Origin of the sequence: Mitsuaria sp. PDC51 (assembly GCF_900113225.1) — a bacterium.
Classification (GTDB): domain Bacteria; phylum Pseudomonadota; class Gammaproteobacteria; order Burkholderiales; family Burkholderiaceae_C; genus Roseateles.
On the sequence record NZ_FOZE01000002.1, the window covers coordinates 449,063 to 560,870 of the forward strand.

103 protein-coding genes (2 of these 103 cut by a window edge) are annotated in these 111,808 nt (G+C 69.6%); 35 read left to right on the forward strand and 68 right to left on the reverse strand.

The annotated features are described in order from the left end of the window. Positions 1 to 82, reverse strand: partial view of a DUF177 domain-containing protein gene (locus BM393_RS13400; protein WP_091726673.1) — the beginning only. 479 nt of this gene lie to the left of the window's left edge; only the first 82 of its 561 coding nucleotides appear in the window; it begins with the start codon at positions 80 to 82; its stop codon lies off the left edge, out of view. A gap of 50 nt (positions 83 to 132) precedes the next feature. Here BM393_RS13400 and BM393_RS13405 point away from each other — a divergent pair, with 50 nt between their 5' ends. Continuing rightward, positions 133 to 735, forward strand: a complete 603-nt coding sequence (locus BM393_RS13405; protein ID WP_091726676.1) for a Maf family nucleotide pyrophosphatase — start codon at positions 133 to 135, stop codon at positions 733 to 735. Between the two features lie 37 nt (positions 736 to 772). Further along, complete coding sequence (locus BM393_RS13410; protein WP_091726679.1) at positions 773 to 1,564, forward strand: SAM-dependent methyltransferase; 792 nt, start codon at positions 773 to 775, stop codon at positions 1,562 to 1,564. A 138-nt stretch (positions 1,565 to 1,702) separates the two neighbouring features. Here the strand turns inward: BM393_RS13410 and BM393_RS13415 are convergent, their stop codons facing one another. Both BM393_RS13415 and BM393_RS13420 read right to left on the reverse strand, forming a co-directional pair. Beyond that, entirely contained in the window at positions 1,703 to 3,241 is a 1,539-nt protein-coding gene (locus BM393_RS13415; protein ID WP_091726684.1) for a DEAD/DEAH box helicase, read from the reverse strand. 107 nt (positions 3,242 to 3,348) lie between these two features. Beyond that, entirely contained in the window at positions 3,349 to 4,473 is a 1,125-nt protein-coding gene (locus BM393_RS13420) for a glycosyltransferase (RefSeq protein ID WP_091731467.1), read from the reverse strand. A gap of 184 nt (positions 4,474 to 4,657) precedes the next feature. Between BM393_RS13420 and BM393_RS13425 the strand changes: the two genes are divergently transcribed. From BM393_RS13425 to BM393_RS13495, 15 genes are all read left to right on the forward strand, one after another. Continuing rightward, a complete protein-coding gene (locus BM393_RS13425; RefSeq protein ID WP_175538335.1) occupies positions 4,658 to 6,655 on the forward strand; it encodes an SLBB domain-containing protein in 1,998 nt (665 codons plus the stop codon). 24 nt (positions 6,656 to 6,679) lie between these two features. Beyond that, positions 6,680 to 7,801, forward strand: a complete 1,122-nt coding sequence (locus BM393_RS13430; protein WP_091726693.1) for a Wzz/FepE/Etk N-terminal domain-containing protein — start codon at positions 6,680 to 6,682, stop codon at positions 7,799 to 7,801. 131 nt (positions 7,802 to 7,932) lie between these two features. Then, positions 7,933 to 8,859, forward strand: coding sequence for a GDP-L-fucose synthase (locus BM393_RS13435; RefSeq protein WP_091726697.1), 927 nt, complete (start codon positions 7,933 to 7,935; stop codon positions 8,857 to 8,859). Between the two features lie 24 nt (positions 8,860 to 8,883). After that, complete coding sequence (gene gmd, locus BM393_RS13440) at positions 8,884 to 10,008, forward strand: GDP-mannose 4,6-dehydratase (protein WP_091726700.1); 1,125 nt, start codon at positions 8,884 to 8,886, stop codon at positions 10,006 to 10,008. 63 nt (positions 10,009 to 10,071) lie between these two features. Then, entirely contained in the window at positions 10,072 to 10,845 is a 774-nt protein-coding gene (gene rfbF, locus BM393_RS13445; RefSeq protein ID WP_091726703.1) for a glucose-1-phosphate cytidylyltransferase, read from the forward strand. Beyond that, positions 10,842 to 11,915 carry a CDP-glucose 4,6-dehydratase gene (gene rfbG / locus BM393_RS13450; RefSeq protein WP_091726706.1) on the forward strand — a complete coding sequence of 358 codons (1,074 nt, stop codon included), beginning with the start codon at positions 10,842 to 10,844 and terminating at the stop codon, positions 11,913 to 11,915. The genes rfbF and rfbG overlap by 4 nt, the downstream gene beginning before the upstream one ends. Before the next feature lie 19 nt (positions 11,916 to 11,934). After that, entirely contained in the window at positions 11,935 to 12,843 is a 909-nt protein-coding gene (locus BM393_RS13455; RefSeq protein WP_091726710.1) for an NAD(P)-dependent oxidoreductase, read from the forward strand. Beyond that, positions 12,833 to 13,240 (forward strand): hypothetical protein, encoded by a 408-nt coding sequence (locus tag BM393_RS13460; RefSeq protein WP_091726715.1) that lies wholly within the window; start codon positions 12,833 to 12,835, stop codon positions 13,238 to 13,240. Before BM393_RS13455 ends, BM393_RS13460 begins: the two co-directional genes overlap by 11 nt. Before the next feature lie 61 nt (positions 13,241 to 13,301). Beyond that, positions 13,302 to 14,612 carry a flippase gene (locus tag BM393_RS13465; RefSeq protein ID WP_175538336.1) on the forward strand — a complete coding sequence of 437 codons (1,311 nt, stop codon included), beginning with the start codon at positions 13,302 to 13,304 and terminating at the stop codon, positions 14,610 to 14,612. Continuing rightward, positions 14,609 to 15,616, forward strand: a complete 1,008-nt coding sequence (locus BM393_RS13470) for a glycosyltransferase (protein WP_091726722.1) — start codon at positions 14,609 to 14,611, stop codon at positions 15,614 to 15,616. Before BM393_RS13465 ends, BM393_RS13470 begins: the two co-directional genes overlap by 4 nt. Continuing rightward, positions 15,613 to 16,860 carry a glycosyltransferase gene (locus tag BM393_RS13475; RefSeq protein ID WP_091726725.1) on the forward strand — a complete coding sequence of 416 codons (1,248 nt, stop codon included), beginning with the start codon at positions 15,613 to 15,615 and terminating at the stop codon, positions 16,858 to 16,860. Before BM393_RS13470 ends, BM393_RS13475 begins: the two co-directional genes overlap by 4 nt. A 26-nt stretch (positions 16,861 to 16,886) precedes the next feature. Beyond that, on the forward strand, positions 16,887 to 17,672 hold the full coding sequence (locus BM393_RS13480; protein WP_091726729.1) for a glycosyltransferase family 2 protein: 786 nt from the start codon (positions 16,887 to 16,889) through the stop codon (positions 17,670 to 17,672). After that, on the forward strand, positions 17,669 to 18,967 hold the full coding sequence (locus BM393_RS13485; protein WP_091726734.1) for a hypothetical protein: 1,299 nt from the start codon (positions 17,669 to 17,671) through the stop codon (positions 18,965 to 18,967). The genes BM393_RS13480 and BM393_RS13485 overlap by 4 nt, the downstream gene beginning before the upstream one ends. Continuing rightward, the gene (locus tag BM393_RS13490) at positions 18,954 to 19,883 is read left to right on the forward strand and encodes a glycosyltransferase family 2 protein (RefSeq protein WP_091726738.1); all 930 of its coding nucleotides are present in this window, start codon (positions 18,954 to 18,956) and stop codon (positions 19,881 to 19,883) included. Before BM393_RS13485 ends, BM393_RS13490 begins: the two co-directional genes overlap by 14 nt. A 7-nt stretch (positions 19,884 to 19,890) precedes the next feature. Beyond that, complete coding sequence (locus tag BM393_RS13495; RefSeq protein ID WP_091726742.1) at positions 19,891 to 20,700, forward strand: glycosyltransferase; 810 nt, start codon at positions 19,891 to 19,893, stop codon at positions 20,698 to 20,700. Positions 20,701 to 20,731: 31 nt separating this feature from the next. On the opposite strand, the gene BM393_RS13500 is transcribed toward BM393_RS13495, so the two are convergent. From BM393_RS13500 to BM393_RS13565, 14 genes are all read right to left on the reverse strand, one after another. Then, on the reverse strand, positions 20,732 to 22,126 hold the full coding sequence (locus BM393_RS13500) for a hypothetical protein (protein WP_091726745.1): 1,395 nt from the start codon (positions 22,124 to 22,126) through the stop codon (positions 20,732 to 20,734). 19 nt (positions 22,127 to 22,145) lie between these two features. Further along, positions 22,146 to 23,450: a class I SAM-dependent methyltransferase gene (locus BM393_RS13505; RefSeq protein ID WP_183482341.1), complete on the reverse strand. Its 1,305-nt coding sequence runs from the start codon at positions 23,448 to 23,450 to the stop codon at positions 22,146 to 22,148. Positions 23,451 to 23,757: 307 nt separating this feature from the next. Beyond that, positions 23,758 to 25,638 carry a nucleoside-diphosphate sugar epimerase/dehydratase gene (locus BM393_RS13510; RefSeq protein WP_091726754.1) on the reverse strand — a complete coding sequence of 627 codons (1,881 nt, stop codon included), beginning with the start codon at positions 25,636 to 25,638 and terminating at the stop codon, positions 23,758 to 23,760. 34 nt (positions 25,639 to 25,672) lie between these two features. Continuing rightward, a complete protein-coding gene (locus tag BM393_RS13515; protein ID WP_091726760.1) occupies positions 25,673 to 26,266 on the reverse strand; it encodes a sugar transferase in 594 nt (197 codons plus the stop codon). A 34-nt stretch (positions 26,267 to 26,300) separates the two neighbouring features. Next, a complete protein-coding gene (locus BM393_RS13520) occupies positions 26,301 to 27,479 on the reverse strand; it encodes a DegT/DnrJ/EryC1/StrS aminotransferase family protein (protein ID WP_091726763.1) in 1,179 nt (392 codons plus the stop codon). Then, entirely contained in the window at positions 27,476 to 28,201 is a 726-nt protein-coding gene (locus tag BM393_RS13525; protein WP_091726767.1) for a class I SAM-dependent methyltransferase, read from the reverse strand. Before BM393_RS13525 ends, BM393_RS13520 begins: the two co-directional genes overlap by 4 nt. Before the next feature lie 21 nt (positions 28,202 to 28,222). Continuing rightward, on the reverse strand, positions 28,223 to 29,455 hold the full coding sequence (locus BM393_RS13530; RefSeq protein WP_091726770.1) for a glycosyltransferase family 4 protein: 1,233 nt from the start codon (positions 29,453 to 29,455) through the stop codon (positions 28,223 to 28,225). Between the two features lie 37 nt (positions 29,456 to 29,492). Next, positions 29,493 to 30,629, reverse strand: coding sequence for a glycosyltransferase (locus BM393_RS13535; protein WP_091726773.1), 1,137 nt, complete (start codon positions 30,627 to 30,629; stop codon positions 29,493 to 29,495). Then, a complete protein-coding gene (locus BM393_RS13540) occupies positions 30,626 to 31,930 on the reverse strand; it encodes a lipopolysaccharide biosynthesis protein (RefSeq protein WP_091726776.1) in 1,305 nt (434 codons plus the stop codon). The genes BM393_RS13535 and BM393_RS13540 overlap by 4 nt, the downstream gene beginning before the upstream one ends. After that, entirely contained in the window at positions 31,927 to 33,180 is a 1,254-nt protein-coding gene (locus BM393_RS13545; protein ID WP_091726780.1) for a DegT/DnrJ/EryC1/StrS aminotransferase family protein, read from the reverse strand. The genes BM393_RS13540 and BM393_RS13545 overlap by 4 nt, the downstream gene beginning before the upstream one ends. Then, positions 33,177 to 33,737, reverse strand: a complete 561-nt coding sequence (locus BM393_RS25955; protein WP_091726783.1) for a DapH/DapD/GlmU-related protein — start codon at positions 33,735 to 33,737, stop codon at positions 33,177 to 33,179. Before BM393_RS25955 ends, BM393_RS13545 begins: the two co-directional genes overlap by 4 nt. A gap of 71 nt (positions 33,738 to 33,808) precedes the next feature. Then, positions 33,809 to 34,912 (reverse strand): DegT/DnrJ/EryC1/StrS aminotransferase family protein, encoded by a 1,104-nt coding sequence (locus BM393_RS13555; protein ID WP_091726788.1) that lies wholly within the window; start codon positions 34,910 to 34,912, stop codon positions 33,809 to 33,811. After that, positions 34,909 to 35,505: an acyltransferase gene (locus BM393_RS13560; RefSeq protein ID WP_091726793.1), complete on the reverse strand. Its 597-nt coding sequence runs from the start codon at positions 35,503 to 35,505 to the stop codon at positions 34,909 to 34,911. Before BM393_RS13560 ends, BM393_RS13555 begins: the two co-directional genes overlap by 4 nt. Position 35,506: 1 nt before the next feature. Beyond that, a complete protein-coding gene (locus tag BM393_RS13565) occupies positions 35,507 to 36,571 on the reverse strand; it encodes a Gfo/Idh/MocA family protein (protein WP_091726797.1) in 1,065 nt (354 codons plus the stop codon). 52 nt (positions 36,572 to 36,623) lie between these two features. On the opposite strand from BM393_RS13565, the gene lysS reads away from it, so the two are divergent. Then, positions 36,624 to 38,165: a lysine--tRNA ligase gene (lysS, locus tag BM393_RS13570; protein WP_091726800.1), complete on the forward strand. Its 1,542-nt coding sequence runs from the start codon at positions 36,624 to 36,626 to the stop codon at positions 38,163 to 38,165. A gap of 172 nt (positions 38,166 to 38,337) precedes the next feature. On the opposite strand, the gene BM393_RS13575 is transcribed toward lysS, so the two are convergent. From BM393_RS13575 to BM393_RS13605, 7 genes are all read right to left on the reverse strand, one after another. Next, the gene (locus BM393_RS13575) at positions 38,338 to 38,622 is read right to left on the reverse strand and encodes a DUF4148 domain-containing protein (protein ID WP_175538337.1); all 285 of its coding nucleotides are present in this window, start codon (positions 38,620 to 38,622) and stop codon (positions 38,338 to 38,340) included. A gap of 312 nt (positions 38,623 to 38,934) precedes the next feature. Next, positions 38,935 to 39,744 (reverse strand): enoyl-CoA hydratase, encoded by an 810-nt coding sequence (locus tag BM393_RS13580; protein WP_091726808.1) that lies wholly within the window; start codon positions 39,742 to 39,744, stop codon positions 38,935 to 38,937. Positions 39,745 to 39,804: 60 nt separating this feature from the next. Continuing rightward, positions 39,805 to 40,962 (reverse strand): DUF3108 domain-containing protein, encoded by a 1,158-nt coding sequence (locus BM393_RS13585; protein ID WP_091726810.1) that lies wholly within the window; start codon positions 40,960 to 40,962, stop codon positions 39,805 to 39,807. Next, positions 40,947 to 42,713, reverse strand: a complete 1,767-nt coding sequence (locus BM393_RS13590) for a M61 family metallopeptidase (protein WP_091726813.1) — start codon at positions 42,711 to 42,713, stop codon at positions 40,947 to 40,949. The genes BM393_RS13585 and BM393_RS13590 overlap by 16 nt, the downstream gene beginning before the upstream one ends. Before the next feature lie 75 nt (positions 42,714 to 42,788). Continuing rightward, on the reverse strand, positions 42,789 to 43,256 hold the full coding sequence (locus BM393_RS13595) for a DUF3429 domain-containing protein (protein ID WP_091726817.1): 468 nt from the start codon (positions 43,254 to 43,256) through the stop codon (positions 42,789 to 42,791). 4 nt (positions 43,257 to 43,260) lie between these two features. After that, positions 43,261 to 44,040 carry a DsbC family protein gene (locus BM393_RS13600; RefSeq protein ID WP_091726820.1) on the reverse strand — a complete coding sequence of 260 codons (780 nt, stop codon included), beginning with the start codon at positions 44,038 to 44,040 and terminating at the stop codon, positions 43,261 to 43,263. Between the two features lie 41 nt (positions 44,041 to 44,081). Beyond that, entirely contained in the window at positions 44,082 to 45,191 is a 1,110-nt protein-coding gene (locus BM393_RS13605) for an FAD-dependent monooxygenase (protein WP_091726824.1), read from the reverse strand. A 147-nt stretch (positions 45,192 to 45,338) separates the two neighbouring features. On the opposite strand from BM393_RS13605, the gene ychF reads away from it, so the two are divergent. From ychF to rpoH, 3 genes are all read left to right on the forward strand, one after another. Beyond that, positions 45,339 to 46,433 (forward strand): redox-regulated ATPase YchF, encoded by a 1,095-nt coding sequence (gene ychF / locus BM393_RS13610; RefSeq protein ID WP_091726829.1) that lies wholly within the window; start codon positions 45,339 to 45,341, stop codon positions 46,431 to 46,433. A gap of 113 nt (positions 46,434 to 46,546) precedes the next feature. After that, positions 46,547 to 49,312 (forward strand): CHASE domain-containing protein, encoded by a 2,766-nt coding sequence (locus BM393_RS13615; RefSeq protein WP_091726832.1) that lies wholly within the window; start codon positions 46,547 to 46,549, stop codon positions 49,310 to 49,312. 158 nt (positions 49,313 to 49,470) lie between these two features. Beyond that, on the forward strand, positions 49,471 to 50,385 hold the full coding sequence (rpoH, locus tag BM393_RS13620; RefSeq protein WP_091726835.1) for an RNA polymerase sigma factor RpoH: 915 nt from the start codon (positions 49,471 to 49,473) through the stop codon (positions 50,383 to 50,385). A 99-nt stretch (positions 50,386 to 50,484) separates the two neighbouring features. On the opposite strand, the gene BM393_RS13625 is transcribed toward rpoH, so the two are convergent. From BM393_RS13625 to BM393_RS13645, 5 genes are read right to left on the reverse strand one after another with little or no spacing between them, the layout of a single operon-like run. Beyond that, positions 50,485 to 51,102 carry an SCO family protein gene (locus BM393_RS13625; protein ID WP_091731470.1) on the reverse strand — a complete coding sequence of 206 codons (618 nt, stop codon included), beginning with the start codon at positions 51,100 to 51,102 and terminating at the stop codon, positions 50,485 to 50,487. A gap of 47 nt (positions 51,103 to 51,149) precedes the next feature. Beyond that, positions 51,150 to 52,058 (reverse strand): heme o synthase, encoded by a 909-nt coding sequence (gene cyoE, locus BM393_RS13630; RefSeq protein WP_091726838.1) that lies wholly within the window; start codon positions 52,056 to 52,058, stop codon positions 51,150 to 51,152. Further along, the gene (locus BM393_RS13635; protein WP_091726842.1) at positions 52,055 to 53,263 is read right to left on the reverse strand and encodes a heme A synthase; all 1,209 of its coding nucleotides are present in this window, start codon (positions 53,261 to 53,263) and stop codon (positions 52,055 to 52,057) included. Before BM393_RS13635 ends, cyoE begins: the two co-directional genes overlap by 4 nt. A gap of 27 nt (positions 53,264 to 53,290) precedes the next feature. Beyond that, complete coding sequence (locus tag BM393_RS13640; RefSeq protein WP_254783441.1) at positions 53,291 to 54,049, reverse strand: hypothetical protein; 759 nt, start codon at positions 54,047 to 54,049, stop codon at positions 53,291 to 53,293. After that, positions 54,030 to 54,923, reverse strand: coding sequence for an SURF1 family protein (locus tag BM393_RS13645; RefSeq protein ID WP_254783442.1), 894 nt, complete (start codon positions 54,921 to 54,923; stop codon positions 54,030 to 54,032). Before BM393_RS13645 ends, BM393_RS13640 begins: the two co-directional genes overlap by 20 nt. Here BM393_RS13645 and BM393_RS13650 point away from each other — a divergent pair. Then, positions 54,889 to 55,098, forward strand: coding sequence for a DUF2909 domain-containing protein (locus BM393_RS13650; protein ID WP_091726850.1), 210 nt, complete (start codon positions 54,889 to 54,891; stop codon positions 55,096 to 55,098). The two genes, BM393_RS13645 and BM393_RS13650, sit on opposite strands and share 35 nt — an antisense overlap. 95 nt (positions 55,099 to 55,193) lie before the next feature. On the opposite strand, the gene BM393_RS13655 is transcribed toward BM393_RS13650, so the two are convergent. From BM393_RS13655 to BM393_RS13680, 7 genes are all read right to left on the reverse strand, one after another. Then, positions 55,194 to 56,078, reverse strand: a complete 885-nt coding sequence (locus BM393_RS13655) for a cytochrome c oxidase subunit 3 (RefSeq protein ID WP_091726853.1) — start codon at positions 56,076 to 56,078, stop codon at positions 55,194 to 55,196. Positions 56,079 to 56,103: 25 nt separating this feature from the next. Then, positions 56,104 to 56,355, reverse strand: coding sequence for a DUF2970 domain-containing protein (locus BM393_RS13660; protein WP_091726857.1), 252 nt, complete (start codon positions 56,353 to 56,355; stop codon positions 56,104 to 56,106). A gap of 30 nt (positions 56,356 to 56,385) precedes the next feature. Further along, positions 56,386 to 57,006: a cytochrome c oxidase assembly protein gene (locus tag BM393_RS13665; RefSeq protein WP_091726861.1), complete on the reverse strand. Its 621-nt coding sequence runs from the start codon at positions 57,004 to 57,006 to the stop codon at positions 56,386 to 56,388. Between the two features lie 31 nt (positions 57,007 to 57,037). Then, positions 57,038 to 57,157, reverse strand: a complete 120-nt coding sequence (locus tag BM393_RS25960) for a cytochrome oxidase small assembly protein (protein ID WP_217648442.1) — start codon at positions 57,155 to 57,157, stop codon at positions 57,038 to 57,040. 25 nt (positions 57,158 to 57,182) lie between these two features. After that, positions 57,183 to 58,814 carry a cytochrome c oxidase subunit I gene (gene ctaD / locus BM393_RS13670; protein WP_091726864.1) on the reverse strand — a complete coding sequence of 544 codons (1,632 nt, stop codon included), beginning with the start codon at positions 58,812 to 58,814 and terminating at the stop codon, positions 57,183 to 57,185. Between the two features lie 85 nt (positions 58,815 to 58,899). Further along, positions 58,900 to 60,084, reverse strand: a complete 1,185-nt coding sequence (gene coxB / locus BM393_RS13675) for a cytochrome c oxidase subunit II (protein ID WP_091726867.1) — start codon at positions 60,082 to 60,084, stop codon at positions 58,900 to 58,902. Positions 60,085 to 60,374: 290 nt separating this feature from the next. Then, the gene (locus BM393_RS13680; RefSeq protein ID WP_254783443.1) at positions 60,375 to 61,292 is read right to left on the reverse strand and encodes a biotin synthase; all 918 of its coding nucleotides are present in this window, start codon (positions 61,290 to 61,292) and stop codon (positions 60,375 to 60,377) included. A 123-nt stretch (positions 61,293 to 61,415) separates the two neighbouring features. Between BM393_RS13680 and BM393_RS13685 the strand changes: the two genes are divergently transcribed. After that, on the forward strand, positions 61,416 to 62,216 hold the full coding sequence (locus BM393_RS13685; RefSeq protein ID WP_091731483.1) for a ComF family protein: 801 nt from the start codon (positions 61,416 to 61,418) through the stop codon (positions 62,214 to 62,216). A 32-nt stretch (positions 62,217 to 62,248) separates the two neighbouring features. Then, on the forward strand, positions 62,249 to 62,719 hold the full coding sequence (locus BM393_RS13690) for a tRNA (cytidine(34)-2'-O)-methyltransferase (RefSeq protein WP_091726872.1): 471 nt from the start codon (positions 62,249 to 62,251) through the stop codon (positions 62,717 to 62,719). Positions 62,720 to 62,728: 9 nt separating this feature from the next. On the opposite strand, the gene BM393_RS13695 is transcribed toward BM393_RS13690, so the two are convergent. The 8 genes from BM393_RS13695 to BM393_RS13730 form a co-directional block, all read right to left on the reverse strand. After that, a complete protein-coding gene (locus BM393_RS13695) occupies positions 62,729 to 63,673 on the reverse strand; it encodes a Bug family tripartite tricarboxylate transporter substrate binding protein (protein ID WP_404932663.1) in 945 nt (314 codons plus the stop codon). A gap of 130 nt (positions 63,674 to 63,803) precedes the next feature. Further along, on the reverse strand, positions 63,804 to 64,814 hold the full coding sequence (locus tag BM393_RS13700; protein WP_091726879.1) for an NAD(P)H-dependent glycerol-3-phosphate dehydrogenase: 1,011 nt from the start codon (positions 64,812 to 64,814) through the stop codon (positions 63,804 to 63,806). Between the two features lie 110 nt (positions 64,815 to 64,924). Further along, entirely contained in the window at positions 64,925 to 65,395 is a 471-nt protein-coding gene (gene secB, locus BM393_RS13705) for a protein-export chaperone SecB (protein ID WP_091726883.1), read from the reverse strand. A gap of 121 nt (positions 65,396 to 65,516) precedes the next feature. Beyond that, positions 65,517 to 65,774, reverse strand: coding sequence for a glutaredoxin 3 (gene grxC / locus BM393_RS13710; RefSeq protein ID WP_091726888.1), 258 nt, complete (start codon positions 65,772 to 65,774; stop codon positions 65,517 to 65,519). A 72-nt stretch (positions 65,775 to 65,846) separates the two neighbouring features. Beyond that, positions 65,847 to 66,266, reverse strand: a complete 420-nt coding sequence (locus BM393_RS13715; protein WP_091726892.1) for a rhodanese-like domain-containing protein — start codon at positions 66,264 to 66,266, stop codon at positions 65,847 to 65,849. Between the two features lie 72 nt (positions 66,267 to 66,338). Continuing rightward, the gene (locus BM393_RS26375; RefSeq protein ID WP_091726896.1) at positions 66,339 to 67,853 is read right to left on the reverse strand and encodes a methyl-accepting chemotaxis protein; all 1,515 of its coding nucleotides are present in this window, start codon (positions 67,851 to 67,853) and stop codon (positions 66,339 to 66,341) included. 109 nt (positions 67,854 to 67,962) lie between these two features. Then, positions 67,963 to 68,379 carry a hypothetical protein gene (locus BM393_RS13725; protein WP_091731487.1) on the reverse strand — a complete coding sequence of 139 codons (417 nt, stop codon included), beginning with the start codon at positions 68,377 to 68,379 and terminating at the stop codon, positions 67,963 to 67,965. 29 nt (positions 68,380 to 68,408) lie between these two features. Next, positions 68,409 to 69,617, reverse strand: coding sequence for a porin (locus BM393_RS13730; RefSeq protein WP_091726901.1), 1,209 nt, complete (start codon positions 69,615 to 69,617; stop codon positions 68,409 to 68,411). Positions 69,618 to 69,823: 206 nt separating this feature from the next. Between BM393_RS13730 and gpmA the strand changes: the two genes are divergently transcribed. After that, positions 69,824 to 70,567 (forward strand): 2,3-diphosphoglycerate-dependent phosphoglycerate mutase, encoded by a 744-nt coding sequence (gene gpmA / locus BM393_RS13735; RefSeq protein ID WP_091726904.1) that lies wholly within the window; start codon positions 69,824 to 69,826, stop codon positions 70,565 to 70,567. A gap of 51 nt (positions 70,568 to 70,618) precedes the next feature. On the opposite strand, the gene BM393_RS13740 is transcribed toward gpmA, so the two are convergent. The 7 genes from BM393_RS13740 to BM393_RS13770 all read right to left on the reverse strand — a co-directional run bounded on the left by BM393_RS13740 (position 70,619) and on the right by BM393_RS13770 (position 76,259). Next, complete coding sequence (locus BM393_RS13740; protein ID WP_091726908.1) at positions 70,619 to 71,491, reverse strand: ribose-phosphate diphosphokinase; 873 nt, start codon at positions 71,489 to 71,491, stop codon at positions 70,619 to 70,621. 232 nt (positions 71,492 to 71,723) lie between these two features. Then, positions 71,724 to 72,461: a 1-acyl-sn-glycerol-3-phosphate acyltransferase gene (locus tag BM393_RS13745; RefSeq protein ID WP_091726911.1), complete on the reverse strand. Its 738-nt coding sequence runs from the start codon at positions 72,459 to 72,461 to the stop codon at positions 71,724 to 71,726. Next, a complete protein-coding gene (locus BM393_RS13750) occupies positions 72,461 to 73,789 on the reverse strand; it encodes a dihydroorotase (RefSeq protein WP_091726916.1) in 1,329 nt (442 codons plus the stop codon). Before BM393_RS13750 ends, BM393_RS13745 begins: the two co-directional genes overlap by 1 nt. After that, entirely contained in the window at positions 73,786 to 74,748 is a 963-nt protein-coding gene (locus BM393_RS13755; protein ID WP_091726920.1) for an aspartate carbamoyltransferase catalytic subunit, read from the reverse strand. Before BM393_RS13755 ends, BM393_RS13750 begins: the two co-directional genes overlap by 4 nt. Before the next feature lie 4 nt (positions 74,749 to 74,752). Then, the gene (pyrR, locus tag BM393_RS13760) at positions 74,753 to 75,265 is read right to left on the reverse strand and encodes a bifunctional pyr operon transcriptional regulator/uracil phosphoribosyltransferase PyrR (protein WP_091726925.1); all 513 of its coding nucleotides are present in this window, start codon (positions 75,263 to 75,265) and stop codon (positions 74,753 to 74,755) included. Then, the gene (gene ruvX / locus BM393_RS13765; RefSeq protein ID WP_091726928.1) at positions 75,262 to 75,666 is read right to left on the reverse strand and encodes a Holliday junction resolvase RuvX; all 405 of its coding nucleotides are present in this window, start codon (positions 75,664 to 75,666) and stop codon (positions 75,262 to 75,264) included. Before ruvX ends, pyrR begins: the two co-directional genes overlap by 4 nt. A gap of 14 nt (positions 75,667 to 75,680) precedes the next feature. Next, entirely contained in the window at positions 75,681 to 76,259 is a 579-nt protein-coding gene (locus BM393_RS13770; protein ID WP_091726932.1) for a YqgE/AlgH family protein, read from the reverse strand. A 35-nt stretch (positions 76,260 to 76,294) separates the two neighbouring features. On the opposite strand from BM393_RS13770, the gene BM393_RS13775 reads away from it, so the two are divergent. Continuing rightward, positions 76,295 to 77,821, forward strand: coding sequence for a deoxyribodipyrimidine photo-lyase (locus tag BM393_RS13775; protein WP_091726937.1), 1,527 nt, complete (start codon positions 76,295 to 76,297; stop codon positions 77,819 to 77,821). Between the two features lie 18 nt (positions 77,822 to 77,839). Here the strand turns inward: BM393_RS13775 and BM393_RS13780 are convergent, their stop codons facing one another. From BM393_RS13780 to BM393_RS13830, 11 genes are all read right to left on the reverse strand, one after another. Further along, a complete protein-coding gene (locus tag BM393_RS13780) occupies positions 77,840 to 78,724 on the reverse strand; it encodes a response regulator (protein ID WP_175538339.1) in 885 nt (294 codons plus the stop codon). 155 nt (positions 78,725 to 78,879) lie between these two features. Then, entirely contained in the window at positions 78,880 to 79,518 is a 639-nt protein-coding gene (locus BM393_RS13785) for a response regulator transcription factor (protein ID WP_091726945.1), read from the reverse strand. Further along, on the reverse strand, positions 79,499 to 80,923 hold the full coding sequence (locus tag BM393_RS13790) for a CHASE3 domain-containing protein (protein WP_091726949.1): 1,425 nt from the start codon (positions 80,921 to 80,923) through the stop codon (positions 79,499 to 79,501). The genes BM393_RS13785 and BM393_RS13790 overlap by 20 nt, the downstream gene beginning before the upstream one ends. Before the next feature lie 418 nt (positions 80,924 to 81,341). Beyond that, the gene (locus BM393_RS13795) at positions 81,342 to 82,400 is read right to left on the reverse strand and encodes a hypothetical protein (RefSeq protein WP_217648443.1); all 1,059 of its coding nucleotides are present in this window, start codon (positions 82,398 to 82,400) and stop codon (positions 81,342 to 81,344) included. 4 nt (positions 82,401 to 82,404) lie between these two features. After that, positions 82,405 to 83,463 (reverse strand): GGDEF domain-containing protein, encoded by a 1,059-nt coding sequence (locus BM393_RS13800; RefSeq protein ID WP_091726952.1) that lies wholly within the window; start codon positions 83,461 to 83,463, stop codon positions 82,405 to 82,407. 65 nt (positions 83,464 to 83,528) lie between these two features. Then, on the reverse strand, positions 83,529 to 90,386 hold the full coding sequence (locus BM393_RS13805; protein WP_091726956.1) for an Hpt domain-containing protein: 6,858 nt from the start codon (positions 90,384 to 90,386) through the stop codon (positions 83,529 to 83,531). Positions 90,387 to 90,470: 84 nt separating this feature from the next. After that, complete coding sequence (locus BM393_RS13810) at positions 90,471 to 92,735, reverse strand: methyl-accepting chemotaxis protein (protein ID WP_091726960.1); 2,265 nt, start codon at positions 92,733 to 92,735, stop codon at positions 90,471 to 90,473. Positions 92,736 to 92,796: 61 nt separating this feature from the next. Beyond that, a complete protein-coding gene (locus BM393_RS13815; protein WP_091726964.1) occupies positions 92,797 to 93,315 on the reverse strand; it encodes a chemotaxis protein CheW in 519 nt (172 codons plus the stop codon). A 4-nt stretch (positions 93,316 to 93,319) separates the two neighbouring features. After that, entirely contained in the window at positions 93,320 to 93,685 is a 366-nt protein-coding gene (locus BM393_RS13820; RefSeq protein WP_088406380.1) for a response regulator transcription factor, read from the reverse strand. A gap of 122 nt (positions 93,686 to 93,807) precedes the next feature. After that, a complete protein-coding gene (locus tag BM393_RS13825; protein WP_091726969.1) occupies positions 93,808 to 94,203 on the reverse strand; it encodes a PleD family two-component system response regulator in 396 nt (131 codons plus the stop codon). 95 nt (positions 94,204 to 94,298) lie between these two features. After that, positions 94,299 to 94,451, reverse strand: a complete 153-nt coding sequence (locus tag BM393_RS13830; protein ID WP_067065645.1) for a rubredoxin — start codon at positions 94,449 to 94,451, stop codon at positions 94,299 to 94,301. Between the two features lie 172 nt (positions 94,452 to 94,623). On the opposite strand from BM393_RS13830, the gene BM393_RS13835 reads away from it, so the two are divergent. The 6 genes from BM393_RS13835 to BM393_RS13860 all read left to right on the forward strand — a co-directional run bounded on the left by BM393_RS13835 (position 94,624) and on the right by BM393_RS13860 (position 101,061). Next, positions 94,624 to 95,583, forward strand: coding sequence for a hydroxymethylpyrimidine/phosphomethylpyrimidine kinase (locus BM393_RS13835; RefSeq protein ID WP_404932646.1), 960 nt, complete (start codon positions 94,624 to 94,626; stop codon positions 95,581 to 95,583). Positions 95,584 to 95,659: 76 nt separating this feature from the next. Then, positions 95,660 to 96,946, forward strand: a complete 1,287-nt coding sequence (gene hemL, locus BM393_RS13840; RefSeq protein ID WP_091726976.1) for a glutamate-1-semialdehyde 2,1-aminomutase — start codon at positions 95,660 to 95,662, stop codon at positions 96,944 to 96,946. Positions 96,947 to 97,068: 122 nt separating this feature from the next. Further along, complete coding sequence (gene mpl, locus BM393_RS13845; RefSeq protein WP_091726979.1) at positions 97,069 to 98,433, forward strand: UDP-N-acetylmuramate:L-alanyl-gamma-D-glutamyl-meso-diaminopimelate ligase; 1,365 nt, start codon at positions 97,069 to 97,071, stop codon at positions 98,431 to 98,433. 148 nt (positions 98,434 to 98,581) lie between these two features. Next, the gene (locus BM393_RS13850; protein WP_091726983.1) at positions 98,582 to 99,658 is read left to right on the forward strand and encodes an AI-2E family transporter; all 1,077 of its coding nucleotides are present in this window, start codon (positions 98,582 to 98,584) and stop codon (positions 99,656 to 99,658) included. A gap of 103 nt (positions 99,659 to 99,761) precedes the next feature. Beyond that, entirely contained in the window at positions 99,762 to 100,544 is a 783-nt protein-coding gene (locus BM393_RS13855) for a hypothetical protein (RefSeq protein ID WP_217648444.1), read from the forward strand. Further along, positions 100,534 to 101,061 carry a hypothetical protein gene (locus tag BM393_RS13860; RefSeq protein WP_091726990.1) on the forward strand — a complete coding sequence of 176 codons (528 nt, stop codon included), beginning with the start codon at positions 100,534 to 100,536 and terminating at the stop codon, positions 101,059 to 101,061. The genes BM393_RS13855 and BM393_RS13860 overlap by 11 nt, the downstream gene beginning before the upstream one ends. A 75-nt stretch (positions 101,062 to 101,136) precedes the next feature. Here BM393_RS13860 and BM393_RS13865 read toward each other — a convergent pair whose 3' ends face one another. After that, positions 101,137 to 103,893, reverse strand: coding sequence for a zinc-dependent metalloprotease (locus BM393_RS13865; RefSeq protein WP_091726995.1), 2,757 nt, complete (start codon positions 103,891 to 103,893; stop codon positions 101,137 to 101,139). Between the two features lie 258 nt (positions 103,894 to 104,151). Between BM393_RS13865 and BM393_RS13870 the strand changes: the two genes are divergently transcribed. Next, positions 104,152 to 104,772, forward strand: coding sequence for a YqiA/YcfP family alpha/beta fold hydrolase (locus BM393_RS13870; RefSeq protein ID WP_091726999.1), 621 nt, complete (start codon positions 104,152 to 104,154; stop codon positions 104,770 to 104,772). A gap of 42 nt (positions 104,773 to 104,814) precedes the next feature. On the opposite strand, the gene BM393_RS13875 is transcribed toward BM393_RS13870, so the two are convergent. Both BM393_RS13875 and asd read right to left on the reverse strand, forming a co-directional pair. After that, on the reverse strand, positions 104,815 to 105,849 hold the full coding sequence (locus BM393_RS13875; protein ID WP_254783444.1) for a transporter: 1,035 nt from the start codon (positions 105,847 to 105,849) through the stop codon (positions 104,815 to 104,817). Further along, on the reverse strand, positions 105,842 to 106,735 hold the full coding sequence (gene asd, locus BM393_RS13880) for an archaetidylserine decarboxylase (protein WP_091727008.1): 894 nt from the start codon (positions 106,733 to 106,735) through the stop codon (positions 105,842 to 105,844). Before asd ends, BM393_RS13875 begins: the two co-directional genes overlap by 8 nt. 79 nt (positions 106,736 to 106,814) lie before the next feature. Here asd and BM393_RS13885 point away from each other — a divergent pair, with 79 nt between their 5' ends. Then, positions 106,815 to 108,485 carry an aminotransferase class III-fold pyridoxal phosphate-dependent enzyme gene (locus BM393_RS13885; RefSeq protein ID WP_091727011.1) on the forward strand — a complete coding sequence of 557 codons (1,671 nt, stop codon included), beginning with the start codon at positions 106,815 to 106,817 and terminating at the stop codon, positions 108,483 to 108,485. Between the two features lie 18 nt (positions 108,486 to 108,503). Here the strand turns inward: BM393_RS13885 and BM393_RS13890 are convergent, their stop codons facing one another. Together BM393_RS13890 and BM393_RS13895 are read right to left on the reverse strand one after the other, a co-directional pair. Then, positions 108,504 to 109,400: an alpha/beta fold hydrolase gene (locus tag BM393_RS13890; RefSeq protein WP_175538340.1), complete on the reverse strand. Its 897-nt coding sequence runs from the start codon at positions 109,398 to 109,400 to the stop codon at positions 108,504 to 108,506. Positions 109,401 to 109,488: 88 nt separating this feature from the next. Next, a complete protein-coding gene (locus BM393_RS13895) occupies positions 109,489 to 110,130 on the reverse strand; it encodes a hypothetical protein (protein WP_091727019.1) in 642 nt (213 codons plus the stop codon). A 70-nt stretch (positions 110,131 to 110,200) separates the two neighbouring features. Between BM393_RS13895 and BM393_RS13900 the strand changes: the two genes are divergently transcribed. Beyond that, positions 110,201 to 111,574: a glycosyltransferase family 1 protein gene (locus BM393_RS13900; RefSeq protein WP_254783445.1), complete on the forward strand. Its 1,374-nt coding sequence runs from the start codon at positions 110,201 to 110,203 to the stop codon at positions 111,572 to 111,574. 163 nt (positions 111,575 to 111,737) lie between these two features. Here BM393_RS13900 and lplT read toward each other — a convergent pair whose 3' ends face one another. Next, positions 111,738 to 111,808 carry the final stretch of a lysophospholipid transporter LplT gene (gene lplT, locus BM393_RS13905; protein WP_091727022.1) on the reverse strand. Its footprint extends 1,168 nt past the window's final position, so only the last 71 of its 1,239 coding nucleotides appear in the window; the start codon falls outside the window, past its right edge; the stop codon is at positions 111,738 to 111,740.

The window sequence follows — 111,808 nt, forward strand, 5'->3', positions numbered from 1 at the left end:
GCCACTCGCCCTCGAGCGAGGCACCCTCCCGGGCGAAGGCCTCGACATCGAGCTTCAGGGGATCGAACGAACGCGGTTTCATGGGGCGCAAGTGTACGAGCCGGCTCTGCCCGGGTGGGAGAATCCCGCCCCATGACCGCCCTTCCCCGCCCGCTGATCCTGGGCTCCACCTCCCGCTACCGGCGCGAACTGCTGGAGCGCCTGCGGCTGCCCTTCGAGACTGCGGCGCCCGAGGTCGACGAAGCCCCTCGCGCCGGCGAATCGCCCGAGGCGCTCGCGCGCCGGCTGGCGCTGGCCAAGGCGCAGGCCGTGGCCGCGCGCTTTCCGCAGGCGCTGGTGATCGGCTCCGACCAGGTCGCGGACCTGGCGGGCCAGCCGATCGGCAAGCCCGGCACGCATGAGCGGGCGGTCGAGCAGTTGCAGGCCATGCGCGGCCGCACCGTCGTGTTTCAGACGGCGGTCGCGGTGGTCTGCGCGGCGACCGGCTTCGTCGGCCAGGACCTGGCGGCGGTGCGCGTGCGCTTCCGCGACCTGAGCGACGCCGACATCGAGCGCTACCTCCGCGCCGAGCAACCTTACGACTGCGCCGGCAGCGCCAAGGCCGAGGGGCTGGGCATCGCGCTGCTCGAGACCATCGATTCCGACGACCCCACCGCGCTGATCGGCCTGCCGCTGATCCGCACCGCGGCATTGCTCCGCCGGGGCGGGCTCGACGTACTGGGCCTGCTGACCTGAACACCTCGCTTCCCGACCCTGATTGCAAAGACTCCCGATGACCCGCGGCCGCCTCTTCCTCGTTCCCAACACCCTCGATTTCGGCATGGACGGCCAGGAGGTCGACCTCCGCGAGGTGCTGCCCGACGCGGTGCTCGCCCGCGCGGCGGCGATCACCCACTGGGCGGCGGAGAACGCCAAGACCACGCGCGCCTTCCTCAAGCGCGTCGGCGCGATCCATGCGCTGGCGGTGCCGCTGCAGGAGCAGCGGATCGAGGAACTGCCTCGTCCGCCGAAGGGTCGCGCTCCGGCGGCGAACGCCGCAGCGGGCGCGGCCGCCGAGGACAAGGCCTGGGCCGCGCTGCTGCAACCGGCGCTGGACGGCCACGACCTGGGGCTGATCTCCGAGGCCGGCATGCCCGCGGTGGCGGACCCCGGCGCACGACTGGTCGCCGCGGCGCACGCCGCTGGCGTGGAGGTCGTCCCGCTGACGGGACCGAGCTCGCTGCTGATGGCGGTGGCCGCCAGCGGCCTGAACGGCCAGAGCTTCGCCTTCGTCGGTTACCTGCCGGTCGACGCGGCGGAGCGCGCGACCCGCATCAAGTCGCTGGAAGCGGCCTCCGCCCGGGACCAGCAGACCCAGTTGATGATCGAGACGCCCTATCGCAACGGCGCATTGCTGCAGGCGCTGCTGGCGACGCTGAAGCCGACGACCGCGCTGTCGGTGAGCTGCGGCCTCAGCCTGAAGGACGCCTGGACCCACACCGCCACGGTGGCGCAGTGGCGCAAGGCGCCGAAGGCGCTGGTCGACAAGGTACCGGCGGTGTTCTCGATCCTGGGCTCGCGCTGACCTAACGCGCGGACCGAAGGCGCTACCGAACGCGCGGGCCGACGGCGCCATGAGCAAAGGCCGGACGCCTCACGGCGGTCCGGCCTTCTTCATTCAGGGCCACGGGGCCTTGGGTTCGAGCCCGGACCCGTTCGCCGCTCAGGATTCGCTGTCCGCGGTGACCGGCGGCTTCTTGGCGCCGAACAGCGCCGCCACCTTCTTCTTCGGCTTGATGTTGGCCGACAGACCGCTGCGCGGCGCCTGCGCGCCCCCCTTCTCCCAGGACGGCGCCTCGGCGCGTTCGCTGACTTCGTAGGGCTTGTCGAACAGCGGATCGTAGGCCTGGCGCTGCGGCGCGCGCGGCGCCGAGGCGTGCGGGCCGTAGGCCTCGTCGCGGCGGTCCTCGCGCTCGCGGCGGAAGTCGCGGCGCTCGCCGCGGTCTTCGCGATCGCCACCGCGGTCACCGCCACGCTCGCCCCGGTCGGACCGCTCGCCGCGCTCTCCACGGTCGCTACGGTCGAAGCGGCGACGCTCGCCTTCGAGCTCGATCGGCTCCAGGTCCAGCTTGCGCTTGATCAGCTTCTCGATCTCGCCGACCAGGCGGGCGTCCGCCTTGGTGACCAGCGTGAAGGCCAGGCCCGAGGCGCCGGCACGGCCGGTGCGGCCGATGCGGTGCACGTAGTCCTCGGCGTTGAAGGGCACGTCGAAGTTGAAGACGGCCGGCAGGTCGGCGATGTCCAGGCCGCGGGCGGCGACGTCGGTGGCCACCAGCAGCTCGACCTCGCCACGCTTGAACGCCTCCAGCGACTTCAGCCGCTCGTCCTGCGACTTGTCACCGTGCAGCGCGGCGGTCTTCAGGCCGTCGCGCTCGAAGGCGCGGGCCAGGCGCGCGGCGCCCAGCTTGGAGTTCACGAACACGATCGACTGCGTGATCTCGCGCTGGCGCAGCAGCTGCTTGACCGCGGCACGCTTGTCGTCGTCATCGACGCTGAAGAAGCGCTGCTCGACGGTGGACGCCGTGGCGTTCGGCCGCGCGACCTCGACCAGCTCCGGCTCCTGCAGGTAGCTCTGCGCGAGCTTCTTGATCTCCGGCGAGAAGGTCGCCGAGAACAGCAGCGTCTGGCGCGTCTTGGGCAGGTAGCTCAGGATGCGCTGCAGGTCGGGCAGGAAGCCGATGTCCAGCATGCGGTCCGCTTCGTCGAGCACCACGTACTCGACGTGGTTGAGCACCGCATTCTTGGCTTCGATGTGGTCCAGCAGGCGGCCCGGCGTGGCGATCAGCACCTCGACGCCGGCCTTGAGCTGCAGCGTCTGGGGCTTCATGTCGATGCCGCCGAAGACGCAGGCCACGCGCAGCTGCGTGTGCTTGGCGTAGGCCTTGACGTTGTTGGCGACCTGGTCGGCCAGCTCGCGGGTCGGGGCCAGCACGAGGGCGCGCACCGGATGGCGGGCGGGCGACATCGAGGCGTTCTCGTGCTTGAGCATGCGCTGCAGCAGCGGGATGGAGAACGCGGCGGTCTTGCCGGTGCCGGTCTGAGCGGCGCCCATCACGTCTTTGCCGGACAGGACGATCGGGATCGCCTTGGCCTGGATGGGCGTCATCGTCGCGTAGCCCTGGTCGGCCACGGCACGCAGCAGCTTGGGGTCCAGCGGCAGCGTGTCGAAACGGGGGCTTGGCGTCGGGGTGGATTCGGTCATGGGCGCGGATTATCCTCCAAGCCCCCGAAAGCCCCGGGAAACCACCGATCCCGGCGCGTGCAGCACCGCATGAAGCGGGCCGCGGCGTGCAGGATCGACCTGCCGGATCAGGGCACCGAGCGGTCGGTCAGCTTGCGCTGGTCGCCGCGGAACACCATCCACTTCGGGGTGCGGAAACGCACGATGCGCCAGTACAGCGCGACGTAGGCGACGCCGAACAGCACCATGCAGGCGGCGATCGCCGGGGTGGAATCCCAGAAAAGCAGCGCCGGCGCCAGCGACGAGAGGCACAGCGTCCACAGGTAGGGCGCGGTCATCGAGTTGCGGCGCGTCATCAGGCGCGCGTCGCGTGCGCCAATCGCCCATCGCATCAGGCGGCGGTAGATGAGCGAGTGCAGATGGATGCCGTCCGGATCCCCGGGGCTGGTGTTGCGCAGGAAGCGGCGGCGGTAGATGGAGAACACCGTCTCGAACACCGGATAGATGCACACCATCAGCGCGAACAGCGGCGAGACCTGCGGATGGCGGTGGATCAGCAGGATGGCGATCTCCGCCAGGTAGAAGCCCATGAAGTACGCGCCGCCGTCGCCCAGGAAGATGAGGCCGGCGGGGTAGTTCCAGACGAAGAAGCCGAGGATGGCGCCGACGCCGGCCAGCGCCCAGAGGGCGAGTTCGGTATCGCCGACCTGGTAGGCGACATAGGCCAGCGACAGCAGCATCAGGCTGACGCACATCGAGGACAGCCCGTTGAAGCCGTCGATGATGTTGACCGAGTTGGCGACGCCCGCGACGACGAAGACGGTGATCAGCACCGCGCCCACGGTGGTGCCGACGATGAAGTCCAGGCCGGGGATGTCGGTGCGGTTGATGGTCGCCTGGAGGAGCCAGCAGCCGAGCGCTGCGGAGATCGCGGTGGCGATCAGGCGCTCGCGCGGGGAAACCTTCTTGGTGAAGTCCTCGATCAACCCGGCGCCAAAGGCCGGCAGGCCGGCCAGGAGCAGGAGCAGGCCGGTCTTGGCTTGGGGATGCTTGAGGAACCAGGCCAGCGCGACCATGCCGACCAGACCGACAAAGATGCCGAGGCCACCAATGCGCGGCACAGGGCGGGCGTGAAACTTCTGGGGGCCGGAAAGGTCGTGGTCCGCAGACAGATGCCCGTGCACGGTCGACGAATGCACGACATACAACGTGATCGCCGCCGCCAGTGCGAACGGGATGAGCAAATACAACATGGCCGGCAGTGTAACGATCAGCTTCCGGTCCCCGGCGGTTTTGGCGCAACAGCGCTGCCATAGAATGCCGCGCTGGCCGCCCCGACACCCCTTGTCACAAGGCACATCGGGGCGGCTCTCCCTTTCAGAGACGAGATCACGCATGGAACTTCGCGCCCAACGCGCCTCTTCGCCGGTGTCGACGATGACTCGATCCCTCCAGACTTTCCAAAAGCCCGCGCTGGCGCTGTTGATGGCCTGCCTGATGGCGGGTCCGGCCCTCGCGCAGTCGATGGGAAGTGGCCAGACCTCGTCCGAGAACAGCAGCGATGTCAGCGGCCCGGTCCGACTGAACTCCACGACGCGCGGCACGCAGGACGCGTCGACGCAGCAGCAACAGCAGCAGCAGGCGCAATCGGCCATGCCGCGCGCGCCCAAGTACGTGCCCGGCGAGTTCGAGATCTACGTCAACAAGCTGCTGGGCCTGGACCTGACGGATCCGCTCACGCTGGAACAGCTGCGCCGCTCCGAGTCAGGCCTGACTGAAATCGGCACGGTGACGCAGACGCAGACCGGCGCTGTCGGGAAGGCGACGACGATCTCCACCGACAACATCGTTCGGCGCCTGGGTGCCGACCTGATGCTCGATGCCCGCATGGGCTCGGACACCGACGGCCCGCGCCAGGCGCCCTCGGACTACCTGATCGGCATCGGCGACGAAATCCAGGTCACCGCCTGGGGCTCGGTGGACGCCGACCTGCGCCTGACCGTCGACCGCGCCGGCCGCGTCACGATCCCGCGTGTCGGCCCGGTGCTGGTGGCTGGCGTGCGCTACGGCGACCTGAACGACGTGGTGCGTGCCCGCATCGCGCAGGTGTTCAAGAACTTCCAGGTCAGCACCTCGCTGGGCAAGCTGCGCACGATCCGCATCTATGTGACCGGCTTCACCGCGAAGCCGGGCGCCTACACGGTCAGCAGCCTGGCGACGATCGTCAACGGCCTGATCCGCGCTGGCGGCCCGTCCGCGGCCGGCAGCTTCCGCCAGATCGAACTGCGCCGCAACGGCCAGGTCGTCGCCAACTTCGATGCGTACGACCTGCTGCTCAAGGGCGACAAGGCCAGCGACCGCGCGTTGCAGGCCGAGGACGTGATCCACATCGGCCCGATCGGCCCGCAGGTGGCGGTGCTGGGCAGCGTGAACAAGCAGAGCATCGTCGAGCTGAAGCCCGGCGAGACGATCGACGACGTGCTCGCGATGGCTGGTGGCTTCAGTGCGGTGGCGGACCGCTCGCGCATCTCGATCGAGCAGTTGAGCGATCGCAACGACCGCCGCGTGCGGGAGCTGCCGCTGCCGGCGCAGGCGAAGGCGGCGGCGTCCAACGGCGACGTGATCCGCGTGTTCAGCAGTGTCAATACGGCGCTGCCGCTGGCCAAGCAGTACAAGCGCGTGACGGTGGAAGGCGAAGTGTCCCGTCCCGGTGAATACGTGCTGCCGCCGACGAGCACCCTGCAGGACGCGATCGCCGCGGCTGGCGGACTGACGCCCCAGGCGTATGTCTTCGGCACGGACTTCTCGCGCGAGAGCGTGCGGCAGTCTCAGCAGGAGAACTACGACCGTGCGCTGCGCGACCTGGAGACGGAGTTCACCAAATACGCCAGCACGCAGCGTGCGACGACGGCTGATGAAGCAGCGGGCAATGCGCAGCGCGCCGCTGGCAGCGAACGACTGGTGGCGCGGCTGCGGGCCGTGCGCCCGACGGGCCGCGTGGTTCTGCAACTGGAGTCCGATGCGCGGCAACTGCCCTCGTTGACCGTTGAAGATGGCGATCGCTTGCTCATCCCGGCGAAGCCGACGACGGTGGGGGTGTTCGGAAGCGTCTTCAATTCGGGCAGTTTCCTCCTGCGCGATGGGGCGTCGGTAGACGACGTCATGAAGCTCGCGGGTGGCCCGACCCGTGGCGCCGACGCGGGCGGCGCCTTCGTGATCCGCGCCAACGGCACGGTCGTGAGCGCGCGCCAGTCGAGCAGTGGCTGGCTGGGCTTCGGCTCCGGCCTGGCGAGCCTGTCCGCACTGCCGGGAGACACGGTCTTCGTTCCGGAGGAAATGAACAAGACGACGTTCATCCAGGACGCGAAGGACTGGACGCAGATCCTGGCCAACTTCGGCTTGGGCATTGCAGCGTTGCAGACGATCAAGAACTGACGCCTGGTTGAGGAGAAATTTTCTGTGAGTACCCCACACCTGGCGACGGCGCCGGCCGGCGCGCCCGCCGGCAACGCGGGCTTCGGCCCCGTCGACCTGATCGCGATCCTCGCGCAACGCTGGAAGCTGCTGATCGGCGGCTCGGTCGGCGCGGGAGCCGTGATGCTGGGCATCTCGTTTTTGATGAGCCCGACCTTCACCGCGCAGACGGTGTTCCTGCCCCCTCAGCAGCAGCAGAGCGCCGCCACGGCGGCCATGGCCTCGCTCGGCGCACTGGCCGGCATCTCTGGCGGCTCACTGGGCGGCAAGACCCCCGCGGACCAGTACATCGCATTACTGCGCAGCGTCAACGTCGAGGAGCGTCTGGTTGAACGCTTCAAGCTCATGGAGCTCTATGAGGCCAAATACCGCTTCCTGGCGCGTCGTCGGCTGGAGCAGAGCACAACCATCTCGCTGGGCAAGAAGGACGGGCTGATAACGCTCGAAGTCGACGCACACGAGCCGAAGCTGGCGGCGGACATCGCCAACCAGTACGTCGCCGAACTCCGCCGCCTAATCGGCGAACTCGCGCTGACGGAGGCGCAGCAGCGCCGTGTCTTCTTCGAGACGGAACTCAAGCGCACGAACGAGCGCCTAGCACAGGCCCAGAAGACGCTGCAGTCGGGCGGCTTCAATGCCAACGCCATGAAGGCCGAGCCACGGACAGCCGCGGAAACCTACGCTCGCATCAAGGCCGAAGCCACCACCGCGGAGGTCCGCCTGCAGACGATGCGACGCACCCTTGCCGACACGTCGCCTGAGGTGCAGCAGCAGTTGACGATGCTGTCGGCTCTGCGCGGCCAATTGGCGCAGCTCGAGAGCAACGCAGCGGGCGCCAATGATTCAGACTATCTGGGCCGCTACCGCGAGTTCAAATACCAGGAGGCCCTGTTTGAGATGTATTCCAAGCAGTTCGAACTGGCTCGACTCGATGAAAGCCGGGAAGGCAGCGTGATCCAGGTGGTCGACGTGGCCACGCCACCGGAGTACAAGAGCAAGCCGAAGCGGGCGGCGCTGGCGCTCGGCGCAGCGGTCGGCACCTTCATCCTGCTGTCGATCTGGATTCTGGGGTCCTGGCTGCGTAGGGCGGGGCGCGCCACAGCCTGAAGGCGATTCGCCGGAGCCGATCCCTTCCGAAAGAGAACCGATCGCGAGCCGCCCATGCGCGCCGCGACTTCGCAGACAACCCGCAGAGCCGCGACGCACATCGTCGCGGCCTTGCCATAGCTCGACAACGCATGAACCCGAACGCAAAGATCTTCGTGACCGGTCACCGCGGCATGGTGGGCAGCGCGCTGGTCCGCCAATTGAATGCCGAGGGCTACCAGCGCATCATCACCCGCTCGCGCGACCAGCTCGATCTGTTGAGCCAGACCGCCGTCACCGAGTTCCTCGCCACCGAGCAGCCGGACTACGTCTTCATCGCCGCGGCGAAGGTCGGCGGCATCCAGGCCAACAACCAGTACCGCGCGGACTTCCTGTATCAGAACCTCATGATCGAGGCCAACCTGATCCATGGCGCACACCTGGCCGGCGTGCAGCGCCTCATGTTCCTCGGCTCGAGTTGCATCTACCCGCGCGACTGCGCTCAGCCGATCAAGGAGGAATACCTCCTCACCGGCCCGCTGGAGCAGACAAACGAGCCCTACGCGATCGCCAAGATCGCCGGCATCAAGCTGGCCGAGAGCTACAACCGCCAGTACGGCCGCGAGTACATCAGCGTGATGCCGACCAATTTGTACGGCCCCAACGACAACTACGACCTCGCCAACAGCCACGTGCTTCCAGCGCTGCTACGCAAGGCGCACGAGGCCAAGTTGCGCGGGGATTCGGAATACGTGGTCTGGGGTTCGGGCACACCACGGCGCGAGTTCCTGTATGTCGACGACCTCGCCGACGCCTGCGTCTACCTGATGAAGCAGGGCTATGCCGGCCCGTTGCTCAATGTCGGCACCGGCGAGGACGTGACGATCCGCGAGCTCGCGGAGACGGTCATGGACATCGTCGGCTTCGAGGGCCGCATCGTCTTCGACAGCACCAAGCCCGACGGTACGCCGCGCAAGCTCCTGGATGTCAGCAAGCTCGCCGCGCTCGGCTGGCGTGCCCGCACCTCGCTGCGCGACGGCATCCGTCTCGCCTACGACAGCGCTCCTTTCCGCGCCTGATCCACCTCATCCAGAGATCTCTCCATGTCGCAACGCAAAGTCGCCCTGATCACGGGCATCACGGGCCAGGACGGCGCCTACCTGGCGGAACTGCTGCTGGACAAGGGCTATGAAGTGCACGGCATCAAGCGCCGCGCCAGTCTGTTCAACACCGACCGCGTCGATCACCTGTATCAGGACCCGCACGTCAATAACCAGCGCTTCAAGCTGCACTACGGCGACCTGACCGACAGCACCAACCTGATCCGCATCATTCAACAGGTGCAGCCCGACGAGATCTACAACCTCGCCGCGATGAGCCACGTGGCCGTCAGCTTCGAGACGCCGGAGTACACCGCCAATGCTGACGGCATCGGCACGCTGCGCATCCTGGAAGCAATCCGCATTCTGGGCCTCGAGAAGAAGACCCGCTTTTACCAAGCCAGTACCTCCGAGTTGTATGGACTGGTGCAGGAGATCCCGCAGAAGGAAACCACGCCCTTCTACCCGCGCAGCCCCTATGCGGTGGCCAAGATGTATGCCTACTGGATCACGGTGAACTACCGCGAGGCCTACGGCATGTACGCCTGCAACGGCGTGCTGTTCAACCACGAGAGCCCGCTGCGCGGCGAGACCTTCGTGACTCGCAAGATCACCCGGGCAATCGCCCGCATTGCGCTTGGCCTGCAGGACTGCCTGTACCTGGGCAACATGAGCGCGCTGCGCGACTGGGGCCACGCCAAGGACTACGTCGAGATGCAGTGGATGATGCTGCAGCAGGACAAGCCCGAGGACTTCGTGATCGCCACCGGCGTGCAGTACTCGGTGCGCCAGTTCGTCGAGTTCGCCTGCAACGAACTGGGCATCGGCATCACGTTCTCCGGCGAAGGCGACCAGGAGATCGGCACCGTGACGAGCGTGGCCGACGCCGAACGCGCGTTCTGCAAGGTCGGTGACGTGATCGTCAAGGTCGACCCGCGCTACTACCGTCCGACGGAAGTCGAGACGCTGCTGGGCGACCCGACCAAGGCCAAGGAGAAGCTGGGCTGGACGCCCAAGACCACGCTGCGCGAGCTTGTTGCCGAGATGGTCGAGGCCGACTACCAGTCCGCCAAGCGCGACAGTCTGGTCAAGGCCGCCGGCTTCCAGGCCTACGACTACAACGAATGAACGCCCGCCGGCGTCCGAGGTGGTCGCCGGCGCGCACGATGCTTCGATGCTGAGGATCTTCCGATGAAAGCAGTGATTCTGGCCGGCGGCTTGGGTACCCGGCTGAGCGAGGAAACCGCCACGCGGCCAAAGCCCATGGTGGAGATCGGCGGCAAGCCAATCCTGTGGCACATCCTGAAGATGTATTCCCACCATGGCGTGAACGACTTCGTGATCTGCTGCGGATACAAGGGCTACGTCATCAAGGAGTACTTCGCCAACTATTTCCTTCACATGTCCGATGTCACCTTCGACATGCGTCACAACCGCATGGAAGTGCATCACAAGCGTGCCGAGCCCTGGAACGTCACGCTGGTGGACACCGGCGACGACTCCATGACCGGCGGACGCCTGCGGCGCGTGGCCGACTACGTGAAGGACGAAGAGGCGTTCTGCTTCACCTACGGCGACGGCGTGGGCGACATCGACATCTCCGCCACGATCGCATTCCACAAGTCGCACGGCAAAGCCGCCACGCTGACGGCGACCTATCCGCCCGGCCGCTTTGGCGCGCTGGACATCCGCCAGCACCAGGTCATGAGCTTCAAGGAGAAGCCCAAGGGCGACGGCGCAATGATCAACGGCGGCTTCTTCGTGCTGTCGCCCACGGTCCTCGACCACATCGAGGGCGACGCGACGACTTGGGAACAGGAGCCGCTGAACACCTTGGCCGAGACCGGCCAGTTGATGGCGTACGAGCACACCGGCTTCTGGCAGCCGATGGACACGCTGCGTGACAAGCATCTGCTGGAGTCCCTGTGGGCATCTGGCAATGCGCCCTGGAAGATGTGGTCATGAGCTCGACGCAACGGACCTCGCCGACCTTCTGGAAGGACAAGCGGGTCCTCCTGACCGGACACACCGGATTCAAGGGCAGTTGGCTCTCCCTGTGGCTGCAATCGATGAAGGCCGTGGTACGCGGCGTGTCGCTGAATCCGCCGACGGAGCCGGCGATGTTCAATGTCGCTCGCGTGGCCGAAGGCATGGAGCATCGCGTCGCCGACATCCGGGACTTCACCGCGGTGAAAGCGCAGATGGAGGAGTTTCGGCCCGAGATCGTCCTGCACATGGCGGCCCAGCCCCTGGTGCGTCTCTCCTACCAGCAGCCGATTGAGACCTACGCGACCAACGTAATGGGCTCGGTACATGTCCTCGAGGCTGCCCGTCATGTGGGTTCGGTCAAGGCCATCGTCAACGTCACGACGGACAAGTGCTACGAGAACCGCGAGTGGGTGTGGGGCTATCGCGAGGACGAGCCCATGGGCGGCCACGATCCCTATTCCAACAGCAAGGGCTGCGTAGAACTGGTCGCCTCGGCCTACCGCAAGTCCTTCCTGAAGGAGGCTGGCATCGCCATGGCGACGGCCCGTGCGGGCAACGTGATCGGAGGCGGCGACTGGGCGCTGGACCGGCTGATCCCGGACATCCTGGGCGCGCTGCAATCGGGCAAGCCGGTGCTGATCCGCAACCCGCACGCGATCCGTCCCTGGCAGCATGTGCTGGAGCCACTGTCTGGCTACCTGCTGCTGGCCGAACGGCTGTACACGCATGGGCAGGCCGATGCCGAAGGCTGGAATTTCGGGCCGCGCGATGACGACACCCGCCCGGTGCATTGGATCGTTGAGCGCCTGTGCGATGCCTGGGGCGAGGGCGCGAGCTGGACCCTCCAGCCTGGCGACCACCCGCACGAGGCCAGCTTCCTGAAGCTGGACATCTCCAAGGCGCGACAGCGACTGCAATGGGCGCCGCGCTGGACGCTGGAGACCGCGCTGGCGCGCATCATCGACTGGCATCGCGCGTGGCTGTCGGAGCAGGACATGCGCGCCTGCACGCTGGCCCAGATCGAAGCCTTCCAGCGTGACGATTGATTCGAGACCAGGACCCGCAATGACACGACGCCTCCTTCTCACCGGCGCCAACGGATTTCTGGGGCGTGCGTTCCTGGGCGCCGCCGCGCCCGGCACCGAGATCGTTGCCCTGGGCGGCCGGAGGCAGGCCCCGGTACCGGGACTCGCGGTCGACCTCCGCGACAAGGACAGCGTGCGCGCGGCGGTGCGCGAGGTACGCCCCACCCACGTGTTGAATTTCGCCTCGCTGGGCGTGACGCGCGACCAGAGCACCTTATCGGACCTCCTGGCCGTCAACACAGTCGGCGCGCTCCATCTCGTGGACGCGCTGGTCGAGGAGGGTCTCGCCGCTCAGACCTTCCTGTTCGGCACGGCCTATGAATACGCGGATTCGATGCAGCGACTGGGCGAGTCGGCCACGTTGGAGCCGAAGTCGCCTTACGCGATCTCCAAGACGACGTTGTTCCACAGTCTGAAACAGTATGGCGACGCTTTGCCGCTGACCTTCCTTCGCCTGTTCAACGTCTTCGGCCCCGGGGAACCAGCGGAGCGGCTCATTCCGTTCATTGCCAGCAAGGCGCGCGCCGGCGAGGAGATCCCCCTGACCGGCGGCGAGCAACTGCGCGACTTCATGTTCGCACCTGACCTCATCGCTCTGCTGCACCGCCTAGTTGACGTCCCAGCCGACACGGCGTCGGGTCTGCGCACGCTCAACGTCGGAACGGGCGAGGGCATCAGCCTGAAAACGTTCATCGGCTACGTGGCCGCGGCGCTGGAACGCCAGGGGCTAGCACCGAAGCTAAGGTTCGGCGCCCTGCCCTACCGCACGCATGACCCGATGCGATGCGTGGCCGACAATGCTCTGCTGAGCACGCTGCTGGGCGAGCTGACCTTTACCGACCTCCAGATCGCCGTCGACAAGACCGTTCTGGCACTCCATGAGCACTGATCTCTATCAAATCATCGAGCGGCGAAAGCTGGTCGACGAACGCGGCTTCTTCCTGAAGACGATGACCGGCCTCGAGCCCGACTTGCCGGTCGAATTCGGTGAGATCTACGTGATTCGCGGCGATCAGGGCAAGGCGCGCGCGAACCACTACCACGATGTCGCCACGGAATGGTTCACCCTGCTGGAAGGCCAGGTGAAGCTGAACCTGCGCCACGTCGACACTGGGGAGTCGGCCTCGCTGCTGCTTAGCGACGATGTGCCACGCACGGTTCGGATCAACCCGCGGGTGGCGCACTCCCTGATCGGCGTCGATGGTCGCGACTACCTTCTGATGGCCTACACCGACCGACGCTATGACCCGGTCGACACCGTCGCCCATCCGCCGATCGAGCTGTGAAGCGTCGTCATGCGCCGGCACGCCCGCGACGCCTGCAGCGCGCCGCACACGCGCCCCTCTCATGAACGGGATCCGTCTCCCCGCCTTCCTCAAGCACCGGCCCGAAGCCCGGGCCTTTAGCTCGAACGTCGCCTGGCTCCTGGGGGACAAGCTGACGCGGTTCCTGGTCGCCATCTTCGTCAGCGCCTGGGTGGCCCGCTATCTCGGTCCGGAGCGCTACGGCGTCCTGGCCTATGCGATCGCCTTTATCTCCATGTTCCAGGCGGTGTCGCTGCTAGGCCTTGACAACTTGATCGTGCGCGACATCGCGGCCTCGCCTGCGCAGGCCGGCCGCGTCCTGGGGACGGCGCTGCGTCTGCGGCTCATCGCGGCGGGAATCTCCTATCTGGCGCTGGGCGCCTGGATCGTGCTGTTCCAGCGCGAGGACATGACGGTCTCGGTCGTTGTGCTCCTGGCCGGACTAGCGATCCTGTTCCAGGTGTCCGACGTGATCGACCTGTGGTTCCAGAGCCGGATCCAGAGCCGCCGTACTGTCGTCGCCAAGATCTCGTCCTACTTGGCGACGGCAGTGTTCAAGGTGCTGCTGATCCAGCTCGGCGCCAGTCTTCCGGCCTTCGCTGCGGCCAACGCCCTAGAGACCGGGCTCGCCGCCATCGCCCTTGTCATCGCCTATGCCGGCTACCGGACCGAACGGCGCTGGGAATGGGACGGCGCACTGGCGCGCGCACTGCTGGCACAGTCGTGGCCGCTGCTGCTGTCGGGCCTGTCGATCCTGCTGTACATGCGAGTCAGCATCGTGTTCCTCCGCGAGTCGGCCGGCACGGCCGAGGTGGGCTTCTATGGTGTCGCGGCCACGCTGTCGGAGATGTGGTATTTCATCCCGATGGCCCTGGGCAGCAGCATCGCGCCCATCGTCTCCCGCCAGCGGGCCGCCGGCAGCGACGCTCATCGCCGCACGCTGCTCAAGGCCTTCGCCGGGATGTGGGCGCTGTCACTTTCCGTGGTGGTCGTGAACATCCTGGGCGCACGGCTGTTCGTCGGTCTGCTCTACGGTCCACAGTACGCGGCCTCAGCACCGCTGCTGGCCCTGCACGCGCTGACCTTCATCCCCGTCTGCCTGGGTGTGATGCAGAGCGTCTGGCTGATCAACGAGGGCCGTTCGAGGCTCGCGCTCCACCAAGCACTGAGCGGCGCATTGACCGCCCTCGTCCTCAACCTGATCCTTACGCCGCGTTACGGCGCATACGGCGCGGCCATCGCTACCGTCGGCGCGCAATTCGTGCAAGCCTTTCTGGTCAACGCCCTGCTGGCCCCAGACCTGTTCCGCCTCCAGTGCGGATCGCTGCGCATTCTGAAGACGCTTCGTTCATGAATGGCCCGACGACACCAATACCGCCGACGCTGAGCATCTGCATCCCGACGCTCAATCGCTGCGCCCTCCTGTGCGCGGCGCTGCGTTCGATCTACGCCGCCGGCTGGGACCGCCGGCGCGTCGAGGTCTGCATTTCCGACAACGCCTCGGAAGAGGACTACGGCGCATTGCACGCCCTGCTGGCCGAAGCGCCTCCCGGGCTGAGCGTGCGTTATCTGAAGCAGCCCCGACGTCTGCCCATCGACGCCAGCATGTATGCCGTCCGCAACATGGCGAGCGGAGACTATCTCTACTTCCTTGGTGACGACGACCATTTCCTGGACGGCGAGGCATCGCGGCTGCTGACGCTGATCGACCAGGAGGCGCCCGACCTGGCCATCTTCAACGGCATCCTCATTGATGCGGAGGACCGGGTAGTTGGCAACCATTTCCAGCTGCCGCCTCGGACCTACAACGACGTCTTCCAAGCTTTCGACGACTTGCGGGACAAGGGTATGTTCGGCGCGGTGCTGGTGCGTTCGGCGCATCTGCAGGCGGCCCACTTTGAGGCGCTGTTCGGCACTGCGCACGGCTACGGCTGCTACTGGTTTTCACTGCTCGACGAGCGGCACCTTGGCGGACGGGCACCGAAGATCATGATCCCCGGCTTCGCGCTGGTCGCGTTGCGCATGGCGGCCAAGAGTTACAACTTGCTGGACGTGTATTACCGGCAGATCCCCTACGAGATCGCCGTCTATCGACGGCATCTGCCGGCGGGCCGCGCCCAGCGGGCAAACCTGCGCTTCGAGCGCGCCTTCCATCGCAAGATCGCATCGTTGCGCTTCCTCCTGCCTATGCGTGCCGCGGGGATGTCGATCCTCGACATCGAGGCGCTCTACCCGGCTTTCCACGACCGCCATGCGCTCAAGCTGAGGTGGGCGGATTGGCTGGTGCGTTCGGGCGCGTTTGCTCGGCTGAAGACGATCTACCGGCTGCTCCGCGGCAGGAGCACGCGTCCATCATGAGCGTACTGCGCGTCACCCACTATTCCGGCGACCGGCTCGGCGGGGCGGCCCGCGCGGCCTACCGCCTGCATCAGGCACTTGGGGGTCGGCAAGAGGCCTTCTCGCGCATGGTAGTAGCCGACAAGACCAACGACGACACGACCGTGCGCGGCGCCAGTCCCCGGCTGAGTTCGCGGCTCGCCGCAGTGCTCTCGCCCACGCTCGATGCGCTCCCGCTGCGGCTGGGCGCTCCGCCCGACGCCATGCCGCGATCGACCGGCTGGTCGGGTCGCATCGGGGCCGCCGCGATCAATGCGGAGCCGACGGACTTGGTGCATCTGCACTGGATTTGCGCGGGTTTCCTGTCCATCGAAACCATCGGTCGCATCCGCAAACCCGTTGTCTGGACCCTGCACGACATGTGGGCCTTCTGCGGCGCAGAGCACCTCGCCGAGGACGGCCCCGGGGCACGGTGGCGCCACGGCTACGACCCCGCCCTGACAACCGGCCGTTTCGACGTCGACCGTTGGACATGGCGGCGCAAACGGGCGCATTGGCGGACGCCGATGCGCATCGTCACGCCCAGCCGGTGGCTGGCGCAATGCGTGGCCGACAGCACGCTGATGGGCGCATGGCCCGTGTCGGTCATTCCCAATCCGCTGGACCTGTCCCGGTTCAAGCCGATGGACCGTGCGGCCGCGCGCCGACTGCTTAACCTGCCAGCCGAAAAGCCGTTGGTCCTATTCGGGGCCATCCGCGGCACCCAGCTCTCCTACAAGGGCTGGGACCTTCTGCAGCCCGCGCTGGCCAAGGTGGCCCGCGAACAGCCGGGCGTTGAGGCCGTGCTGTTTGGACAGAGCGAGCCGTCGGACCCTCCGCGGTTGGGGCTGCCGTTGCACTGGATGGGACATGTGTCCGACGACTTCACGCTGTCCGCGCTCTACAGCGCGGCCGACCTGCTGGTTGTGCCCTCGCGCCAGGAGTCTTTCGGGCAGACGGGCTCGGAAGCACAGGCCTGCGGCTGCCCGGTCGTCGCCTTCGACGCGACCGGACTGCGCGACGTGGTCGCCCACGGCGAGAGCGGCCTGCTGGCCCGCCCTTTCGACAGCGGGGACCTGGCCGACGCGATGCTTGCGGTACTCCGCGACGACGCGCGACGAGGCGTGATGTCCGTCCAGGCGCGCGCGCGCGCTGAACGTCTCTGGTCCTACGACGCCGTCGCACGACAATACCTGGATCTCTACCGCGACGCCGTCCCCCGGTAAGCGGCTCCTCGGACACGACCAGTCTCATGAACACTGCCACCGACGCACCGGCCCGCCCGGCCGCCTCGCCGCATCACGCCCCCGCCGGGGGCGATCGCCCGCTGATCACGATCGCCACGGTGGTGCGCAACGGCGCGGCAACGCTCGACGCCACGATCCGTAGCGTCGCCGCCCAGACCTTCGCGGACATGGAGTACATCGTCGTGGATGGCCGCTCCACCGATGGAACGCTGGACATCCTGCGGCGGCACGAGACGCACATCACCACCTGGGTCAGCGAGTCCGACAGGGGCATCTACGACGCGATGAACAAGGCCCTGGCGCTCGCCAGGGGACGCTGGCTGCTCTTTCTCGGCGCCGACGACACACTGACCGCACCGGACATCCTGGAACGCGTCGCCGCGCGCCTCGACGACGCCGACGCGGTCTTCTACGGGGACGTCATCCTGAAGTCCTCGGGCCGGGCCTATTGCGGCGAGATGAGTGCCTACCGGCTGATGCAGCAGAACATCTGTCACCAAGCGATCTTCTATCCCGCCGGAGTCTTCCGGTCCAAGCCCTACGACCTCGATGCCGGCCTGCTGGCCGACTACAAGTACAACATCGAGCTCTGGGGCGCGGGCGTGCCGTTCCGGCACATGCCGCTTGCTGTCTCCCTGTTCGAGGACGCCGGGGCGTCCAGCCGGCCCGACGAGAAGTTCGAGTCGATGCGACTGGCGCTGATCGACCGGCACCTCGGCTGGCCGTACGGCTTGGTCAAGCGCGTCCGCAACCTGCTGGTGAAGGTACGGAACCGGCTGACGCGCCCATGAGCCCGCTGCTCTACCTCGTCACCATCTCGGACCAGCTCGAGACCTATCTCGCGCTGCTCCTGCTCTTCGCCCCGCTGCACTACTGGCTGGCGCGACGACTCGCGGTCAACCTCTTCGACCCGCTGTTTCTGGTGATACTGGCCGACTGGTTCGGTTTCACACTGGTCAGCTTCATGTGGATCAACGGCGATATCCGCGCGGAGCACCTGCAGTACTACATGGCCTCGCAGGCGGCGCTGTACGCGGCGCTGTTATATGTGAAACGGATGAACGCCGGCCTTTGCGCGCCGGCCTTCAATCCGCCATACGCGCTCGTGAACTGGGTGGTCTTCTTTGCGTTGCTCGTGCACTTCTCGGCCACCGCGGTCAAGTGGGGGCTGACCGGCATCCCGCTGTTCAATGCCTCGCGGCTCGGCGCCTTCGCCGGCTCGGGAGGGCTCGGGATCATCGAACGCTTCGAGACAGGCGCCTTCTTCATACTTAGCTTTTCCGGCCTGCTGCTCTGGACGAAGTTCCGGTCGCGCGCGACCTGGATGACGCTGGGGGTCGTGGTCTGGCTGCTGGTGTACATCGCGTTCTCGGGATCCAAGGGCGCGCTGCTCAGCATCCTGCAGGTCTACTTCCTGGTCCGCGTGCTGGTCTCCTCCGACCGGTCTCAAACGAGCTTCATGGGAAGCCGGCTCGGTGGCATCGCGTTCGCCGCAGCCGCGGTGTTCTCCTTCATCGTCCTGGCCGTGCAGTCGCAAGGCGACTTCGAACAGGTGCTGGTGAACTTGGCATTCCGGCTGGTGAGCTTCGGCGACATCTACATCTACGCTTATGTCGACGACACGATGCGCTACATCCAAGGCGACAACCCAGTTGTCGGGCTGTTCGGGGGCGCGCTCAGTACCTTCCGCGTCATCCCGGGCGATTGGATTTACAAGAACATGGGGCTGCAGTTCACGGAGATCATCTTCCCCGGTCTGGACTACCTCGCGGGCCCGAATCCGCGCCACAACGTGTTCGGCTTCCACTTTTTCGGCTGGTGGGGCGTCGTGTATTCGGGCCTGCTGGGGCTGGCCGTGGGCTGGCTGCAAGCCCACGTCTACCAGCGCGCGCACCGCGGTTTCTTCGCGGGACTGACGGCCTTCCTGCTGTACTTCTCGCTGGTCAGCGTCAGTGGCGACTTCGACTACGCGCTGTCCACGCTGTCGAGCATCCTGCTCGCCTCGATCCTCGTGCTCATCCCGGCACATCTGTTCTATCTGGTGGGCCGCTCGGTCCGCCCGTCACGCGACCATGCACTCCGTTGACATCGCACTCGGCCTCTACAACGGCGAGACCTACCTGCCCGAATTGCTCGAGAGCCTGGAGCAGCAGACCTTCCAAGACTGGCGGCTCGTCGTCCGGGACGACGGCTCCACCGATGGATCCTTAGCCCTCGTGCGCCGCTGGTGCGAGCAGCGAGGACGGGCGTTGAAGGTCGTCGAAGATGGGCTGGGCAACTTGCGCGTGATCGGCAACTTCTCGGCCTGCCTGGCCGCAACCGATGCGCCCTATGCCATGCCGGCGGACCAGGACGATGTCTGGTTGCCCCACAAGGTCCAGGACGCCGTCACGGAGATGCGCCGGCTGGAAACGGAGTGCGGCAGTCAGACGCCCATCGCGGTCTACTGCGACCTTGAGGTCGTCGACGCGTCGCTCAGGCGGTTGCACCCCTCGTTCCTGGAGATGCAGGGACAGGGTTCGCGCCGGGTGCCCACATTGGCGCAACTGCTCACGCAGAATGTCGCCCCGGGCTGCTCAATGATCATTAATCGGTCGCTGCTCAAGATCGGCTTGCCGATCCCCGCCGAGGTCGCGATGCACGACTGGTGGCTGATGTTGTTGGCGCGCGCGCTCGGTCGGGTGGCGCATCTGCGCAAGCCGGGCATCGCCTACCGGCAGCACGGTGGCAACCAAGTCGGTGCCCGGCGCGGCGGGCTGATGGACCTGCTGGGACAGGCCCGTCACGGACGAGCCGCCTACCGGTCGCGCCTTCGGCAGACTCGCACGCAGGCGGAGGCGCTGGCCCTGCGCCTGCCCGCGGACCATCCGCAACGCGCGCTCGTGCAGACCTATGCCTCGCTCGGTCAGTTGCCGAGGCCGCTGCGTCAGTGGCGCGCGTGGCGCGAAGGCTTCGACAAGGTGGGCTTGGTGCGCAATGTCGTCTTCTTTCTCCTGATGTGATCCACGCATGCAACTGACTGCCTCGCTAGTTCTCTACAACAACGCCCCGTCGCTGTTCGAGAAGGCCATTGGGTCCTTTCTCGCGGGGCACAGCGACGGCGTGCTGCACGTGGTGGACAACTCGCCCCAGCCCCTGAAGAGCGACTGGTTCCGACATGAGCGGGTGCGCTACCACCACGTGGGACGTAACCTCGGCTTCGGTGCTGGGCACAACTTGGCCATCCGCCAGCTTTCGGGCGATGGAGCGCACCTGCTGCTGAATCCCGACATCGAATTCGACCCCTGCGTGCTTCCCGTGCTGCTGAAAGCCTTGGCGGCGTCACCGCAGGTGTCCGCCCTGATGCCCCGCGTGCTTTATCCCGATGGCACGCCGCAACACCTATGCAAATTGCTGCCGACACCCGCCGACCTGTTCGCCCGTCGTTTCCTTCCCTCCCAGACTTGGCGGGAGCGCCTGAATCGCGGCTATGAATTGCGCGACCTGCCCCTTGACCGCCCGAGCAACGTGCCCAGCCTGTCGGGCTGCATGCTGCTGATCCGCTCGCGCGACCTGATCGCGATCAACGGGTTCGATGAGCGCTACTTCATGTACATGGAGGACGTCGACCTGGTGCGCCGGCTGGGGGACCGGGGAGAGACCCGCTTCGAACCCGAGGTGCATGTGACGCACGCCTATGCCAAGGGCTCGTATCGCAACAGCCGTCTACTGAAATACCACGTCGTGTCCGCGATCAAGTACTTCAACAAGTGGGGCTGGCTGATCGACCCCACACGCCGGCAGCGCAACCGCGCGGTACGGTGCCAACTGCCGGCCTGACACCCTAGCCCTCGTGGATCGTCGGTATGCGTCAAGGCGCCCGCGCGCGGAGCGCGCTGACCAAGTCGAACAGTTGGTCGTTCGAACGATACGCCGACAGGTCGACCGGACGGCCTACAACCGCGACGATCAGCGGCACCGAGCTGTCCCGCAACAGCTCGGCGCCTGAACAGCGCGCCGCCGAATAGGTCCCGTTAGAGCACCATTCGCGCACCCGCAACGGGTGGTCGGAGGTGATGACGATCCGGGGCCCGGAACCGCCCGCGCGCGCCGCCAACTGCCGGGCGGATCGCGCCACGATCGCGGCCGCGTGGTCGACGCCGGCCGCATAGTGCTCGGCCAGGGAGGCCTCGGGCCCCGCCGCCGGCGGGTGCGGGACGGGGAGATGGGCAAATAGGACGCCGCCATCGCGCCAGAACGGCGCCTCCCAGTAAGACGATTCCACGCGACGGACCAAATCCAGCCAAGGCGTGTTCTGCGCCCGCAGGCAGGACGCCGCCAGCGGGATGTGCAGCCTTCGACCCAGCGCGCAGCCGACACGGCGGGTATCGCTGAACACGGATGGCGGCGCCTCGCGCCTGCACCAGCGTAGCCCTTGCATCGCGCAGTAGGGGTGGTAGAAGCCGACCACATCGATATCGGGCCAGCTCGCCTTCACATTTGAAAACTCCAGCAGATCGAGACCGCTGCATATCGCCGTCGGACCGCAGGGCCGCGCCTCCGAAAAGGGCCGTCGTAGCCACATGGCGGGAATCACCTTGGCCGTGGCATCGCCAACCGCCGTCACGGCGCGGCTTGAGACGACCAACCCCTGAGCCTCCAGGGCCCGGACCACGGGTCCCGAGGCCTTGAAGCTCAACTCATCCAGCAGGAGGACCAGCAACGGCCCACCGTCGTCGTTTTGCCGCGCCTGCGCAGCCAGGGAGGCGCCGGACCGATTGCCGATGTCTGGCCACGTGAGCTGATCGGAACGGAGGGTCACCGCGACCGGAGGCACGGCGACGAAGGCGATGGCCGCCACGGTCAGCGCCACCGGTCCCCGGGACGCGGCCCAGCGTGCCAGCGATTCGCCCCAGCGGTGGTCGCAGAACCCCAGGAGGGCCCAAACAGCCGCGGATGCGGCCAGCGCCTCGACGAAGTGGGTCAGCTTGGGGCCGTTCCCCGGCACCGTCCATAACCAGAGCCCCACTGCCAGCAGGAAGTGCCGGACCGGAAGACCCGTGCGGGGGCCGTCCGTTGAGCGCGGCCTGAATCGCCGTAAGGTCGCGGTGAGCAGCAGGTCGCCGGCCACCAGGAGCGGAAAGACCGCCAGCCATGCGAAATTGTCGACCTGCGCGAGCATGTCGTGATAACGGTCGCGCATGCCGACTTCCGCGAGCGCGGACAGCCAGACCAGGGCGGCCAGGATCTGCAGCCGATGCTTCATTTTCGGAAAGATCGGCGCCTCAGCGGGCCCGCCTCAGCAGGACCAACTCGCGGTGCCCGGAGGGCAGCGACACCCGCTCTTGTGCCACGAATCCGGCGTCGAGAAAGGCCTGCAACTGGACCTCCACCGCGGGGAACGCATCTTGGCGCCGCCGCTGCGCCCGCATAAGGACGATTTGGGGATCCGTCGGGTCGATCAGTTCGACCACTAGCGCGTCCCGCGTGCAGGATGCGGCGAAAGCAGCCACCATCGGCAGCGGGATGGCCGCCCCGATGACCAGGTGATGCAGCAGAGCCAGCATGAGCGTCATGTCGGCCCTGTTGCGCAGGCGCTCCGGCAGGCCGGCGTGTTCCACGCCGGCCCACCCATAGCCGCCGCGCAAGTCATCCATCGGCGCCACGACCCAGTGGATGCGGACGCTGTCCTGCTTCGCCCCTGTTTGCACGGCGCCGTGGTCGGCGTCTACCGCGATCACGCGCGCCCCGGTCGCCGCCGCCAAGCGCGAGAACTCGCCCGAGTTGCATCCGAAGTCCAGCACCCACCCCCGAGCCTGCATGGCCAACCACTGCGTCAGCCGCGTCCGCTTGGCCTCCAGGTCGAGCTCGCTGTAATGGCCGCGTTCGTCGGTGTAATGTGTCCAGGTGGTGGCGGGACCGGCGCTCCGGCGCGGATCCACGCCCCGCAACATCCAAGACAGCGATTGATTCAGCCCCTCGCGGAAGCGCCGGATCGCCGCCGGGTTGACATCCTCCGCTGTCGAGTCCCACCCGGTGACCGGCTCGACGGGTCCGGGAGCGGTGGGCGCCAAGGCAGAGGCACCGGCCATCAACGGCCAGTAGCGCCCAAGGAACCGGCTGGCCCCTAGCATGTCGCGCGCGACCTCATGCGGTACACCGTCCCGCCAGGCCTGGAAGGCCTTGTGGGCGCGCAGGCCGCGCTGCCGGGACAGCAGCAACGGCAGGATGAAGTGCCGCGCGAACTGCCCGGCCGCCCACCATCTGCGTTCCCTCAGAGGGTCGAAGGAGAGCAGGTCGCAGAACACGGGACGGCCGTCGTCAAAGATCACGTTCCAGGCGGACGCGTCCTTCAGGTCGTAGCCGGCTTCGACCGCCTCTTGCTGCAGGCGCAAGGTCAGCTCGGCCGCCTCGAACAACTGCAGATCACACCATTCCGTCGGCAAGCTGATAAAGGGCACGCGCCGCGCGACCACCCTGCGCTCGTCGACGATCTCGAAATCGACGATGTCGCCCCGCTCGCGCCAGCGCCGGGCCAGATCGGAACGAAGGAAATGGTGGGCACCCAAAGGCTCTCGGAGTTCTCGCATCACGCGATCCGCCTCCATCACCAGGCGAGCAGCCGGATCCCTCATTTGCGTTTGAAGCGCGCGATCAGGCGTTTCACCGACGCCAGCGGATTGCGCACGAACACGATCAGCGCACCGACCAGGGCGATCAACCCCTGCCAGATCAGCATGCCGGAGCCTGGGTCCACGTAGGCGTTTGCGCTCAAGGGCACACACAGGATCAGTGCCACCGCACTGAGATGTCGAGCATTCATGCAATCCCCTGACTTTTCACGCCAAGCTCGGCGCCGTCGCTTGTGTTTGAGAGGGGAGGATTTTCACATCATTGTCATTCCGCCCGGTGCGAGGCTCCGACGAATTCTGAACCGAGTACGTCGCGCAAGAGCCGGTGCGCCTCGGGATCGGCACGCGGCCCCGGCGTCCGGGCGGCGGCAAGCAAGCCCTCGACGCCAGTCCTGCTGGACGAATCGTCCAGTCGAGCCAACAACAGGCGGTCGAAAGGCGTGGGCAAGGTGCGGTCGCTGTCGCTGAGCAATTCCTCGTAGAGCTTCTCGCCAGGACGCAGGCCGGTGAAGGTGATCCGGATATCGGCTGCACCATGGCCAGACATCCGAATCATCGTCTTCGCCAGATCCACGATCCTCACCGGCTCCCCCATATCGAGCACGAACACCTGCCCCGACTCCCCGATAGCGCCGGCTTGAACCACCAGCCGCGCCGCTTCCGGAATCGTCATGAAGTACCGCGTGATCTCCGGATGCGTCACCGTCACCGGCCCGCCCTTCGCGATCTGCTCCTTGAACTTCGGAATCACGCTCCCGCTGGACCCGAGCACGTTCCCGAACCTCACCGCCATGAACTTCGTCGCGTGCCCCTGGCCCGCCATGTGACTGATGACGAGTTCCGCCGCCCGCTTCGTCGCCCCCATCACATTCGTCGGATTCACCGCCTTGTCCGTCGAGATCAGCACGAAGCGCTCGGCCCCTGATTCAGCCGCCGCCGTGCACGCGTGATACGTCCCCAGCGTGTTGTTCCTCAGCGCCGCCCAGGCGTTCTCCTCCTCCATCAACGGCACATGCTTGTAAGCCGCCGCATGGAACACGATCTGCGGCCGGTACTTCCCGAACGTGAACCGCAGGTGCTCCAGGTCCTTCACATCCCCGATCAGCCGCACCAACGGGATATGCGGGAACTTCTCCGACAGCTCCTGCTCGATCCGGTACAGCGCGAACTCGCTCAGCTCGTACAGCACGATCCTCGACGGCCCGTACCGCGCCACCTGCCGGCACAGCTCCGACCCGATCGACCCGCCCGCCCCGGTGATCAGCACCGTCTTGCCGCCGATGCACTCGCTGATGCCGCCCTCGTCGAGCTGCACCGGCTCGCGCCCCAGCAGGTCCTCGGGCTCGATGTCCCGCACCTGGTTCACCGCGCGGCCCGCCAGCAGCTCCTGGCTGCTCGGCACCGTCAGCACCGCCAGCCCCGTCTTGCCCGCCAGGTCCAGCGCGCGCCGGCGCTGCGCCGTCGTCGCCGCCGGCATCGCCACGATCACATGCGTGATGCCATGCATCTCCGCCAGCCGGCCCGCGTCCTCCAGGGTGCCGATCACCGGCACGCCGGCCACGCGCGCGCCGCGCTTCTCCGCCGCATCGTCCAGGTAGCCCACCACCACCCAGCCCTGCTGGTGCTGGATGCCCGCCACCAGCAGCCGGCCCGCGTCCCCGGCGCCCATCACCAGCGCGCGGCGCTGCTCCTGCGCGCTGCCGCTGATGCGGCTGCGCATGTGCTCGTAGAGCATGCGGTAGCCCATGCGCATCGTCGCCAGCGCCATCAGCGTGAACACCGGATGCAGCGCCAGCACCGCCCGCGGCACCTTGGTCAGCTGCGCCATCAGCACCGCCACCGCCGCCACCAGGCCCGCGGTGATGCACACCGCCGCCAGCCGCTTGACCTCGCCGAAGCCGCTGAAGCGCCACATGCCCTTGGGCACGTGGAACAGCCGCAGCAGCACCCCGTACAGCGCGACGATGCCCAGCATCACCCAGTGGTCGTAACCCGGCCTGGCTTCGAACCAGCGCTCGAAGCCCAGCCGGAACAGATAGGTCGCCTGCCAGGCCAGCGCCACCGCCACCATGTCGAGCGCCAGCGCCAGCGCCTCGCGGTAGGGCCTCACGCGCGTCAGGAAGGCATCGAGGGACAACCAGTTCATCGTGTTCTCTTGTTCCGTGCCCGGTGCCCGGTGCTCAGGCCTTGATCGCGCCCAGCGTCGCCAGGATCAACCGGATGTCGCCGCCCAGGCTGGCGTTGCGCACGTAGTCCGCCGCCAGGCGCAGCTTCATCGGCATGACCACCTCGACATACTCGCGCTCCGGATCCTCCGCCCGCGCCAGCAGCTCGCTCTCGTTGCGGAAGCTCAGCGAGGCCGGATCGGTGATCCCCGGCCGCACCGACAGCACCAGCTCGCGCAGCTCCGCCGGATACAGCGCCACGTAGCGCGGCACCTCGGGCCGCGGGCCCACCAGGCTCATCGCGCCGCGCAGCACGTCCCACAGCTGGGGCAGCTCGTCGACCTTGCTCGCGCGCAGCCAGCGTCCGCTGCGGGTGATGCGCGCGTCGTCGCCGATGGTGATCTGCGGGCCGAGCCGTGGCGCGTCCACGCGCATCGTGCGGAACTTGTGGATGCGGAAGGTCGCGCCGAAGCGCCCCACCCGCTCCTGCCGGAACATCACCGGCCCCGGCGAGTCCAGCTTGACCCACACCGCCACCGCCAGCAGCAGCGGGCTCAGCAGCAGCAGGCCGATGCCGGCGCAGACGATGTCGAAGAGTCGCTTGGCCATCGGCCGTCCCCGCTCCGTGTCCCGTCCAGCCCGCTCAGGCGCCCAGCGCGCGGCGCACCGCGGCGATCACGCGCTCGACCTGCTCGTCGGTCATCGCCGTGTACAGCGGGATCGTCACCGTGCGCTCGTAGGCCTTCTGCGACTCGGGGAACATCTCCGGCGTCAGGCCGTAGCGCTCCTTCCAGTACGGATGCTGGTGCAGCGGCACGTAGTGCACGCTGCAGCCGATGCCCTGCTCGAACAGGCGCTCGATGAACTCGTCGCGGCCGATGGGCGCGTCCTCGGTCAGGCGCAGCACGTACAGATGCCAGCTGTGGACGTCGCCCTCCGGCGCCTGCGGCGGCAGGATCAGCGGCAGGTCGGCCAGCGCCTCGAAGTAGCGCGCGGCGATCTGCTCGCGGCGCCGCTGGAAGGCCGGCAACCGCTTGAGCTGGTGCAGGCCCATCGCCGCGGCGATGTCGGTCAGGTTGTACTTGAAGCCGGGCGCGACGATCTCGTAGTACCAGCTCGGCACCTTGGCGGTGAAGCGGTCGAAGGCGTCGCGGTTGATGCCGTGCAGCCGCATCACGCGGGCGCGCTTGGCCAGCTCGGCGTCGCGGGTCACCAGCATGCCGCCCTCGCCCGTGGTCATCGTCTTGTTGGCGTAGAAGCTGAACACGGTGGCATTGCTGCCCATCGTGCCGATCAGCTCCTTCTCCAGCGTCGTGGGCAGCGCGTGCGCCGCGTCCTCGACGACCTTCAGCCCGTGCCGGCGCGCGATGTCCAGCAGCGTCAGCATGTCCACCGCCAGGCCGGCGTAGTGGACCGGGATGATCGCCTTGGTGCGCGGCGTGATCGCGGCCTCGATCTGGTCGAGCGCGATGTTCATCGTCTTCGGATCGATGTCCACCAGCTTCACGTCCGCGCCCATGTAGCGCACCACCTCGGCGGTGGCGGTGAAGGTGTGCGTGGTGGTGATGACCTCGTCGCCGGGCCCGATGCCCAGCGCCTCGAGCGCCAGGTGCAGCCCTGCCGTCGCGGAGTTGACGGCGATGCACTCGATCTGCGGCTCGTTGAGGAACTCGGCGAAGGCCTGCTCGAAGCGCCTGGCCTTCGGGCCGGTCGTGATCCAGCCGCTCCGGAGCGTGTCGACGACTTCCGCGATCTCCTCGTCGCCCAGCTCGGGCAGCGCGAACGGCAGGAAGGGGAGCTTCTGGTCGGGGTTCTGGCTCATGGTGTCTTGGTGATCAGCGCCAGCACGTGGCTGCGCAGGAAGGGCATCGTGTTGAGGACGCGGTAGGCGCCGGGGTGCAGCCGGCAGGCGGCGCGCGCGATCGGAGGAGCCAGCGTGACGCGGCGCACCGTCGTCCGGCCCTCGGGGAACAGCGCGCGCACGCGCTTGAGCGGCACGCCCCGGACGTCGGGATTGCGCGGATTGTCGACGATGAAGTCGTACCAGAGCACCGCCCCGCCCGGCCGCAGCCAGCGCCACATCGCCTGCGCCAGGCGCTGCTGCAGCGCATCGTCCAGGATGGACGAGAACACCGTCGACTGCAGCACCAGGTCCTGGCTGCCCGGCTCGACCTCGGCCTGCGACGCATCGCCCGCCAGCAGCCGCACCTGCTGCGGCAGCGCGGCGCGGGCCGCCTCCAGGCGCTCGGGCAGCAGCTCGATGCCGGTCAGGTGCTGCGGCAGCAGGCCCAGCCGCAGCATGTCCATCAGGTTGCCGCCAGCGCCGCAGCCCACCTCGGTCATCCGCCAGCCGCTCACCGGCGCGTCGGCCTCGGGCATCGCCGCGCGGTGCGCCGCCAACAGCCGCAGCATCGCCGCCTGGCGCTCGTGCAGCATCTGCCAGACCTCGGGGCGCAGCAGGCTGTAGCGCTCCAGCCCGGCCAGCCGCTGGTCGCGGCGGGCGTAGCGCTGGGCGATGGCCTCGAGTTCTCGGTCCTGGGTCATGGCAAAGGTCCTCGCGGCAGCTCAGGACACCGCGTCGATGAAGCGCTGCGCCAGCACCGGGTAGGTGTGATTCGCCAGCACGAACTCGCGACCGCGGCGCCCCATCTCGGCGCGCTCCCCGGCCGGTACCGCGGCCAGCGTCAGCAGGCCGTCGGCGACGGCCTTCGGGTCCTGCGGCGGCACCGTCAGCCCCGCGCCGGCCTCGGCCACCGGATCGTTGCCGGCCTCCACCGAGTGCAGCACCGGCCGCTGCGCCATCAGGTAGTCCATCAGCTTGTTGGGCGCGATGCCGAAGCGGTAGATCGGCGTGCGCTGCCAGCCGATGTAGGCGATGTCGAAGCCCTTCAGCAGCGACGGGATCTGCGCCTTGGGGATCGCCGGGAACATCGCGACGTTCCCGATCGCCTCGTCCCGCACACGCGCCTCGAGGTGCTCGCGCAGATGACCGCCGCCCACCAGCACGAAGCTCAGCGCCTTCGCGGCCGGGTCGGCGCGCTCCTTCAGCAGCTTCGCCGCGTCGAGCAGCACGTCCAGCGCGTTGGGCTCGCCCATCGAGCCGGCATAACCGACGACGGTGCGACCGGCCGCGCGCTCGGCGTCCAGGTGCGCCTGGATCGCGGGCTCGAGCGGCTCGCCGTGCTCGGACCATTCATCCAGCGTGATGCCGTTGGGCACGATGTGCAGCTTCTTCAGGTCGAGCCCGTGCGCGGCCATGTGCGCGTGGACCTTGGGCAGCATCGAGACGACGACGTCGGCATCGCGGTAGGCGTCGTTCTCCGCCTTCTGGCAGAGCATCGCGAACGGATGCCACTTCGACATGCCCGACAGCTCGATCGGCGACAGCGGCCACAGGTCGTGGACCTCGTAGACCAGCTTGGCCTTCGCCAGCTTGGCCACGCGGCGCGCCACCCACACGTCCATCGGATAGGTGCTGGAGGCGATGACCACGTCCGGCGCGAACTCGCGCGCCAGGATGTCGGCGTCCTTCCAGACCTGGCGGCAGAAGGACCAGATGTTCTTGACCCGGCCCATGCCGTTGCCCTGGTACTCGGGCGTGTCGTAGAAGAGGTAGTTCACGCCGCTCATCGCGGCCATGCCGGGCTCGGGCTGGGTCGTGCGCACGTGCGAGTAGGACGCGCCCAGGATCAGCGCCTGGTGCCCGGCCCGGACCCATTCGCGGGCCAGGTAGAACGGGCGGAACTCCATGCCGTGTTTCGGCGAGCCGGCGTAGTGGTTGATCAGCAGCAGCTTCATGGGGACGTCGGGGAAAGGCTCTCGCGGGTCGGGCGCCTCAGGCGCGTTGCAGGCGGTCGACGAAGCGGGCGACGGCGGGACCGAACATCGCATGCGCCGCCACCCAGGCGCGGTTGGCCGCGCCCAGTCGGTCGGCGTCGACCGCCTGGCCGGCCACGTCGGCCTGGCCGACCAGCATCCGCAGGCGGTCGGGCAGCGCGCCCAGGTCCTCGTCGTCCTTCAGGATCAGGCCATGGCGGCCGAGCAGCGTGTCGGGCTGCCCCAGCGCCAGGCTGCCGGCGGTGCCCAGCAGTTCGTGGTTGGCCGGCAGGTCGGACAGCAGCGGCAGGCACTCGTGCGCCATCGCCTCCAGCACCGACACCGACACTGAATCGCTCTCCGGCAGGCTCAGGAACCAGCGCGCCGGCGCATAGCGGCGCCCTTGCGAGGTGGCGTCCAGCCGCCCGGTGAACTCGACCCGCTCCGCCAGGCCCAGCGCGCGCACCTGCTCCTCCAGCGCGGCGCGCAGCGAGCCGTCGTTGGCGACGACCAGGCGCGCCTCGGGCTGCTTCGCGGCAATCGCGGCGAAGACCTCGATCACGCGGTGCGGGCGGTAGATCGGCTCCAGGCCGCGGTTGGCGTAGAACAGCCAGGGCTGCTTGCGCACGTTCTGCTTGGGCAGCTGCTCCAGGCCGAAGGGGAAGGTCATCACCTCGGCCGCGCCCAGCTCGCGCATGCGGGCGCTCATGAATTCGGAATCGGAGGTCGTCACCGCGCAGGCCTTGAGCACCTGCGTCGTCAGCCAGCGGTAGGCCCAGCCCTGGCCGGGCGCGACCAGGATGTCGCTGCCCCAGGCCGAGCCGGCGATCCGCGCGCGCAGCTTCCAGCCGCGGCGCGCGGCCCAGGCCAGCGTGCCGTGCGAGGTCAGGTAATGCGCATGCAGCCAGTCGGCATCGACCTTCTTGAGCCACGCCCCCAGCGCCGGCAGCTGCTTGAGCACCGCGATGTTGCCGCCGCCATGCGCGGGATCGGTGTTGAGCGCGAGGCGGCGGTCCTCGGGGATCAGGAAATGGAACTCGGGCGCGAAGCCGCGGGTGGACGCGGCCCACAGCTCGATCTCGCGGCGCTGCGACAGCGCGCGCGCCCATTTCAGCAGGTGGGGACTCTCGCCGTCCCCGATCAGGACCAGTCTCATGCAGGCACTCCATGGGCGACGGGCCGCGGCGCCGAGCCGCGCACCAGCCACGCCAGGTAGATCGCGAAATAGATCGGCAGCAGCACCGCGATGGCGCCGAGCGCCGTCGTCAGCGCGCCGCCGGCACTCAGCACCAGCGCGACCGGCAGCACGTACAGCGCGTTGCCGACCAGGCTGAAGGCCAGCGCGCCGCGCTGACGTCCGGTGACCATCGGCGTCACGGTCAGCGGCGCGGCGATGAAATGCGCGGCGACGTAGGGCGCGATCCAGCGGCCGTACTCGCCCGCGGTGGTCCAGTCCTCGCCCAGCAGCCAGCCGAACAGCGCCGGGCCCACGGCGATCAGCACCGCCATGCCGGGCAGCGCCACCATGGCCAGCAGCCGGATGCCGCGCAGCAGGCGCGGACGCAGGTCGACGCCGCGCTGCCAGTCGCGGGCGAGCTCGCCCAGCAGCGCCTCGGACAGCGCGCCGCCGACCAGCGTCGCCGGCGCCTTCACGAGACGCACCATCAGCGCGTAGTAGCCGGCCGTGGCGGCGTCGGCCCAGGCGGCGATCATCGCCAGCACCAGCGTCTCCTGCGCCGCGTTGACGAAGGCATGCGGGCTGTTGAGCAGCGGGAACTGCTTGTAGCGCCAGGCCAGGCGGCGCAGGTGGCGCCAATGCCAGGACTTGCCGGCCTGGTCCAGCCGCGTGGCGCGGCGCCAGCGCGCGCCGCGATGCAGCAGCCACAGCGGCGCCAGCAGCGCGGCCAGGCTCTGCGACAGCACCAGGGCCGCCACGCCGGCGAAGCCGCCCAGCGCCGCCAGCGCCTGGGCCGCGGCCATCACGCCCTGCTGCAGCACGCGCGCCTGCGCGATCACGTCGATGCGGGCCTGGCGGTTGTTCCACAGGCTCAGCGCCTGCTGCATGCCGGCCAGCGCGACCACCGGCGCCAGCATCAGCAGCCACGGATCCAGCTGCGCGAGCGACACCCAGCGGCCGCCCAGCCGCGCATGCTGGGCCATCAGCAGGTGCCAGAGGCCGGCGCCGGCGGCCGTCAGCAGCCCCATGGCCAGGGCGATCCACAGCGCCAACTGCAGCACCAGCGCCGCCTCGCCGTCGCGTCGCGGCAGGACGATCGCGAACTCGTAGCGCGCGTTGGCGATGGTGGCGAGGTTGGCGGCCAGCGCGACGAACAGCGCCCAATGCCCGAGCGCCTCGGCGCCGTACCAGCGCGTCAGCAGCGGCGCGATCAGCATCGGGATCGCCTGCGTCAGCATGGACGCGCCGGCGAGCTGGGCGAAGCGGCGGCGGACCGTCATCGGAGCTGGCCTCCGTGACGCTCCGCGATCGCGCGCACCGCGGCCCGCTGCGAGGCGCTCAGCCGCGCATGCAGGCCCAGCGGCAGGTTGAGCACGGTGCGGGCCGCGCGCTCGCCCTGCGGGCAGTCGCCCGCGGTGTAGCCGAAGCGGCGGCTGCCGCGCGGATGGACGACATCGTCGAACCAGGTGCCGCCGACGATGCCCGCCGCCTCGAGCGCCACCACGGCGGCGTCGCGGGACGCCGCGTCGGGCAGCAGCAGCGGATAACGCAGCAGCACGGCGCCGGGCGCGCGCACTGGCCATTCCCAGCCCGGCAAGTTGGTCAGCAGCGCGTCGAAGTCGGCGGCCTGCGCGCGGCGCAGCGCATGGATCGCGTCGAAGCGACGCGCCTGCGTCCATCCGACCGCGGCGCTCAGCGGATGCAGGCCGGCGCGGTAGTCGGGCTGCGTGTCGCCGGCGACCTCGCTGTCCGGCGTCTTCGCCACCACGCCCAGCATCCGCGATGGCGCGCGCAGCAGCGCGGTCAGCGCGCTCAGCGCCGGGCGCGGCAGGCTCATCGTCAAGCGGTGCCAGCACAGCGTCAGCAGCTGCCGCAGGACCGTGCCGGTCGACGGCGCCCGCAGCGCCGGCAGGCGCGCCGCGAAGCGCGCCCGCGACGGCGGGTGATGGATGACCAGCGCGCCGCCGATGCCGGTGGTCAGCGGCTTGGAGTACTCGAAGCTGAAGAAGGCCGCATGGCCCAGCGTGCCGACGGGGCGGCCCACCGCGTCGGTGCTGCCCCACGCGTGGGCGGCGTCCTCGACGAAGACGACGTCGGGGTGCTGGATGCGCAACTCGTCCAGGCCCTCGGTGACCAGGCCGAAGTTGTGTGGCACCACGACCAGCCGCGTCTCGTCGCTGATGGCTTCGGAGATCGCATCGGGCGTGGGGTTGAAGTCGTCACGCGCGATGTCGACGTAGCGGACCGTCAGCCCCAGGTGCATGAAGACATTGGGCACGACCACGCAGGTGTAGCCCGGCAGCAGCACTTCCGAGCCGGGCGGCAGGTCCAGCGACGCGGTGAAGGCGTGCAGCGCCGCGCGGCCGCTGCCGAACAGGCGCACCTCGCCGTCGACCGCCGGGTCCAGGCCCAGGCTGCGCGCGAAGGCGGCGCGGAAGTCCTCGAGGCTGGCGGTGCCGCGCCGCAGCCAGTGCCACAGCGCCACCGGCAGGTCGCGCCAGCGCAGTGCGCCGGCGACATGACCCTTCATGAGGACGACGACGGCGGACGCGCGCCGTCGACCCGGTGGAGCGGCCGGGCCGGCACGCCGCCGTAGACCCAGCCGCCGGGGAGGTGGCCGCGCACCACGGCGTGCGCGGCGACCACCGCGCCGTCCTCGATCACGCTGCCGGGCAGCACCGTCACGCGGGCGCCGAGGAACACGTTGCTGCCGATGCGGATGTCGGCGCGCTGGTAGTGCTCGCGGAAGAGGCCGGTGGCGGTGACCGCGTTGGACTCGCAGAACAGCATCAAGCCGGGGCCGATGGCGACGTCGTCGCCGATGGTGAGCCGCTGCTGGCCGATCAGCAGGTAGCCGCCCGGCGCGATGTGGCTGCGCACGCCGATGCGGAAACTGCCGGGGCCGCTGGCCAGCAGCTGGACGTCGCGGTACAGGATGGATCCCGCGCCGAGCGCGCTGCCCGCGCCGCAGCGCACCCGGGCGCCGGGATGGATCTGGGCGCGGGTGCCGACGCGCAGCCCCAGGCACGCCGCGACGCGCGCGCGGATCCGCGCGCGCACCGCATCCAGCGTGTAGCCCAGCAGCATCGCGTTGGTGGCCTTGTCCAGGGGTTGATCGGAAGGGATGAGATCGGTGACGGCCCGGGCGCGCGCGGCGCTCAGGCCAGCGCGGCGCGCAGCGCGGCGACGACCTCGTCCTGCTGCGCCTCGGTGAGGTCGGCGCTCATCGGCAGGCTCATCACGCGGCGCGCCGCGGCCTCGGCATGCGCCAGCGGCGTCGCGATGCGGCAGCGCTGCTCATAGGCGGGCTGGCGGTGCAGCGGCTTCGGATAGTGGATCGCGGTCGGGATGCCGGCCTGCTTGAGCGCCTCGGCCACCGCGTCGCGGCGGTCCACCTGCACGGTGAACTGGGCCCACACGCAATCGCGGTCCTCGCGCACGGCCAGGCGCTGCAGCGGCAGCTCGCCAATCAGCTGCTGATAGCGCTCGCCGATGGCCAGGCGCTGCGCGATCTCCCAGTCGAAGCGTTCCAGCTTGCCCAGCACCACCGCGCACTGCAGCGTGTCCATGCGCCCGCCGACGCCCACCCGCGTGTGGGTGTAGCGCTGGCTCTGACCGTGGACGCGGATCTCGCGCGCGGCCTGCGCCAGCGCGTCGTCATCGGTGAACAGCGCGCCGCCGTCGCCGTAGCAGCCCAGCGGCTTGCTGGGGAAGAAGCTGGTCGCGCCCCAGGTCGAGAGGCCGCAGCTCTTGCGGCCCTTGTACGTCGCGCCAAAGCTCTGCGCCGCGTCCTCGATGACCGGGATGTTCCCGTGCCGCGCCGCGATCGCGTTGATCGCGTCCATGTCGCACACCTGACCGTACAGGCTCACCGGCATGATCGCCTTCGTGCGCGGCGTGATGGCGGCCTCGATCAGCGCGGCGTCCAGGTTGCAGCTGTCCGGCTCGATGTCGACGAACACCGGCACGCCGCCGAGCAGCACGATGGTCTCGGCCGTCGCGGCGAAGGTGAAGGGCGTGGTGATGACTTCGTCGCCGGGCTGCAGGTCCAGCGCCATCAGCGCGATCAGCAGCGCCTCGGTGCCGCTGGCCACGGTGATGCAGTGACGCGTGCCGGCGTAGGCGGCCAGCGCGGTCTCAAGCTCCTTGACCTCCGGGCCCATGATGTACTGGCCGTGATCCAGCACGCGCTGGATGCGCGCGTCGATGCTCGGCTTGAGCGCGGCGTACTGCGCCTTGAGGTCGATGAAGGGAAGGCTCATGCCTGGGGCTCCGTGGGATCCACCAGGCGCAGCGCCCGGCCGTTGAGTTCGTAGAGATCGCCGCTCGCCGGACAGGCCGCGCGGCCCTGGCCTTCCACGGGCAGGTCCAGCTTCTCGCCATGGCGGCTCATCCAGCCGATCTGGCGCGCCGGCACGCCGACCATCAGCGCATACGGCGTCACGTCGCCCTTGACCACCGCGCCGGCGCCGACGAAGGCGTACTCGCCGATCGTCGCGCCGCAGACGACGGTGCAGTTGGCGCCGAGCGTCGCGCCGCGCTGGACCCGCGTGTGGCGGTATTCGTTCTTGCGCGGCACCGCCGAGCGCGGGTTGTAGACATTGGTGAAGACCATCGACGGGCCGCAGAAGACGTCGTCCTCCAGCGTCACCGCGTCATAGACCGACACGTTGTTCTGGATCTTCACGTTGCGGCCGATGGCCACGTCGTTGCCGACATAGACGCCCTGCCCCAGCGAGCAGCCCTCGCCGATGCGCGCGCCGGCGCAGACATGGCTGAAGTGCCAGACCTTGGTGCCGTCGCCGAGCTGTGCGCCGTCGTCGACGATGGCGCTGTCGTGCTTCCACCAGCCCATGTCAGAACACCAGCGGCAGGCCGACGCGCTGGCCGTCGCGCGCGCTGCGGTAGGCGGCGATCAGCAGCTCCAGCGAGCGCAGGCCCTCGTAGCCGTCGACCTGCGCCTGCGCCTCGCCGCGCAGCGTCTGGATGACGTTGTCGTAGTAGGCCGCGTGGCCGAAGCCGTAGACGCTGGGGGTCTCGTAGCTGGCGTTCTTCACCCGCTCGTCGTCGGGATGGGGCGTGTCGAAGGCCCAGTGCTCGATCTTGTTGACCGCCGTGCCGCCGATCTTGACCGTGCCCTTCTCGCCCAGGATGGTGATCGAGCCTTCCAGGTTCTGCGGATAGGTCAGCATCGTCACGTTGATGCTGGCCAGGCCGCCGTGGCGCAGGCGCAGCGCCAGCACGCCGGTGTCCTCGGCCTCGATGTCGCGGTCCAGCGTGGCCGTGTAGGCATGCACGTTGTCGACCGGGCCGACCAGCCAGTCCAGCAGGTCCACGTAGTGGCTGGCCTGGTTCATGAAGGCGCCGCCGTCCATGTCCCAGCGGCCGCGCCAGCGGGCGGCGTCGTAGTAGCTCTGTGGGCGGGTCCAGAACACGTTGACCGTGCTCATGAAGATGCGGCCGAAGCGGCCCTGGTCCAGCGCCTGCTTGACCAGCTGCACCGTCGCGTTGAGGCGGTTCTGCTTGACGACGAAGAGCTTCACGCCGGCGTCGCGGCAGGCGCGGACCATGGCCTGGCCTTCCTCGAACTTGGTCGCCATCGGCTTCTCGCTGAGCACGTGGCGGCCGGCCTGGGCGCAGGCGATCGCCTGCTGCGCATGCAGGCCGCTGGGCGTGGACAGGACGATCAGGTCGGCGTCGGAACCCGCCAGGAGCGCGTCCAGCGAGGCGAAACCGCGCTCCGGCGGCAGGCCGGTCTGGGCCAGCGCGGCCTGGACGGCCTCGGGGCGGGTGTCGCAGACGGCGACCAGTTCGGCGCGACCCGCGTGGCGGGTCAGCGCCTCGACGTGGTTCTTCGAGATGCGGCCGCAACCGACGAGGGCGACACGGACCGGGCGGTCCAGGATGGGGAACTGAGGCATGGCGCGCGATTTTAAGAGCCTAAAATCGCGCCCAGCTTTTTCCAGGTCCACGATGAGCCAGCCCCAAGCCCCCCACACCGGCGCCGACCAAGCGGCGCCCGCGCAAGACGACAACAAGCTGATCGCCGAACGCCGCGAGAAACTCGCCGCCATCCGCGAGAAGGCGCAGGCCAAGGGCGTCGCGGCCTTCCCCAACGACTTCAAACCCCAGCACCGCGCCCAGCCGCTGCAGGCGCAGTACGGCGAGCTCGCCAACGAGGAGCTCGAGCCCCAGGCCGTCGCCGTGACGGTGGCCGGCCGCATGATGCTCAAGCGCATCATGGGCAAGGCCAGCTTCGCCACGCTGCAGGACGCCACCGGCGCGATCCAGCTCTTCCTCTCGAAGGACGCGCTGGGCGAGGAGGTCTACAACGACTTCAAGCACTTCGACCTGGGCGACATCCTGGGCGCCGAGGGCACGCTCTTCCGCACCCGCACCGGCGAGCTGTCGGTCAAGGTCACGACCCTGCGCCTGCTGACCAAGTCGCTGCGCCCGCTGCCGGACAAGTTCCACGGCATGGCCGACCAGGAGCAGAAATACCGCCAGCGCTATGCCGACCTGATCTCCGACGGCAAGGCGCGCGAGCGCTTCGTGGCGCGCTCCAAGGCGGTGTCGTCGATCCGCTCGTACATGGTGGAGAACGGCTTCCTGGAGGTCGAGACGCCGATGCTCCACCCGATCCCGGGGGGCGCCAATGCCAAGCCCTTCATCACGCACCACAACGCGCTGGACCAGGAGATGTACCTGCGCATCGCGCCGGAGCTCTATCTGAAGCGCCTGGTGGTGGGCGGGTTCGAGCGCGTGTTCGAGATCAACCGCAACTTCCGCAACGAGGGGATCAGCGTCCGGCACAACCCCGAGTTCACGATGATGGAGTTCTACGCGGCCTACTGGACCCACCAGGAGGTCATGAGCTTCACCGAGGAAGTGATCCGCCACGCAGCGCGCGCCGCGACCGGCAGCGCGGTGGTGAGCTACGCCGGCAAGCCGGTGGATCTGGAGAAGCCGTTCACGCGGCTGTCGGTGCGCCAGTCGCTGATCGTGCACGCCGGCGTGAGCGAGGCCGAGGCCGATGACGCCGAGGTGCTGCGCGCCAGGCTGAAGGCGCTGGGCGAGGAAGCGCCGGCGCACTGGGGCCTGTCGGCGCTGCAGTTCGGGCTGTTCGAGGCGGCGGTCGAGGAGAAGCTCTGGGAGCCGACCTTCATCGTCGACTATCCGGTGGAGGTGTCGCCGCTGGCGCGCGCCTCGGATGCGGATCCGACGATCACCGAGCGCTTCGAGCTGTTCATCACCGGCCGCGAATACGCCAACGGCTTCTCCGAGCTGAACGACGCCGAGGACCAGGCCGCGCGCTTCCAGGCGCAGGTCGCCAACAAGGACGCCGGCGACGAGGAGGCGATGTTCTTCGACGCGGATTTCATCCGCGCGCTGGAGTACGGCATGCCCCCCACCGGCGGCTGCGGCATCGGCATCGACCGGCTGATGATGCTGATCACCGACAGCCCGTCGATCCGCGACGTGATCCTGTTCCCGGCGCTGCGGCGCGAGGGTTGAGCGAAGGCGGACGGCTGCTGGCCCTCACCCCTGCCCTCTCCCGCAAGCGGGAGAGGGAGTAAGAAAAGAAGGCACCAAAGCAGAAAGGGACACCGTGAGGTGTCCCTTTTCCTTTTGGCCTCCCCCTGGCCGGCCGGTGCGCCCGGCAGTGTCGAGGGGGAAGCGGCACGCCTTACTTGGCGGCGTTGCCTTCGTTCGACGCGCCCTTCTTGGCGGCGGTCTTCTGGGCGGAGGCCTTGGCGGCCAGTTGGGTGGCCGTCGGGGCGTTGATGCCGTTGTTCAGGGCACCGACGCCAGCCTGCTCGGCGCTCAGCGCGGCGACTTCGCCGGAATCACGGGCGGCTTGCAGCTCGGCGATCACTTCGGCGCGGGTCTTTTCCACCGGTTCGGCGGCGAAGGTGGCGCTGGCGCTCAGGAAAGCGGCGGCGATCAGGGCGGTCTTGGTCAGCGTGTTCATGGCGGTTCCTCTCGGTTCGTGGCACCGGACTCCGCACTCCGCGTCGTCCATGGGTTGAACTCTAGGCGCCAGACCTCAGGGGAAACACTAGGTATTCTGGAAAGATCCATTCAAGGATCGTCAACAATCCTGCGCTGGTGTGCGAACCGTACACCGATCGGGATCAAGGATTGTTTCAATCGGGGTCCGCAATGATGGGGACCCTCCACGGCCGATTGGGGGAAGAAGCGCACCGCTGCCGGTATGTCCCCCTCTCCCGCTTGCGGGAGAGGGAAGGGGTGAGGGCCAGCAGCCTGTGCAAGCCCTTCCGCTTCAGCTGTGCTTGAAGACCGGCGCCCGCTTGGCCAGGAAAGCTTCCATGCCCTCGCGCTGGTCGTCGCTGCCGAACAGCGCATGGAAGTGGCGGCGCTCGATCGCGACGCCTTCCTTCAGCCCACCCTGGTAGGCCAGGTTCACCAGCTCCTTGATCAGCATCGTCGACGGCCCGCTGAAGCCGTTGATCGTCTCCGCCGCCGTCAGCGCCTCGGCCATCAGCTGCTCGGCGGGCACGACGCGCGACACCAGCCCGGCGCGCTCCGCCTCGGCGGCATCCATCATCCGCGCGGTCAGCAGCATGTCCATCGCCTTGCTCTTGCTGACGGCGCGCGGCAGGCGCTGCGTGCCGCCGGCGCCCGGGATGATGCCCAGCTTGATCTCCGGCTGGCCGAAGCGCGCCGTGTCCGCCGCGATGATGAAGTCGCACATCATCGCCAGCTCGCAGCCGCCGCCCAGCGCGAAGCCCGCCACCGCGCCGATCACCGGCTTGCGCACCTGCAGGATGGTCTCCCAGTTCTTCGAGATCAGCCCGCTCTTGAACGCCGACATGAAGGTGTGCGGCGCCATCGTCGGGATGTCAGCGCCGGCGGCAAACGCACGCTCGCTGCCGGTCAGCACGATGCAGCCGATGCCGTCGTCCGCGTCGAAGGCCAGCAGCGCGCGGCCCAGCTCGTCCATCAGCGGATCGCTCAGCGCGTTCAGCTGCTTGGGGCGATGCAGCCGGATCACGCCGGTCTTGCGGTCGCCGGTGCCGGCCACCTCGACCAGGATGTTCTCGAACGCGACGCCGGTCAGGGCTTGAATCATGGAGGTCTCCTTCAACTTGGAATGGCGGCAACTATAGGGCGCTGGTCCCGGAGAGCGCCTTCACCGACCCGCCGTGGACGCCGCCTCCACCGCGGCGCTCGCAGCGGGCGCGGCCGGCGCGGGGGCCAGGGCCTGCTTGGGCGGCGCCTTCAGCACCAGGTCGATGTGCGTGCGCGGGTCCTTCGCGCGGTTCTGCCAGAGCCGCACCCGCACCGGCAGGTACTGCAGCGACGGCGCCAGCCAGAACTCGGCCTGCATGTCGCCGCGGGTGTCGTCCATGTCCGAGTCCACATGCCAGGCCGGGATCGGCCCCAGCGGCGTCGCGACCTCCTCCAGGCCGGTCACCCGGTAACGCCACAGGTGGAGATTGCGCGGCAGCGCCAGCGACTGCTGGATCAACAGGTCGCCCTGCGCCGCCTGCCGGCCGGTGAGGAACAGCCAGGTGAACTGCACGAACTGGCTGGCCGCGTCCTGCGTGCCGTCGGGCATCGGTTCGCGGCGGCCGTCGGCCATGCGCACGCCGCCGTCCTCGAAGCGCAGCGTCAGTTGCCGGTTGCCGCCGGCCAGTCCGCCGGTGACCTCGTCGAAGCGCCGCGGCAGCAGGCCCAGCGGCGTGATCTCGCCGTCGCTGCTCAGCCGGCGCGACATCAGCGGCGCGATCCTCGGGCCGATCCAGGCCTCGAGATGGACCTGGTAATGCGAGCCGTCCCGCAGCCATTGCACGCGCGCGTCGCCGTGGACCGCGCCGCGGTAGTCGCCGGTCAGCCGGTAATCGAGCTCGGTCGACAGCGGCCATTCGATGCCGGGCGTCCACTCGCCGACGGCATCGGACACCGCCAGGGCCGGCGGCATCGCCAGGGCCTGCAGCTCCGGCGGCGGCTCGCTGGCGACAGGATCGGGCGGCAGCGGCGCCGGGCCCTCGCCCAGCGAGGGGATGGACGGGACGATCCGTCGCGGCGTGCCCGGCGGGCCGGCCTTCTCCGGGGTGGCCGGCGGCGGCGGCGCGGCCGGTTTCAGTTCCTGGACGAAGACCGCTTCGATCCGGTCCGGCTCCGGCGTGTCCGGCATCCAGCGCTCGTGGAGCTCGCGGGCGCCGCTCAGCAGCCAGAGGTGGGCGGCCAGCACGGCCGCCGTCAGCCCGCCCAGCGCGGCGGTGCCGCGGCGCAGGCGCGGCCCTCTGCCGACGTCGCCGGAAGCGGCGTTCAGCCGCCCAGCCATGCGCGCCGCAGGCTTTGCGCCCGTGCCGGCGCCTTCTCCAGCAGGCCCAGGCAGACCGGCCGCGCGGCGCTGTCCTGCGTGGGCAGCGTCAGGGCGAGCGACAGCATGCGCTGGTCGCGCGCCACCAGCAGCTCCAGGCGCTGCGGATCGACGTGGTTGAGCGTCAGCGGCAGGTCATCGAGCTTGCGCACGCGCCAGTCGTTGCAGGCAACGATCTCGTCCCCGGCGCTCAGCCCGGCGGCCAGCGCGGCGCTGTCCAGCAGCACCTGCTTGACCGTCACGACGCCGTCGCTCTCCGACACCCGCAGCCCGAGCCGCTGCGCCAGCGTCGGCTTGTCCAGGCACCAGCGCACGCCCATGCGCTCGAGCAACTGCGGCAGCGGCAGGTCGTCGGTGCCATGCACCCAGGTCGACAGCGTCTGCGCGATCGCCTCGCCGCCCAGGTCGGCGAGCTTGCCCAGGATGCGCGCCTCGTCGACCGGACCGCCGCCGGTGTCCTTCCACAGGCCGCGCATCAGGTCGTCCAGCGACGCCGGCTTGTCGCTCTTCTCCGCGCCGCGCAGCGACAGGTCCAGCGCCAGCGCCACCATCGCGCCCTTGGCGTAGTAGCTGACCACCGCGTTGGGCGTGTTCTCGTCCTGGCGGTAGTACTTGGTCCAGGCCTCGAAGCTGGAGCGCGCCACGCTGTGGTGCTTGCGCCCCGGCGCGCCCAGCACCTGGGTGAAGGTCTGCGCGATCAGCTTCAGGTAGCGGGCCTCGTCGATCAGGCCGGTGCGCACCAGGAAGAGGTCGTCGTAGTAGGAGGTGAAGCCCTCGAAGAACCACAGCAGCTCGGTGTAGTTCTCCTGCTCGTAGTCGTAGCGCTCGAACACGTCGGGGCGCAGCCGCTTGACGTTCCAGGTGTGGAAGTACTCGTGGCTGATCAGGCCCAGCAGCTTGACGTAGCCGTCGGACACCTCGGCCTGCCCCAGCCGCGGCAGGTCGCGTCGCGAGGCGATCAGCGCGGTGCTGGCGCGGTGCTCCAGGCCGCCGTAGCCGTCGTCGGTGCAGTTGAGCAGGAAGACGTAGCGCGACATCGGCGGCTTGCCCTTGCCGCAGTGCCAGAAGGCGATCTGGGCCTCGCAGAGCTTCTGCGCGTCGCGCAGCAGCCGCTCGCCGTCGAACACCGGCAGCGCGCCGGCGACGACGAACTCATGCGGCACGCCGCCGGCGATGAACTCGCCGCGCCAGAACGGCCCCAGCTCGAAGGGGTGGTCGGCCAGCTCGTCGTAGTCGGCGGCCTCGAACTGCAGCGGCGCGCCCTCGATGGGCGTCATCGCCGTCGCGACCTCCCAGCCCGCCGGCAGGCCGCTCAGCTCGACGCGGTGCGGCAGCTGGTCCTTGCCATGCGCGCGCAGGCACAGGCTGGTCGCGTTGAAGAAGCCGCGATGCGCGTCCAGGAAGGCGGCGCGCACCGAGGTGTCGAAGGCGTACACCGGGTAGCTGACGACCAGCGCGCCACGGCCGGCGCAGTCGAATTCCCAGCGGTTCTTCGCGGTCTGCGTGACGAGGACCTCGCGGTTGCCCTGGCGCGCGCTGACGGCGCCGAGGTGGCGGGAGAACTCCCGCACCAGGTAGCTGCCCGGAATCCAGACCGGCAGGCTGAGGGCCTGGCGCGGCTCGGGCGCCGGCACGGTGAGGGTGACCTCGAAACGGTGCGCATGCGGGTCGGCGACGGCGATGCGGTAGTGGATCGTGGGGCTTGCGGTCATGGGAACAGCCTACCAAGCCTGGGCCCGCCGCGGCATGCGGCTGGGCGGTTCTCGTTCAGGCGCCGATCAGGGTTTTCAGGTGCCCTGCGCGGCGATGAAGCAGCTCAGCGCGGCGATCGCGCTCAGCCGGAAACGCAGCGTCAGCCAGGCCGACGCGCCCAGCGAGGGATAGAGCTTGCGGTCGGCGACATAGCAGCCGATCAGCAGGAAGCCCTCGATCACCAGCCCGGCGTAGGGCGGCATCGTCGAGGCGATCCAGGCCAGCAGCGCCGGCACCACGCCCCAGATGAAGGGAGCCGGCGACGGGATGGCTTGGCGGAAGCCCAGGCCCCAGTGGATGGCGCCCAGGAAGCTGATCACGATGGCCGCGTAACGCGACAGGCCGTCGGTGACGTAGGGATGGGCGTCCGCGCGCACCAGCCAGACCAGCGCCGCGCCCAGGACGAAGGGGATGAGCCCGGCGTAGCCGAGCCGCAAGGCGATCGGGTTGACGGCGGCCGAGCCGGCGTGGGCCGGGGCGGTGTGGGCGGTGCGGTCGTTCATCGGATCAGGATTTCTTCGGGGTCTTGTCGGCCTTGTCCGGGGCCTGGACGGCCTGCAGGCGCTTCTCGAGCTGCTGCGGGCTGAGCGCGCCCGGCGCGCGGGTGCCGTCCTCGAAGAGGATCGCCGGCGTGCCGGTCACGCGGATCTTCTGGCTCAGCGCCAGGTTGCGGTCGATCGCGGCGACGTCGCACGCGGCCTCGGCCTTGGGCAGCGCGTAGCCGTCGATCATCCAGTTGCGCCAGGCCAGCGTGTTGTCCTTGGCGCACCAGGCGGCCCGCGACTTCTCGGGCGAGTCGCCGCCCAGGATCGGGATCACGAAGGTGTAGACGGTGATGTTGTCCACCTCCTGCAGCGACTTCTCGAAGCGCTTGCAGTAGCCGCAGTTCGGATCGGCGAAGACGGCGATGCGGCGCTTGCCGTCGCCCTTCTTCCAGACGATCGCGTCCTTGAGCGGCAGCGTGGCGAAGTCGACCGACGAGAGCTTCTCCAGGCGCTCCTGCGTCACGTTGCGGCGGTTCTTGAGGTCGAGGATGTCGCCCTCGATCAGGTACTGGCCGCTCGCGTCGCTGTAGCGGATCTCGTTGCCGATGCGCACCTCCCACAGCCCGGCGATCGGGCTGGGGCGGACCTCGTCGATCTTGATCTCCTTGGGCATCGCCGCGGCGAGGTTCTTGCGGATGGTGTCCTCGTTGGCCTGGGCCGAACAGCCGGTCAGGCCGAGCACCGCGAGCGCCGTGGCCAGTGCCAGCGACTGGCGGGAGATCGGGAAGGTCGTGAACTTCATTGGGGGACTTTCGAAGACGGTCGGGAGGCGGCGCGGGCGTGTCAATGGCCGAGCGCGCGGGCGGTGAGCCACTTCTTGAGCGGGCCGGCGCGGTCGACCAGGCGCAGGCCCTCGTTGCGGAGCCGGGCGATCACCGGCGCCTGGCTGGCGAAGCCGCGCAGCAGGCCGTCGGTGAGCTCGCCCATCGCCCAGGTCGGCGCGACGCGGGCCCGGGCGTAGCGGCGCAGCAGCTTCTCGTCGCCCAGGCTGCGCCAGGATTCACGCCGGGCGATCACGTCGACCAGCGCCTCGACATCGGCCAGGCCCAGGTTCAGGCCCTGGCCGGCGAGCGGGTGGACGAGGTGGGCGGCATCGCCGAGCAGCACCCAGCCCGGTCCGCACAGCCGGTCGGCCCGGCACAGCTGCAGCGGCCAGGCCTGGCGGTCACCGGCCAGGCGCAGCGTGCCCGCGGCGCCGCCGGTGGCTTCCAGCAGGGCGGATTCGAATTCAGCCGGGCCCGCGGCGAGCAGGCGGCGGGCCTCCTCCTGCGGCAGCGACCAGACCAGGCCATAGCCATGGCCCGGTTCGGGCCGGTCGAAGGGCAGCAGCGCCAGCACGTCCGGTGAGCGGAACCACTGCCAGGCCTGGCCCTGGTGCGGCTTGCTGGCGACCAGCCGGGCGGCGACGCCCAGGTGGCCGTAGTCGTGGCGCTCGTAATGGACGCCGAATTCCTCGGCGGCCCCGGTGTCGCGGCCTTCGCACAGCGCCTGCAGCGTGGCGGGCACCGCCTCGGTGACGCGCTGCACGTGCGGGGCGAAGCGCAGCGCCGCATCGAGCTGGTCCTCCAGCGCGGCCGCGTCGACGATGTGGGCGAGCTCGCCGGCGCCCTGCTGCCAGGCGCTGAAGTGCAGCTCGGCGCCCGCGCGGTCGCCGTGGATGCGCATGTCGTGGACGGGGGTGCGGGCGTCCTCGGCCAGGCCTTCCCAGACGCGCAGGCGGCTGAGCAGCGCGACCGACGCCGCATTCAGCGCATAGGCGCGCACATCGGCGGAGGACCGCGGGGCGGTCGGCCGGGCCAGCAGCGCCACGCGCAGGCCGCGGGCGCCCAGCGCCAGCGCCAGGCTGCGGCCGACGCAGCCACTGCCGCGAACCAGGACGTCGAACTTTTCCATGGGCCGGGATTGTAGGCAGCGGGACGGCCCCGATCGCCGGCAATGGCTGAGCGGGCGTCGGCTGCGGACTGGCGGCTTGACTAAAATGGCGGTTTCGCCCGCGCGCGTCGCCGCAGGCCCGAACAGCATTTCCCCCGAAAGCCAACCATGAGCCTCAAATGCGGCATCGTGGGCCTGCCCAACGTCGGCAAGTCCACCCTCTTCAACGCGCTGACCAAGGCCGGCATCGCCGCCGAGAACTACCCCTTCTGCACGATCGAGCCCAACGTCGGCATCGTCGAGCTGCCGGACCCGCGCCTGCAGAAGCTGGCCGAGATCGTCAAGCCCGAGCGCATCGTGCCGGCGATCGTCGAGTTCGTGGACATCGCGGGCCTGGTGGCGGGCGCGTCCAAGGGCGAAGGCCTGGGCAACCAGTTCCTCTCGCACATCCGCGAGACCGACGCGATCGTCAACGTGGTGCGCTGCTTCGAGGATCCGAACGTGATCCACGTCAACGGCAAGGTCGATCCGATCTCGGACATCGAGGTGATCCAGACCGAGCTGTGCCTGGCGGACCTGGGCACGGTGGAGAAGGGCCTGCAGCGCGCGCAGAAGCTGGCCAAGGCCGGCGGCGACAAGGACGCGGCCCGCCTGGTGGAGGTGCTCAAGAAGTGCGAGGCGGCGCTGAACGAGGGCAAGCCGGTGCGCACGATCGACTTCAGCAAGGAAGAGCTGGTGGTGCTCAAGCCGCTGTGCCTGATCACGGCCAAGCCGGCGATGTTCGTGGGCAACGTGGCGGAGGACGGTTTCGAGAACAATCCCTTCCTCGATCGCCTGAAGGAATACGCGGCGGCGCAGAACGGCCCGGTGGTGGCGATCTGCGCCAAGACCGAGGCCGAGCTGTCGGAGATGGAGGACGAGGACCGCGCGCTGTTCCTGGCCGAGATGGGCCAGGACGAGCCGGGCCTGAACCGCCTGATCCGCGCGGGCTTCAAGCTGCTGGGCCTGCAGACCTACTTCACGGCCGGCGTGAAGGAAGTGCGGGCCTGGACCATCCACGTCGGCGACACCGCGCCGCAGGCCGCGGGCGTGATCCACACCGACTTCGAGCGCGGCTTCATCCGCGCGCAGACGATCGGCTTCGACGACTACATCCAGTTCAAGGGCGAACAGGGCGCCAAGGACGCGGGCAAGATGCGCGCGGAAGGCAAGGAGTACGTGGTCAAGGATGGCGACGTGCTGAACTTCCTGTTCAACGTCTGACCGACCTCCCCGCCCCCTCGCTTCGGTGGGGTGCCGGGGATTCGCGTGACAGGCTCCCGGCAGCGGGCAAGTCTGCGTGTCGGCATGCGCACAGCGGCGCTACGCTGGTGCCCATGACCGAAGCGCCTTCTTCCACGAACGTCGCCGCCGCTCCCGGTCCTCATGCGCCGGAGGATTCGCCGCCGCGGCGCTCGCTGGCGCGGCTCGCGGCGCTGAATGCCGCCCTCGCGCTGGTCTACGCCGTCCTCGGCGTGCTGGCGCTGCGGCTGATCCTGCCGCCCGACTTCGTCTCGCCCATCTATCCCGCCGCGGGCCTCGCGGTCGCCGCGGCGCTGCGCTGGGGACCGTCCGTGCTGCCGGGCATCGCGCTGGGCGGCGCGGCCGTCAGCCTGGCCATCGGCATGGAACGCGGCCACCTCGACCTGCTGCAGCCCCTGCTGGTTGCCGTCGGCGGCGCGCTGCAGGCCTGGCTGGGCGCGGCGCTGGCCCGGCGCTGGACCGGCCCCCATCCGCCGCTGTGCGAGCCCGCCGAGCTGCTGCGCTTCCTTGCCGCGACCGCCGGCGTCGCCTGCCTCGTCGCGCCGAGCATCGGCGTCGCGGCGCTGTGGCTCACCAGCGCGATCGGACCGTCGCAGGTCGCGTCGCACTGGGTGGGTTGGTGGGTCGGCGATGCGATCGGGGTGCTGATCGGCGCGCCGGTGTCGCTGGCGCTGTTCGGCCTGCCGCGCCGGCACTGGGCGCCGCGCCGGCTCAGCGTGGCGCTGCCGCTGGTCGTCACCTGCGCGCTGCTGTTCGCCGCCACCCGGCACGTCGCCGACAACGAGGAAGGCCGCCGCCGCCAGGCCTTCGAGCTCGAGGCGACCAACGCGCTGAACACGCTGGCCGACACGCTGTCCATGCCGCTGACGGCGCTGGAGGCCAACCACAGCCTGCTGCTGGTGGCCCCGGACATCAGCCGCGCCGACTTCGAGCGCGCCCATGCCGAGCGCGCCCGCGCCGGCGGCGCGGTGCACGCAGTCGGCTGGGCGCCGCTGCTGCGGCCACAGGACGTGCCAGCATTCGAGCGCACGGCGCAGGCCGATGGCTACCTCAACTACCGCGTCTTCGAGCGCCGCCGGCCCGGCGACCTGCCGCCCGACCGCGACCAGCTGCTGCCCATCCGCCTGATCGCGCCCTATGGCCGCAACCGCGCGGCGATGGGCGCCAACATCCGCAGCATTCCGCAGGCGCGCGCGGCGCAGGACCGCGCCATCGCCACCGGTCAGCCGGCGGCCACCGAGAGCTTCCCGCTGTCGCAGGACGTCGGCGTGACCCTGATGGGCGTGGTGGTCTACCGCGCGCTGTACGAGGGCGGTTCGACCGAGCCGCGCGACGCGACCGGGCGTCCGCGGCGTCCGCTGGGCGTGGCCTTCGCCACGCTGCGCCCGGAAGCGCTGCTGCGCGGCGCCCTGCCGGCCCGCGCCAGCCGGCTCGACTACTGCCTGCTCGATGCCACGCCCGGCGGCCAGCGCCCGCTGCTGGCCGGCGACGCGCGCTGCCTGCAACTGCCCGCCGCGCTGCCGAGCCAGTCGCGCGAACTGGACTTCGCCGGCCGGGCCTGGCGCCTGGTCGTCTACAGCCCCACCGGCCTGCCGGCGCTCGAGGGCAGCACCGCCCTGCCCTTCGCGATCGCAGGCCTCACCGGCACCGCGCTGCTCGGCCTGCTGCTGCTCACCATCACCGGCACCACGGCCCGCGTGGCGCGTCGCGTCGAAGAAGCCCGGCTGCGGCTGCGCGACAGCGAGGAGCGCTTCCGGACCATCGTCGAGCATGCGCCCATCGGCGTGGTGTCCTGCGACCTCCAGGCGCGGCCGCAGGAGATCAATCCCTATTTCTGCCAGCTGCTGGGCATGAGCGTCGAGCAACTGAAGGCGCGCTCGGTGATGGCGATCACCCACCCTGACGATCGGGCGGAGGACAGCCGGCTGGGCATGGCGCTGATCCGCGGCGAACTCGGCCGCTACAGCCGCATCAAGCGCTACATCGGCGCCCAGGGGCAGGTCATCACGGTGCGCGCCACCGTCAGCCTGCTGCGCGATGCCCAGGGCCAGCCCTACCGGCTGCTGGGCGTCGTCGAGGACATCGGCGAGCAGTTGCGGCTGGCGGAACTGGAGCGCGTGCATGAGGCGGAGCTCGCCGCCAACCGCGCCAAGAACGAGTTCCTCTCGCGCATGAGCCACGAACTGCGCACGCCGCTGAACGCGATGCTGGGATTCGCCCAGCTGCTCGAGGCCGACCACGACCCCATCCTCAGCCCCCGCCAGCGCGGCTGGCTGGCGCAGATCCAGCAGTCGGGCTGGCACCTGCTGCAGATGATCGACGACACGCTGGACCTGTCGCGGCTCGACGCCGGCCAGTTGCGCGTGCGGATCGAGCACCTCGACCTGGAGCCGATCGCGGCGGACAGCCTGGCGATGGTCGAGTCGCAGCGGCGGCGGCTGGGGGTGTCGATCGAGGTCGAGCTGGACTCCGACGCCTGCGAGCTGCGCGCCGACGCCACCCGGCTCAAGCAGGTGCTGACCAACCTGCTCAGCAACGCGGTCAAGTACAACCGTCCCGGCGGGCAGGTGTGGCTCCGCGCCCGGCGGGTCGGAGACTCGATGGTCGAACTGAGCGTCGCCGACACCGGCCCCGGCCTCAGCGACGCCCAGAAGACGCAGCTCTTCCAGCCCTTCAACCGCCTGGGCCGGGAGGTCGGCGCCATCGAGGGCACCGGGATCGGGCTGGTCATCACGCAGCGCCTGCTCGCGCTGATGGACAGCCAGCTCCAGGTGGACAGCGCGCCGGACAAGGGTTCCACCTTCAGCTTCCTGCTGCCGGTTTCTTCGGCAAATCAATGACTTAAGTCGGTCCTAAGACGGCAAGTTCACACTGATTTAGGCAGGTAGCCCTTCCCGGACTGACCTGTTTTTGGGAGCTTTAGCACTCGCCGCCCATGAGTGCTAATATCCCCAGCCATCGAGCCGGAAGACCGGCCCGAGACAGGAGAAACGAACACATGTCCAACAGCCTTGCATTGAAGGTGCGCGATCCCTGGTCCCTGGTGCCGTCGCTCGGCAACCTGGATGCGTACATCACGGCGATCAACCGCGTCCCGCTGCTGACGGCCGAGGAAGAAAAGGACTACGCCACGCGCCTGAAGGAAAAGGGCGACGTGGAAGCGGCCGGCCGGCTGGTGCTGTCGCACCTGCGCCTGGTGGTGTCGATCTCGCGCCAGTACCTGGGCTACGGGCTGCCGCAGGGCGACCTGATCCAGGAAGGCAACGTCGGCCTGATGAAGGCGGTCAAGCGCTTCGACCCGGACCAGAACGTGCGCCTGGTGTCGTACGCCATGCACTGGATCAAGGCCGAGATCCACGAGTACATCCTGAAGAACTGGCGCATGGTCAAGGTCGCGACGACCAAGGCGCAGCGCAAGCTGTTCTTCAACCTGCGCTCGATGAAGCATGCGCTGAAGGAAGGCGCCGAGAACCAGCAGCGCGCGTCGCTGACCGAAAGCGAGATCGCCCGCGTGGCGGAGGAGCTCAACGTCAAGCGCGAGGACGTGCTGGAGATGGAGACGCGCCTGTCCGGCGGCGACGTGGCCCTGGAGCCTCAGACCGACGATGACGGCGAGACCTTCGCGCCGATCGCCTACCTGGCGGACGACACGCAGGAGCCGACCCGCGTGATCGAGTCGCGCTCCCGCGACCGCCTGGCCAGCGACGGCCTGCAGCAGGCGCTGGAGGTGCTGGATCCGCGCAGCCGCCGCATCGTCGAGGAGCGCTGGCTGAAGGTGAACGACGACGGCTCGGGCGGCATGACGCTGCATGAACTGGCCGCCGAGTACGGCGTCTCCGCCGAGCGCATCCGCCAGATCGAGGTCGCGGCGATGAAGAAGATGCGCAAGGCGATGGTCGCCGAGACCGCCTGAGCCCTCCTGAGCCCTTCTGACGGCGGCCCGCTGGCGACCGTCGCCAGCACCACGAGAAAGGCCCCGCGATGCGGGGCCTTCTTCATTGCGGGGTCGCGCTCACTGGCCGGCGATCAGCGCCTTGATGTCCGACATCAGCGCCGTCGCCCCCGCGCCATACCGGGAGAACACCCGCACCCGCCCCTGCGGGTCGAACAGGAAGCTCGCGGCGGTGTGGTCCATCGTGTAGCTGTCGGGCGTCTTGCCGGGGACCTTGGCGTAGTAGATCTTGAACTCCTTGGCCACGTCCTTGAGCTGCTCGGGCGAGCCGCGCAGCGCGACGAAGCCCGGGTCGAAGCTCTCCAGGTAGGCCTTGAGCAGTTCCGGCTTGTCCCGCTCGGGGTCGACGGTGATGAACACGCCCTGCACCTTGTCGCCATCGGCGCCCAGCGCCTTCTTCACCTGTGCCAGTTCGGCCAGCGTCGTCGGGCAGACGTCGGGGCACTGGGTGAAGCCGAAGAACACGACCACCACCTTGCCCTTGAAGTCCTCGAGGGTGCGGGTGCGGCCGTTCTGGTCCGGCAGGCTGAAGCCGCGCGCATAGGCCGCGCCGGTCAGGTCCACGCCCTGGAAGCTGGCCTTGGGCGCCGAGGAGAAACCCAGCTTGTCGCAGCCCGCCAGCAGCGCCGCGCCCACCGCGCCGAGGGCGCCCAGTCCGAGAAAACGTCGCGAGATCATCAGCACATCCGATCCGTAGGAAGGTCGCCAGCGCGCGGGTCCGCGGCTCAGCCGAGCCAGGGACTGAGGTAGTGATCCAGCAGCAGCGCACCGAACAGCAGCGACAGGTGCAGGATCGAGAACAGGAAGGTCTTGCGCGCCAGCGCCTCCGAATAGGCCTTCCAGAGCTTGAACGCGTGATGGCAGAACATCAGGCCGAGCACGATCGCCGCGGCCAGGTAGAGCCAGCCGCTCATGCCGGTGAGGAAGGGCAGCAGCGTCGCCGCGAACAGGATCCAGGTGTAGAGGAAGATCTGCAGCCGCGTGAAGGCGTTGCCGTGCGTCACCGGCAGCATCGGCAGGCCGGCCTTGCGGTAGTCCTCGCTGCGGTACAGCGCCAGCGCCCAGAAGTGCGGCGGCGTCCACAGGAAGATGATCAGGCACATCAGCCAGGCCTCGGCGCCCAGCTCGCCGCGCATCGCGGCCCAGCCCAGCACCGGCGGCATCGCGCCCGAGGCGCCGCCGATCACGATGTTCTGCGGCGTCATCGGCTTGAGGATGACGGTGTAGACGATGGCGTAGCCGACGAAGGTGGCGAAGGTCAGCCACATCGTCAGCGGGTTCACCAGCAGGTACAGGATGGCCGAGCCCAGCGCGCACAGCCCGGCCGAGAACAGCAGCGTCTGGTTGCGGCTGAGCTCGCCGCGCGCGGTGGGGCGCCAGGCGGTGCGCTTCATCTTGGCGTCGATGTGCTGCTCGATCAGGCAGTTGAAGGCCGCCGCGGCGCCCGCCACCAGCCAGATGCCGGCCGTGCCGGCGATCAGCCGCACCCACTCGTCGCCCTGCGGCAGCCCGGGAATCGCCAGCGCCATGCCGATGACCGCGCAGAACACGATCAGCTGCACGACCTTGGGCTTGGTCAGTTGGTAGAACTGCCACCAGCGGGAGGGCATGGCGGCCTGCGTCGCGGAACTCATTTCGAACCCATCGTCAGGAGGCCGGCGCGCTGCGCCGCCGGCTCGATCACGGTCGACGATCTGCCGGCACGCAGCCGCGCCAGCAGGATCGCGCACATCAGCAGCAGCGCCGCGGCGCCGCCGGTATGGGCGAGCGCGGCCACCAGCGGCCAGCCCAGCACCACGTTGGACAGCCCGGAGGCCAGCTGCCATCCGCCCACCGCCAGCAGGCGGCGCGCCCAGCGGCGGCCTTCGCCGCCGGCGCCCTGGCCGCCCGGGCCGCTCTGCCCGTCCTGGCGCCACAGCGCCCAGGCCAGCGCCAGCAGCGCCGCGAACACCACCATCGCGCCGGCGCGATGCGCCAGGTGGATGGCGGTCAGCGCCTCGAAGGGCAACCAGTCGCCATGGGCGCCGCGCCCCAGTTCGCGCCACAGCGTGAAGCCGTGCTGGAAGTCGGTCGGCGGCAGCCATTGCCCCTGGCAGGTCGGGAAATCCTGGCAGGCCAGCACCGCATAGTTCGTGCTGACCCAGCCGCCCAGCGCCACCTGCGCGATCGCCAGACCGGTGAAGGCCAGCACCGCCCGCCGCAGACCGGCCGGCCAGCGCAGCGGCTTGGGCGCGTAGGACTCCGCCTGCCAGGCCAGCAGCATCAGCAGGCCCAGCGCCAGCAGCAGGTGCAGGGTGACGATCGCCGGGAACAGCTTCATGGTCACGGTCCAGGCGCCGAAGAGCCCCTGCACCAGCACCCACGCGAGCGACAGCGTCGCCCACCAGGGCGAGGGCGTGGCCTCGCCGGTGCGGCGGCCGCGCCACCAGACCCACCAGCTCAGCCCGGCCAGCACGACCAGCAGGAAGCCGACCCCGCCCGCCATGTAGCGGTGCAGCATCTCCATCCAGGCCTTGCCGTGCGTCACCGGGCCGGTGGGCATCGCCGTCTGCGCGGCGAGGATCTCGGCCTTCGCCCCGATCGGCGAGGCGCTGCCGTAGCAGCCCGGCCAGTCGGGGCAGCCCAGGCCGGAATCGGTCAGCCGCGTCAGCGCGCCGATCAGGATCAGGTCGAAGGTGAGGAAGGTCGCCAGCACCGTCAGCGCGCGCAGCCGCCGCGCGGCCGTGTCGCCGCGGTGGCGCCATTGCCACGCGAGCAGCGGCACCGCGCCGACGAGCGCGGCCATCGCCAGCAGCTCCAGCAGCGGCTCGAAATCGAAACCGATCGCCAATCCGTTCATGCGCGCGGGTCCTGTTCCTTGCGATCGTCAGCGGCCCGGCTGGTCCCAGCCGGCGTTGGCGCGCATCAGGCGCTCCAGGTCCTTCTTCACCGCGGACGGTTCCGGCGTCGCCGGCGTGCGCAGCATCCAGCGCCCCATCGGGTCGACCAGGAACAGGTGCTCGCCCATCCGGTGCCCGGGCGCGGCCATCAGCCAGGCCTCGATCCCGGCGCGCGGCGCGCGCAGCACCGTTGCCGGCGCGCCATGCGCCGTGAGCGCGTCGATCTGCGCTGGCGTCAGCGCGACGTCGTCCGGCACCAGCACCAGCTTGTCGAGCCGGTCGCGGTCCTTGCCCAGCATCTCGCGCAGCTGACGCTGCATGAACAGCATGCGCTCGCAGCCCTCGTCGCAGGCGCGGTCCGGCACGTAGGTCAGCAGCCACTGGCCGTGGAGCGAGGCGGCGGCCACCGGCGCGCCCTTCAGGTCGGTCAGCGCCAGCGAGGGCGGCAGGTCGCGCGTGGGCTGGATCAGGTCGCCGTAGGCGCGGCCGCGCAGGTCCAGCACGTAGAAGCTGAAGTAGGACGCGACCACCGGCGCGGCGCAGACCAGCAGCACCAACCACAGCGTCCAGCGCGAGCGCTTGGGAGGGTCGAGGTCGGGCATCGGCACCGAGTGCACCGCCAGCGTCACCGGGCCGTCCGGCGGCAGCGGCGTGTCGACCGGCGCGGGGGCCGCGTCCTGGCCGTGCGTGCCGCCGTCGTGGCCGCCGTGGCCGTCATTGCGCTCGTCACGCATGGCGCTGCTCATCGGCGGATTCGTCGGCGCGGGCGGCTCGGCCAGCCCGATGGGGAGCGAGGACTTGGAACCAGACATAAAGACCCAGGATCAGCGCCGCGAGCGCAAACCATTGAAACGCGTACCCGTAATGCTTGTGGACGTCGACGGCCGGCGGTGGCCAGTGGCGGCGCAGGCCGTCCGCGCCATCTGCACCGTTCACGCCGCCCGCGCCCGGCGCGGCGCCCGTCGCCCCGTCCGGCTCCGTCTGGAGCAGCACCAGCGGCAGCAGCCGCAGGCCCGTCTCGGCCTGGAAGGCCGCGAGGTCGACATTCTGCCGGATCGGCCCCCCTTGCGCGTCCTGCCCCAGCGCATAGGCGCGCGATGCCGACAGCGCCAGCCGGCCGGCGATCCGCACATCGCCCGTGGGCGTGGCCACCGGCGGCAGCGCCTCGCGCCGCGCGGCATTGCGGGGCGCCCAGCCGCGCTGGACCAGGATGGCCTCGTCGCGGCCGGCCAGTTTCAGCGGCGTCACGACGTAGAAGCCGGTGTGGCCGTCCATCACCCGGTTGTCGAGGTAGACCGTGTGCGCCACGTCCCAGCGCCCGGCGAGGTCGGCGCGGCGATGCTCGAGCCCCGGCGCGGGCGGCTCGGCCGCGGACGGCAGCGCGGCGGTCGCCAGCGGTGCCTCCCGGCCGCGTTCGTCGATCGCCCGTTGCATCGCCTTTTTCTGGTCGGCGCGATCGAGTTGCCAGACACCGAGTGCGAGCGCCGCCGCCACGCCGGCCAGCGTCGCGATCACCACGACGCCATGCCGCCTTCGGGGCCGGCCCGATGGCTGGGTCGGGTCGCGGTGGGAATAATCGTCCGCCATGAAAGTCATCGTCCTCATCGCGTTCATCGGCATCCTGGGCGCGCTGTTCTCCGCCGGCGTCCTGATGCTGCGCAAGCAGAAGGGCAAGGCCACCATGGCCCGCGCGCTGGCGGTGCGCGTCGGACTGTCGGTGGCGCTGTTCCTGTTCATCCTCTTCAGCGCCTGGATGGGCTGGATCCATCCGACCGGGCTGCCCCTTGGCAAGTGACCGGCAAGTGACCGGCAAGTGACCGGTCGAAAACACAAAGCGCCGCTTCGAGCGGCGCTTTGTCGTTCAGCGGCGGACCGCGCCGGTCCGCGCGATCACATCCAGTAGACGATGACGTACAAGCCCAGCCAGACCACGTCCACGAAGTGCCAGTACCAGGCCGCGCCCTCGAAGCCGAAGTGGCGCTCCGGCGTGAAGTGGCCCTTCATCAGCCGCAGCGTGATGAACAGCAGCATCAGCATGCCCACGAACACGTGGAAGCCGTGGAAGCCGGTCAGCATGAAGAAGGTCGAGCCGAAGATGCCCGAGCTCAGCTTCAGGTTCAGCTCCTGGTACGCATGCCAGTACTCGTAACCCTGGAAGCACAGGAACACGAAACCCAGCAGCACCGTCGCCCACATCCAGCCGATCGTCTTGGCGCGCTGGCCGGCGATCAGCGCATGGTGGGCGATCGTCAGCGTCACGCCGGAGGTCAGCAGCAGCGCGGTGTTGATCGTGGGAATCGGCCACGGACCCATCGTCGAGAACGGATCCACCGTGCCCGCCGGCGAGGCCGTCGCGCCGGCCGCCACGCTGGGCCACAGGCCGTTGAAGTCGGGCCACAGCAGCGCGTTGTCCAGGCTGCCCAGCGTCGGAATGCTGTAGCCGCGCGACCAGAACAGCGCCCCGAAGAACGCGGCGAAGAACATCACCTCCGAGAAGATGAACCAGCCCATGCTCCAGCGGAAGGACAGGTCGATCCGGTCGCTGTACTGGCCGCTCTCGCTCTCGTGGATCGCGTCGCCGAACCACTGCTTCAGCGTGAAGGCCCACCACAGCAGGCCGAACAGCAGCGACCACTTGCCCCAGTCGTGGCCGTTGACCCACTGCCCCGCGCCCAGGATCACCCAGAACAGGCCGAAGGCGGCCATCGCCGGGTGCCGGGACGGGCCGGGCACGAAGTAATAAGGCTGATTGCCATGAGTCGTCGTTGCCGACATGCGTTCTTCTCCTCGAACTCAGTTCTCAGTTCATTGCCGCACCGCTGCTTACCACCCAGCGGACCAGCAGGATCAATCCCAGCACGAACAGGACCGCCGCGAGCACCCCCGCCACGATCACGTGCAGCGGATTGAGCTGCGACACATCCTGCTCGTAGTCCGAGCCCTTCCTCACGCCGAAGAAGGACCAGGCCACCGCCCGCAGCGTGCCCAGGAAGGATCCGCGGCGCTGCATCGCCCGCTTCAGATCCTCGCCCGGCTTGAGCTCGTCGGCCATCGTCGTTTCCACCGTCCGGCGTTCAGGCGCTCAGGCGCCCGGCCGTCCCTTCGGATCCACCGGCGCCGCCGCCTGCGCCTTGCCCTTCCCCGCCACCTCGAAGAAGGTGTACGACAGCGTGATCGTGCGCACGTCCTTCGGGATCTTGGGGTCGATGACGAACACCACCGGCCATTCCTTCTGCTCGCCCGGCTTGAGCGTGTATTCGTTGAAGCAGAAGCACTCCAACTTGTTGAAGTAGGGCGTCGCCTGCTTGGGCGCGTAGCTCGGGATCGCCTGCGCCGACATGGTCCGCTGCTGGATGTTCTGGAAGGTGTACATCACCGTCGTCAGCTCGCCCGGGTGGACCGTCAGGTGGCGCTTGGCCGGCTTGAAGTCCCACGGGCCGCGGGCGTTGGCGTCGAACTCGATCGTGATCTGGCGGCTGTAGTCGATCTGCGTGTTCTTCACGTCCTCGGCGCGCACCGCATGCTGGCGCTCGGACAGCGACAGCACGTTGATGCCCAGCGCCGTGCAGATCGCGCGGTACATCGGCACCAGCGCATAACCGAAGCACGACATCACCGCCACCACGACCAGCAGCTTGCCGGTCATCCGCAGGTTCTCCCGGCGGATCCAGGCGGCGAGCTTGCTGGCGGGCGGGCTGCTCATGGCGATCTCGGGGCGATCGGGGCCGGCGCGTTCAGGTCGCGCCGTACAACGCGATCTTGGCCACGAAGCCGATCGCGAAGACGGCGGCCACGCTGGCCAGGATCAGCGCCAGGCGCAGGTTGCTCTTGCGTTGCTCGGGCGTCGGGGCCATCGCTGCCACTCCTCCTTCGCGGCGCTCAGCCGATGATCCGGGTCGCGGTGACGTCCAGCTTGGGCGGCGTCTCGAAGGTGTGGAACGGCGCCGGCGACGGCACTTCCCACTCCAGGCCCTCGGCCGCTTCCCAGGGCTTCTGCGGCGCCTTGGCGCCCTTGCCCCGCATCATCGGGATCACGACGAACACGAAGAAGTAGACCTGCATCAGCCCGAAGCCGAAGGCGCCGATGGAGGCCAGCGCGTTGAAGTCGGCGAACTGCATCGGGTAGTCGGCATAACGACGGGGCATGCCGGCCAGGCCCAGGAAGTGCATCGGGAAGAAGGTCACGTTGAAGGTGATCAGCGAGCCCCAGAAGTGGATCTTGCCGCGCGTCTCCGAGTACATGACGCCGGTCCACTTCGGGCCCCAGTAGTAGACGCCGGCGAACAGCGCGTACAGCGAGCCCGCCACCAGCACGTAGTGGAAGTGGGCCACGACGTAGTAGGTGTCCTGGATCTGGATGTCGATCGGCGCCATCGCGCAGATCAGGCCGGTGAAGCCGCCCATCGTGAACACGAAGATGAAGCCCACCGCCCACAGCATCGGGGTCTCGAAGGTCATCGAGCCGCGCCACATCGTCGCCAGCCAGTTGAAGATCTTCACGCCGGTGGGCACCGCGATCAGCATGGTCGCGTACATGAAGAACAGTTGGCCCGTCACCGGCATGCCGGTGGCGAACATGTGGTGCGCCCACACGATGAAGGACAGGATCGCGATCGAGGCGGTCGCGTACACCATCGAGGCGTAGCCGAACAGCCGCTTGCGCGCGAAGGCCGGGACGATCTGGCTCACGATGCCGAAGGCCGGCAGGATCATGATGTAGACCTCGGGGTGGCCGAAGAACCAGAAGATGTGCTGGTACATCACCGGGTCGCCGCCGCCCGAGGGCGTGAAGAAGCTGGTGCCGAAGTGGCGGTCCGTCAGCGTCATCGTGATCGCGCCGGCCAGCACCGGCATCACGGCGATCAGCAGGTAGGCGGTGATCAGCCAGGTCCACGCGAACATCGGCATCTTCATCAGCGTCATGCCGGGGGCCCGCATGTTGAGGATGGTCACGATGATGTTGATCGAGCCCATGATCGAGGACGCGCCCAGGATGTGCATCGCGAAGATGCCGGCGTCCATCGACGGGCCCATCTGCAGCGTCAGCGGCGCGTAGAGCGTCCAGCCCGCGGCGGGCGCGCCGCCGGGCATGAAGAACGAGCCCACCAGCATGAGGGCCGCGGGGATCATCAGCCAGAAGCTGAAGTTGTTCATCCGCGCGAAGGCCATGTCGGACGCGCCGATCTGCAGCGGGATCATCCAGTTCGCGAAGCCGACGAAGGCCGGCATGATCGCGCCGAACACCATGATCAGCCCGTGCATGGTGGTGAACTGGTTGAACAGTTCCGGATTGAAGAACTGCAGGCCCGGCTGGAACAGCTCGGCACGGATGCACAGCGCCAGGGTGCCGCCGATCATCAGCATCGTGAAGCTGAACAGCAGGTACAGCGTGCCGATGTCCTTGTGGTTGGTCGCGAAGACCCAGCGCCGCCAGCCCGTCGGGGCATGGTGGTCGTGGTGATCGTCATGGTCATGGGCATGACCGGTCGGGTGGTCGAGCACTGCACTCATGTCAAATCCTCGGTGGCTGCCCGTCCCCGGGGGACGGGCTGGCGTTCAAACGCGTTCCTGCGGTCGGTGGATCAGGCGGCGCGCCTCACTTGGCGCGCTCGGCCACGACTTCCGCGGGCTGGATCAACTGGCCGGTCTTGTTGGACCAGGCGTTCTTCGTGTAGGTCACGACGGCGGCGATCTCGCTGTCCTTCAGCACGCCCTTCCAGGCCGGCATCTGGCCCTTGCCGTTGAGCACCAGGTGCAGCTGCGCGGCGTGGTCCTCGGCCTTGACGATGGCCGAGCCGTCCAGCGCCGGGAACTGGCCCGCGCCCTTGCCGTCGGCCTTGTGGCAGACCGCGCAGTTGGCGTCGAACAGCTTCTGGCCGCGGGCCATCAGCTCGTCCATCGTCCAGACCTTGCTCGGGTCGTCGGCCTTGGCGGCGATCTTCTTCATCTCGCCGTCGACCCACGCGGAATAGTCCTTGGCGCTGAGCACCTTGACGTGGATCGGCATGTAGGCGTGCTCCTTGCCGCAGAGCTCGGCGCACTGGCCGTAGAAGTCGCCGGTCTGCTCGGCCTTGAACCAGGTGTCGCGCACGTAGCCGGGGATCGCGTCCTGCTTGACGCCGAAGGCCGGCACCATCCAGGCGTGGATGACGTCGTCGGCGGTGGTGATGATGCGGATCTTCTTGCCCACCGGCACCACCAGCGGGTTGTCCACCTTGAGCAGGTAGTTGTCGACCGAGCCGGGGTGGCCGGAATCCGACAGGGCGCGGTGCGAGGCGTCCAGCGTCGAGACGAAGCCGATGCCCTCGCCCTCGCCCTTGAGGTAGTCGTAGCCCCACTTCCACTGGTAGCCGGTGGCCTTGATGGTGAGGTCGGAGTTGGTGGTGTCCTTCATCGCCACGACGACCTTGGTCGCGGGCAGCGCCATCAGGATGACGATGATGAAGGGCACGATGGTCCAGGCGATCTCGACCTTCACGCTCTCGTGGAAGTTCGCGGACACCGCGCCCTTGGACTTCCGGTGCTTGAAGATCGAATAGAACATGACCCCGAACACGGCGATGAAGATCGCCAGGCACAGGATCAGCATCATGTTGTGGAGCCACATCTGCTCATGCGCGATCTTGGTGACCGGCGGATGCAGGTTCAGCTGGTTGACGGCCGGACCTCCGGGGAGGTCGTTGACCGCCAAGGCGACCTGGCTGGCCAGCGCGGCCGTCAGGCCGAACGCGAGCTGGCTGCAGCGGCGCCCCAGTTGCACACAACTGTGTTCAATCGTCATGGTCGTCTCTTTATCCAGTCTTTCTCAAGCTCTTGTCACCCGGGTCTCCTCCAGGCGGCTTCGGCGCTCGAGCCCGCTTGTAGCGCGGGCTTCGGCGCCAAGCGGTGGCGGAAACCTACGGGGCCAGCAGACGTACTCCAGTCGGGCGCGGATTCTAGCCCACCCCTCTGGCGCACTATGACCGCCCCCAGAGGGCCGAACGGCCCAGGATTACCCTCAGACAGAGGGGCCCTCGCCCTCTGTCGCGACACCGTCACGCGAGCCCTAGCCGAGGCCGCGCGCGATGGGGGTCAGTGTTTGCCCGCGCCGCGGACCATGGCCCGCATCTGCTCGAGCGACACCTCGGTGGTGGCCGCGACCTTCACCTTCGGCTGGGGCTTGAACGCATGACCGTAGACCAGCTCGATGCTCAGCGACAGCCGGCCGTCGGCGCCGCGCAGCGACTCGAGCGCGCGCAGCAGCCGCGCGCGCCAGGCCTTCGTGCGCAGACCGCGCGCGCGGGCCGGTGCGAGGTTGCCGCCGAGTGCGCGCAGATCGCGCAGCAGGTCCTCGGGCGAGCCCCAGGTCAGGCGCAGGTGCTCCTGGTCCATCACCGGATCGGCGAAGCCGGCGTGCACCAGCATGTCGCCCAGGTCGTGCATGTCGACCCAGTCCGGCGCCGGGACGCCCCAGCCCTCGCGCGCGAAGACCGGACGCAGCTCGATGAAGCTGTCCGGCCCCAGGCACGAGAACATCAGGCAGCCCTCGACCGCCAGGCCGGCCTGCCAGCGCTTCATCAGCGCCGGCTTGTCGGCCTCGGCATGCAGTTCCATGTTGGACCACGCCAGCTGCGCCGCGGCCGCGGGCGGCTCCGCGACCAGCTCCGTCGGCGCGCCGCCGCGCAGCTTGTCCATCACCGATTGCATGAAGCCGCGCTTGAGGCGCTGCTGCAGCAACGCGCGGACGTCGGCATCGGGTTCGAGCCAGAGCTGCGTCGCTTGCGGATAGTGCTGGCGCAGGCCCGCGTCGCCGCCGCCGATGGAGGGGCGGCTCTGCAGCACCGCGGTGGGTTGCAGGCGGATCACCGGGAGCCGGTCCAGCATGCGCGTGGCAACCTCCTGGTGCAGCCAGGGCGCGTCCTCGGACGCGGCCAGGCGACGACGCTGCCGTTGCGCCGCGCCCGCATCGATCTGCTGTGTGCCCGGCGGCAAGGCCTCATCTCCAGTCATGGGGCGCGATTGTAGGTGGGCATGCTTGACCCGATCCGGCGCCGGCCTTTGACGCGATCCCCGATGGCGTGCGGTATCGCGCGGATCGCGCGGGCCGGTCGGGCCTTCGCGGCGGTCATGGGGATGAGGGCGCGCAAGGCGATTAAAGCGCTCAAGGCACTCGTGGCGATCAAGGCGCCCAAGGCGCTCGCGGCGCGCCCCGGCGGCCCGTGGCGGTGGCCCGGTCAATGCGCGCTGTGCCGCCGCTGGTGTCGCGGTGGCACCTGCGCGGATTGCGACGCGCTGCATTCCCCCGATGCCCATCCGCGCTGCGCGCTCTGCGCCCTGCGGCTGCCACCGGGAGCCGCGGCGGCCGGCGCGCCCGATCCCCGTTCGCTGCGCTGCGGCGCTTGCGCGCGCCGGCCGCCGCCGTTGTCGCGCTGCGTGGCGGCCATGGATTACGCCTTTCCCTGGGACCGGCTGCTGCTGGCGCTCAAGTTCGGCGAGCAGCTCGAAGTGGCGCCGCTGCTGGCCGGACGGCTGTCGCTCGCGCTCGCACGCGCCGGCATCGACGCGCCCGACCTGATCCTGCCGGTGCCGCTGTCGGCGGAGCGGCTGCGCGAGCGCGGCTACAACCAGGCGCACGAGATCGCCCGGCGGCTCGCGCGGCCGCAGGGGACGGGCGAGGTCGAGCGACAATCGCGCCTTTGCGCCCGGACGCTGCTGCGCCTGCGCGACACCCCCCAGCAGGCGCGGCTGCCGCTGGACGAGCGCCGGCGCAACCTGCGCGGCGCGTTCGTGGTGCTCAAGCCGGTGCGCGGGCTGCGGGTCGCGATCGTCGACGACGTCATGACCAGCGGCGCCACGCTGCACGAGGCCGCGCTCGCGCTGCGCCGCGCCGGCGCGGCGGACGTCCAGGCCTGGGTGGTCGCGCGCACGCCGTAGTCCTCAACGAAAGAGCGAAAGAGCCTCGCCCCATGTTCAACATCGTGCTGGTCCATCCGGAGATCCCGCCCAACACCGGCAACGTGATCCGGCTCGCGGCCAACACCGGCTGCCGGCTGCACCTGATCGAGCCGCTGGGCTTTTCGATGGAGGACCGGCTGCTGCAGCGCGCCGGCCTGGACTATCACGAGTACGCGCCGGTGCTGCGGCACGCGGACTGGGCGCGCTTCCTGGCGACGGAACAGCCGGACCCGACGCGCCTGTTCGCGTTCACCACGCGCGGCAGCCGCCTGCTGCCGACGGTCGCGTTGAAGCCGGGCGACTGGCTGGTCTTCGGCTGCGAGACCTCCGGCCTGCCGCCGGCGCTGCGCGATGGTTTCCCGCTTGAACAGCGCGTGCGGCTACCGATGCGCGAAGGCCAACGCAGCCTGAACCTCAGCAACGCGGTGGCGGTGGCGGTCTTCGAAGGCTGGCGGCAGAACGGCTACGCGGACGGCGTCTGAGCCAGGCGCTCACTCGCGCTCGAGCTTCAACTGCTTGATCAAGGCGCCCCAGCGCTGGCGCTCGTCGCGCATCAGGCTGTCCAGCCCTTCCGGCGAGGTGCCGGCGGCGCTGAAGAACAGCGGTAGCAGCTCGCGCCGGAAGGCCTCGCCGCGGACGATGCGGACCACCTCGTCCGACAGCCGCCGCACGATCGCCTCTGGTGTGCCGGCCGGCGCCAGCAGCGCCTGCCACGAGGTGGCCTCGAAGCCGGGATAACCGGATTCGGCCACGGTCGGCAGCTCCGCGAGCGCGCCGAAGCGGCCGGCGCTGGTCACCGCCAGCGCCTTCAGCTTGCCGGCCCGCACCTGCGGCATCGCGATGGCGGGCACCATGAAGCCGGCGTGGATCTGGCCCGCGAGCATCGCGCTGACGACCTGCGGGAACCCGGCATACGGCACGTGGACCATCGCCAGGCCAGCACGAGCAATGAACGAGGCCATCGCCAGATGCGCGGCGCTGCCGTTGCCGACGCTGCCGTAGTTGAGTTCACCGGCGCGCCGCCTAGCCAGCGCGACGAACTGCGCGAGCGTCTCCACGCCCAGCGACGGCGGCACGACCAGCACGTTCGGCGAGCTGGCGATGAAGCTCACCGAGCGCAGCTCGCGCTGCGGGTCGTAGGGCAACGACTTCGCCAGCAGCGGCGCGGTGATCAGCGGTCCCTGGATGGTGAACAGCAGCGTGTGGCCATCGGGCGCGGCCTTCGCGACCGCGCCGGTGCCGATGTTGCCGCCCGCGCCCGGCTTGTTGTCGACGACCACCGGCTGGCCGAGCGTGTGCGCGAGCGGCTCGGCGAGGTAGCGGGCCACCAGGTCCGGCGAGCTGCCCCCCGGGAAAGGGACGACGAGGCGGATCGGTCGCGACGGCCAAGAGCCGGCGTTGCCGGCAGTCCCGGCGGCGATCGCACCAGCCGGCATCAGGCCAAGGCCGGTGCCCGCCGCCGTCGTGGTTGCCGCCGCGACCGCGGCGAGCAGGTCGCGCCGCTTCATGAGTCCGCTCATGCCATGGTCCTCATGCGCCGCACCGACATGTCCCACCCAGCGCGCCTCACCATTCGGACTTGGCCTGGCGGCCCATCAGCGCGTCCAGGGCCTCGTGCGGCGTCAGCCGGCCTTCGAGCACCTCGACGACCGCCGCGGTGATCGGCATGTCGACGCCAGCCCCGCGCGCCCGCGCCAGCACCGTCGGCGCGCTGTAGACGCCCTCGGCGACATGGCCCAGCTTGGCGAGGATGGCGGGCAGGTCCAGGCCCTCGGCTAGCAGCAGGCCGACGCGACGGTTGCGCGACAGATCGCCGGTGGCCGTCAGCACCAGGTCGCCCAGGCCAGCGAGCCCGAGCAGCGTCTCCGGCTGCGCGCCCAGCGCGAGCGCGAGCCGCTGCATCTCCGCCAGGCCGCGCGTGATCAGCGCGGCGCGGGCGTTGAGGCCGGGCCCCTGCCCGCCCTGCACCTGCGCGACCAGCCGCAGGCCATCGGCGATCCCCACGGCGATCGCCATCACGTTCTTGACGGCGCCGCCCACCTCGACGCCGACCGGATCGGCCGACGAGTACACGCGCAGCCGCTCGCTGTGGAAGGCCGACACGCCCAGCTGCGCCAGCGCGGCATCGCCCGAGGCGGACACCAGCGCCGTCGGCTGGCCGGCCGCCACTTCCTGCGCGAAGCTGGGACCCGACAGGACGCCGGTGGCCAGCCGCGGCGCGACCTCGCGGGCGATCTCGTGGCCGAGCAGGCCGGTGCCGGCCTCGAAGCCCTTGCACAGCCACAGCGCGCGCGCGCCATCGGGCAGCCTCGCCAGCATGCCGCGCAAGCCCGACATCGGCGTCGCGATCACGATCAGGCCGTCACGGCCGTGCGCCAGCGCGGCCTCGAGGTCGTCGGTCAAGCCGAGCGTCGCGGGCAGCGCCGCATCCGGCAGGTAGCGGTCGTTGCGGCCGGCGGCGCGCATCGCGGCGATGGCGCCGGCGTCACGCGCCCACAGCCGCAGGTCGTGACGCGCGCTCGCGGCGATCGCCAGCGCCGTGCCCCAGGCACCGGCGCCGAGCACGCTGATCTTCATGCGCGGAGCAGTCATGGTCGGTCAGGGAGAACGAGGTGGAAGCGCCCGCAATGCAACACGCCGGCCGGCGGACAGGTCCGCGGGGCCGGCGTGCTCGTGGGCCCCGGGGATCAGTTCGGGATGGCTTCGCCGTTGGACTGGCCGGCGGCGGCCATCTGGGCTTGCTGGGCCTCGAACATGGCCTGGAAGTTCACTTCCGTCAGCATCACCGGCGGGAAGCCGGCGCGCGTGCAGACGTCGGAGACGATCGCGCGCAGGTAGGGGTAGATCATCTGCGGGCAGACGATGGCCAGGATGCCTTCGAGCTGGTCCTGCGGCAGGTTGCGGATCTCGAAGATGCCGGCCTGCTTGGCCTCGATCAGGAACAGGGTCTTGTCCTGCACCGTGGTCGTGACGGTGGCGGTGACGCTGACCTCGAAGAGGCCCTCGGCCACCGGCTCGGCGGCCAGCGAGAGCTTGATGTCGACCTGCGGCTGGGCCTGCTCCAGCAGGATCGCCGGGGCGTTGGGCTGCTCCAGCGACAGGTCCTTCAGGTACATGCGCTGGATCTGGAACACGGGAGCGTTGTTGTCGTCGGCCATGGGGGTCATCCAAATGAAAAGGCCCGCCAGCGGCGAGCCGTGGCGGGCATTATGACCGAGCGCTCATGACCGCCCGGTGAGGGAATTCCGGAAGCCGCCGGGCGGCGTCCCGGGACCGGCCTCAGGCCTGCAGCAGCGGCTGCAGGCCGCCGCGCTGGTCCAGCGCGATCAGGTCGTCGCACCCACCGACATGGGTGTCGCCAATGAAGATCTGCGGCACCGTGCGGCGCCCCGTCAGCTGGATCATCGAATCGCGCTGTGACGGATCCAGGTCCACCCGCACTTCCTCGATCTGATCCACGCCCCGCTGCTTGAGCAGGGACTTGGCCCGCACGCAGTACGGGCAGACCAGGGTCGTATACATCTTCACGGCGGCCATCGCCAATCTCCAAAGTCGAATCGAGCGTCCGGTGGACCGGCAAACCGGGTGCCGGCGCGGCTGCCAGGGCGATCAGGCCGCGGACTTCTCGACGGGCAAACTCGCTTCGCGCCAGGCGGCCAGACCGCCCTGGACCGCGACCGCGTTCGCGTAGCCCTGTTTCTGCAGGATGCCAGCGGCGCGCTGCGCGCGTGCGCCGGTCTTGCACATCAGCACCACCGGCAGGGCCTTGTTGCTGGGCAGTTGCTTGGCCGGCAGTTCGGTGCCAGTGAGCGTCGACAGCGGCACGTTGCGGGCGCCGTTGGCATGGCCGGCCGCGTACTCGGCGGGCTCGCTGACATCGATCAGCACGCCCTTCTCGCGGTTGACCAGGCGCACCGCCTCGGCGGTCGCCACGCCGCCCGCCTTGCCGCGCAGCGAGGGCCACAGCAGCAGGCCGCCCGAGGTGAGCGCGGCCAGCACGAGATACCAGTTTTCGATCAGGAACTTCAAGGCGGGGCCCGTGGGATGAATCCAAAAGCTGCGGATTATAGGAAGGCCGGGGGCCGCGGCGGCCCCCGGCGCTCAGGCCAGCTTGAAGGTCGAGACTGCCGACTGCAGCGCCCGCGCCTGCTGTTCCAGGCTGTTGGCCGCCGCGGCCGCCTGCTCCACCAGCGCCGCGTTCTGCTGCGTCATCTGGTCCAGCTGCACCACCGACTCGTTGACATGGCCGATGCCCTGACTCTGCTCGGCGGACGCCGCGGTGATCTCGCTGATGATGTCCGAGACCCGCTGCACGCTGGCCACGATCTCCTCCATCGTCGCGCCGGCGTCCTGCACCAGGCGCGAGCCCGACTCGACCCGCGCCACACTCGCGCCGATCAGGGTCTTGATCTCGCGCGCGGCTTCCGCGCTGCGCTGGGCCAGCGAGCGCACCTCGCCGGCCACCACCGCGAAACCGCGCCCCTGCTCGCCGGCGCGCGCGGCCTCGACCGCGGCGTTCAGCGCCAGGATGTTGGTCTGGAAGGCGATGCCGTCGATGACGCCGATGATGTCGCCGATCTTGCGCGAGCTCGCGCTGATCTCGTCCATCGTCGAGACCACCTGGCCCACCACCTCGCCGCCCTTCTTCGCGACGGTGGCGGCGCTGCCCGCGAGCTGGTTGGCCTGGCTGGCCGCGTCGGCGCTCTGGCGCACGGTCTCGGTCAGCTGCTGCATGTTGGAGGCCGTCTGCTCCAGCGAGCCGGCCTGCTTCTCGGTGCGCACCGACAGGTCCTGGTTGCCGGCCGCGATCTCGCGCGAGGCCACCGTCATCGAGTCGGTGCCGCTGCGCACGTCGCTCACGATCGCCGACAGGCCCTGCGACATGTCACGCACCGCCCCCAGCAGGCTGGACTCGGCGCCCGGTGCCACCACGATGGTTTGCGACAGGTCGCCGCCGGCCATCTGGCGCATCACGTCGCGGGCATATTCGGGCTCGCCGCCGAGCTGGCGCCACACGCTGGCGATCAGCAGCCACGATCCCGCGCCCAGGCAGACGACCACGATCAGGCCGCTCAGCACCGTCGCCCACAGGCCCGAGCCGACGCCCTGCTCCGCGCGCGCCAGCGTGCCGTCGAAGGTGGTCCTGGCATCGGCGCGGGCGTCGCCCAGCGTCTGCTCCAGCGCCTTCTGCGCGGCCTGCATCTTGGGAATGGCGCCCGCCTGGTCGCCCTGCTTGATGCCGAGGAACAGCTGCGCGGTCTCGACCGAGGCGGCGTAGTAGGCCTCGAAGCCGCTCTCCAGCCGGGCGCCGGCATCGGCGCGCCCCGGGATGGCCTTGATCGAGGCGATCACCTTGCGCATCGCGGTGGCGCGCTCGGCGGCCTCGTCCAGGCGCTTCTTCTCGCCCTCGGCGACCGCGGACTGGATCGTCCCGCCCAGCGCCTCGAGCTGCGCGGCCACCTGGTTGGTGGCCACCAGATACGGATAGTCGGCCTCGCCCAGCGCGTGGATGGCGCCCGAGGTCCGCGACGAAAAGAACAGCACCACCGCGATGCCCACCGCGAAGACGATCGCCGCCAGCACCGGCAGCATCGCGATACGGGTCTTCAAGTTCATGCCTGACTCCAATTCATCCTGTGTCTCCAACGACCTCCCCGGGTCGATGGCGCCCCACCCTCCCACGACGGCGAGGCGGGCGGGCGGCCGGAGCCGCCCGCCGCCGGCGTCAATCGACGCTCAGCACCACCTTCACCGAGCCGTCGACGGCCGACTTCTCGATGTAGCCGATCGCATCGGCATTGGCCGCGACGAACTTCTTCACGTCGGCCGAGCTGCCCAGCTCCTTGGGCGGCGTGCCCTTGCCCGAGAACACCAGGCGCGACCAGGCGGCCTTCACCTGGGCCGAGGACTTGCCGGTGGCCTTCGAATAGAAGTGCTCGCGCGCCGCGGCGCTTTCCGGCAAATCGACGGCCTGGGCGGCGCCGCCGCTGGGCAGCTGGTTGGACTTGCCCAGGAAGATGCTCGCGACCTGGTCGGCGCTCATCGAGGCGACCGGGCTCTTCGGATTGACCACGACGGCGACCTGCGCCTGCGCGGCCACGGCGGCGACCAGCATCGCGGCGCCGATGAGGGGCTTGATCATGTTGAACTGCATGAGGGTCTGTGCTCCGCTCAGAACACGAAGTCGACGGCGACGCTGTAGACGCCGACGCGCTCGTTGTTGAAGCCCGGCTGGACGTTGTAGAACTGGCCGGCGCCGGTGGTCTTGATGCTGTCGTACTGGGCCTTCACCGCGACGTTGCGCCAGGCATCCCAGCGCACGCCGACGGCGATGGTCTTCTGCGGCGTGCTCTGCGCGGCGGTGACCGCGTCGACGACGGCACGCAGCGGCAGGCCACCCACGACCACCGTGCCCGGGATCGTGTTGTTGACGTTGCTGCTGTCGGTCTTCTGCTGCGACAGCGTCGCGTACGGCGTGAACTTGCCGACGCGGTAGCCGACCGTCGTGTACCAGCCGGTGGTGTCCGGCACGAAGGAATCGTTGCGGCGCTTGGTGTACTCGGCGGCGACGACCCACTGGCCTTCGTCATAGCTCAGGCCCACGCCGGAGAAGCTCGCATCCTTGTCGGTCGGGTCGATCTCGTTGCCGACCGAGGCGAACGGCGTCTGGCGCAGCGCGCCGACCAGCGAGCTCACCGTGGTGCTGTGCGCGGTCAGCTTGCCCTGCGCATGGCCCACGCGCAGGTTCAGGCCGTCGGCCAGCTCGACGGTGGCGTTCACGCCGACCATCTTCTTGAGCTCGAGCTTGGTCTGGCGCACGTAGGACGAGCTTTCGCCGCCGAAGACCTGCAGCGAGACGCTCTTGCCGGCGACCTGGGTGCTCCAGTTGACGTCGACGCCGTCGAAGTGGCTCACCGGCACCTGGCCGTAGACGTCGATCGGCGGACGCAGCCAGGTGTTGGCATAACCGACGTCGCGGAAGTCGGACACCGCGAAGAACGGCGCGCCCATGCGGCCGGCGCGGATCGCCAGGCCCGGCGTGGCCTGCCACTTGGCGAAGGCCCACTCGACCTGCGGCGTCCAGTCGCCCTTGCCGGTCTGCTTGGTCAGCACCTGCGCGGTCGCGGAAAACTGCGCATTGAACTTGGCCGTGCCCTGCAGGCCCAGCTTCGAATCGACTTCGCCGCTCAGCGACTTGTCGGCGCCATGGACCTGGCCCGGGATGACGTACTCGGCGCCATTCCTGGTCGTGCCCGTCAGGCCGACCGTGCCGAAGCCGGAGAACGAGAACATCGATTCCGACTGGCCCTGCGCCTGCGCGCCAAATGCCAGCAGCGCCAGCGCCACCGGCGCCAGTCGCAAGCTCTTCACCACCATCATTGCAAGTACTCCTGTACAGCGTGAATGCCCAACGTGGGCGTGTTCTTTTTTCGAACCAAACTTGGGCGCCCGATACGCCTTTCGCCCGGTGCGAAAGCAGTTGTCGGCGCTCCGGAAGGCTTCTTGAGACGGGGGCCCTGGAGGGCTGCCTCTAGAATCCGCCGGGCCTGCCGGAACCCGGCCAAACCTCACGAAACCCAAGACCCATGTACAAGCTCGTGCTGATTCGCCATGGCGAATCGACCTGGAATCTCGAGAACCGCTTCACCGGCTGGACCGACGTGGATCTGACGCCCACCGGGGTGGAGCAGGCCAAGCAGGCGGGCCGTCTGCTGAAGGAAGCGGGCGTCGACTTCGACGTGGCCCACACCTCCGTGCTCAAGCGCGCCATCTGGACCCTGTGGCATTGCCTGGACCAGATGGACCGCCAGTGGCTGCCGGTGCGGCACAGCTGGCGCCTGAACGAACGCCATTACGGCAGCCTTCAGGGGCTGAACAAGGCGGACATGGCCAAGCAGTACGGCGACGAGCAGGTGCTGGTCTGGCGCCGCAGCTATGACACCCCGCCGCCGGCGCTGGAAGCCTCGGACCCGCGCAGCGAGCGCGGCGACATCCGCTATGCCGGCCTGCAGCCGTCGGACATTCCGCTGACCGAGTGCCTCAAGGACACCGTGGCCCGCGTGCTGCCCTACTGGAACGAACAGATCGCACCCGCCATTCTGTCGGGCCAGCGCGTGCTGATCGCGGCCCACGGCAACTCGATCCGGGCCCTCGTGAAGTATTTGGACGGCATCGCCGACGAAGACATCGTTGGCGTGAATATTCCCAACGGCATCCCGCTGGTGTACGAGCTGGACAAGGACCTGAAGCCCATCAAGAGCTATTACCTCGGCGACGCCGAGGCTGCGGCCAAGGCGGCCGCGGCGGTGGCCAACCAGGGCAAGGCCTGAAGCTCCAGGCCTGACGTCTCGGCCTGATGCCGCCGGCCGCCCGGCGGCCCTCTATTTGCGGCGCAGCGCGGTCGCGAGCAGCTCCGCGATGCAGACCGCGTTGGTCTCGTGCGGGACCGCGTTGCTGCTCCAGATGTGACGCACGCCGGCCGCGCGCAGTGCCGGCAAAGCATCGCCGTTGAACAGCGCATGCGTCACGGCGACATCCACGCTGGCCGCGCCGCGCTCGAGCGCCTCGCGCGCCGCGCCGATCAGCGTCCGGCCGGTCGAGGCCATGTCGTCCAGCAGCACGACCGAGCGTGCGCGCACATCCAGTTCGGGAAACGCCAGCTGCACCTGCGTGTCGCCGAAGCGCACCTTGCGGCCGATCGCATGCTCGAGCTTGCCGGCACGCGCCGCCTCGGCGACCCACTGCCCCGACTCCTCATCCGGTCCGACCAGCACCGCGCCCGGCACCTGCACGGCGATGAAGCGCCCGAGCTGCGCCGCCGCCGACAGCGCAACGCCACGCCCGCGTGGCATCACCTCATCCAGGCTGGCGATCCGGTGCAGGTGCGGGTCGACAGTCACCACGCGGTCAAACTGCGTCGACAGCAGCGCCGCGATGTGACGCTGGCTGACCGCCTCGCCCGGCGTGAACTCCATGTCCTGCCGCATGTAGGCCAGATAAGGCGCGACCAGCATCAGATGCCGCACGCCCCAGCCCCGCGCGGCCGGCGCGGCGATCAGCAGCTCGACCAGACGGTCGTTGGGCTGATGCTGCATCCCGCGCAGCACGATGACGTCACTCGGCAACGGCTTGGGCAGCACCACCCGCGTCTCCCCATCCGGGAAACGATGTCGCGTGATGACCCCCATCGGGCGGCCCAACTCCCTGGCCAGCCGCGTGGCCAGGTCCTGTTCGTCGTCGAAGCACAGCAGCATCGGCGGATCCTCGCATCAAACCGCGCCCGGAGGGCATGCGGCATTCCCGCTGATGGGCGATTGGAGGTGCCGGCGATGGGGCGGGAGCAGGCGCTCCTTGGCGCGGCTGGGGGCTGAAGCTGGGGGTGAGGCCGACTACCTGCCATCTCCAGCGCGCTTGGCCGCCAAGGCGTGGGGCCTTGGCGTCAAGCGCCAAAACCCCACGCCTTGCCGTCCCCGAACGACCCAGGACTCAGGGCCTGGGGAGTGCGGTTGAGATCGTTTCGGCCAGAGCTTCAGCGAGGTGGCGGCGGTCGAGGCCTTCCGTCGGCATCGCGGGCAGTGAGCGGACTTCGACCGCCAGGTCCTTGGCGGTCAGGATGCGCCACAGGCTTTCCATCAAGGTCATCTGGCCGATGTATTGCGCGGCCTCGCTGTAGGGCCGGCCCGGCTGGTGCCAGCGCAGCACCACCGGCTGCAACGGAGTGTGCGTGCTGATCGCTGCCTGCAACAGGTTGCCGTGCAGCGGCAGCAGGGGGTAGCCCGGGCCCGTCGTGCCCTCGGGGAACACCGCCACCGTCTCGCCGGCGGCCAGCGCCTCGGCCGTCTTGTGCACGACGCGCAGCGCGTCGCGCTTGCTGGCGCGCTCGATGTAGAGCGTGCCGACCGCCGTCGCCAGCGATCCCACCAGCGGCCAGGTCGCGATGTCCGCCTTGGAGACGAAGCGCGCCTCCGGCATCACCGCGTGCATCGCCGCGATGTCCAGCCACGAGATGTGATTCGCGGTGATCAGGCGCGGCGCCGGCGCCTGCGGGCCCGGCGACTCCAGCCGCACCCCCAGCACCCGCAGCAATTTGCCCGACCACCAGCCGACATAACGCTGCTTCGTCGACGTGTCGAAACCGGACCAGCGCACCTGCACGAGGAAGACCCCGTGCGCGATGTGCGCCAGCATCCGCAGCGCCCGCCAGACGCCGACCAGGGCACGCATCAGGCCGTCCGCTCGACGTCGGTGACCAGCGATTCGTAGGCGACCGTGCCGGCCACCAGCGTGTAGCGCACGCGGCCCGGCAGCTCGAAGCCGGTGATGTCGAAGGAGAACGGGGTGTGCTTGCCCTGGCTGACCAGCCGCTCCGGCGTGACCGCGCCGCTGGCCTCGGCGTCGAAGACGACGACGTCGCCCACACCGCCCTCGACCAGCCGGCCAGCGCTTGCCGCCAGCGAGCCCAGCGCGCCGCCCAGGACCTTGACCGGACGGCCGGTGATGGTGTCGAGCGTCCGCGCCAGCGAGAGGCCCTCGTCCTGGCCCCAGCGCAGCGCCAGGCTGAGCAGCAGTTCCAGGCCGGTGGCGCCGGGTGTGGCCTCGGCGAAGGGCAAGGTCTTTTCGTCGGCGGCGACCGGGTTGTGGTCGCTGACCAGCGCGTCGATCGTGCCGTCGGCCAGCGCGGCGCGCAGCGCGGCGCGGTCGCGCTGCTGGCGCAGCGGCGGGGTGAGCCGCATGGAGGGGTTGAAGTAGCCGATGTCGACGTCGCTCAGGTGCAGCGAGTTGATGGAGACGTCCGCCGTGACCGGCAGGCCGTCGCGCTTGGCCTGGCGCAGCAGCTCGACGCCGGCGGCGCTGCTCAGGCGGCACAGGTGGACGCGGCAGCCGGTCACGCGGACCAGCTCGAGGATGGTGTGCAGCGCGATGGTCTCGGCCGCGACGGGCTCGCCCGACAAGCCCAGGCGCGTCGCGACCGGGCCGCTGGCGGCGACGCCGCCGCTCAGCCACGGATCCTGCGGATGCAACCACAGCGTGTAGCCGAAGCTGGCGGCGTACTGCATGGCCCGCTGGACGGTGAGCGTGTTGCGGATCGGGCGGTAGGCCTGCGAGAAGCCGACGCAGCCGGACTCGGTGAGCTCGGCCATCTCGGTCAGCGCCTCGCCGTCCAGGCCGCGGGTGAGCGCGCCCAGCGGGAAGAGGCGGCAGCGGCTGAGCTTGCGGGCGCGGAACTTGAGCATGTCCACCAGGCCCGGCTCGTCCAGCGCCGGGTCGGTGTCGGGCGGGCAGACGAGGCTGGTGACGCCGCCGGCGGCCGCGGCGGCGAGCTCGCTCTCGAGCATGCCTTCATGCTCGTGGCCGGGCTCGCGCAGCCGCGCGGCCAGGTCCACCAGGCCCGGTGCGACGACCAGGCCGTCGGCATCGATGACACGGTCCGCGCTGAAGTCGCCGATCTGGCCCAGGCCGACGATGCGGCCCGACGCGATCGCGAGGTCGCCGCGCTGGTCCAGGCCCGAGGCGGGGTCGAGCAGGCGGCCGTTCTGGATGAGGATCTTCATGCTTCGTTCCCGGCGAGGATGGACATGACCGCCATGCGGACCGCGATGCCGAAGGTCACCTGCGGCAGGATCACGCTGTGCTGGCCGTCGGCGACGGTGGACGAGATCTCGACGCCGCGGTTGATCGGGCCCGGATGCATGACGATCGCATCCGGCTTGGCCAGCGCCAGCTTCTCCGGCGTGAGGCCGAAACTCTTGAAGTACTCGCCGGCGCTGGGCAGCATCGCGCCGCTCATGCGCTCGTTCTGCAGGCGCAGCATGATGATGACGTCGGCATCCTTCACGCCCTCGGCCATGTCGTGGCAAACGCGCACGCCCATGTCCTTGAGGTCGCCCGGCACCAGGGTCTTGGGGCCGACCGCGCGGATCTCCGGCACGCCCAGCGTGGTGAGCGCATGGATGTCGCTGCGCGCGACCCGCGAATGCACGATGTCGCCGACGATCGCCACCGTGAGGTTGGTGAAGTCCTTCTTGTAGTGACGGATCGTGTACATGTCCAGCAGGCCCTGCGTCGGATGCGCGTGGCGGCCGTCGCCGGCATTGACGACGTGGACATGCGGCGCGCAGTGCTGCGCGATCAGGTAGGGCGCGCCGGACTCGCTGTGGCGCACGACGAACATGTCGGCATGCATCGCCGAGAGGTTGGCCACCGTGTCCAGCAGAGTCTCGCCCTTGGCCGTGCTCGAGCGCGCGATGTCCAGGTTGATGACGTCGGCGGACAGGCGCTTGGCGGCGATCTCGAAGGTGGTGCGGGTGCGGGTGCTGTTCTCGAAGAACAGGTTGAACACCGACTTGCCGCGCAGCAGCGGCACCTTCTTGACCTCGCGGTCGTTGACCGACAGGAAGGTGCCGGCCGTGTCCAGGATCTGGTGCAGCACGGCCTTGGGCAGGCCCTCGGTGGACAGCAGGTGGATCAGCTCGCCATGCTTGTTCAGCTGCGGATTGCGTTTGCTCAGCATGGGATCAGTCCTCCTTCACGTCGAAGCTGAAGCGGCCGTGGTCGCCCGGATCCTGGCTTTTGACCAGGCTCAGCCGCTGGTGCGGCGCCAGGGCGACGCGCGCGGCGGAGAACGCCGGCTCGATCGGCAGCTCACGGCCGCCGCGGTCGACCAGCACCGCCAGCGTCACGCTCGCAGGGCGGCCGAAGTCGAACAGCTCATTGATGACGGCGCGGGTGGTGCGGCCGGTGTAGAGCACGTCGTCGATGAGCAGGATGTGGCGACCCTCGACCTCGAAGGGCAGCCGGGTGTGGTCGGCGCTGGCGTTCATGCCCTTGCTGCCGAAGTCGTCGCGGTGCAGCGCGCTGGAGATGACGCCGTGCTGGCCCGGCAGCTTCAGGTCCTGCTGGAGGCGTTCGGCCAGCCAGGCGCCGCCCGACCAGATGCCGACCAGCGCGCAGTCGGGTTGCAGCAGGCGCTGGACGCCGCGCGCGAGGTCGGCGTAGAGCGCTTCCGCATCGAGGTGCAATGTGCTCATGGGTGTTCCCGGAAGAATTGTTCGAGGATCAATGCCGCGCTCGCGGCATCGAGGTCGCGCGCGCCTTGGGACTGGGCTTCCGCGCTGGTGTAGCGTTCGTCGACTTCGACCACCGGCAGCCGGTAGCGGCCACGCAGTTGGCCCGCGAACTTGAGCGCGCGGGCGGTCATCTCATGCGGGGCGCCGTCCGGATGACGCGGCACGCCGATGACCAGCGCATCGGGCTGCCACTCCTGGATCAGCGCCGCGATCGCGGCCCAGCGCGCATCGCCCTGCTCGGTGATCGTCCGCAAGCCCCGCGCGCTGCCCAGCATCCGGTTGCCGGTCGCCACGCCGAGGCGCTTGGTACCGAAATCAAAACCGAGGGGGGAAACGAACGACGACGGGGAAGCGAGGGTCATGGCGCTTCCGGGATTCATGCGTGCCCGGCCTCCTGGCTGAGCATGCGCGGATCGATGCCCAGCAGCGCCAGCGCCTTGTCGTAGCGCTCCTCGATGGGCGTGTCGAAGATGATCTCGGGCGTGGCGTCGACGGTGATCCAGCCGTTGCGGCCGAGCTCCTCCTCGAGCTGCCCCGCCGCCCAGCCGCTGTAGCCCAGCGTGACCAGCACCCGCTTGGGGCCGGCGCCGCTGGACAGCGCCTCCAGCACGTCGCGGCTGGTGGTCATCTCGAGCCCGCCGGGCACGGCCAGCGTCGCGTTGTAGTGGTTGCCCTGCTCGTCCAGCGGCTCGTGCAGCACGAAGCCGCGCTCCGTCTGGACCGGGCCGCCGAAGAAGACCGGCCGCGCGGCCATGTCCTCGTCGTTCAGCTCGAGCTCGACCTTCTCGAACAGATTGCCCAGGGTCAGCGAGATCGGCTTGTTGATGACCAGTCCCAGCGCGCCCTTCTCGTTGTGCTCGCACAGGTAGACGACGGAGCCGGCAAAGGTCTCGTCCACCATGCCCGGCATGGCGATCAGGAACTGGTTGGTCAGGTCGATGCGTTCCTTGGACATAGGGGCGGATTCTATTTCACCGACACTCCGTCCCCATGACGCGAACGTCCTCTTCCCCCGCTTCCCGGCCCCCCGCGCCGACGGACGGCGCGGACAGCGCCCTGGTGTGGTTCCGCCGCGACCTGCGGGCCGACGACCATGCGGCGCTGTACCACGCGCTGCGGCGGCACCGCCGGGTCTACTGCGCCTTCGTGCTGGACACCGACATCCTGGACCCGCTGCCGCGGGCCGACCGGCGCGTGCAATTCATCCTCGACGCGCTGGGCGTGCTGGATGCGGACCTCGCCGCGCTGGCCCCCGGCGCCGGCCTGATCGTGCGCCACGGCGCGCCGCGCGAGCAGATCCCGGCGCTGGCCGCCGAGCTGGGCGTGCAGGCGCTGTACTTCAACCACGACGACGAGCCCGACGCGCTGCGCCGCGACGCCGCCGTCGGCGAGACCCTGCTGGCGCGCGGCGTGCAGGTCGAGAGCTTCAAGGACCATGTGATCTTCGAGCGCTCCGAGCTGCTGACCGGCGCCGGCAAGCCTTACGGCGTCTTCACGCCCTACAAGAACGCCTGGCTGCGCGAGATCACACCCTTCTTCCTCAGCAGCTATCCGGTTGAGCGCCACGCCTCGCACCTGGCGACCGGCCCCGAGGTGGCGGCGCGCCGGGGCGTGCCCGCGCTGGCCGACATCGGCTTCGAGCCCGCCGGGCTGAGCGCGGCGCTCTCGGGCGGCAGCGCGGGCGCGCGGCGGCTGTTCGACGAGTTCCTCGAGCGCATCGACCGCTACGGCGAGACCCGCGACTTTCCCGCCGTCAAGGGCCCGAGCTACCTGAGCACCCACCTGCGCTTCGGCACGATCTCGATCCGCGTGCTCGCGCGCGAGGCCTGGCGGCGTGGCTACGCGGGCAGCGGCGCCAGCGCGGGGGCGCAGACCTGGCTGTCGGAACTGATCTGGCGGGACTTCTATCACCAGGTCCTGCACCACCATCCGCGCGTGGCGGAGTGCGCCTTCCGGCCCGAGTACGACCGCATCGCCTGGGCCGAGGGTCCGGAGGCCGATGCCGACTTCGAGGCCTGGTGCCAGGGCCGTACCGGCTACCCGCTGGTCGACGCGGCGATGCACCAGATCAACCAGACCGGCTACATGCACAACCGGCTGCGCATGGTCACGGCCAGCTTCCTGATCAAGGACCTGGGCATCGACTGGCGTCGCGGCGAGGCCTACTTCGCCGAGAAGCTGATCGACTTCGATCTCGCCGCCAACAACGGCGGCTGGCAATGGGCCGCCTCCAGCGGCTGCGACGCCCAGCCCTACTTCCGCATCTTCAATCCGGTCAGCCAGAGCGAGAAATTCGACCCCGACGGGAAATTCATCCAGCGCTACCTACCGCAACTCTCGCGGCTGCCGCCGGCGCTGATCCACGCGCCCTGGCTCGCGAAGCCGGCGGAACTGGCCGCCTGCGGCGTCGTGCTGGGCCGCGACTATCCCGAGCCGATCGTGCGCCACGAGACCGCGCGCATGGCGACGATGGCGCGCTACGCCGTGGTCAAGGACCGCGGCTTCGCGCCGGACTAGCTCCCGGCCCGCGCACCGTCAATGCACCACCGCGCTGCCCTTCTGGGGCAGGCGCAGGCCGTGCGCCCGGGCTTCTGCCAGGATCAGCAGGCCGCGCGCGGTGATCGCGTCGCGGGGATGGAGCGCCACGCCGACATGGCTGTCGAGCCGCACCGGATGGCCGCCCAGGTCGAAGGGCTGCGCCAGCGCGTCGCGGATGCGCTCGCCCATCGCTTCCGCCTCCTGCACCGACCCGGCGCGCGAGACCACCAGCGCGAACTGCTCGTTGGCATGCCGCGCCAGCAGGTCGACCGGACCGGCGCAGGATGACAGCCGCCGGCCGACCTCCACCAGCACCGGTGCCGCCGCCTGCACGCCCTGGCTGCGCAGCAGCGCCTCCAGGCCCTTGAGCACCACCACCGTGACGGCCACCCGGCCGGACTCGGCATTGACCATGCGCAGCACCTGGTCCAGGCGCTCCAGCAGCGCCACCTGGCCGAGCAGCCCGGTGGCGGTGTCGCGCAGCAGCGGCGAGGGCCGCGTCTGCCGGCCGGCCGCGCGCTCGCTCTGCAGCAGCTCGTCGAGGTCGCCGAACAGCGACTCCAGGCCGCTGCCCTTGTCGTAGAAGCCGTCCGCCCCTGCCTGCATGCACATGTCACGGTAGGCGTCCATCGCGTGATGGGTGAGCATCAGGATCCGGCCCTGGAAGCCCTTGTGGCGCAGCGCCCGCAGCACGTCGACGCCGGTGCCCACCAGCAGGGTCATGTCCAGCAGCACGGTGTCGGGCTGCAGCCAGTCGATCAGCGCGATCGCCTGCGGCGCGGAGTCCGCCTCGCCGACGACGCGCACGCCGGCCATGTCCTCGAGCCGCCGTGCCAGGAGCCGGCGGATGGCCGACGAGTCCTCGACGAGAAAAATGTCCATGAAGGGATGCTCCGGATCGCGGCGGCGACTGGTTGTCACCGCCTGTCCGGCATCTTGCGCGAGGCCCGGCGCCGGCATCAGCAGCGCCCCGCGCATGCTGGTGTCGGGGCCTGTCCGCAGGATTTGTCGGGCGATGCCCTACAGCGCCCGGCCGCTCACTGGATGTCCGTCAGCCCGTGCTGGACGCAGTACTTGGTGAGCTCGGTGTTGTTGCGCCAGCCGGTCTTCTCGAGGATGCGCGCGCGGTAGGTGCCGACCGTCTTGGCCGACAGGTGCATGGTCTCGGCGATCTCCGCCGGCGTCTTGCCCGCGGCGATGAGCAGCATCACGCGGTGTTCCTGCGCCGACAGCTGCTCGTGCGGCAACTGGCCCGGCGTCGCGCCGCTGAGCAGCCCCAGCAGGTGGTCCGCCATCGCGGCCGTGACGTAGCGCCCGCCCTGCAGCAGGCGCTGCAGCGCGACGACCAGCTCGTCGGTCGCCTTGTCCTTGGGCAGATAGCCGGACACGCCCATCTGCAGCAGCCGCGCCGCGTAGGCAGACTCCGCGTTGAGGCTCAGCACCAGCACCGGCACGCCCTTGAGCGCCCGCAGCATGCGGCTGGCCCCCTCGGTCCCGCTGGCGTCGGGCAGCGACAGGTCCAGCACCAGCGCATCCGGCTTGTTGGCCTGGCCCAGCTGCAGGGCCTCGGCGATGGTCGATGCCTCGTCCAGCACCGCCGATGGCCAATGGCCCTGGATCAACTGCTTGACCCCGAGCCGCATGATCGGATGGTCGTCAACGATCAGAAACCTCATCCCAACCCTCCTCGTTCTCCCGGGTCGCCCCGGCGCTGTCCCCCTCGTCCGCGACGCCGGCCAGCGGCACGCGGACATCGATCCGCGTGCCACGCCGCGGCGCCGGCCCGAAGACCAGTTCACCACCAGCCAGCACGGCGCGCTCCCGCATGTTCCTCAGGCCCGACGCATCCGCCCGCACCTGGCCCGGGCCGATGCCGTCGTCCTCGATGCGCAGGCGGTATTCCCCGTCCTCGATGCGGGACTCGATCGTCAGCTGGTGCGCCTGCGCATGTCGCAGCACATTGGTCGCGGCCTCCTGCAGCAGGCGGAACAGCTGGTTGTGCTGCTCGCTGCTGAGCGCCTCGTCCGGCGCCAGGTCCAGGTCGACGACCAGCTCGCTCTGCCGCTGCAGGCCCTGCGCATAGTGCTGGACCGCCGCGCCGAAGCCGAAGTCGTCCAGCAGCGGCGGCCGCAGCGTGTTGGCGATGCGGCGCGCGGCGCCGATGACCTCGTCGGCGATGGCCAGCATCTCGTCGTGCATCGGCTCCTTGGCCGGCGCGATCTTGCGCGCCATCGACAGGGCCAGCATCTTCGCCGCCGTGCCCAGCTGGCCGAGCTGGTCGTGGACCTCGCGCGCGAGCCGGCGCCGCTCCGCCTCCACGCTGCGGTCCAGTTCGGCGGCGAAGCTCTGGATGCGGGTCAGCGCCTCGCTCAGTTCACGGGTGCGCTCGGCGACGGCCCCCTCCAGCCGCGCATGGCTGTCGCGCAGCGCGCGTTCGGCCCGGTCGCGCCGTTCGCGCTCGACCCACAGCGCCGCCATCGCCGCGGCCACCAGCAGGCCCCCGACCAGCGGCAGCACCTGCGCCAGCAACGTGGTTTCCTTGGTCTGCAGCGCCACCGCCGATTCGATGCCATCGATGCGGCGTTGCTGCACCGACTTCAGCCGCGCCAGCTCGCCGCGGATCTCGTCCATCAGCTGCTTGCCGGCGACATAGGCCTGGCGGTCGTTCAGCGCCTCGGCACCCAGCTTCCAGCGCTTCGCGACCTGGTCCTCGACCTGGCGGCGGCGCTCGGCGATGAAGCGATCCAGCCGCGCGAAGGCCTGGTCCTGGCGGTCGCCGCTGACCGCCAGCGCGTCCTTGAGCTGGGCGTAGTTCGCGTCCAGGTCGCGCTGGGCGCGCTCGTAGGGCTGCAGGAAGGCCGCGTCGCCGGTGATCAGGAAACCGCGCGTGCCGGTCTCCAGGTCGATCAGCAGGCCGTTCAGGTCGGACAGCTGCTGTTGCGTGCGCAAGGCATGGGCGCGCCCCGCCTCCTGACGCGTCAGCTCGCCCAGGCTGCGGTAACCGCCATAGGCGGTGGCCACGAAGGCGACGCAGCCGGCCAGCAACAGGCCCGCAGCCACCGGAAAGGTCAGCAAGCGCATGGATGGTCCGGGCCTCCGGGCCCGTGTTCGTACAACCCTGCGGACGCCGCGTTCCAGCGATGACAAGCTCGCCGGCGTCCACCCCACTGCAGTCGGGCCCCGGGTGTCAGGCGCATCGGACGTCTTTCGCTCCGCTTGCGCCGGTCGGGCCGCTTTCGCTTCTGTCTCGCATGGATTTCGCCCTTCGGTGGGAGGGCTTGTTCGCGCGGACGCTCCCTGGCGAACGCTCACGTGGGCCTAACGCTAGAGGTGCGGCGCAGGAAAAGCAAGTCCCTGCTCACGCGCCGCGTGCCGGGAAAGCCACGTCCGCGGGCAGCAGGCGGGCCGAAGGCGAGCACTTTCACGCGACCGGCGGGTGCCGCGCGCCGGGGTCAGGACTTGTCCCACCGCCCCTCGCGGGGGCACCCCACCCCGCCTGTCAGGGGGCCTGCCAACGCGACAGCAGCGCGCCATGGCGCTGCTGCCAGTCGCGCAGCGGCGCCGCCTCGCCGTCGAGCACCAGCCGCAGGTAGGCCAGGCTGAGCTCGCGCGTCGCGGCCTTGACCTTCGGGTTGAGCTCGAAGCCGCCGGTGTTCATCCGGTCGGTGAAGATGCTGTGCGAACCGCCGCTGAACATCGCCAGCGCCTTGCGCGGCCCGCCGATCGCGTCGAACAGCGCCACCCGGTCCGACGGTCCGCTGTAGTAGCCGGGAATGGTGATCTCGTCGGCGGTGGCGCTGATGTGCAGGGTGGGGATGGCGATGCCGGACAGGATGGGCGCCGGATCGCCCTCCCCGTAGAACGGCGGCGCGGAGATCAGGATCGCGGCCTTGAAGCGCGGATCGGCCAGCGAGGACAACGACGACGACGGCGCCGCGCCACCGGTCAGGCCCGCGGGCGCCGCCACCTTCGCGCCGGCGATCAGCAGGCTGGTGTTGGCGCCGTAGGAATGCCCGGCGATCGCCAGGCGCGTCGCATCCAGCCGCGGCCCCAGCGGTCCGGCCAGCAGTTGGTCCAGGGCGAAGCGGATGTCCTGCGTGCGCTCGATGGCTTCCTCCGGCTGCGCCGCATGCTGCAGGCGCCGCACCAGCGTCAGCGAGTTCGACCAGCCGAAGCCGCCGGCCCAGAGCCGGCGGTCGCTGCCGATGTGCTGCACATGCATCGCGACGATGCCGTGCGCCGCCCAATAGCTGCCGAGGTAGCTGTAGCCGCGGCGCGAACCGCCCATGCCGTGCGAGAAGACCACGACCGGCCACCCACCCGCCGGTGGCTCGCCGCGGGGCCAGTAGACGCGCACCGGGACCGCGCGCTCACGGGCGGGATCGCTCCAGTCGAAGTCCTGCCAGTGATGGCTGCCGTCCTCGGCCGCCTGCGTGCCGGGCAGGGCCGGCAGGTCGGGACCGGCCACCGGCGGCGGCGTCGCGCAGCCGATCAGCAGGGCCGCGACCGCCGTCGCCGCCGAGGCGGCGAGCGCGGTCCAGCGCCAGGTCCTGTTCACCGGATCAGAAGAGTTCGACGTCGCTGAGGTGGCTGGCCTCGGCCATGCGGCCTTGCGCGACCAGCGTCGCGTGGCTCTGCACCTGGTTCCGGCCGGCGCCCTTGGCGTGGTAGACCGCCTTGTCGGCGCGCTCGAAGGCCGCGGCCGGCGAGTCGCCGCTGCGGATCTGCGTGAAGCCAATGCTGACCGTGATGCGGCCGACCTGCGGGAAGGCGTACTGGGCGGTGTTGAGGCGGAAGCGCTCGAAGGCGTGCGCGGCGTCGGGTTCATCCTCGCAGCGCATCAGCACGACGAACTCCTCGCCGCCGAAGCGATAGAGCAGGTCGTTGAAGCGGAAGCTGCTGCGCATCAGCCGCGACAGCAGCAGCAGGACCTCGTCGCCGATCAGGTGACCGAAGCGGTCGTTGATCGACTTGAAGTGGTCGATGTCGATCACGCCGATCCAGTAGCGTGGATGCACCGCGGCATGGCGGCGGTCCTGACCGGGCTCCTCGGGCTTGGCCTCCTCGGCCTGGATCCGCAGCGGCAACTCCGAGACGGCCTTCAGGAAGCTCTCATCGAAGGTCTTGCGGTTCAGCAGGCCGGTCAGCGTGTCGCGCTCGCTGTAGTCCAGCAGGCCCTGGAAGTTGTGATAGATCCGCAGCACGCTGCTGACCATGCGCTGCGCCTCGGTCTTGAGCCGGCGCGCGGTGTGCAGCTCCAGCACGCCGACCACGTCGCGTTCGGTCGCCAGCGGGAACAGCGTCACCCACTCGTTGTTTTCGCGCTGCTGCAACACGCTGCGCTGCGTCAGGCATTCGAGGCGGCGCGGATGCTCGGCCAGCCGGGGGAGGGTCTCGGGATCGACCCAGAGCGAGTCGGCGGTGGCGACGGCGTCGCCGGCGTGCAGCCGGGCGCGCGTCAGCCAGCGCTGCTGGCCGGGCTCGCCGACGCAGCGATAGATCGCCACGGCGGCCGCAGGGCCGTTGAGCAGGTCACGCAGCGCGGTGACCAGGGTGACGTCCATGACGTCGCGGTCACGGAAACCCGTCAGCTCGGCAAGATGGTCGACTACCCCGGACATGGTGTTTGCAGCGTGGAGGGAGGATCCAGGCGCCGGCAACCACCGATGGTCCGGGGGCCCGGACGCTACGCCCTCGCCGGCTTTCCGGCGGAATGGTGCGAAGTGTATCGGGCGATCAGGCCGAGCAGGTGCTCCTCGTCATAGGGCTTGCCCAGGTAATCCTCGACTCCGAGCCGTTGTGCATAGTCGCGGTGTTTCTGAGCGATGCGCGACGTGATCATGATCACGGGCAGCCCCGCCAGACGCGCGTCGGCACGCAGGTTGCGGACCAGGTCGAAGCCGTCCATGCGCGGCATCTCGATGTCCGACAGCACCAGTTGCGGCAATTCCTCGCCGGCCAGGCGCTCCATCGCATCCAGGCCGTCCTTGGCCAGCAGCACGCGGTAGCCCTCGCGCTCCAGCAGGCGCTGGGTGACGCGGCGCACGGTCAGCGAGTCGTCGACCACCATCACCAGCGGCGCGAGCTGCTCGGTGGCCGCCTCGACCACCACCTGGCGCGCGGCCGCCTCGGCGTCGTGCACGCGCTGCTGCGCGGCATGGCCGTAGCGGTTGGCCAGCGCCACCGGGTTGTAGATCAGCGCCACATCGCCCGAGGCCAGCAGGCTGATGCCCGCCAGGCCCGGCACCTGCATCAGCTGCGGGCCCAGGTTCTTGACGACGACTTCCTGGTTGCCCAGCACTTCGTCGACGTGCAGCGCCAGGCGCTGCTGGGCGCTGTGCACCAGCGCCACCGGCAGGGTCTTGCCATGGGCGACGCCGCGGTCGCTCTGGTGCATCAGGCCGCCCAGCCAGTAGAAGGGCATGCGCTCGCCGGCGGCCATCAGCGCGCCGTCGACATAGGCCTGCTCGACCGTCTCGACCGGCAGGCGCTGCACCGACAGCATCAGGCTGGCCGGCACCGCGACCTTGCGGTCGCCGTAGCGCAGCACGACGACCTGCGTCAGCGCCGTCGTCAGCGGCACGCGCAGCTCGAAGCTGGCGCCCTGCCCCGGCGAGGACTGCGTCAGCACGTAGCCGCCGAGCGTGTTCACCTCGGAGCGGACCACGTCCATGCCGACGCCGCGGCCCGCCATCTCGGTCAGCGATTCGGCGGTGGAGAAACCCGGCTCGTAGATCAGGTCCATCAGCTGGGCGTCGTTCAGGTCCTGACCCGGCTGGATCAGGCCCTGGCTCTCGCCGCGGGCGCGGATGCGCGCCAGGTTCAGGCCGGCGCCGTCATCGCTGAAGCGGACCTGGATCTCGTTGCCTTCCTGGTGCAGGTTCAGCACGATGCGGCCCACCGGCGCCTTGCCCGCCTGCTGGCGGACATCCGGCGTCTCGATGCCGTGCACGACGCTGTTGCGCAGCAGGTGCTCGAAGGCGCCGGTCAGGCGCTCCAGCACCGCGCGGTCCAGTTCGACGCCGCCACCGCGGATCTCGAGCTGGGCCTGCTTGCCGCTTTCGCGGGCGGCCTGGCGGACGACCCGGTGCAGGCGCTCGCCCAGGCTGCTGTCGAACTCGACCATCCGCGTGCGCAGCAGGTCGTCCTGCAGCTCGCGGGTCAGCCGGGACTGGCCGGCCAGTTCGTCTTCGCCGGCCGCGACGTTGCGCTGCAGGCCGCGCTGGACCGTGGCCACGTCGTTGACCGACTCGGCCAGCATCCGGGTCAGTTCCTGGAAGCGGGTGTAGCGGTCGAACTCGAGCGGGTCGAAGTCCTTGCCGGTCGCCTGGGCGGCTTCCTGGCGGGCGGCGATGCGGGCCTCGGCCTGCAGTTCCAGTTCGCGCAGCTGCGTGCGCAGACGCTCCAGGTTGTCGTCCAGGTCGGACAGCGAGGTGCGCATCTGGCCCAGTTCGGACTCCAGGCGCGCGCGGCGGATGGAGACTTCACCGGACAGCGCGGCCATGCGCTCCAGCAGCGCGCCACGGACGCGCACCTGGGCGGCCGGCGCCACCGGGGCGCTTTCCAGCGGCTGGCCCAGGTCGGCGATCTCGCTGAAGTGGGCCCAGTCGATCTCGATGTCGGCCGGCGGCGTCGCCACCGCGGGCTCGGCGACCGGCGCCTCGACCGGCGCGGCGGCCTCCACGACCGGCTCGGCCTCCAGCGGCGGCAGCGCCACCGGTTCGGCGACCGGCTGAGCGACCGCTTCGGCGACCACGTCGGCCACCGGCTCGATCGGCGCCAGCTGGGGAGCCGGTGCCGGGATCGCGTCGGAGCCTTCGGCCGGCGCCTGGATGGTCTCGACCGCGACGGCGGGAGGGATCGGCGCGGGCAGGTCGGCGACCGGCGCGGCCGGGGCGGACGGCGCCATCGGCGCGGGCACCACCGGGGCCGGGTCGCGCCAGGTGCGCTGCAGCGTCTTGAAGCTGTGTTCCAGGCTGTCGCCGGCGTCCTGCAGCGCGAGCAGCTGCTCGTAGCCCGGTTCGCCGTCGGCCAGCAGGTGCTCGATCTGGGACTCCAGGCGGTGGGCCTGCTCGCCCAGGCGCATCGCGCCGGCCAGGCGGGCACCGCCCTTGAAGGTGTGCAGCACCCGCATGCAGGCGGCGGCGCGGCCGGTGTCGGCCGGCTGGGTCGCCCACTCGCGCAGCGCGCCGTGCAGCTCGCCCAGCAGGTCCTCGGCTTCCTCCTCGAAGATCGGCATCAGTTCCGGCTCGATCTGGTCGGGCTGGCTGAAGTCGAAATCGTCGGCGGTCGCCTCGGCGGCCTGGTGGAAGGCGTAATGCGAGGTCGGCAGGGCCGGTTCGGCCGTGTGGTCCACCAGCAGGTGGGCCGGCAGCGCGGCCGTCGACACCTCCTCGAGCGACATGGCCAACAGGCCCTCGTCGCTGTCGGCATGGCTGTCGGGCAGCGCGGCGCCCGGCTCGAAGGCCTGCAGTTCCGCCAGCAGGCCGGCATCGGCTTCCTTCAGGAAACCGGCGGCGAACTGGTGCAGCAGGCGGCGGATCTCGTCGGCGGCGCGCTGGAACAGCGTCGGGTCGGCGACCTGATGGCCCTGGGCGCGCGCCAGCGCGTGCTCCAGGCAACGGGCCAGCGTGGACAGGTCCTCGAAGCCCACCGTGGCGGCGCTGCCGGCCAGGCCGTGCGCCAGGGCTTCCGCGTCCTGCGGCAGCGGCGACTGGGGCAGCAGCGCCCACTCGCTCAGCTCCACCTGCAGGCGGCGCGAACGCTCGTCGGCCTCGTTCAGGAAGATGTTGAACAGCGCGATGCTGATGCGCAGCGGCCCGATGACCTTGACGCCCTCGTCGCTGTCCTCGACCGACTCTTCCGACTGCGCCTCGGCCTCGGCCTCGACCTCGGCGGTCGGCGGCGTGACGGCGGTGCCGCCCACCAGGCTCAGCGCCGGCGCAGCGTGCGCCGGTGCCGCGCCCAGGTCGGGCAGGTCCAGGTCCGGCAGATCCAGGTCGGACAGGGTGCGCGGCGACAGGCCTTCGGGCGCGGTCGCCTCGACAGCGGCATCGGCCGCTTCGGCGGCCGCGTCGCTCAGGTCGAGCACGGCGTCGTCGGCGGCCACCGGGGCCACCGGGGCCTCCACCGGCGCGGACACCAGTTCCTGGCCGAGGTCCAGCGTCAGCGACAGGTCCGCGGCGGACGGCGCATCGATCGCGGCGACCGGCTCGGTGTTGAGATCGGACAGATCCAGCAGGTCCAGCGCCGGCTCGTCGGCGGCGGGTTCGGCCGGCAGCGCGTCCAGCGGCATCGGCGTCGTCGCCTCGATCTCGACCAGCGGCGCGTCGGCCGGCCAGCCGTCGGGCAGTTCCATCGTGACGGTCGCCTCGTCGGCGGGCGTCAGCGTGGGTTCGAGCGACAGCGTCGGTTCGTCCTGGAAGGCCGGCGGCTGGGCCGCGGCGGCTTCCACCGCGGCGGGCTCCAGCAGCGCGGACGGTTCGACCACGTCCGCCACCGTCGGCAGCGACATCGTCGTGTCCAGCACCGGCGGCTCCGCGGTCAGCGCGGGCAGTTCGACGGCGGACAGCGCGTCCAGGTCGATGGCGGCGTCCAGCTCGGGCACCGCCTGGGTCAGTTCGGGCACGTCCGCCGGGAATTCCGGCGACAGCGCATCGATCGCGACGGGCGTCGGTTCGGTCGCGGTCACCACGTCCAGGTCGGCCACCGGCAGCGGCGGCACGTCCAGGCCCGGCAGGTCCAGCGCGGGCAGGTCCAGCGACGGCAGCACCGAGCCGGCCGCGGCATGTTCCGCGTCCAGCGTGGCCAGCAGGTCCAGCGCGGCCAGCTCGTCGGCCGCGGGCGGCGTCGCGGGCGCGGGCGTCGCCACTTCGTCCGCCAGCGACAGTTCCGGCAGCACCTGCAGGCCGGCCAGATCGATCTCCGGCGCGGGGGCCGGGACCTCGGCGACTTCGGCGACTTCCGGCAGCTCGGCGACCTCGATGACCTCGGGGGCTTCCACCACTTCGGCCACCTCGATCAACTCGGGCACCGCCAGGACCGGCGCCGCGGCGGACAGCTGCAGCGGGGTGTAGCGGTTCTCCAGACGCAGCGTGTCGGCGACGGCGCGGAACGGCGCGCTGTGATAGCCGTGCGGCCGGCCTTCGCCGATCGCGGCGGCCCAGGCCTGGAATCCGTCCAGCGCCTCGTTGCTGGCGCGCAGCAGGTCCGAATCGGCCTGCGGATGTTCCGACAGGCGATGGTTGTAGAGCTGTTCGAAGGCCCAGCCGGCTTCGCCGAACTCGTTCAGCCCGACCATGCGCGAGCTGCCCTTGAGCGTATGGAAGGCGCGACGCACCGTCGTCAGCTGTTCCTTGTCGCTGGCGCTGCGCGCGAGCGCGGTCAGCGCCTCGCGGGCGGTCGTCACGACCTCGGCGGCCTCTTCCAGGAAGATGCCCAGCATCTCCTCGTCGATGGCGGCCTCGGCCTGCGGGATCGGCGCGCTCGGCGCGGGCGCCGGCGGAGCGACCGGCGCGGCGGCCTCGATGAACTGCTGCAGCGATTCGGCGGCCTGGCTGCCCGCGGCGTCACCGCCGGACGAGAGCAGCTGCTGCTGCGCCTGCTGCGCGGCCTGCGCCAGGCCGAGGTCGTCGGCGGCGCGGGCTTCGTGGGAAATGCGTTCCAGGTCGCGCGCCAGGTCCTCGGTCGAGCGATCGCCCTGCGCGACCGCCTGGGCGGTCGCCTGGAGCTGGTCGATCAACTGCGGCTGGGCCGCGGCTTCGGCGGCGGCCAGTTCCTGCGCGTGGGCGTGCTGTTCGCTCTCGCGGCCGACCAGCGACTGCAGCAGCCCGGTGTCGTCCTCGAAGCGGAACATGCGCTTGGCCAGCTGCGGCTGGACGCTCAGCATGTCGATCAGGAAACCCAGCGCGCCCAGGTTGTGGGCGAGCCGGTCGAATTGCGCGCGCGGTCCGGGCAGCGAGGGATCGACCTCGGTGTTGGCCAGTTCGTCGACCTGGTCGCGCATCTTCAGCGTGGCCTGCGCGGCCTGCGACAGGCCCAGCACGCTGAACACGCCGCGCATCGCCTGCAGCTGGCCCGGCACCGGGATCAGCAGGTCGCGCTTGGACGGGTCGCGGAAGTATTCGTCGCACTGGCGTTCGACCTCGGAGAGGCTGGCGCGCAGTTCATGGACGACGGAGCCGAGCGTCTGCCGGTCGGCGACGCGGCGGTACAGCTCCTCCATCCAGCTCTCGAGCGCCAGCGGCGCTTCGCCGTGGCCGACCGACTCGATGCGGCGGGCCAGGCTCTTGACGCGTTCGGCCTGCTCGGGCTGGTCGAAGGCCTCGTCCTCGAGGGCCGCTTCCAGGTAAAGCATGGACGTGGCGATCTCCATCGCCAGCGCCGGCTCGGGCGCGCGGCCCGAACGCAGCGTCGTGACGACGGCGCGGCGCAGCGTGTCGCCGAGCACCTCGCCACTGGGGAACAGCTTCTGCAGCGATTCGGCGACGTGGGCGAACTGCTCGTCCAGGCCGCCCAGGCGATGGGTTTCGCCCTCGGCGGCGGAGGCCCAGGATTCCTTCGCGGCGGCGACGCGGCGCTTGGCGGCGGCGACCCAGTTCGGATCGATGCGGCCCAGCGTGTCGTCGCGGTAGTCGACCTGGTCGGCCTCGATCAGGCCGTAGGCCTGCTGGACCGCGGTCAGGCGCGGGGCGCTGCCCGGCTCGGCATGCTTGGCGGCGGCGCAGAAGAACAGCAGGTCCTTGGCCAGGCGCTCGGACGGCGCGGCATCGCTGCCGGCGCGCAGTTGCGCCAGCAGGCGCGAGCCCAGGCGCTTGACCAGCGTGTCCACCGGCAGCAGCCCGCGCGACTGGGCCTCGAACTGGCCCGCGGCCAGCATCCAGAGCGTGCGCGCGTTCGGCTGCGTCTGCGTCAGCGCCAGGCCGGCGCACAGGTCGCTCAGCAGCTGGCCCTGGCCCGGCGCCGGGGCACGCATCTGCTTGAGCAGCAGCGCCTCGAAGGGCGCGCGCATCTGCTCGGCGCTCAGCGCGCGGACGTTGCGGTCCAGCGGCAGTTCGCGCCAGCGGAATTCCTCGGTCCACAGGTCGGCCGGGTGGATGCGGCCCGCGCCGTTGAGTTCCTGCAGCGTCTGGTAGGCGGGGAACAGCGCCAGCGAGCTCGGCTGACCGCCGGCCAGCGTCTTGGCGATGAAGGCGAGCACCGCGAAGTCCGCGCGCTCGACCGCCTCGATCTCGGCGATGGTCACGCCGGCGGGGTTCTCCGCCAGGCGGAACAGCGTCGCCTCGGCGGCGCGCAGCAGGTGCGCGGCGGCCGGCAGGCTGACCACCGCCAGCACGCCGGCGGCCTGGTGCATCTGCTGGGCCGCGCCTTGCAGCGCCGGGCTGGGCTGGCCGTCGCCGCCCAGGGTCGTCGCTCGCGCATCGGCATCGCGCAGCACGCGGCGAAGGGCCTTGTGCACCGATTCCAGCGTGCGGCGCAGTTCCTCCTGGACCCAGGCCAAGGGGCTCAGGTCGGCGGGGAACTCGGATTCGCGCGTAAGGTCCATGCTCGCTCTTGTTCTCTCTTTTATGTCGACGCGGTGCGGGTCTCTATCCCTGTTCTACCGGGCGGGGCAGTCGGCCGATGCCGGTCAGGTCACCTTGAACCGGGCCACCGACTGCTTCAGCGCCTCGGCCGACCGCGACAGCTCATGCACCATCTGGGCGGTCGAACGCGTACCGTCGGAGGTCTGCTCGGTCACCGCGAAGATGTGCTGGATGTTGGCGCCGACCTCGTTGGCGGCGCGCGCTTCGTTCTGCGCGACCGTCGAGATCTGGCCGATCAGTTCGTCCAGGCGACGCGACACCGAGTCGATGTCTTCCAGCGCGCGGCCGGCCGCGTCGGACAGCTTCGTGCCCTCGACCACCCCCAGCGTGGAGCGCTCCATGGCGGCCACGGCGTCGTGGGTGTCGGTCTGAATGGTCTTGACCAGCGCCGCGATCCGGCGCGTCGCGTCGGCGGAGCGTTCCGCCAGCCGCTGCACTTCTTCCGCCACGACCGAGAAGCCGCGACCGGCTTCACCGGCGGACGCCGCCTGGATGGCCGCGTTCAGCGCCAGCACGTTGGTCTGTTCGGTAATGTCCGAGATCAGCTCAGTGATCTCGCCGATTTCCTGCGAGGACTCGCCCAGCCGCTTGATGCGCTTGGAGGTTTCCTGGATCTGGTCGCGGATCTGGTTCATACCGCCGATGTTGTTCTGCATCGCCTGCAGACCCTGCTCGGCGGCTTCCCGGGACTGGCGGGCCACGTCGGCGGTCTGTTGCGCCTGCGCGGACACGTCGTTGATCCGGTGCGCCATCTGCAGCACCGCCTCGCCGGTGGCGCGGATCTCGTGCAGCTGTTCGGTCGACGCGGCCAGCAGCTCGGTCGAGGTCTGGTCGACCTGCGCCGTCGTGTCCGTCACCCGGACCGCCGTCGTCTGCACCTGGTGCACCAGCGAGCGCAGTTCTTCCACGGTGTAGTTCACCGAGTCGGCGATCGCGCCCGTGATGTCCTCCGTCACCGTCGCCTGGTGCGTCAGGTCGCCTTCAGCGACGGTCTGCAGTTCGTTCATCAGTCGCAGAATGGCGGCCTGGTTGGCGTCGTTGACGCGCTTGGCCTCCTGCTCCTGCGCCTCGGCCTCGCGGCGCTGTTCTTCCGCCATCTGCGCTCGGCGCGCCTGGTCGGACACGTACAGCCGCAGGAAACCGACCGCGCCGATCACCAGCATCGCCAGCGAGGCCGCCATGGCCAGCAGCAGCAGCGGGTTCATGCCGCCGGCGGACTCCAGGCCCTGGCCCAGGTCGTCCAGGTCTTTGCGCAGCACTTCCGAGTCATTGAGGATGGCCGTCTGCGCTTCCCGCGCGGACACCAGGCCCTGCAGGTTGGACAGGATGGCCGTCGCCTGCGAGCGGGTCTGGTCGTACTGGGTCAGCAGCACCTTCAGGCGCTCACGCACCTGCGGGTCCTTGGCGCCGTTCAGGCGCAGTTCGGGGTTGCCGTTGAGCAGCGCCTGGGCGATCTCGCGGAACGCGTTCAGGTCCTTGCCCAGCAGGAACACGGCCTCGGGGCTCACGCCTTCCTGCGTCAGGAATTCGTTGGCGGACTTGCCGATCCGCTGCGTCAGCATCACCAGCTGGCCGACCGCGGCGACTTCGCCGGTCGGGGCCGAGCTCTGCAGCGACAGCGAAGCCACCGCCTCGGCGCTTTCCAGCAGGTCAGACGACTGGCGGTTGATCGCGCGCAGCGCGGCGCCCACCTGCGTCAGCACCTTTTCCTGGGCCAGCATCACCTTGGTGTTCTTGTCGGCGCGCGCCACCATCGGGCTGATCTTCTCGAGCAGCGCATCGACCGAACCCGGCGCCTTGGCCAGTTCGCCGCTGCCGTCGCGCAGCGAGGTGGTCACGCTGGTCAGGATGTCGGCCGCTTCCTTCATTTCCGGGAAGGCGTTCTTGTTGCCCAGCAGCGCGGTCGAGACCGCCTTGGCCAGACGCTGCGACTGCGTCGCGGCCTGACCGGCGCCGCGCACCTGCGCCGCCGAGCGGTTGCCGTTGATCAGCGCCATCGAGACGGTGCCGGCGGTGAAGAGCACGCCCGCGGCCGTCAGCGCCGTCAGCAGGCCGGTGCGGCGCTGCTCGGGCTGCTTCAGGACCTCCGGCATCGGGGTCGGGCTTTCCGGGGCGGACGCCGAGGGCTGGTAGCCCGCGGACGTGTCCTGGAACTCCGGCGTGGGCTGCGCCGCGGTGATGATCGAAGGCTGGAAGTCCGTCGTGTCCTCCGGCGCCGACGAGCCCGACGCGTCGGTCCGCGGACCGTCGTCGAAGTCGTCGTTGCCCTCGTTCTTGCCCTTGTTCTTGATCTTGTCCAGGAAGCTCATCTCACCCTCGTTTGATCTCGTTCGTCGAATCGGCGCCTGTGACGGGACCGTCGTCTGGCTATCAGTTCAAAACAATGCGCAGGAATTGCGGATGCTGCGTCAGCGCATCCAGGTCCAGCACTTGCCAGCGCCGGCCCTGCCCGTCGCGCATGCGGGCAGGAGCGAAATCGGGATGGCCGGGCGCATCGGGCTCGGCCTGCAGTTGTTCGTCGCCGCGCAGCCCCAGCAGCTGGTCCACCAGCAGCGCGCAGTTGATGCCCAGGTCGGGATTGATCGACACCAGCCGGTGGGCCGACGTCATCGGGATCGGACCGCGCAGACCCAGGAAGGCCGCCAGGTCCACCACCGTGTGCAGCCCGCCGCGCAAGTTGGCCACACCCAGCATCCAAGGCTGCGTGTACGGCACCGCCTGAAGTGGGACTGGCGTGAAAATTTCGCCGGATTGCTTGAGCGGAAGCAGCAGGCCCAGGCCCGCGCACTCGACCGCCAGCCAGTTCGCGGCCTGGGGCGCCTCGCGCGCCGCCTGCATGCGCTGCGCCAGCCGTTGTTGAAGTTCGCGCAGCGCTTGCTTGTTGGCCATGGTGTCAGCCCAGCGCCTTGATCTTGGCCAGCAGCTCGTCCGCCTTGACCGGCTTGACGACGTAGTCACGCGCGCCCTGGCGCATGCCCCAGACCTTGTCGGTCTCCTGGTTCTTGCTGGTGCACATGATCACCGGCACGTCGGCGTAGCGCTCGTCGCGGGTGATGGCGCGGGTCAGCTGGAAGCCGTTCTGGCCGGGCATCACCACGTCCATGAGGATCAGGTCGGGCTTTTCCTCGGCCAGGCGCTTCATCGCCTCCTCGCCGTTCTCGGCGGTGCGGACGGTGAAGCCGCGCTTGGTCAGCAGGTCGCTCAGCGCGTGCAGTTCGGTCTTCGAATCGTCGACCAGCAGGATCTTGTGGATGGGCATGGGATCTCCCTCTCTCTCGGCTCGCGTCGATTCGCTTCGGGCAGTGCGTCGGTCGAGCCTGGGGTGAGCGTCGTTGGATGTCGGTGGAATGGGTCGTGGAATGCGGGGCGCCGTCCGGCCGGTCAGCCCGCCCGGCAGTGCTGTTGCACCGCCTGCAGCAGCTGGTCCTTCGTGAAGGGCTTCGTCAGGTAGTCCTGCGAGCCCACCATGCGGCCTCGCGCCTTGTCGAACAGGCCGTCCTTGGACGACAGCATGATCACCGGCACCGACGCGAACTGCGGATTGCGCTTGATGATGGCGCAGGTCTGGTAGCCATCCAGGCGCGGCATCAGGATGTCGCAGAACACGAGGTCGGGCTGGTAATCGCTCAGCTTGGCCAGCGCATCGAAGCCGTCCTCGGCCAGCACGACTTCGTGCCCGCCCTGTTTCAGGAAGATCTCGGCGCTGCGGCGGATCGTGTTGCTGTCGTCGATGACCAGCACCTTGGTCGCCGTGCGGGGGCTTGCGCTGGAATCCAAGCTCTTCTCCGTATTGTTCAGACGATGGTTGTCAGGGAAATTTCAGGCGCGCGACAGGCGCGACCGGATGGCTTCATCGAAGGGCGATGCGCGGGTCAGATCTGGACCATTTCGAAGTCCTCCTTGCGGGCACCGCATTCGGGACAGGTCCAGTTCATGTCGACATCCTCCCAGCGCGTGCCGGCGGCGATGCCGTGCTCAGGGTCGCCCGCAGCCTCGTCGTAGATCCAGCCGCAGATCAGGCACATCCAGGTCCTTGCTTCGCTCACGATGGGTTGACTTTGCATCACTACAATGATCGAAAGATTGTAGCCACGCCCCCGGGCTGACCCGGGGGGCGGAAGTACCGATGAAACAACAGTCGATAGCGGTCCTTCTTCACGTTATGCGCATCAGTTCACGGCTTCGCGCCAACCATCCATGAGCCGCCCAGACCCGCACCAACCAGACCCCCAGGACGCCGCCGCGATCGATGACCAGGACTCGCCGCCGCCGGCCTGCGTGATGAGCTTCAATGCGTCGGACCCGAGCGGCGCGGGCGGCAGCGCCGGCGACGTGGCGACGATCGCCGCCATGGGCGCGCATGCGCTGCCGGTGGTGACCGCCATCGTGATGCGCGACACGGCCGAGGTCTTCGACCACCAGACGCTGGACGGCGACTGCATCGTCGAGCAGGCCCGCTCGATCCTCGAGGACGTGCCCGTCGCCGCCTGGAAGGTCGGCTTCCTGGGCAGCGCCGAGGGTGTCTCCTCGGTCGCCGAGGTCCTCTCCGACTACCCCGACGTGCCGCTGGTGGCCTACCTGCCGAGCATCTCCTGGCTGGACGAGGAACAGCAGCAGAGCTACCTGGACGCGTTCCGCGAGCTGGTGCTGCCGCAGACGCTGGTGCTGGTGGGCAACCAGAAGACGCTGATCGACTGCCTGCTGCCGGACTGGGACGCGGACCGCCCGGCCTCGCCGCGCGAACTGGCGGTTGCGGCGCAGCAGCACGGCGCCGCGCATGTGCTGGTGACCGGCATCCAGCTGCCCAACCAGTACATCGACAACGTCCTGGCGAATTCCCAGGGCGCGATCACCGGCGAGAAGTTCGAGCGTTTCGAGGCCAGCTTCGTCGGCGCCGGGGACACCCTGTCGGCCGCGCTGGCCGCCCTGCTGTCGGTCGGCTCGGAGCCGCACGACGCGGTCGGCGAGGCGCTCGCCTTCCTCGACCAGTCGCTGGAGGCGGGCTTCCGCCCCGGCATGGGCAACGTGGTGCCCGACCGCTTCTTCTGGGCGCTGCCACCCGGCGAGGAGGGCGAGGAAGGCGCCGAGACCGTGCCCGCCACCGACGAGATGACGATCGACGAGCCGCCCAGCCGCGGCCCCCGCCGGATCCATTGAGTCCCCCGAGGGCGCCCGCGCGGCGCCCTCCGTCTTTTCCTGCATTGATGCGCCTCAGCAGTACCGGAATTCCGATATGAGCCAGAACGAGACCCTGTTCGCCCGCGCCCAGCGCGTCATTCCCGGCGGGGTGAACTCGCCGGTGCGCGCCTTCCGCGCGGTCGGCGGCACGCCGCGCTTCATCACCCGCGGCGAAGGCGCCCACATCGTGGACGCCGATGGCAGGCGTTACATCGACTACATCGGCTCCTGGGGCCCGATGATCCTGGGCCATGGCCATCCAGCGGTCGTCGAGGCGGTCCAGAAGGCCGTGCTGGAGGGCTTCTCCTTCGGCGCGCCGACCGAGCGCGAGGTCGAGCTGGCCGAGGAGATCCTGGCGCTGGTGCCCAGCTGCGAGCAGATCCGGCTGGTGAGCTCGGGCACCGAGGCAACGATGAGCGCCATCCGGCTGGCGCGCGGCGCGACGCAGCGCAGCAAGTTCATCAAGTTCGAGGGTTGCTACCACGGCCACACCGACGCGCTGCTGGTGAAGGCGGGCTCCGGCCTGGCGACCTTCGGCCATCCGACCTCGGCCGGCGTGCCCGAGGCCACGGCGCAGCACACCATCGTGCTGGAATACAACAACGTCGCGCAACTCGAGGAAGCGTTCGCGCTGCACGGCGCGGAGCTGGCCTGCGTGATCGTCGAGCCGATCGCCGGCAACATGAATTTCGTGCGCGCCAGCGTGCCCTTCATGACCCGGATGCGCGAGCTGTGCCGCCAGCACGGCGCCCTGCTGGTGCTGGACGAGGTGATGACCGGCTTCCGCGTCGGCCTGCGCAGCGCGCAGGGTGTCTATGCCGACCTGATCCCCGGCTTCGTGCCCGACATCAGCGTGTTCGGCAAGGTGATTGGCGGCGGCATGCCGCTGGCGGCCTTCGGCGCGAGCCGCGAGATCATGCGCCACCTGGCCCCGCTGGGCGGCGTGTACCAGGCGGGCACGCTGTCGGGCAACCCGGTGGCCACGGCCTGCGGCCTGGCGACGCTGCGCGAGATCAAGAAGCCCGGGTTCTTCGAGGCCCTGTCGACGCGCACGCGCCGGCTGGTGGACGGCCTGAAGAAGGTGGCGGCCGAAAACGGCGTGCCCTTCAGCGCGGACAGCGAAGGCGGCATGTTCGGCTTTTTCCTGCTCGCGGAGCTGCCGCAGAACTACACGACCGTGATGACGACGGACAAGGAGCGCTTCAACCGCTTCTTCCACGCGATGCTGGACGCCGGCGTATACCTGGCGCCGGCGCTGTACGAAGCCGGTTTCGTGTCCGCCGCGCACACCGACGCGGACATCGATGCGACGCTGGAGGCCGCCCGCCGCGCGCTGCGTTGAGGGGCGGCGATGCCCCGGTGAGGCCGGCGTGGCAATTCCCGGGCCCGGTTTGTCGCACTCTTTTCAATCCGCGACAGGCATTACGCTTGCTTACCGGTTGGTACAGCAGCTGAGAGACAGACATGCATATCCACATCCTGGGCATCTGCGGCACCTTCATGGGCGGCCTGGCGGCGCTCGCGCGCGAGGCGGGCCACACGGTGACCGGCTGCGACGCCAATGTCTATCCGCCGATGTCGACGCAGCTGGAAGCCTTGGGCATCGAGCTGATCCAAGGCTTCGGCGCGGAGCAACTGGCGCTCAAGCCGGACCTGTTCGTCATCGGCAACGTGGTGACGCGCTCCTCCGAGGGGCGCTTCCCGCTGATGGAGGCGATCCTCGATGCCGGGCTGCCCTACACCAGCGGGCCGCAGTGGCTGGCTGAGCACGTGCTGCAAGGCAAGCATGTGATGGCGGTGGCCGGGACGCACGGCAAGACCTCGACGACCTCGATGCTGACCTGGATCCTGGAATCTGCGGGCCTGGCGCCCGGCTTCCTGATCGGCGGCGTGCCGCAGAACTTCGGCGTGTCGGCTCGCCTGGGGGGCGGGAAGTACTTCGTGATCGAGGCCGACGAGTACGACACCGCCTTCTTCGACAAGCGCAGCAAGTTCGTCCACTACCGGCCGCGCACGGCGATCCTGAACAACCTCGAGCACGACCACGCGGACATCTTCCCGGACCTGGCCGCCATCGAGACCCAGTTCCACCACCTGGTGCGCACGGTGCCGCCGTCGGGCCGGCTGGTGGTGAACGCGCGCGAGGACGCGCTGCAGCGGGTGCTGTCGCGCGGCTGCTGGAGCGAGGTCCAGCGCTTCGGCGCGCGCAAGGAGGAACCCGGCGCGCTGCGCGCCCGTGGCGAGCCGCAGTCCTTCGACGTGCTGCGCGGCAGCCTGAAGGTAGGCCACGTCACCTGGGAGCTGCTGGGCGAGCACAACCAGCTCAACGCGCTGGCGGCGATCGCCGCGGCGGAACATGTCGGCGTTGATCCCGAGCGGGCCGCCGAGGCGCTGGGCGGTTTCAGGAACGTGCGGCGCCGGCTGGAGCTGCGCGGCGAAGCCGGCGGGGTGAAGGTCTACGACGACTTCGCGCACCATCCGACGGCGATCCACACCACCATCGACGGCCTGCGCCGGCGCATCGCACCGCAGGAGCGCATCCTGGCGGTCTTCGAGCCGCGCTCCAACACGATGAAGCTGGGCACGATGAAGGCGCAGCTGCCCTGGGCGCTGGAGGAGGCGGACCTGAGCTTCTGCAACCAGGACGGCCTGAGCTGGGACGCGCGCGAGGCGCTGGCGCCGCTGGGCGAGCAGGGCCTGGTGGGCGCGGACGTCGAGGAACTGGTGGCGATGGTCCGGCGCGCGGCGCGGCCCGGCGACCATGTGCTGTGCATGAGCAACGGCGGCTTCGGGGGCATCCACGAAAAGCTGCTGGACGCGCTGAAGTAAACCGGCGATCCTGCGCCGCGCGCGGCGACGCGCGCCCTGGCGAGCGATCGACAACGGTTCGATCCGCCGCCGATCCCGGGGTCCGGAGCGGACCCCGATCGACCGACAGTCCCGATTGACCTCAATTCACGCGAGGAGCGACGACACGATGAGTGGTCCTGGCAAGCTGGTGCCCGCGCTGCAGAACCGATCCTTCCTGTGCCTGCTGGCGCTGGTGACGGTGGCGTTCGGCTGGATCCTGTGGCCGATGCTGAGCGCGCTGCTGTGGGGGGTGGCGCTGGCCATCGTGTTCCAGCCGCTCTATCGCAAGTTGCTGCGCAAGACGCGCCGGCCGGGGCTGTCCTCGGGGCTGACCATCCTGGTGATCCTGCTGCTGGTGGTGCTGCCGCTGACCTACGTGATGGGCGCGCTGGTGCGCGAGGCGGCGGTGGTCTTCGAGATGGTCAAGTCGGGCCAGTTCAACTTCAACACCTACGTGGCGCAGGTCTACGCGGCATTGCCGTCGTGGCTGCTGGACGTGCTGGAGCGGCTGGGGCTGCACGACCTGGCCAACCTGCAGGAGAAGCTGGGCAGCGCGCTGAACCAGGGCAGCCAGTTCATGGCGACCAAGGCGCTGGGTTTCGGCCAGGACACCTTCGACTTCCTGGTGAGCTTCTTCGTGATGCTCTACCTGCTCTATTTCCTGCTGCGCGACGGCGAGCAGCTGTCGGCGCGCATCCGCGACGCGCTGCCGCTGCAGGACTCCTACAAGCGCCAGCTCGGCGAGAAGTTCCGGACGGTGATCCGCGCGACGGTCAAGGGCAACATCGCGGTCGCGGCGCTGCAGGGCGCGCTGGGCGGTTTCGCGTTCTGGGCGCTGGGCATCCACGCGCCGGTGCTGTGGGCGGTGCTGATGGCCTTCCTGTCGCTGCTGCCGGCGGTGGGTGCGGCGCTGGTGTGGGCGCCGGTGGCGATTTATTTGCTGGCGACCGGCCACATCGCGTCGGGGGTCGGCCTGCTGCTGTTCGGCACCATCGTGATCGGCCTGGTGGACAACCTGCTGCGACCGCTGCTGGTGGGCAAGGACACGAAGATGCCGGACTACGTCGTGCTGCTGTCGACGCTGGGCGGCATGGCGGTGTTCGGCATCAACGGCTTCGTCATCGGCCCGCTGATCGCGGCGATGTTCATCGCGGTCTGGGACATCGTCGCGGCGGAGCGGCGGTATCCGGTCGGGGATCATTGACCGGGCTTCACGGTCATGAACCGACGCCGTCTCAAACCGTTGGCCGCCAGAAGCCGCCGGTTCCTCGCGTCGAAGTGGAGACAGTGACCAAGGTAAGGCGTCCATGCCGCCCGCGCAATCTAGAGTTCGGCATCCCATTCGCTTCATCGAAGGCGCAGAACGCGCGCCCGCAGGCAATACGGAGATCGTCTCCTTGAGCACCATGGCCACCCGTCCGGGTCCGCTTGGAATGGATTCGAATCCCGGCGTGATCGATCCGGGCACTTGCGCACGCACGCAGAATCGGCCTCCAGGACCGACCTGCGTGTTGAATCCAACCGAAGCGGAACGCAGTCAGCAGGCGCCCCCTCAGTCCACTCCGGCCAAGGAGAAGAGTGGCGCGTCATGGGTCAACAAGTTTCCGGGTAGCACAAGCACTGACGACCTCGATCCAGTCTTTCGCGACAAGGTGAAGAAGTTCCTGGCCGCGATCGCGGACGCTGGAGGGAGCGTGGCGATCGCCGCCACGTACAGACCGCGTGAGCGCGCTTACCTGATGCATTACAGCTCCAAGGTCTCGCGTGGCGACATCGAGGCCGCCAAGGTGCCGGCCATGGCCGGCGTCGACATCGAATGGGTGCACGCTTCCGAGGAAGCTTCGAAGAAGGCGGCTTCGGCCATGGCAAAAGCCTTCGGCATCGTTTACCCGCCAGCGCTGATCTCCCGGCATACCGAACGTTGCGCGATCGACATGACCGTTAGCGGCATCGTTGGAAAGAAGATCAAGAACGCTTCGAATGAAGAGGTCGAGATCAAGAAGCTCAGCGACCTGAATGCCGTGGGCGCGAGCTACGGCGTGAACAAGCTGGTCTCCGACCCTCCGCATTGGTCCGACGATGGTCACTAGATTCCTGGCTCTCGCCCTCTCTCTAAGCGCATCGGCATGTGCCGCGACCGCGGGGGCGGACTTCGCGATCGTCAAGCTGGACGGATCTGGCGAGGCGCTGCTGGTCGCGGCCTCACCGATCGCTCCGGGCGCGACCGTCGCATTGGAGTACCCCGGTGCGGATCAACGTCCACGCTGCTGCCACCGCTTGCGCGCAGCGGAGCTCGTGGCGGTCGATTCGGCCGAGGTGCTCGCTTCGGACGAGCTTGGCGCGACCGCGCCCCGCGTCTACAAGGCCAAGGTCCCCTCGGCATGGGCCGACATGCCCTTCATCGGGATGGCCGCAGTCGGCTCGGACATCCGCCCGCAATCGCGCGCGGGACGGTTCGAGCTGACCGACAGCCGCGGCGCCACACGCGCCGCCAGCTTGTGCACGAGCGCCGAGGGCGTGCATCTCATGGAAACCGAGCAAGGCCGATTGCGAACGCATCTCTACCTGTCGCTGGGCTACGAGATTGAATCGCCCACCTGCCGGTGAGGAAGAATGAAAAAGGCCGGCTTTCGCCGGCCTTCGCGCTGATGACGAGGCGCGGTCGATGGACCGCGCCGGCGCTCAGGTGCGCACCATCGTCGCCTTCAGCACCGTGCTGAGGAAGTCCAGGCTCTCGGCCAGGTGGGCGCGGGTCTCGAGCGAGCCCTTGCCCTGCGCCGCGCGCAGCTCGCTCTGCAGCTGCACCGCGTGCAGGCGCAGCACCGCGTAGGCATCGGCGAACTGGCCCGAGGCCGCGCCGCTCTTCGTCAGGTTCGCCTGGATGCGGCGCAGGTACTCGCGCTGCAGGTTGCGGCGCAGCGGGTCGATGTCGCCGCCGGTCTTGAGCTCGCTCCAGATCGAGGACTGCAGCGTGCCGTAGACCTCGCCGATCGAGATCAGCCCCTTGCGCTGCGACACGGGCACGTAGGCCGGCAGCTCCATCAGGCGGATCGCCGTCTGCGCCTGCAGCAGGCGGTCCAGCGAACCCAGCTGCACGCGCGCCACCGCCGCCGGGATGTTGACGAAGCCCGCCCGGTTGAACTCGACGTAGTCCGTCGTGATCGAGGTCAGGAACTCCGGCTTGAAGCGGAAGCTGTCGGCGCTGAAGATGCCCTGCGCCAGGAAGCGCAGCGCCTCGCGCTGCTTGGCCGGATCGACCGGACGCATCGCCGCGACCGAAGCCCCCGGCACGTCGCGGTGCGTGTACATGCCGCCGACGTACTTGCCCACCAGGTCCGACGCGCGCGCCAGCTGGCTGAAGCCGTTGGCCAACTGACGGCGCTGGCGCAGCGGATCATCGGTCGCCTCCGGCGCGCGGTTCTGCACCCGGGCCCACAGCTCCTGCGTCAGCTTCAGCCGCTTGCGGAAATAGGCCATCGGGTCGTCGCCGAGGTCGAAGCGGTTGATCGTCGGATCCATGCCGTCGAACGGGCCGAAGCCGCCGGCATCGGTGTCGTCCGCGTAGGCGTGGCCAGGCTGCGTGTTCTGCGAGGCGATGCGCTTGAGCTCGCTCTCCTCCTGCTCCTTGGGCACCTGCTTGTAGGCGTACTCGATCGCCCAGTAGTCGTAGGCCCCCAGCGTCGTGTTGTTGTACGTGGTGGGCGCCTCGCCCTGCAGCGGGATGTTGTAGGCGTTGTAGTCCATGACCGAGGCCGACAGCCCGTGCGCATCGGTCCAGGCCTTGTCCTTGAGCTGCGCCTGCGTCACCTGCGTCGAGGCCTTGAAGTTGTGCTTCAGGCCGAGCGTGTGGCCCACCTCATGCATGATCACGTCCTTGATCCGCGCCTGGATGAAGGCGTCGGCCTCGGGGCTGTCGGGCGCGATGTCGCCGCGCGCTTCCAGCACGTCCAGCGCGAAGTCCATCTCGGCCGCGGCGTCGTGCGCGTAGGTGCAGTAGGTCGCGTTGCGGCCTTCGCGCCAGCCGTGGTTCAACGCGGCCAGCGCCTGCGCTTCCTCGGCCAGCGTCGACACCGGCGCACCGGCCAGGCCGCGCGGCGCGTCCTCGCTGATGAAGGCCCGGCCGCCACGGGCGAAGACGTCGCTCATGCCGATGTCGGCGTCCAGGATCTCGCCGGTGCGCGGATCGACATGGCTCGGCCCGATGGCGAAGCCCACGTCCGAGCCGACGAACCAGCGGATCGACGCATGCGAGGCGTCCATGTTGTCCCAGTCCGCGTCATCGGGCTGCTGCTTGGCCACGACCGCGTCCTTGAAGCCGATCTTCTCGAAGGCCTTGTTCCATTCCAGGATGCCGGCCTCGACCGCCGCGCGGTACTTCGGCGGGATGTTCTTGTCCATCCAGTAGGTGATCGGCTCCACCGGCTCGGACAGCGCGGCCGCCGGGTCCTTCTTCTCCAGGCGCCAGCGGTTGATGTAGTGCACGCGCGGGTTGGCCTTGAGGTCGTCGCTCAGGTCGGTGAAGGTCTCGGTGAAGTGACCCAGCCGGCCGTCGGCGCGACGCGGCGACATCTTCTCCTCCGGCAGCGCGCGGAAGTTGTAGACAAAGCCCATGAACATCGAGCGCGGATCCGGCGTCGCCTGCGGCGGCGTCGGCACCGGCACCGGCGGGGCCACCAGCGGCGGCGCCGGGATGCGCGGCGTGAAGTAGTGGACCTTGGCGTTCAGCGTCGTCAGCTTCTCGTCGGCGCGGGTCAGTTCGAAGTAGGAGTTGCCGCGATCGACGTTGTAGGGCAGCCGGTAGGCCATCTCCAGCCGGGTGGACATGCCGGGGATGTCGCTCAGCAGCAGGCCGGCGTCGACCAGGAAGGCCTTGCGCTCCGGATGATCCGCGCTCGCGACCGGACCCGCGGCCAGCAGGCTGGGCGAGAACGCCTCCTCGCCGGCGCGCTTGCCACCGCCTTCGGCGCGGAACTCGGTGTTCAGCGCCACCAGCTGGATCGTGTTCCCGATGCGGCGCCACTCGGCCATGATCTCCGGGCCCATCTGGCTGGCGTAGAAGCCACGCTCGCCGATGGAGCTGGAGATGTTGATGGTGAACAGGAAGGGCTTGTTCAGCATCGCGCGCGGGATCTCGAGCCAGACCTTCTCGTCCTTGCGCAGGATCGGGAACAGGCCGTCGTCGCGCTTGGCGTCGCGGCTGACCTCGGCGAAGGGCTTGGGCGCGGTGGGATCGGCGGCGGGACGCGGTGCCGTCATCGGCGAGCTGGCACCGGGCTGGCCGGGCGCACCCGAGGCGGCGCCCGCCGGCGCGGACGCGGCCTGGGCGGCCGGCGCGGCGGAGGACGAGGAGGAGCCGGTCGTGCCGGTCGTGGCGCAGGCGGTCAGCAGCAGCGCCGCGGCCGCGATGGCCGTCAGCTGGATCGTGTCCCTGTGGATCATGGATCTGTGTGGTCGGGGGTCCGTCCGGGGTCGGCCGGCCGGGCCCTGTTGAGAGAAATTCGGGCGCTGCGGTCTTCTGGCCGCAGTCGCCCCGACGGAACGGGCAATGTGCCGGGGCCGGAGCCCCTGCGTCAATGCGCACTAACGAGCGCGCGGCCCTCGCCGGCCGCGACGGTGGCGATGATCGCCCAGCCATCCCCCCGTGCCGGAAGTGACCCGCCCACCCGACGGAGAGGGACACCCCTACACTGCCCGCCCATGACCCTCCCCTCCCCTCCGCCGGAGGCCCCCGCGCCGGCGCGCCGCACCCACCTGCTCTACCTGCACGGCTTCCGCTCGTCGCCGCGCTCGGCGAAGGCGCGCCGCATGGCCGAGTGGACCGCCACCCATCGACCGGACCTGGTGTTCGCCTGCCCCCAACTGCCGCCCTCGCCGCGCGAGGCGATGGCGTTGGTGGACGCGCTGATCCGCGACTGGCCGCGCGACACGATGGCGGTGATGGGGAGCTCGCTGGGCGGCTTCTACGCGACCTGGGTGGCGCAACGCACCGGCGCCCGCACGGCGCTGCTGAACCCGGCGGTGGACCCGGCCCGCGACCTCGCCAACCACATCGGCGAGCAGACCTGCTGGCAGGACCCGGACGAGCATTTCTTCTTCCGCCGCGAGTTCGTCGATGAACTGCGCAAGCTCGACGCCGACGCGCTGGCGCATCCGGAGCGCCTGATGGCGGTGATCGCCAAGGGCGACGAGGTGCTCGACTGGCGCGAGATGCACGCGCGCTACCAGGGCTGCCGGATCAAGCTGCTGGAGGGCAGCGACCACGGCCTGGCCGACTTCGACGACCACCTCGACGAACTGGCCGAGTTCCTCGGCCTCTGACGCGGCCGCGCCGTCGGCCCGCCGACCTCCGCCGGCTTCCGCCTACTTCCGCCGTCCGGTCGCCTTCAGCAGCAGCACCGTCACGAGCCCCGTCAGCACGACGATCAGCCCGACCACGACCCAGAAGCCGTGCTTGTGTTCCAGCAGCGGCAACCCGCCGACGTTCATGCCGAACAGGCCGCTGATCAGGTTGATCGGCAAGGCCAGCACGGTGACCATCGTCAGCACGTACAGCGTCTGGTTGTTCTCCTGGGCGACCCGCGCCGAGGTTTCGTCCTGCACCGCGCGGATGCGCTCCTGCAGCGCCTGGATGTCGCGCAGCACCAGCGCGAATTCCTCGCTCGCCTGCTGCAGCTGCTGCTTGTCCTGCTCGGCGACCCAGTCCGGTGGGTTGGACAGCATCCGCAGCAGCGCGCTCGGCTCCGGCGCGAGCAGCCGCTGCAGCCGCACCATCAGTCGACGCAGCGCCGCCACTTCGGATTCATGACCCGCATGCCGACCGGCGAGCAGCGCATCCTCGATGTCGTCGACCCGCTCGGTGGCCTGGCGCACGATGCGCTGCAGCTCGTCGGCCTGGTCGCGCAGCAGGTGGTCGAGCAGCGCCACGCTCGACCGCGGCCGGTCGCCGCGCTTGATCGCCATGCGCAGCCGGTCCACCGAGCGCAGCGGCGCGCGGCGCACGCTCAACACCAGGTGCTCGCTGGCCTGCATCCACAGCGTCGACACATCGCCCACGTCGAAGGCGAAATCGAAGGTCACGTCGTTGAGCACAGCGAACAGGTGCTCGCCAACGCGCTCGATGCGCGAAGAGCGCGAGCCCTGCTGCTGGGCCTCGTCGAAGCTTTCGGCCAGCGCCGCGTTGCGGCGCAGCCAGGGCAGCGCGCCCGCATGCGCGAGGTTCAGGTGCAGCCACAGGAAGCCGCCCTCGGGCCGCGCCAGCCGGGCCTGCGCCTGGGCCAGCGTGGGTAGCGCCTCGGTGGGGCGCTCGGGATGGATCCAGAAGCCGCAGATCAGCCCGTGTTCATCGCCGCCATAGGGGGCCGCCAGTCCCATCGGGGACGGCATCGTCTCATTCATCGCCATCGGCGGATGGTAGACGCCCGATCGCCTCGCCCATGCGGATCCGCTGGCCCGTCTGCAAGCTGGGCGACAGCTTCACGCCCGGCGGGAGGAACACGAGGATGGTCGAGCCCTGCTCGAACCAGCCCATCTCCTCGCCGCGGGTGTGATCGTGGCCGAGCTCGAAACGGTGCGGGCCCGGATGGTCGGGACGCAGCGTCAGGTCCAGCGCATGCAGGCGCAGGCTGGCCACGAGGATGGCCGCCACCGGCACCAGGGCGATCGGCGTGCCGTCCGGCAGCGTGCACTCGATGGCCGCGCGCACGTTGCGGCAGAACAGCCGCTCGACGCGCTTGAGCGCGATCGGGTTGACGTTCCAGGTGTCGCCGGCGATGTGGGTGACGCGATGGATGCGCAGGTCGGCCGGCGCATGGAAGCGGTGGTACATCGCCGAGGTCAGCCGCAGCGTCAGGTAGGTGCCGTGGAGGTAGGGTGCGGCCCGGGTAGCGTCGCCGAACAGCTCGGCGATGCGGTAGTCCATGCCCTTGGCCTGCAGCGCCATGCCGCGCTCGACCGGCCCGTGCGCGCCGACGATCGCGTCGCAGGGGCTGACGATGGTGCCCGGCGCCGGATCGATCGGCCGGCGCCCCGGCTGGAGCCGCCGCGTGAAGACCTCGCGCAGCGAGCGGTAGCCGCGAACGGGCGCTTGCGCCTCGCTCAGGTCCAGGTCGGTGAACAGCCGCCACACCGCGACGCTCAGGCGCGTCAGCGCCGGCGACTCGATCCGGCTGTACCAGCCCATGAAGCGCGTCAGCGCCAGGCGCGGCACGCGGTTGGTCAGGAGGAAATTGAGGTCTTCCTGCTGGGTCAGACGGTCGATCCAGCGCGCCGATTTCATGGACATGTCAATTCCGTCGGATACATATCTCCGCAATTTGCCAATGCTGTGTGACAGCAGAACGAGGCTCCGGAGGTCCATGCCCATGTCCACGACGTTCTTCACCTTCGACCTGCTGCCGGTCGCCGCCGCCGCGGCCGGGCTCGTGGCCCTGTACTACGCGCCGACCGGCTGGCGCCGGCTGCAGCTCTCGCGGGCGAAGCACCCGTCGCTGGCGGGCCATTCGCGGATGGCCGTGCGGCTGGCACGGCTGATGCCGACGCGGCGCTTCGACGACCAGCGCTTCTTCAACGCCGACGACGCGCCGGACGCCATCGTGGCGACGCGACGCGCCAGCTTCACGGCGCTGTCGCGCACGCTCAAGACGCGCCATGCGCGCAGCATCGCTGCGACGCAGGCGATGAAGCCCTCGCTGCCGGACCTCCAGTTCACCAGCAACTACCGCGTGCCGCCGCCGTTCAGCCCGCTGGTGCAGCGCGAGCTGCCGCTCGGGCCGGTGATGGTCGCGAGCGACGGCCACTGGCTCACCGACCTCGACGGCGAACGCTTCATCGACCTGGCCGGCAGCTACGGGGTCAACCTCTTCGGCTACGCGTTCTACCAGCGCTGCATCGCAGAAGGCGCGCGGCGGGTGGAGGCGCTCGGCCCGGTGCTGGGCGTCTACCACCCGCTGGTCGAGGACAACGTGCGGCGCATCCTCGCGCATGCGCGCATGGACCAGCTGTCCTTCCACATGTCGGGCACCGAGGCCGTGATGCAGGCGGTGCGGCTGGCCCGTTATCACACGGGGAAGACGCACCTCGTGCGCTTCTGCGGCGCGTACCACGGCTGGTGGGACGAAGCCCAGCCCGGTCCCGGCAACCCGCTGCCGGCCGAGCGCACCTACACGCTGCGCGACATGCACGCGCGCAGCCTGCAGGTGCTGCGCACCCGGCGCGACATCGCCTGCGTGCTGGTGAATCCGCTGCAAGCGCTGCATCCGAACAAGCCGGCGCCGGGCGACGGCTCGCTGGTCGACAGCTCCCGCCGCGCGTCCTACGACAAGGCCGCCTACGCCGCCTGGCTGCGCGAACTGCGCGAGGTCTGCACCGAGCGCGGCATCGCGCTGATCTTCGACGAGGTGTTCATGGGTTTCCGCCTCGGCGCGGGCGGCGCGCAGAGCTACTTCGGCGTGCAGGCCGACCTGGTCACCTACGGCAAGACGCTGGGCGGCGGGCTGCCGGTGGGCGTGGTCTGCGGCCGCGCGGCGTGGATGAAGCGCTATCGCGACGAGCGCCCGGCCGACATCTGCTTCGCCCGCGGCACCTTCAACACGCATCCGCATGTGATGGGCGCGATGTCGGTGTTCCTGGACGCGCTCGAGGACCCCGAGCGCCTGCGCCAGATCGACGCGCAGGAGACGCAGCAGGACGCGCGGCGCGAGCGGCTCAACGCGGCGCTCGAGGCCGAGGGGCTGCCGCTGCGCGCGGCCAACATGTCCTCGGTCTGGACGCTCTATTACACCGAGCCCTCGCGCTACAACTGGATGCTGCAGTACTTCCTGCGCGAGCAGGGCCTGGCGCTGAGCTGGGTGGGCACGGGGCGGATGATCTTCAGCCTGGACTTCAGCGACGCGGACTTCGACGAAGTCCAGCGCCGCATCCTGGCCGCCGCCCGCGCGATGCGCGACGGCGGCTGGTGGAGCAGCCCGGCGCTGCCGAGCAACCGGGCGATCAAGCGGCGCCTGCTGATGGAGACGCTGGGCCTGCGCGGCTGAGGCCCGCGCGCGCCACGTTCAGCGGGACGCCGCCGCTGCGGGGGAACGCAGGGCCATGCCCGGTGGCGACGGATGACCGCGCTCACGCGCTTCCCGGACGACCGCCTCGATCGCCTCGGCCACCACCTCGGGCTTGTCGCGCTGGATGTAATGCCCTGACCCCGCCACCGGCTGGATCTCCTTGCCGCCGACCAGCGGCAGCCAGTTCGGCTCCAGGCCATGCACCATGGACTCGAACCCGCTCGCCACCTCCATCGGCGAATACACCGTGCGCGTCAGCACCCGCACCGGCACATCCGGCCGCGGCTTCTGCCACAGCGTGTCGATGCAGTCCTGCTGCTGCAGGAATTCGGCCTGCATCATCCCGCGGAAGACCCGCCGGCTCATGCTGTCCAGCATGTTGGCCATCACCGGCACCTCCACCTGCATCTTGCGCAGGTGCAGCGGATGGGTCGCGTCGACCAGCACGATGCCGGCGACCTCGTCCGGATACAGCCTCGAGAACGCGTACTGGTAAAGCCCGCCGATCGAGTGGCCCACCAGCACATAGGGCGGCTTGATGCCGGCGCTCTGGAGCAGGCCATGCAGCTCGGTCGCGATGCCGCAGGGGTTGCGCGGCGTCGGCGGCGTGGCGGTGCTGTCGCCGTAGCCGGGGCGGTCGTAGGCGAAGACGCTGTAGTCGGTGCGCAGCGCATTCAGCACCGCCGCCCAGGGATCGCGCCCATCGCCCAGCCCCGATTGCAGGACCACCGTGGGCTCGCCATGGCCGACATGGGTGAACACGATCGGCCCCCCGGTGACGCGCTGGTTGCCGGTGTTGGGCATCGGGCTGGCGCAGCCGGCCAGCACGGCGGCGACCGTGACGACCCACGCCAATGACTTCGGCGCCCGAAGGCGCCGTTCAACTGCGGACATGCGGAACACTCCATCTGGCCGGCGGCCGCCTGTCCCCGCGTCGATCGCGATCCCGTCGCCCGGGATCGCGTCGCGCCATCCCGTCGGATCAGGCCGTCTGCTCGCCGTTGCCGGCATTGTGCCCATCGGCGCGCGGCCACAGCGCGGGATCGAGCCGCTCTCCGCGCAGCAATTGCAACGGGGCGCGGTGGTAGAGCTGGATGTCGTGGAAGGGGTCGGTGATGATCTTCGTCGCCCAGGCCAGGCCGGTGCGCAGGTCGCGGATCACCGCCAGCTGCAGCACGCGGAACACCAGGCCGCCCACGCCCAGCCAGAACCAGAGCAGGCCCAGCTGGTGCAGGTAGTCGCCGAAGCCGGTGGCCGGCTCGAACAGGCCGAACAGGCCCGGCTGCAGCCACAGCGCGACCGGCGACAGCGCCCACAACCCCATCAGCACGACCTTGCGGCGCAGGTTGTAGCCGACCTTGATCTCTTCCTTGTGCTCGTGCGTCGCCTGGTTCACGTGGTCGTAGCCCTTGGGCTCGAAGAAGAAGTGACCGGCCTGCCGGCTGGTCATCGAGACGCCCCAGGCCAGCAGCGCCGACCAGGCCGGATCGACCAGCAGCAGCCCGTAGGCGACCACGAAGCAGCAGGCGCTGAGCAGATGCAGCGACTGGTTGATGCGGCAGTGGTGGTAGTAGCGGTGGTCGTCCCAGCGCTGTTCATTCAGAAGTGCCAGAAAGTCCTTCATGCGGGCCTCGTCCGTGAGATGACCATGAGATGAGCCGTGGAGCGTGCCGTCACTCGATGGCAGTGCCGTGATGGCACGATGGCACGTCGATGACGGACGCGTGGCGACTGTGTCCATCGGGCGTGTCAGGCGCGTGACGATCGGCGCCGTCACAGAACTGTTGCGTTGGCCGCCCATCATCCGCGCCATGACGACCCCGCCGATCGAACTCGAAGTCGACGAACTTCCCACGCGCCAGCGGCATTTCCGCGTCGCGGTGGTGACGGAGACCTATCCGCCCGAGGTCAACGGCGTGGCGCGCAGCATCGCCTGCGTTGTCGGCGGGCTGCAGGCGCGCGATCACGCGGTGCAGCTGCTGCGGCCGCGTCAGGCGCCAGCGGGTGCGCCCGCGGCCGGCGAGTCGCCCGTCGACGAGATCCTCATGCGCGGTCTGGCCGTGCCGCGCTACCCGCACCTGCGCATGGGCGTGGTGTCCAAGCGCACCCTGGTCAACCTCTGGGCCAGCAAGCGGCCCGACGTCGTCCACATCGCCACCGAAGGCCCGATGGGCTGGTCCGCGCTGCAGGCCGCCCGCCATCTCAAACTGCCGGTGGTGTCGGAGTTCCGCACCAACTTCCACGCCTATGCCCAGCATTACGGCATCGGCTGGCTGCGGCGGCCGCTGCTGGCCTATCTCCGCAAGTTCCACAACCGCTGCCACGCGACGATGGTGCCGAACGCGGCGCTCGCGGGCGAACTCATGGCGCAGGGATTCCGGCACGTGAGCGTCATCGCCCGCGGCGTCGACACCCACCTCTTCCATCCCTCGCGCCGCAGCGAAGCGCTGCGGGAGCACTGGGGCGCAGCGCCTGGCGACCCGGTCCTGCTCCACGTCGGCCGGCTGGCCGCCGAGAAGAACCTCCAGCTCCTGGTCGACCTCTGGCCCACCATCCGCCAGCGCCATCCGCGCGCCCGGCTCGTGCTCGTCGGCGATGGGCCCGCGCGCGCCGACTTCGAACACGCGCTTCCCCCTTCCTCGAACGTCGTGTTCGCCGGCATGCAGCACGGGGAACAACTCGCCGCCTGCTACGCCAGCGGCGACCTCTTCGCCTTCCCCAGCATCACCGAAACCTACGGCAACGTCACGCCCGAAGCACTCGCCAGCGGCCTGCCAGTGATGGCCTACCAATACGCCGCGGCAGCACTGCTCGTGCGCGACGGCGCGAACGGCGGACTCGCACCGTTCAATGAACCAGCGGCGTTTCAGGCTCGGACGCTGGCACTGCTCGAGGACCTGCCTCGCCTGCGTGCAATGCGCATCGCAGCGCGAGCCAGCGCGGAATCCCTCGACTGGGAAGGCATCGTGCAAGGGATCGAACAGGTCTACGCCTCCGCCATCGACGGCACCTCGGTCGCGCTGCGGGCAGGGTCGCAGCTGTCGGGGATCGAGGCTAGGGCCCATTGACGGCAGCGGACAAGCGCAGGTGAAGGAAGCCCGGGGCCGGCAGCGGCGCCCGCTTTCGGCACTCAACTCCCGCCGCTCACCTTCGGCTCGCTTTGGTCAGACAGAACGTGCCTGGTCAGTTTTTGGAAGCGGGCGCCGCTGCCGGCCCCGGGCTCCCTTCACCTCACACCAGAGAGCGGTTCGAAGAGGTCGGCGCCACACCATCACGGACGCGACGGCGGATCATCAGGATCA

What these genes read in the sequence shown, in the direction of transcription:
- BM393_RS13820 (WP_088406380.1), bottom strand. Translation starts at nt 93,685, where the DNA reads ATGCCCATCCACAAGATCCTGCTGGTCGACGATTCGAAGACCGAACTG.
- BM393_RS13425 (WP_175538335.1), top strand. Translation starts at nt 4,658, where the DNA reads ATGACTCGATCCCTCCAGACTTTCCAAAAGCCCGCGCTGGCGCTGTTG.
- BM393_RS13615 (WP_091726832.1), top strand. Translation starts at nt 46,547, where the DNA reads ATGACCGAAGCGCCTTCTTCCACGAACGTCGCCGCCGCTCCCGGTCCT.
- BM393_RS13420 (WP_091731467.1), bottom strand. Translation starts at nt 4,473, where the DNA reads ATGTTGTATTTGCTCATCCCGTTCGCACTGGCGGCGGCGATCACGTTG.
- BM393_RS25960 (WP_217648442.1), bottom strand. Translation starts at nt 57,157, where the DNA reads ATGGCCCCGACGCCCGAGCAACGCAAGAGCAACCTGCGCCTGGCGCTG.
- BM393_RS13560 (WP_091726793.1), bottom strand. Translation starts at nt 35,505, where the DNA reads ATGGGCTGGTGGAAGCACGACAGCGCCATCGTCGACGACGGCGCACAG.
- BM393_RS13635 (WP_091726842.1), bottom strand. Translation starts at nt 53,263, where the DNA reads ATGAACGGATTGGCGATCGGTTTCGATTTCGAGCCGCTGCTGGAGCTG.
- BM393_RS13660 (WP_091726857.1), bottom strand. Translation starts at nt 56,355, where the DNA reads ATGGCCGACGAGCTCAAGCCGGGCGAGGATCTGAAGCGGGCGATGCAG.
- lysS (WP_091726800.1), top strand. Translation starts at nt 36,624, where the DNA reads ATGAGCCAGCCCCAAGCCCCCCACACCGGCGCCGACCAAGCGGCGCCC.
- pyrR (WP_091726925.1), bottom strand. Translation starts at nt 75,265, where the DNA reads ATGAGCACATTGCACCTCGATGCGGAAGCGCTCTACGCCGACCTCGCG.
- grxC (WP_091726888.1), bottom strand. Translation starts at nt 65,774, where the DNA reads ATGGCCGCCGTGAAGATGTATACGACCCTGGTCTGCCCGTACTGCGTG.
- BM393_RS13480 (WP_091726729.1), top strand. Translation starts at nt 16,887, where the DNA reads ATGAACACTGCCACCGACGCACCGGCCCGCCCGGCCGCCTCGCCGCAT.
- BM393_RS13525 (WP_091726767.1), bottom strand. Translation starts at nt 28,201, where the DNA reads ATGACCCAGGACCGAGAACTCGAGGCCATCGCCCAGCGCTACGCCCGC.
- BM393_RS13515 (WP_091726760.1), bottom strand. Translation starts at nt 26,266, where the DNA reads ATGGCCAAGCGACTCTTCGACATCGTCTGCGCCGGCATCGGCCTGCTG.
- BM393_RS13895 (WP_091727019.1), bottom strand. Translation starts at nt 110,130, where the DNA reads ATGAAGGACTTTCTGGCACTTCTGAATGAACAGCGCTGGGACGACCAC.
- BM393_RS13545 (WP_091726780.1), bottom strand. Translation starts at nt 33,180, where the DNA reads ATGAAGGGTCATGTCGCCGGCGCACTGCGCTGGCGCGACCTGCCGGTG.
- BM393_RS13900 (WP_254783445.1), top strand. Translation starts at nt 110,201, where the DNA reads ATGGCACGATGGCACGTCGATGACGGACGCGTGGCGACTGTGTCCATC.
- BM393_RS13645 (WP_254783442.1), bottom strand. Translation starts at nt 54,923, where the DNA reads ATGCCGATGAACGCGATGAGGACGATGACTTTCATGGCGGACGATTAT.
- BM393_RS13815 (WP_091726964.1), bottom strand. Translation starts at nt 93,315, where the DNA reads ATGGCCAACAAGCAAGCGCTGCGCGAACTTCAACAACGGCTGGCGCAG.
- BM393_RS13655 (WP_091726853.1), bottom strand. Translation starts at nt 56,078, where the DNA reads ATGTCGGCAACGACGACTCATGGCAATCAGCCTTATTACTTCGTGCCC.
- BM393_RS13460 (WP_091726715.1), top strand. Translation starts at nt 12,833, where the DNA reads ATGAGCACTGATCTCTATCAAATCATCGAGCGGCGAAAGCTGGTCGAC.
- BM393_RS13625 (WP_091731470.1), bottom strand. Translation starts at nt 51,102, where the DNA reads ATGATCTCGCGACGTTTTCTCGGACTGGGCGCCCTCGGCGCGGTGGGC.
- BM393_RS13860 (WP_091726990.1), top strand. Translation starts at nt 100,534, where the DNA reads ATGGTCACTAGATTCCTGGCTCTCGCCCTCTCTCTAAGCGCATCGGCA.
- BM393_RS13665 (WP_091726861.1), bottom strand. Translation starts at nt 57,006, where the DNA reads ATGAGCAGCCCGCCCGCCAGCAAGCTCGCCGCCTGGATCCGCCGGGAG.
- BM393_RS13590 (WP_091726813.1), bottom strand. Translation starts at nt 42,713, where the DNA reads ATGACCGCAAGCCCCACGATCCACTACCGCATCGCCGTCGCCGACCCG.
- BM393_RS13790 (WP_091726949.1), bottom strand. Translation starts at nt 80,923, where the DNA reads ATGCGCTTGCTGACCTTTCCGGTGGCTGCGGGCCTGTTGCTGGCCGGC.
- gmd (WP_091726700.1), top strand. Translation starts at nt 8,884, where the DNA reads ATGTCGCAACGCAAAGTCGCCCTGATCACGGGCATCACGGGCCAGGAC.
- BM393_RS13520 (WP_091726763.1), bottom strand. Translation starts at nt 27,479, where the DNA reads ATGAGCCAGAACCCCGACCAGAAGCTCCCCTTCCTGCCGTTCGCGCTG.
- BM393_RS13510 (WP_091726754.1), bottom strand. Translation starts at nt 25,638, where the DNA reads ATGAACTGGTTGTCCCTCGATGCCTTCCTGACGCGCGTGAGGCCCTAC.
- BM393_RS13410 (WP_091726679.1), top strand. Translation starts at nt 773, where the DNA reads ATGACCCGCGGCCGCCTCTTCCTCGTTCCCAACACCCTCGATTTCGGC.
- BM393_RS13785 (WP_091726945.1), bottom strand. Translation starts at nt 79,518, where the DNA reads ATGAGGTTTCTGATCGTTGACGACCATCCGATCATGCGGCTCGGGGTC.
- BM393_RS13750 (WP_091726916.1), bottom strand. Translation starts at nt 73,789, where the DNA reads ATGAAGATCCTCATCCAGAACGGCCGCCTGCTCGACCCCGCCTCGGGC.
- BM393_RS13685 (WP_091731483.1), top strand. Translation starts at nt 61,416, where the DNA reads ATGAGGGCGCGCAAGGCGATTAAAGCGCTCAAGGCACTCGTGGCGATC.
- mpl (WP_091726979.1), top strand. Translation starts at nt 97,069, where the DNA reads ATGCATATCCACATCCTGGGCATCTGCGGCACCTTCATGGGCGGCCTG.
- BM393_RS13495 (WP_091726742.1), top strand. Translation starts at nt 19,891, where the DNA reads ATGCAACTGACTGCCTCGCTAGTTCTCTACAACAACGCCCCGTCGCTG.
- BM393_RS13475 (WP_091726725.1), top strand. Translation starts at nt 15,613, where the DNA reads ATGAGCGTACTGCGCGTCACCCACTATTCCGGCGACCGGCTCGGCGGG.
- BM393_RS13415 (WP_091726684.1), bottom strand. Translation starts at nt 3,241, where the DNA reads ATGACCGAATCCACCCCGACGCCAAGCCCCCGTTTCGACACGCTGCCG.
- ychF (WP_091726829.1), top strand. Translation starts at nt 45,339, where the DNA reads ATGAGCCTCAAATGCGGCATCGTGGGCCTGCCCAACGTCGGCAAGTCC.
- gpmA (WP_091726904.1), top strand. Translation starts at nt 69,824, where the DNA reads ATGTACAAGCTCGTGCTGATTCGCCATGGCGAATCGACCTGGAATCTC.
- BM393_RS13865 (WP_091726995.1), bottom strand. Translation starts at nt 103,893, where the DNA reads ATGATCCACAGGGACACGATCCAGCTGACGGCCATCGCGGCCGCGGCG.
- BM393_RS13540 (WP_091726776.1), bottom strand. Translation starts at nt 31,930, where the DNA reads ATGACGGTCCGCCGCCGCTTCGCCCAGCTCGCCGGCGCGTCCATGCTG.
- BM393_RS13500 (WP_091726745.1), bottom strand. Translation starts at nt 22,126, where the DNA reads ATGAAGCATCGGCTGCAGATCCTGGCCGCCCTGGTCTGGCTGTCCGCG.
- secB (WP_091726883.1), bottom strand. Translation starts at nt 65,395, where the DNA reads ATGGCCGACGACAACAACGCTCCCGTGTTCCAGATCCAGCGCATGTAC.
- BM393_RS13870 (WP_091726999.1), top strand. Translation starts at nt 104,152, where the DNA reads ATGACCCTCCCCTCCCCTCCGCCGGAGGCCCCCGCGCCGGCGCGCCGC.
- BM393_RS13585 (WP_091726810.1), bottom strand. Translation starts at nt 40,962, where the DNA reads ATGGCTGGGCGGCTGAACGCCGCTTCCGGCGACGTCGGCAGAGGGCCG.
- BM393_RS13700 (WP_091726879.1), bottom strand. Translation starts at nt 64,814, where the DNA reads ATGAAGATCAGCGTGCTCGGCGCCGGTGCCTGGGGCACGGCGCTGGCG.
- cyoE (WP_091726838.1), bottom strand. Translation starts at nt 52,058, where the DNA reads ATGAGTTCCGCGACGCAGGCCGCCATGCCCTCCCGCTGGTGGCAGTTC.
- BM393_RS13600 (WP_091726820.1), bottom strand. Translation starts at nt 44,040, where the DNA reads ATGAAGTTCACGACCTTCCCGATCTCCCGCCAGTCGCTGGCACTGGCC.
- ruvX (WP_091726928.1), bottom strand. Translation starts at nt 75,666, where the DNA reads ATGACCCTCGCTTCCCCGTCGTCGTTCGTTTCCCCCCTCGGTTTTGAT.
- BM393_RS13775 (WP_091726937.1), top strand. Translation starts at nt 76,295, where the DNA reads ATGACGCGAACGTCCTCTTCCCCCGCTTCCCGGCCCCCCGCGCCGACG.
- BM393_RS13505 (WP_183482341.1), bottom strand. Translation starts at nt 23,450, where the DNA reads ATGCGAGAACTCCGAGAGCCTTTGGGTGCCCACCATTTCCTTCGTTCC.
- BM393_RS13890 (WP_175538340.1), bottom strand. Translation starts at nt 109,400, where the DNA reads ATGTCCGCAGTTGAACGGCGCCTTCGGGCGCCGAAGTCATTGGCGTGG.
- BM393_RS13650 (WP_091726850.1), top strand. Translation starts at nt 54,889, where the DNA reads ATGAAAGTCATCGTCCTCATCGCGTTCATCGGCATCCTGGGCGCGCTG.
- rfbF (WP_091726703.1), top strand. Translation starts at nt 10,072, where the DNA reads ATGAAAGCAGTGATTCTGGCCGGCGGCTTGGGTACCCGGCTGAGCGAG.
- BM393_RS13690 (WP_091726872.1), top strand. Translation starts at nt 62,249, where the DNA reads ATGTTCAACATCGTGCTGGTCCATCCGGAGATCCCGCCCAACACCGGC.
- BM393_RS13595 (WP_091726817.1), bottom strand. Translation starts at nt 43,256, where the DNA reads ATGAACGACCGCACCGCCCACACCGCCCCGGCCCACGCCGGCTCGGCC.
- BM393_RS13885 (WP_091727011.1), top strand. Translation starts at nt 106,815, where the DNA reads ATGTCCACGACGTTCTTCACCTTCGACCTGCTGCCGGTCGCCGCCGCC.
- BM393_RS13405 (WP_091726676.1), top strand. Translation starts at nt 133, where the DNA reads ATGACCGCCCTTCCCCGCCCGCTGATCCTGGGCTCCACCTCCCGCTAC.
- BM393_RS13535 (WP_091726773.1), bottom strand. Translation starts at nt 30,629, where the DNA reads ATGAGACTGGTCCTGATCGGGGACGGCGAGAGTCCCCACCTGCTGAAA.
- BM393_RS13565 (WP_091726797.1), bottom strand. Translation starts at nt 36,571, where the DNA reads ATGCCTCAGTTCCCCATCCTGGACCGCCCGGTCCGTGTCGCCCTCGTC.
- rfbG (WP_091726706.1), top strand. Translation starts at nt 10,842, where the DNA reads ATGAGCTCGACGCAACGGACCTCGCCGACCTTCTGGAAGGACAAGCGG.
- BM393_RS13850 (WP_091726983.1), top strand. Translation starts at nt 98,582, where the DNA reads ATGAGTGGTCCTGGCAAGCTGGTGCCCGCGCTGCAGAACCGATCCTTC.
- BM393_RS13875 (WP_254783444.1), bottom strand. Translation starts at nt 105,849, where the DNA reads ATGAATGAGACGATGCCGTCCCCGATGGGACTGGCGGCCCCCTATGGC.
- BM393_RS13740 (WP_091726908.1), bottom strand. Translation starts at nt 71,491, where the DNA reads ATGCTGCTGTGCTTCGACGACGAACAGGACCTGGCCACGCGGCTGGCC.
- BM393_RS13755 (WP_091726920.1), bottom strand. Translation starts at nt 74,748, where the DNA reads ATGCTGAGCAAACGCAATCCGCAGCTGAACAAGCATGGCGAGCTGATC.
- asd (WP_091727008.1), bottom strand. Translation starts at nt 106,735, where the DNA reads ATGTCCATGAAATCGGCGCGCTGGATCGACCGTCTGACCCAGCAGGAA.
- BM393_RS13680 (WP_254783443.1), bottom strand. Translation starts at nt 61,292, where the DNA reads ATGACTGGAGATGAGGCCTTGCCGCCGGGCACACAGCAGATCGATGCG.
- BM393_RS13810 (WP_091726960.1), bottom strand. Translation starts at nt 92,735, where the DNA reads ATGAGCTTCCTGGACAAGATCAAGAACAAGGGCAAGAACGAGGGCAAC.
- BM393_RS13805 (WP_091726956.1), bottom strand. Translation starts at nt 90,386, where the DNA reads ATGGACCTTACGCGCGAATCCGAGTTCCCCGCCGACCTGAGCCCCTTG.
- rpoH (WP_091726835.1), top strand. Translation starts at nt 49,471, where the DNA reads ATGTCCAACAGCCTTGCATTGAAGGTGCGCGATCCCTGGTCCCTGGTG.
- BM393_RS13490 (WP_091726738.1), top strand. Translation starts at nt 18,954, where the DNA reads ATGCACTCCGTTGACATCGCACTCGGCCTCTACAACGGCGAGACCTAC.
- BM393_RS13470 (WP_091726722.1), top strand. Translation starts at nt 14,609, where the DNA reads ATGAATGGCCCGACGACACCAATACCGCCGACGCTGAGCATCTGCATC.
- BM393_RS13835 (WP_404932646.1), top strand. Translation starts at nt 94,624, where the DNA reads ATGAGCCGCCCAGACCCGCACCAACCAGACCCCCAGGACGCCGCCGCG.
- BM393_RS13800 (WP_091726952.1), bottom strand. Translation starts at nt 83,463, where the DNA reads ATGTCCGGGGTAGTCGACCATCTTGCCGAGCTGACGGGTTTCCGTGAC.
- BM393_RS13530 (WP_091726770.1), bottom strand. Translation starts at nt 29,455, where the DNA reads ATGAAGCTGCTGCTGATCAACCACTACGCCGGCTCGCCGAAACACGGC.
- BM393_RS13605 (WP_091726824.1), bottom strand. Translation starts at nt 45,191, where the DNA reads ATGGAAAAGTTCGACGTCCTGGTTCGCGGCAGTGGCTGCGTCGGCCGC.
- hemL (WP_091726976.1), top strand. Translation starts at nt 95,660, where the DNA reads ATGAGCCAGAACGAGACCCTGTTCGCCCGCGCCCAGCGCGTCATTCCC.
- BM393_RS13780 (WP_175538339.1), bottom strand. Translation starts at nt 78,724, where the DNA reads ATGGACATTTTTCTCGTCGAGGACTCGTCGGCCATCCGCCGGCTCCTG.
- BM393_RS13555 (WP_091726788.1), bottom strand. Translation starts at nt 34,912, where the DNA reads ATGAGCCTTCCCTTCATCGACCTCAAGGCGCAGTACGCCGCGCTCAAG.
- BM393_RS13465 (WP_175538336.1), top strand. Translation starts at nt 13,302, where the DNA reads ATGAACGGGATCCGTCTCCCCGCCTTCCTCAAGCACCGGCCCGAAGCC.
- BM393_RS13640 (WP_254783441.1), bottom strand. Translation starts at nt 54,049, where the DNA reads ATGAGCAGCGCCATGCGTGACGAGCGCAATGACGGCCACGGCGGCCAC.
- BM393_RS13485 (WP_091726734.1), top strand. Translation starts at nt 17,669, where the DNA reads ATGAGCCCGCTGCTCTACCTCGTCACCATCTCGGACCAGCTCGAGACC.
- BM393_RS13730 (WP_091726901.1), bottom strand. Translation starts at nt 69,617, where the DNA reads ATGATGGTGGTGAAGAGCTTGCGACTGGCGCCGGTGGCGCTGGCGCTG.
- BM393_RS13455 (WP_091726710.1), top strand. Translation starts at nt 11,935, where the DNA reads ATGACACGACGCCTCCTTCTCACCGGCGCCAACGGATTTCTGGGGCGT.
- BM393_RS13830 (WP_067065645.1), bottom strand. Translation starts at nt 94,451, where the DNA reads ATGTGCCTGATCTGCGGCTGGATCTACGACGAGGCTGCGGGCGACCCT.
- BM393_RS25955 (WP_091726783.1), bottom strand. Translation starts at nt 33,737, where the DNA reads ATGCTGCTGGGCTACACGCTGGATGCGGTGCGCGCGCGGATCCGCGCG.
- BM393_RS13770 (WP_091726932.1), bottom strand. Translation starts at nt 76,259, where the DNA reads ATGTCCAAGGAACGCATCGACCTGACCAACCAGTTCCTGATCGCCATG.
- BM393_RS13745 (WP_091726911.1), bottom strand. Translation starts at nt 72,461, where the DNA reads ATGCGTGCCCTGGTCGGCGTCTGGCGGGCGCTGCGGATGCTGGCGCAC.
- ctaD (WP_091726864.1), bottom strand. Translation starts at nt 58,814, where the DNA reads ATGAGTGCAGTGCTCGACCACCCGACCGGTCATGCCCATGACCATGAC.
- BM393_RS13695 (WP_404932663.1), bottom strand. Translation starts at nt 63,673, where the DNA reads ATGCCGGCTGGTGCGATCGCCGCCGGGACTGCCGGCAACGCCGGCTCT.
- BM393_RS13725 (WP_091731487.1), bottom strand. Translation starts at nt 68,379, where the DNA reads ATGATCAAGCCCCTCATCGGCGCCGCGATGCTGGTCGCCGCCGTGGCC.
- BM393_RS13575 (WP_175538337.1), bottom strand. Translation starts at nt 38,622, where the DNA reads ATGAACACGCTGACCAAGACCGCCCTGATCGCCGCCGCTTTCCTGAGC.
- BM393_RS13580 (WP_091726808.1), bottom strand. Translation starts at nt 39,744, where the DNA reads ATGATTCAAGCCCTGACCGGCGTCGCGTTCGAGAACATCCTGGTCGAG.
- BM393_RS13435 (WP_091726697.1), top strand. Translation starts at nt 7,933, where the DNA reads ATGAACCCGAACGCAAAGATCTTCGTGACCGGTCACCGCGGCATGGTG.
- coxB (WP_091726867.1), bottom strand. Translation starts at nt 60,084, where the DNA reads ATGACGATTGAACACAGTTGTGTGCAACTGGGGCGCCGCTGCAGCCAG.
- BM393_RS26375 (WP_091726896.1), bottom strand. Translation starts at nt 67,853, where the DNA reads ATGAACTTGAAGACCCGTATCGCGATGCTGCCGGTGCTGGCGGCGATC.
- BM393_RS13855 (WP_217648444.1), top strand. Translation starts at nt 99,762, where the DNA reads ATGCCGCCCGCGCAATCTAGAGTTCGGCATCCCATTCGCTTCATCGAA.